This window comes from Pseudobutyrivibrio sp. 49 (genome assembly GCF_900100545.1).
Lineage (GTDB): Bacteria > Bacillota > Clostridia > Lachnospirales > Lachnospiraceae > Pseudobutyrivibrio.
This window is the reverse complement of sequence record NZ_FNDP01000001.1, coordinates 624,488-739,830: the sequence shown is the minus strand read 5'-3', so window position 1 is coordinate 739,830 and position 115,343 is coordinate 624,488. Positions and strand designations below refer to the sequence as shown.

108 protein-coding genes (2 of these 108 running past the window's edge) are annotated in these 115,343 nt (G+C 38.5%); 98 read left to right on the top strand and 10 right to left on the bottom strand.

Features of this window, described 5'->3' with window-relative positions:
- From BLP54_RS03340 to BLP54_RS03330, 3 genes are all read right to left on the bottom strand, one after another.
- Nucleotides 1-86, bottom strand: partial view of a FecCD family ABC transporter permease gene (locus BLP54_RS03340; RefSeq protein WP_242870613.1) — the 5' end (the start) only. It extends 916 nt beyond the left edge of the window; only the first 86 of its 1,002 coding nucleotides appear in the window; its start codon is at nt 84-86; its stop codon lies off the left edge, out of view.
- Nucleotides 73-1,113, bottom strand: coding sequence for an iron-siderophore ABC transporter substrate-binding protein (locus BLP54_RS03335; protein WP_090166703.1), 1,041 nt, complete (start codon nt 1,111-1,113; stop codon nt 73-75). The genes BLP54_RS03340 and BLP54_RS03335 overlap by 14 nt, the downstream gene beginning before the upstream one ends.
- A 262-nt stretch (nt 1,114-1,375) precedes the next feature.
- Nucleotides 1,376-2,431, bottom strand: coding sequence for an AraC family transcriptional regulator (locus BLP54_RS03330; RefSeq protein WP_090166702.1), 1,056 nt, complete (start codon nt 2,429-2,431; stop codon nt 1,376-1,378).
- 177 nt (nt 2,432-2,608) lie between these two features.
- Between BLP54_RS03330 and BLP54_RS03325 the strand changes: the two genes are divergently transcribed.
- Genes BLP54_RS03325 through pgmB form a run of 7 tightly spaced genes read left to right on the top strand, consistent with a single transcriptional unit; the run spans nt 2,609 to nt 11,188 of the window.
- The gene (locus tag BLP54_RS03325) at nt 2,609-4,111 is read left to right on the top strand and encodes a sugar ABC transporter ATP-binding protein (RefSeq protein ID WP_242870612.1); all 1,503 of its coding nucleotides are present in this window, start codon (nt 2,609-2,611) and stop codon (nt 4,109-4,111) included.
- Between the two features lie 10 nt (nt 4,112-4,121).
- A complete protein-coding gene (locus BLP54_RS03320; RefSeq protein WP_242870611.1) occupies nt 4,122-5,102 on the top strand; it encodes an ABC transporter permease in 981 nt (326 codons plus the stop codon).
- Nucleotides 5,103-5,158: 56 nt separating this feature from the next.
- Nucleotides 5,159-6,313 carry a type 1 periplasmic-binding domain-containing protein gene (locus BLP54_RS03315; RefSeq protein ID WP_090166698.1) on the top strand — a complete coding sequence of 385 codons (1,155 nt, stop codon included), beginning with the start codon at nt 5,159-5,161 and terminating at the stop codon, nt 6,311-6,313.
- Nucleotides 6,314-6,329: 16 nt separating this feature from the next.
- Nucleotides 6,330-7,310, top strand: a complete 981-nt coding sequence (locus BLP54_RS03310; RefSeq protein WP_090166697.1) for an ABC transporter permease — start codon at nt 6,330-6,332, stop codon at nt 7,308-7,310.
- Nucleotides 7,307-8,782 carry an alpha-L-rhamnosidase-related protein gene (locus BLP54_RS03305; RefSeq protein WP_090166696.1) on the top strand — a complete coding sequence of 492 codons (1,476 nt, stop codon included), beginning with the start codon at nt 7,307-7,309 and terminating at the stop codon, nt 8,780-8,782. Before BLP54_RS03310 ends, BLP54_RS03305 begins: the two co-directional genes overlap by 4 nt.
- 11 nt (nt 8,783-8,793) lie before the next feature.
- Nucleotides 8,794-10,551, top strand: coding sequence for a glycoside hydrolase family 3 protein (locus BLP54_RS03300; RefSeq protein WP_028247874.1), 1,758 nt, complete (start codon nt 8,794-8,796; stop codon nt 10,549-10,551).
- 1 nt (nt 10,552) lies between these two features.
- A complete protein-coding gene (gene pgmB / locus BLP54_RS03295) occupies nt 10,553-11,188 on the top strand; it encodes a beta-phosphoglucomutase (protein WP_176754443.1) in 636 nt (211 codons plus the stop codon).
- 20 nt (nt 11,189-11,208) lie between these two features.
- On the opposite strand, the gene BLP54_RS03290 is transcribed toward pgmB, so the two are convergent.
- The gene (locus tag BLP54_RS03290) at nt 11,209-12,423 is read right to left on the bottom strand and encodes a helix-turn-helix transcriptional regulator (protein ID WP_090166693.1); all 1,215 of its coding nucleotides are present in this window, start codon (nt 12,421-12,423) and stop codon (nt 11,209-11,211) included.
- Nucleotides 12,424-12,535: 112 nt separating this feature from the next.
- On the opposite strand from BLP54_RS03290, the gene BLP54_RS03285 reads away from it, so the two are divergent.
- The 4 genes from BLP54_RS03285 to BLP54_RS03270 are packed head-to-tail and all read left to right on the top strand — an operon-like array spanning nt 12,536 to nt 18,387.
- Nucleotides 12,536-13,828, top strand: a complete 1,293-nt coding sequence (locus BLP54_RS03285; protein ID WP_090166691.1) for a glycoside hydrolase family 1 protein — start codon at nt 12,536-12,538, stop codon at nt 13,826-13,828.
- Between the two features lie 11 nt (nt 13,829-13,839).
- Entirely contained in the window at nt 13,840-15,300 is a 1,461-nt protein-coding gene (locus BLP54_RS03280) for an MFS transporter (RefSeq protein WP_090166689.1), read from the top strand.
- 5 nt (nt 15,301-15,305) lie between these two features.
- On the top strand, nt 15,306-16,166 hold the full coding sequence (locus BLP54_RS03275; protein WP_090166687.1) for a sugar phosphate isomerase/epimerase family protein: 861 nt from the start codon (nt 15,306-15,308) through the stop codon (nt 16,164-16,166).
- Nucleotides 16,156-18,387 (top strand): family 78 glycoside hydrolase catalytic domain, encoded by a 2,232-nt coding sequence (locus BLP54_RS03270; protein WP_090166685.1) that lies wholly within the window; start codon nt 16,156-16,158, stop codon nt 18,385-18,387. The genes BLP54_RS03275 and BLP54_RS03270 overlap by 11 nt, the downstream gene beginning before the upstream one ends.
- 19 nt (nt 18,388-18,406) lie before the next feature.
- Here the strand turns inward: BLP54_RS03270 and BLP54_RS16375 are convergent, their stop codons facing one another.
- Nucleotides 18,407-18,499 carry an AraC family transcriptional regulator gene (locus BLP54_RS16375; protein ID WP_143001980.1) on the bottom strand — a complete coding sequence of 31 codons (93 nt, stop codon included), beginning with the start codon at nt 18,497-18,499 and terminating at the stop codon, nt 18,407-18,409.
- Between the two features lie 404 nt (nt 18,500-18,903).
- Nucleotides 18,904-19,992, bottom strand: coding sequence for a pyridoxal phosphate-dependent aminotransferase (locus tag BLP54_RS03265; protein ID WP_090166683.1), 1,089 nt, complete (start codon nt 19,990-19,992; stop codon nt 18,904-18,906).
- A 170-nt stretch (nt 19,993-20,162) separates the two neighbouring features.
- Here BLP54_RS03265 and BLP54_RS03260 point away from each other — a divergent pair, with 170 nt between their 5' ends.
- The 30 genes from BLP54_RS03260 to BLP54_RS03115 all read left to right on the top strand — a co-directional run bounded on the left by BLP54_RS03260 (nt 20,163) and on the right by BLP54_RS03115 (nt 53,962).
- Complete coding sequence (locus tag BLP54_RS03260) at nt 20,163-23,696, top strand: DUF5717 family protein (RefSeq protein WP_090166680.1); 3,534 nt, start codon at nt 20,163-20,165, stop codon at nt 23,694-23,696.
- 8 nt (nt 23,697-23,704) lie between these two features.
- Nucleotides 23,705-24,940, top strand: a complete 1,236-nt coding sequence (locus BLP54_RS03255) for a DUF5716 family protein (protein WP_090166678.1) — start codon at nt 23,705-23,707, stop codon at nt 24,938-24,940.
- A 6-nt stretch (nt 24,941-24,946) separates the two neighbouring features.
- Entirely contained in the window at nt 24,947-25,780 is an 834-nt protein-coding gene (locus BLP54_RS03250) for a hypothetical protein (protein WP_090166676.1), read from the top strand.
- A gap of 27 nt (nt 25,781-25,807) precedes the next feature.
- The gene (locus BLP54_RS03245; RefSeq protein WP_090166675.1) at nt 25,808-27,013 is read left to right on the top strand and encodes a hypothetical protein; all 1,206 of its coding nucleotides are present in this window, start codon (nt 25,808-25,810) and stop codon (nt 27,011-27,013) included.
- Between the two features lie 13 nt (nt 27,014-27,026).
- Nucleotides 27,027-28,259, top strand: coding sequence for an MFS transporter (locus BLP54_RS03240; protein ID WP_090166673.1), 1,233 nt, complete (start codon nt 27,027-27,029; stop codon nt 28,257-28,259).
- A gap of 72 nt (nt 28,260-28,331) precedes the next feature.
- Complete coding sequence (locus BLP54_RS03235; protein ID WP_090166671.1) at nt 28,332-29,069, top strand: hypothetical protein; 738 nt, start codon at nt 28,332-28,334, stop codon at nt 29,067-29,069.
- Between the two features lie 29 nt (nt 29,070-29,098).
- Nucleotides 29,099-29,788, top strand: a complete 690-nt coding sequence (locus BLP54_RS03230; protein WP_090166669.1) for a response regulator transcription factor — start codon at nt 29,099-29,101, stop codon at nt 29,786-29,788.
- Nucleotides 29,789-29,909: 121 nt separating this feature from the next.
- Nucleotides 29,910-31,277, top strand: a complete 1,368-nt coding sequence (locus BLP54_RS03225) for a sensor histidine kinase (protein ID WP_090166667.1) — start codon at nt 29,910-29,912, stop codon at nt 31,275-31,277.
- Between the two features lie 83 nt (nt 31,278-31,360).
- Nucleotides 31,361-32,155 carry a hypothetical protein gene (locus BLP54_RS03220; protein WP_090166665.1) on the top strand — a complete coding sequence of 265 codons (795 nt, stop codon included), beginning with the start codon at nt 31,361-31,363 and terminating at the stop codon, nt 32,153-32,155.
- A gap of 33 nt (nt 32,156-32,188) precedes the next feature.
- Nucleotides 32,189-33,112 carry a chemotaxis protein gene (locus tag BLP54_RS03215; protein WP_090166663.1) on the top strand — a complete coding sequence of 308 codons (924 nt, stop codon included), beginning with the start codon at nt 32,189-32,191 and terminating at the stop codon, nt 33,110-33,112.
- Between the two features lie 64 nt (nt 33,113-33,176).
- The gene (locus BLP54_RS03210; protein ID WP_090166661.1) at nt 33,177-35,087 is read left to right on the top strand and encodes an ICP22 family protein; all 1,911 of its coding nucleotides are present in this window, start codon (nt 33,177-33,179) and stop codon (nt 35,085-35,087) included.
- Nucleotides 35,084-35,689, top strand: a complete 606-nt coding sequence (hisH, locus tag BLP54_RS03205) for an imidazole glycerol phosphate synthase subunit HisH (protein ID WP_090166659.1) — start codon at nt 35,084-35,086, stop codon at nt 35,687-35,689. The genes BLP54_RS03210 and hisH overlap by 4 nt, the downstream gene beginning before the upstream one ends.
- 10 nt (nt 35,690-35,699) lie before the next feature.
- On the top strand, nt 35,700-36,461 hold the full coding sequence (gene hisF, locus BLP54_RS03200; RefSeq protein ID WP_090166657.1) for an imidazole glycerol phosphate synthase subunit HisF: 762 nt from the start codon (nt 35,700-35,702) through the stop codon (nt 36,459-36,461).
- Between the two features lie 97 nt (nt 36,462-36,558).
- A complete protein-coding gene (locus tag BLP54_RS03195; protein WP_090166655.1) occupies nt 36,559-37,332 on the top strand; it encodes a hypothetical protein in 774 nt (257 codons plus the stop codon).
- A 72-nt stretch (nt 37,333-37,404) separates the two neighbouring features.
- Complete coding sequence (locus BLP54_RS03190; protein WP_090166653.1) at nt 37,405-38,124, top strand: IMP cyclohydrolase; 720 nt, start codon at nt 37,405-37,407, stop codon at nt 38,122-38,124.
- 12 nt (nt 38,125-38,136) lie between these two features.
- Nucleotides 38,137-39,315, top strand: a complete 1,179-nt coding sequence (locus tag BLP54_RS03185) for a phosphoribosylaminoimidazolecarboxamide formyltransferase (protein WP_090166651.1) — start codon at nt 38,137-38,139, stop codon at nt 39,313-39,315.
- A gap of 183 nt (nt 39,316-39,498) precedes the next feature.
- On the top strand, nt 39,499-39,969 hold the full coding sequence (gene rimP, locus BLP54_RS03180; RefSeq protein WP_072912469.1) for a ribosome maturation factor RimP: 471 nt from the start codon (nt 39,499-39,501) through the stop codon (nt 39,967-39,969).
- Nucleotides 39,970-39,986: 17 nt separating this feature from the next.
- A complete protein-coding gene (nusA, locus tag BLP54_RS03175; RefSeq protein ID WP_090166649.1) occupies nt 39,987-41,168 on the top strand; it encodes a transcription termination factor NusA in 1,182 nt (393 codons plus the stop codon).
- The gene (rnpM, locus tag BLP54_RS03170; RefSeq protein WP_090166647.1) at nt 41,169-41,438 is read left to right on the top strand and encodes an RNase P modulator RnpM; all 270 of its coding nucleotides are present in this window, start codon (nt 41,169-41,171) and stop codon (nt 41,436-41,438) included. It abuts the gene before it with no gap.
- Complete coding sequence (locus BLP54_RS03165) at nt 41,425-41,730, top strand: L7Ae/L30e/S12e/Gadd45 family ribosomal protein (protein WP_090166645.1); 306 nt, start codon at nt 41,425-41,427, stop codon at nt 41,728-41,730. The genes rnpM and BLP54_RS03165 overlap by 14 nt, the downstream gene beginning before the upstream one ends.
- Nucleotides 41,731-41,746: 16 nt before the next feature.
- Nucleotides 41,747-44,434 (top strand): translation initiation factor IF-2, encoded by a 2,688-nt coding sequence (gene infB, locus BLP54_RS03160; protein ID WP_090166643.1) that lies wholly within the window; start codon nt 41,747-41,749, stop codon nt 44,432-44,434.
- Complete coding sequence (rbfA, locus tag BLP54_RS03155; protein WP_072912484.1) at nt 44,434-44,808, top strand: 30S ribosome-binding factor RbfA; 375 nt, start codon at nt 44,434-44,436, stop codon at nt 44,806-44,808. Before infB ends, rbfA begins: the two co-directional genes overlap by 1 nt.
- 13 nt (nt 44,809-44,821) lie before the next feature.
- Entirely contained in the window at nt 44,822-45,799 is a 978-nt protein-coding gene (locus BLP54_RS03150; RefSeq protein WP_090166641.1) for a DHH family phosphoesterase, read from the top strand.
- Complete coding sequence (gene truB / locus BLP54_RS03145) at nt 45,799-46,704, top strand: tRNA pseudouridine(55) synthase TruB (protein WP_090166639.1); 906 nt, start codon at nt 45,799-45,801, stop codon at nt 46,702-46,704. Before BLP54_RS03150 ends, truB begins: the two co-directional genes overlap by 1 nt.
- Before the next feature lie 2 nt (nt 46,705-46,706).
- Nucleotides 46,707-47,627 carry a bifunctional riboflavin kinase/FAD synthetase gene (locus BLP54_RS03140; RefSeq protein ID WP_090166637.1) on the top strand — a complete coding sequence of 307 codons (921 nt, stop codon included), beginning with the start codon at nt 46,707-46,709 and terminating at the stop codon, nt 47,625-47,627.
- A gap of 86 nt (nt 47,628-47,713) precedes the next feature.
- Nucleotides 47,714-48,784: a C40 family peptidase gene (locus BLP54_RS03135; protein ID WP_090166635.1), complete on the top strand. Its 1,071-nt coding sequence runs from the start codon at nt 47,714-47,716 to the stop codon at nt 48,782-48,784.
- A gap of 93 nt (nt 48,785-48,877) precedes the next feature.
- Nucleotides 48,878-49,387 carry an SEC-C metal-binding domain-containing protein gene (locus BLP54_RS03130; RefSeq protein ID WP_090166633.1) on the top strand — a complete coding sequence of 170 codons (510 nt, stop codon included), beginning with the start codon at nt 48,878-48,880 and terminating at the stop codon, nt 49,385-49,387.
- A 137-nt stretch (nt 49,388-49,524) separates the two neighbouring features.
- A complete protein-coding gene (locus tag BLP54_RS03125; protein ID WP_090166630.1) occupies nt 49,525-51,126 on the top strand; it encodes an alpha/beta hydrolase family protein in 1,602 nt (533 codons plus the stop codon).
- 32 nt (nt 51,127-51,158) lie between these two features.
- Entirely contained in the window at nt 51,159-52,655 is a 1,497-nt protein-coding gene (locus tag BLP54_RS03120) for a glycoside hydrolase family 43 protein (protein WP_090166628.1), read from the top strand.
- Nucleotides 52,656-52,669: 14 nt separating this feature from the next.
- Nucleotides 52,670-53,962, top strand: a complete 1,293-nt coding sequence (locus tag BLP54_RS03115) for a hypothetical protein (RefSeq protein WP_090166626.1) — start codon at nt 52,670-52,672, stop codon at nt 53,960-53,962.
- An 18-nt stretch (nt 53,963-53,980) separates the two neighbouring features.
- Here the strand turns inward: BLP54_RS03115 and aroA are convergent, their stop codons facing one another.
- Both aroA and BLP54_RS03105 read right to left on the bottom strand, forming a co-directional pair.
- Nucleotides 53,981-55,261, bottom strand: a complete 1,281-nt coding sequence (aroA, locus tag BLP54_RS03110) for a 3-phosphoshikimate 1-carboxyvinyltransferase (protein ID WP_090166624.1) — start codon at nt 55,259-55,261, stop codon at nt 53,981-53,983.
- 1 nt (nt 55,262) lies between these two features.
- On the bottom strand, nt 55,263-56,363 hold the full coding sequence (locus tag BLP54_RS03105; protein WP_090166622.1) for a prephenate dehydrogenase: 1,101 nt from the start codon (nt 56,361-56,363) through the stop codon (nt 55,263-55,265).
- Nucleotides 56,364-56,539: 176 nt separating this feature from the next.
- Between BLP54_RS03105 and BLP54_RS03100 the strand changes: the two genes are divergently transcribed.
- From BLP54_RS03100 to BLP54_RS03020, 17 genes are all read left to right on the top strand, one after another.
- Nucleotides 56,540-58,636: an elongation factor G gene (locus tag BLP54_RS03100; protein ID WP_090166620.1), complete on the top strand. Its 2,097-nt coding sequence runs from the start codon at nt 56,540-56,542 to the stop codon at nt 58,634-58,636.
- 167 nt (nt 58,637-58,803) lie between these two features.
- Nucleotides 58,804-59,139: a hypothetical protein gene (locus BLP54_RS03095; RefSeq protein ID WP_090166618.1), complete on the top strand. Its 336-nt coding sequence runs from the start codon at nt 58,804-58,806 to the stop codon at nt 59,137-59,139.
- 110 nt (nt 59,140-59,249) lie between these two features.
- The gene (gene leuS / locus BLP54_RS03090; protein ID WP_090166616.1) at nt 59,250-61,655 is read left to right on the top strand and encodes a leucine--tRNA ligase; all 2,406 of its coding nucleotides are present in this window, start codon (nt 59,250-59,252) and stop codon (nt 61,653-61,655) included.
- A gap of 62 nt (nt 61,656-61,717) precedes the next feature.
- Nucleotides 61,718-62,923, top strand: a complete 1,206-nt coding sequence (locus tag BLP54_RS03085; RefSeq protein WP_090166614.1) for an NADP-dependent isocitrate dehydrogenase — start codon at nt 61,718-61,720, stop codon at nt 62,921-62,923.
- Between the two features lie 120 nt (nt 62,924-63,043).
- Nucleotides 63,044-63,799 carry a segregation and condensation protein A gene (locus tag BLP54_RS03080; protein WP_090166612.1) on the top strand — a complete coding sequence of 252 codons (756 nt, stop codon included), beginning with the start codon at nt 63,044-63,046 and terminating at the stop codon, nt 63,797-63,799.
- 20 nt (nt 63,800-63,819) lie between these two features.
- Nucleotides 63,820-64,392 carry an SMC-Scp complex subunit ScpB gene (gene scpB, locus BLP54_RS03075; RefSeq protein WP_090166610.1) on the top strand — a complete coding sequence of 191 codons (573 nt, stop codon included), beginning with the start codon at nt 63,820-63,822 and terminating at the stop codon, nt 64,390-64,392.
- A gap of 162 nt (nt 64,393-64,554) precedes the next feature.
- Nucleotides 64,555-65,889: a carboxyl transferase domain-containing protein gene (locus tag BLP54_RS03070; protein ID WP_090166608.1), complete on the top strand. Its 1,335-nt coding sequence runs from the start codon at nt 64,555-64,557 to the stop codon at nt 65,887-65,889.
- Nucleotides 65,890-65,907: 18 nt separating this feature from the next.
- Nucleotides 65,908-66,702, top strand: a complete 795-nt coding sequence (locus BLP54_RS03065) for an OadG family transporter subunit (RefSeq protein ID WP_090166606.1) — start codon at nt 65,908-65,910, stop codon at nt 66,700-66,702.
- 18 nt (nt 66,703-66,720) lie between these two features.
- Nucleotides 66,721-67,077, top strand: a complete 357-nt coding sequence (locus tag BLP54_RS03060; RefSeq protein WP_090166604.1) for a biotin/lipoyl-containing protein — start codon at nt 66,721-66,723, stop codon at nt 67,075-67,077.
- A gap of 14 nt (nt 67,078-67,091) precedes the next feature.
- Entirely contained in the window at nt 67,092-68,240 is a 1,149-nt protein-coding gene (locus BLP54_RS03055; protein WP_090166602.1) for a sodium ion-translocating decarboxylase subunit beta, read from the top strand.
- A gap of 22 nt (nt 68,241-68,262) precedes the next feature.
- Entirely contained in the window at nt 68,263-69,681 is a 1,419-nt protein-coding gene (locus tag BLP54_RS03050; RefSeq protein WP_090166600.1) for an oxaloacetate decarboxylase subunit alpha, read from the top strand.
- A 100-nt stretch (nt 69,682-69,781) separates the two neighbouring features.
- On the top strand, nt 69,782-70,696 hold the full coding sequence (locus BLP54_RS03045; protein WP_090166598.1) for a MurR/RpiR family transcriptional regulator: 915 nt from the start codon (nt 69,782-69,784) through the stop codon (nt 70,694-70,696).
- Nucleotides 70,696-71,925, top strand: a complete 1,230-nt coding sequence (locus tag BLP54_RS03040) for a BaiN/RdsA family NAD(P)/FAD-dependent oxidoreductase (protein WP_090166595.1) — start codon at nt 70,696-70,698, stop codon at nt 71,923-71,925. The genes BLP54_RS03045 and BLP54_RS03040 overlap by 1 nt, the downstream gene beginning before the upstream one ends.
- A gap of 21 nt (nt 71,926-71,946) precedes the next feature.
- Nucleotides 71,947-72,606 (top strand): (d)CMP kinase, encoded by a 660-nt coding sequence (cmk, locus tag BLP54_RS03035; RefSeq protein WP_330386124.1) that lies wholly within the window; start codon nt 71,947-71,949, stop codon nt 72,604-72,606.
- 9 nt (nt 72,607-72,615) lie between these two features.
- The gene (gene ispH, locus BLP54_RS03030) at nt 72,616-73,461 is read left to right on the top strand and encodes a 4-hydroxy-3-methylbut-2-enyl diphosphate reductase (RefSeq protein WP_090166591.1); all 846 of its coding nucleotides are present in this window, start codon (nt 72,616-72,618) and stop codon (nt 73,459-73,461) included.
- The gene (gene rpsA / locus BLP54_RS03025) at nt 73,449-74,573 is read left to right on the top strand and encodes a 30S ribosomal protein S1 (protein WP_090166589.1); all 1,125 of its coding nucleotides are present in this window, start codon (nt 73,449-73,451) and stop codon (nt 74,571-74,573) included. The genes ispH and rpsA overlap by 13 nt, the downstream gene beginning before the upstream one ends.
- A gap of 156 nt (nt 74,574-74,729) precedes the next feature.
- Nucleotides 74,730-75,503, top strand: coding sequence for a CheR family methyltransferase (locus BLP54_RS03020; RefSeq protein WP_090166587.1), 774 nt, complete (start codon nt 74,730-74,732; stop codon nt 75,501-75,503).
- Between the two features lie 110 nt (nt 75,504-75,613).
- Here BLP54_RS03020 and BLP54_RS03015 read toward each other — a convergent pair whose 3' ends face one another.
- The gene (locus BLP54_RS03015) at nt 75,614-76,672 is read right to left on the bottom strand and encodes a ribonuclease H-like domain-containing protein (protein ID WP_090166585.1); all 1,059 of its coding nucleotides are present in this window, start codon (nt 76,670-76,672) and stop codon (nt 75,614-75,616) included.
- A gap of 167 nt (nt 76,673-76,839) precedes the next feature.
- Here BLP54_RS03015 and rsxC point away from each other — a divergent pair, with 167 nt between their 5' ends.
- The 21 genes from rsxC (at nt 76,840) to recG (ending at nt 97,932) form a co-directional block, all read left to right on the top strand.
- Nucleotides 76,840-78,159 carry an electron transport complex subunit RsxC gene (rsxC, locus tag BLP54_RS03010; protein ID WP_090166583.1) on the top strand — a complete coding sequence of 440 codons (1,320 nt, stop codon included), beginning with the start codon at nt 76,840-76,842 and terminating at the stop codon, nt 78,157-78,159.
- Between the two features lie 16 nt (nt 78,160-78,175).
- Nucleotides 78,176-79,132 (top strand): RnfABCDGE type electron transport complex subunit D, encoded by a 957-nt coding sequence (locus tag BLP54_RS03005; protein ID WP_090166581.1) that lies wholly within the window; start codon nt 78,176-78,178, stop codon nt 79,130-79,132.
- On the top strand, nt 79,125-79,748 hold the full coding sequence (locus tag BLP54_RS03000; RefSeq protein WP_090166580.1) for an RnfABCDGE type electron transport complex subunit G: 624 nt from the start codon (nt 79,125-79,127) through the stop codon (nt 79,746-79,748). The genes BLP54_RS03005 and BLP54_RS03000 overlap by 8 nt, the downstream gene beginning before the upstream one ends.
- The gene (gene rsxE / locus BLP54_RS02995) at nt 79,741-80,601 is read left to right on the top strand and encodes an electron transport complex subunit RsxE (protein WP_090166578.1); all 861 of its coding nucleotides are present in this window, start codon (nt 79,741-79,743) and stop codon (nt 80,599-80,601) included. The genes BLP54_RS03000 and rsxE overlap by 8 nt, the downstream gene beginning before the upstream one ends.
- A complete protein-coding gene (gene rsxA, locus BLP54_RS02990) occupies nt 80,601-81,185 on the top strand; it encodes an electron transport complex subunit RsxA (RefSeq protein ID WP_072912570.1) in 585 nt (194 codons plus the stop codon). Before rsxE ends, rsxA begins: the two co-directional genes overlap by 1 nt.
- A gap of 13 nt (nt 81,186-81,198) precedes the next feature.
- Nucleotides 81,199-81,990 (top strand): RnfABCDGE type electron transport complex subunit B, encoded by a 792-nt coding sequence (locus tag BLP54_RS02985; RefSeq protein WP_090166576.1) that lies wholly within the window; start codon nt 81,199-81,201, stop codon nt 81,988-81,990.
- A gap of 155 nt (nt 81,991-82,145) precedes the next feature.
- Complete coding sequence (gene proB, locus BLP54_RS02980) at nt 82,146-82,979, top strand: glutamate 5-kinase (protein WP_090166574.1); 834 nt, start codon at nt 82,146-82,148, stop codon at nt 82,977-82,979.
- A gap of 1 nt (nt 82,980) precedes the next feature.
- A complete protein-coding gene (locus tag BLP54_RS02975; protein ID WP_176754442.1) occupies nt 82,981-83,202 on the top strand; it encodes a DUF896 domain-containing protein in 222 nt (73 codons plus the stop codon).
- A complete protein-coding gene (locus BLP54_RS02970; RefSeq protein WP_090166572.1) occupies nt 83,183-83,782 on the top strand; it encodes a 5-formyltetrahydrofolate cyclo-ligase in 600 nt (199 codons plus the stop codon). Before BLP54_RS02975 ends, BLP54_RS02970 begins: the two co-directional genes overlap by 20 nt.
- Entirely contained in the window at nt 83,769-85,013 is a 1,245-nt protein-coding gene (locus BLP54_RS02965) for a glutamate-5-semialdehyde dehydrogenase (RefSeq protein WP_090166570.1), read from the top strand. The genes BLP54_RS02970 and BLP54_RS02965 overlap by 14 nt, the downstream gene beginning before the upstream one ends.
- Before the next feature lie 14 nt (nt 85,014-85,027).
- Nucleotides 85,028-86,461: a tRNA (N6-isopentenyl adenosine(37)-C2)-methylthiotransferase MiaB gene (miaB, locus tag BLP54_RS02960; protein WP_090166568.1), complete on the top strand. Its 1,434-nt coding sequence runs from the start codon at nt 85,028-85,030 to the stop codon at nt 86,459-86,461.
- Between the two features lie 19 nt (nt 86,462-86,480).
- Nucleotides 86,481-87,098 (top strand): Holliday junction branch migration protein RuvA, encoded by a 618-nt coding sequence (gene ruvA / locus BLP54_RS02955; protein WP_090166566.1) that lies wholly within the window; start codon nt 86,481-86,483, stop codon nt 87,096-87,098.
- Between the two features lie 37 nt (nt 87,099-87,135).
- Nucleotides 87,136-88,149 carry a Holliday junction branch migration DNA helicase RuvB gene (gene ruvB / locus BLP54_RS02950; RefSeq protein ID WP_090166564.1) on the top strand — a complete coding sequence of 338 codons (1,014 nt, stop codon included), beginning with the start codon at nt 87,136-87,138 and terminating at the stop codon, nt 88,147-88,149.
- A 74-nt stretch (nt 88,150-88,223) separates the two neighbouring features.
- Nucleotides 88,224-88,649, top strand: a complete 426-nt coding sequence (gene zapA / locus BLP54_RS02945) for a cell division protein ZapA (protein ID WP_090166562.1) — start codon at nt 88,224-88,226, stop codon at nt 88,647-88,649.
- 55 nt (nt 88,650-88,704) lie between these two features.
- Nucleotides 88,705-90,813, top strand: coding sequence for a peptidase U32 family protein (locus BLP54_RS02940; RefSeq protein ID WP_090166560.1), 2,109 nt, complete (start codon nt 88,705-88,707; stop codon nt 90,811-90,813).
- A gap of 1 nt (nt 90,814) precedes the next feature.
- Nucleotides 90,815-92,143, top strand: a complete 1,329-nt coding sequence (locus BLP54_RS02935) for an FtsW/RodA/SpoVE family cell cycle protein (protein WP_090166558.1) — start codon at nt 90,815-90,817, stop codon at nt 92,141-92,143.
- Nucleotides 92,136-93,569: a peptidoglycan D,D-transpeptidase FtsI family protein gene (locus BLP54_RS02930; protein WP_090166556.1), complete on the top strand. Its 1,434-nt coding sequence runs from the start codon at nt 92,136-92,138 to the stop codon at nt 93,567-93,569. The genes BLP54_RS02935 and BLP54_RS02930 overlap by 8 nt, the downstream gene beginning before the upstream one ends.
- 121 nt (nt 93,570-93,690) lie before the next feature.
- Nucleotides 93,691-93,876, top strand: a complete 186-nt coding sequence (rpmB, locus tag BLP54_RS02925) for a 50S ribosomal protein L28 (protein ID WP_015549663.1) — start codon at nt 93,691-93,693, stop codon at nt 93,874-93,876.
- Nucleotides 93,877-93,988: 112 nt separating this feature from the next.
- The gene (locus tag BLP54_RS02920; protein ID WP_090166554.1) at nt 93,989-94,348 is read left to right on the top strand and encodes an Asp23/Gls24 family envelope stress response protein; all 360 of its coding nucleotides are present in this window, start codon (nt 93,989-93,991) and stop codon (nt 94,346-94,348) included.
- 15 nt (nt 94,349-94,363) lie between these two features.
- Nucleotides 94,364-95,878, top strand: coding sequence for a DAK2 domain-containing protein (locus tag BLP54_RS02915; protein WP_090166552.1), 1,515 nt, complete (start codon nt 94,364-94,366; stop codon nt 95,876-95,878).
- Nucleotides 95,879-95,883: 5 nt separating this feature from the next.
- A complete protein-coding gene (gene recG / locus BLP54_RS02910) occupies nt 95,884-97,932 on the top strand; it encodes an ATP-dependent DNA helicase RecG (protein WP_090166550.1) in 2,049 nt (682 codons plus the stop codon).
- Here recG and BLP54_RS02905 read toward each other — a convergent pair.
- Complete coding sequence (locus BLP54_RS02905; RefSeq protein WP_090166548.1) at nt 97,900-99,651, bottom strand: Rqc2 family fibronectin-binding protein; 1,752 nt, start codon at nt 99,649-99,651, stop codon at nt 97,900-97,902. The genes recG and BLP54_RS02905 overlap by 33 nt on opposite strands.
- Before the next feature lie 115 nt (nt 99,652-99,766).
- Between BLP54_RS02905 and BLP54_RS02900 the strand changes: the two genes are divergently transcribed.
- From BLP54_RS02900 to BLP54_RS02810, 19 genes are all read left to right on the top strand, one after another.
- Nucleotides 99,767-100,645: a YicC/YloC family endoribonuclease gene (locus BLP54_RS02900; RefSeq protein WP_090166546.1), complete on the top strand. Its 879-nt coding sequence runs from the start codon at nt 99,767-99,769 to the stop codon at nt 100,643-100,645.
- Between the two features lie 2 nt (nt 100,646-100,647).
- A complete protein-coding gene (locus BLP54_RS02895) occupies nt 100,648-100,911 on the top strand; it encodes a DUF370 domain-containing protein (protein WP_330386123.1) in 264 nt (87 codons plus the stop codon).
- On the top strand, nt 100,904-101,539 hold the full coding sequence (gene gmk, locus BLP54_RS02890) for a guanylate kinase (RefSeq protein WP_090166773.1): 636 nt from the start codon (nt 100,904-100,906) through the stop codon (nt 101,537-101,539). The genes BLP54_RS02895 and gmk overlap by 8 nt, the downstream gene beginning before the upstream one ends.
- Before the next feature lie 2 nt (nt 101,540-101,541).
- Nucleotides 101,542-101,784: a DNA-directed RNA polymerase subunit omega gene (rpoZ, locus tag BLP54_RS02885; RefSeq protein ID WP_028247100.1), complete on the top strand. Its 243-nt coding sequence runs from the start codon at nt 101,542-101,544 to the stop codon at nt 101,782-101,784.
- Nucleotides 101,785-101,789: 5 nt separating this feature from the next.
- Entirely contained in the window at nt 101,790-103,118 is a 1,329-nt protein-coding gene (gene rimO / locus BLP54_RS02880) for a 30S ribosomal protein S12 methylthiotransferase RimO (RefSeq protein ID WP_090166542.1), read from the top strand.
- The gene (gene pgsA, locus BLP54_RS02875; protein ID WP_090166540.1) at nt 103,115-103,657 is read left to right on the top strand and encodes a CDP-diacylglycerol--glycerol-3-phosphate 3-phosphatidyltransferase; all 543 of its coding nucleotides are present in this window, start codon (nt 103,115-103,117) and stop codon (nt 103,655-103,657) included. Before rimO ends, pgsA begins: the two co-directional genes overlap by 4 nt.
- Entirely contained in the window at nt 103,657-104,136 is a 480-nt protein-coding gene (locus BLP54_RS02870; protein WP_090166538.1) for a CinA family protein, read from the top strand. The genes pgsA and BLP54_RS02870 overlap by 1 nt, the downstream gene beginning before the upstream one ends.
- 2 nt (nt 104,137-104,138) lie before the next feature.
- Nucleotides 104,139-104,690 (top strand): 16S rRNA (guanine(966)-N(2))-methyltransferase RsmD, encoded by a 552-nt coding sequence (gene rsmD, locus BLP54_RS02865; protein WP_090166536.1) that lies wholly within the window; start codon nt 104,139-104,141, stop codon nt 104,688-104,690.
- Nucleotide 104,691: 1 nt separating this feature from the next.
- On the top strand, nt 104,692-105,180 hold the full coding sequence (gene coaD / locus BLP54_RS02860) for a pantetheine-phosphate adenylyltransferase (RefSeq protein WP_090166534.1): 489 nt from the start codon (nt 104,692-104,694) through the stop codon (nt 105,178-105,180).
- Between the two features lie 6 nt (nt 105,181-105,186).
- Nucleotides 105,187-105,882, top strand: coding sequence for an ATPase (locus tag BLP54_RS02855; RefSeq protein ID WP_090166532.1), 696 nt, complete (start codon nt 105,187-105,189; stop codon nt 105,880-105,882).
- Nucleotides 105,883-105,939: 57 nt separating this feature from the next.
- Nucleotides 105,940-107,904: a YgiQ family radical SAM protein gene (locus BLP54_RS02850; protein ID WP_090166529.1), complete on the top strand. Its 1,965-nt coding sequence runs from the start codon at nt 105,940-105,942 to the stop codon at nt 107,902-107,904.
- A complete protein-coding gene (locus tag BLP54_RS02845) occupies nt 107,873-108,808 on the top strand; it encodes an RluA family pseudouridine synthase (protein WP_090166527.1) in 936 nt (311 codons plus the stop codon). Before BLP54_RS02850 ends, BLP54_RS02845 begins: the two co-directional genes overlap by 32 nt.
- A complete protein-coding gene (locus BLP54_RS02840) occupies nt 108,795-109,328 on the top strand; it encodes a Holliday junction resolvase RecU (protein WP_090166525.1) in 534 nt (177 codons plus the stop codon). Before BLP54_RS02845 ends, BLP54_RS02840 begins: the two co-directional genes overlap by 14 nt.
- A gap of 77 nt (nt 109,329-109,405) precedes the next feature.
- Nucleotides 109,406-110,392 carry an ATP phosphoribosyltransferase regulatory subunit gene (gene hisZ / locus BLP54_RS02835; RefSeq protein WP_090166523.1) on the top strand — a complete coding sequence of 329 codons (987 nt, stop codon included), beginning with the start codon at nt 109,406-109,408 and terminating at the stop codon, nt 110,390-110,392.
- Between the two features lies 1 nt (nt 110,393).
- Nucleotides 110,394-111,050: an ATP phosphoribosyltransferase gene (hisG, locus tag BLP54_RS02830; RefSeq protein ID WP_090166521.1), complete on the top strand. Its 657-nt coding sequence runs from the start codon at nt 110,394-110,396 to the stop codon at nt 111,048-111,050.
- Nucleotides 111,037-112,329: a histidinol dehydrogenase gene (gene hisD, locus BLP54_RS02825; RefSeq protein ID WP_090166519.1), complete on the top strand. Its 1,293-nt coding sequence runs from the start codon at nt 111,037-111,039 to the stop codon at nt 112,327-112,329. Before hisG ends, hisD begins: the two co-directional genes overlap by 14 nt.
- A 125-nt stretch (nt 112,330-112,454) precedes the next feature.
- Entirely contained in the window at nt 112,455-113,051 is a 597-nt protein-coding gene (hisB, locus tag BLP54_RS02820; protein WP_072918580.1) for an imidazoleglycerol-phosphate dehydratase HisB, read from the top strand.
- Nucleotides 113,052-113,072: 21 nt separating this feature from the next.
- Nucleotides 113,073-114,353 (top strand): bifunctional phosphoribosyl-AMP cyclohydrolase/phosphoribosyl-ATP diphosphatase HisIE, encoded by a 1,281-nt coding sequence (gene hisIE / locus BLP54_RS02815; RefSeq protein ID WP_090166517.1) that lies wholly within the window; start codon nt 113,073-113,075, stop codon nt 114,351-114,353.
- A 9-nt stretch (nt 114,354-114,362) separates the two neighbouring features.
- Nucleotides 114,363-115,343 carry the 5' portion of a TIGR03960 family B12-binding radical SAM protein gene (locus BLP54_RS02810; RefSeq protein WP_090166514.1) on the top strand. 888 nt of this gene lie beyond the right edge of the window, so only the first 981 of its 1,869 coding nucleotides appear in the window; its start codon is at nt 114,363-114,365; the stop codon falls past the right edge of the window.

Genomic DNA, 115,343 nt, shown 5'->3' with positions numbered 1-115,343 from the left:
CCGTAGGTTATTGACAAGATAACTGATATAAACAGTAATAATATTCCTATTAAAGTTATTGTTTTAATCTTATTATTTTGCTTCAATTTTTTGTGCTGCCTCATTTAATACTTTAAGATAATCATCAACTGCATATGGTATAGAGAGAATTGATGGAGTTGTTGCTGCTGCTAAGGCTGTTGTTGAATCAATTAATACAACTGCACCATTTTTTACAGCAGGAATCTGGCTCATAAGTGGGTCGGCCTGAAGTGCTTCCAAAAGTCCTTTATCACCATACACAACCATAATATCTACGTCATTTAACATATCTGTTTTTTCTCGTGAAATAGTTACCGAGAAATCATCAGAAGTCTCTGCCAAAGAAAGAATGCTTTCTGGAGTAGCCAAGCCTAAATCATTAAGATAAGAAGCTCGTGGGTCATTTGGAAGATATGCATAAAATGTACTCATATCATCTTGTGATATCCAGAAGTAACCAGCAGTTTTTCCTTCAAGGTCAGGGTAGTCAGCAAGCTTTTCTGCAATCAATGCATCAGTCTGTTCTACAAGCTTTTCACCATCTTCTTTAAGTCCCATTGCAGTAGCGTTTGTAATAGTTTGTTCACGCCAGTTTGTCTTCCATGCAACTTCCAAGAAAGGAACAACAGGAGCAATTTCAGAAAGAAGATTATATTCCTCTTCGGTGAATCCAGAGTAAGAAGCAATGATAACATCTGGTTCACAGGCAGCAATGGCTTCGTAATCCCAACCAGTTTCATCATTGAAAACATTTGGAGAAGTTTCACCTAAATTTTTGAAAGCATCATCAGTCCAAGGATGAAGTTTATTTTCAGTCATAAGACCATAATTTGCTGCAGACACACCAACTGGAACTACACCAAGTGCAAGTGTTGTATCTTGATTAGCCCATCCAAGGTTTACAATTCGTTCAGGCTTACTTTCAATAACTGTCTCACCAAAAGCGTGTTTAATAGTAAGTGGAAACTGAGTATCAGCTTCTGCTGTTGTCTCAGAAGTAGCTGTTTCTGCTTTCTGTGATGTAGAACCGCAACCAATAAATGATGCAAAAATCGAAGTAGATAACAATAAAGCTAGTAATGGTTTTTTCATTAAAATTAATCCTCCATATCTTATCTATCTAAAGTTAGAATCAACTAACAATGTGAAAGAAATTTACCATAGGAAGTTAGTCATGTCAAACATCACGACTGATTTAAGAATTTCTGCACCCGATTCAGTAGGAAACATATCTCAAACAAAAGATTTTTGAAAAGAGTAGGGCAGTAATCAGAAAATAATGAAATTGAAAGAAGTTCTTGGAAGAATAGTGACTATCGTTCAACCTAATTGAGCCAAAACTTGTTAAGTCGAATTATCTATTTCTGGTTGATGCAGATTGTTTTCTGAATGCTGATGGCGTCATGCCTGTATGTTTCTTAAACTGTCGAATATAGTGTTCGGCAGTATCATATCCAATTGCCTCTGCTATTGTTGCTACAGACATAGTAGAGTTTGCAAGCAAATCCTGTGAGTGTTCTATTCTTACAGTTCTAAGAATCTCAGTGTAATTCATGCCAGTCAATTCCTTTATCAAACGCGAGGTATATTCATTTGAGTAATGGAACTTCTTAGCCAAATCTGAAAGAGTAATCTCTTTATAATTCTCCTGAATGTATTGAATAAGAGCGTATCTTTGAACATCAACTCTACTGTCGAACAAGGGCATTTGTACTGATTCAGAGTAGTTTCTGATAATCATGTAAAAATCTAATAGCAGAGTATTGGTTATTGCTTGATAGTAGTATTCTTGTTTGTTTGTGCTTTCCGCCAACATCCATATAAAAGATACATTTAAGGACTCGTCACTTCCGGTTCTAAACATAATATAATCATTTGCTTTTTTAGCGTAGATATTGTTTAGAAAGAATGATGAAAGAATATTTGGTGTATTCAAAAAGCCATAAAACATGGAGTGTAAAGTATCTTTTCTAAGCATAATATTGATGGCAATTGTGTCGTCAAAAATGGAAATAGAATGCTTAATACCTGGAGGAATAATACAAAAATCCCCTGTTCGCATATTGATAGTGCTTCCTGATATTTCCTGGGTGCATTGTCCATCAAAAATATAAGTGATTTCAAAGAAAGTATGACTATGTTCAATGGCAGGACTATATCTTTCGTGCTTCTGCACAACAATACTGTCGTTATTTGACAAGTCAAAGAAAAATGAATCCTCGAAAACTTCGGGAATGGTTTCCTCTATTTCCAAAATCAACAAATGCTTTTTGAAAACCTCGTCCATATTCAGATTAGCAAGAAACTTGTTAAGTTCTTTCTGATTGCTTCTTGCTAAGTAATATTCTTTATAGAATTTTTCTGTTTCCGTCATATCGTAGATATGCTGTCTTAATGCTTTTGCGTCCATGAAGATGATGATAGCTCAAAAAGGGTTCTATGTCAAAAAAAATCAAAAATATATTTCATATAATCCATATACATCAAAATAGGTCAATATAGTTGCACAATATTGTTAATTATTAAAGGGCAAAAATGATTCTATAATCAACCTGCAAGTTAAGTAAGGAGAAAGGTGTTGATGATTATGAGTGAACCAATACTTGAAATGAAAAATATTTCAAAAAGGTTTGGTAGCGTTATAGCCCTAGATGATGTTTCACTTACAGTTTATCCAGGTGAGGTAAGAGGTCTTATTGGAGAAAACGGTTCGGGAAAATCAACTATATCCTCTATAGCAGCTGGTATGCAGAAGGCAAATGAGGGACAGATGATTTTCAAGAACAAAGAGTGGAATCCAGAGAGCATGATAGATGCCTTAACGGGTGGAATTGGTATGGTTGTTCAGGAAAGCGGTACTATTGCTGGAATAACTGTAGCGGAAAACATTTTCTTAGCAGAGTTAAAGCTTTTTAAAAATAAGTTTGGACTTGTTGATAAGAAAAAGCTTTATGAAGAAGCTGGTAAAGTATTACAGGAAATTGGAATCAAAAATGTAAAGGCTAGTGACTTAATGGGAAGTCTTGATTTCCAGGAAAGAAAGCTTGTTGAAATTGCGAAAGTCATGATGAAAAAGCCTGACATTTTAGTAATAGATGAGACTAGTACAGCATTGTCACATGATGGAAGAACATTGATGTATGGACTTATCAAAAGACTTAAAAGAGAGAATAAATCAGTTATTTTTATTTCCCACGATTTAGAAGAAATCACTACTGTTTGCGATACATTGACAGTGCTTCGTGATGGTAAGTTGATTAGAACATTTGAAAAAGAAGAATTCGATGACGATTTAATCCGAACAAGCATGATCGGACGTGAGCTTCAGGGGGATTATTACAGAACTGACTTCGAAGCTACTTCTCAGGAAGAGGTTGCATTAGAAGGTAAGAATATCAATTACGGCGACAAATTAAAGAATGTTAACATCAGTCTCCACAAAGGCGAGATAGTTGGAATCGGGGGCCTTTCAACATGTGGAATGCACTATTTAGGGGAAGCTCTTTTCGGAGCATTGGAACTTGATGTTGGACAGGTGATTACAGAATCTGGCAAGGAAATCAAAAGCTGTCATAATGCTGTATCTCAAAAGATTGGATATGTATCAAAGGACAGAGATACAAAGTCCCTTTGTTTGGAAGCCAGCATTAAAGACAACATCGCTATTGCAGGAATGAATATTTTCAAAAATAACGCTGGCATGATTACAGAAAAGAATGAGAAGGATTATGTGCAGAAACAGGTTAATGATCTTTCCATAAAGTGTAGCGATATGAATCAGCAGGTGAGCCAGTTATCTGGTGGAAACAAGCAGAAGGTTGTTTTTGGAAAATGGATTGGATGCGACAGTGAAATTCTCATTCTAGATTGTCCAACACGTGGCGTTGACATCGGCGTAAAACAGGCTATGTACCAGCTGATGATAAAGCTTAAAAAACAGGGAAAAGCAATTCTTATGATAAGTGAAGAGCTTCCAGAATTGTTGGGAATGAGCGATAGAGTCCTGATTATGAAGGACGGAGAAATAACAAAAGAATTCAATCGTAGCAAAGATTTGTCTGAAGCAGACGTTATTGGCTACATGATATAGGAGGTACGCTGTGAGTAAACTTAAGAAATTCAAAAATACTCAAATGCTTATAGCTACATTGCCATTGGTAGCGCTTATTGCTTTGTTTTTTATCTTTTGCGGAGTTATTCAAACATACGGCTATAGGCTTGATATGTATTTACAAATCGTTTTCAACGAGGCGGTAGTTCTTGCGGTTGTAGCAACAGGAGCAATTTTTATTTATACCTTAGGAACATTTGATATCAGCCTTGGTGCATCTACTCTTTTTGCAGCGACCCTTGGTGTTACAGTTTACAACAAGACAGAAAGCCTTGCGCTTATGATTCTTGTTTTGTTTGCAACAGGTATTGCATGCTCATTGTTTAATTCAGTTTTGGCATCAGTATTTAACATACCTGCATTCGTAACAACTGTTGCTATGATGTCAGTTTTGTCTGCAATAGCATCTCAGATTATTACAACAGATGGTGGTGCTCTCGGTGGAATCAGTATTCCTTCAAGCGTTGTAAAGCCTTATTCAGGAATCGGATTTAAAGCAATGCTCTTAATTATATATTTTGCAGTTTGTTTCTATGTTTTCCAGTTAACAAAAACTGGTAGAAGAATGAAGTTTATAGGTGGTAATCCACTATGTGCTTCACTTACAGGAATTAAAGCAAACAAGTATACAATTATCGCATTTACGATGGCAGGAATTGGTGTAGGTCTCGGGGCATTTCTTACTCTTACCTATACACCATCAGTTACAACACAAACAGCATCAAGCATTGGAATGAATATTTTTATTGCAATTGTATTTGGAGGAATGCCTATTTCAGGTGGCCCTCGTTCAAAAATCTATGCAGCCTTGGTTGGTGGATTTTCCTACATGCTACTGAACGACATTTTGGAAATTGTTATTGATAGTAGCGCGGCATATGGAATTACTCAGGTGATATCTGCTTTATTCTTTATGGCAGTTGTATACATAACAAGTATGAACTACCGTACTCAGGCATTGCCAAGATAAAGGTACCAACTGCTTTGGCAGTTAGAAATAATGGTTAATTATGGAGGGATTTGAAGATGAAAAAAAGATTTGCAAAACTCATTAGCTTAGCACTTGTTGGTGTAATGAGCGCTGGTGTTTTGGCAGGATGCGGAAATTCTAATGACACAGCATCTGCATCAAAGGACGGGGTTAAAATTGGTGTCCTAGTAGCTGATGTAAGTGGTGAGGAAGCTCTTGGTTTCAGAAACTATTATGAAGAGTATATTCAGAACAACTATGACGTTACTTTCGAATATACAGATGCTCTTGAAAGTGCAGAAGATGAGAAGGCTGCAATTGAGAAGTTTGCATCTAAGGGATATGACGCAATCATTTCTCTTTCAAGCTCAGATAGAGCACAGCAGATTGAGACATGTGAAGAATATGGTGTTTACTATGCAATTGCATCTGGTGTTCTTGATGATGAGCAGTACGAACAGTACAAGGGTTATGAGCATTTTGTAGGTCAGATTGGACCATCAAACGAAACAGAGTTTGAAGCTGGAAAGGCTATGGGGGAGTACTACAAGGAGCAGGGAATTAGCACAGTTGCAATTTACGGTGCATTCATTCCAAACCCAATGCATGTATATCGTGCAGCAGGAATCATTGCAGGACTTGGTGACACATACGGTGGAACAGATGATATGAATGGTATGATCGGTCAGATTTTTGGAGACCAGGCTGTTGATCCATCAAAGATTGAAGGTGATGTAGAGGTAGTTGCATATCTTCAGGGATATGGTGATACAACTACAGATGAGCTTAATGCGGCAATCCAGAAGGCTCCAGAAGCTTTCTTATCAGTTGGTATGGCTACAACATTCTTTGCTCAGACATTAGCTCAGAATGATATTCAGTTTGCTGATATTGATTCATTTACAGAAATGAATTTGGATTCTATGACAAATGGAACACTTACATATCTTGCTGGTAAGTATTCTTCATCAATTGGACCTGTATTTGCACTTGTTATGAATGCAGTAAATGGAAATGTAATCCGTGACAATGATGGAAATGCAGTTTCATTAAGCCAGGGATACCTTGTAGCAACAGATGTTGATTCGTTCAACGAATATTATGTAACAGACAACGGAGATACACCAATTTTTGATAAGGAATCACTTGATACAATCATCGGTGATGCAGTTACTTATGATGATGTAAAGGCTCTTGTAGAGTCAAAATAGTTTTTTGGAGGCAATTATGAGCACCCTTAAGAAGATAATACATTCATTGGCAATACCCGTTTTAGTAGCAGCAATACTTGAGGGACTTTGCCTTACACAGGGACAAAATATTATTACAAATGCAAAGAGTTTTGATAATTTTGTTGTTTACACAGCAATTGTCATGATTACAACAATGGCTCTTTCTATAAATCTAAATAGTGGACGATTTGATTTTTCACTTGGTTCAATGGCAGCGCTTTCATCAGTAATTGGAGCTGAAATAACATATTCAGCTCTTGCTGGTGGAAAGGGCTCTGCAGTGATGATGCTTATTGTAACAGTAGCTGTGGGATGCTTATTGGGATTAATCTCAGGAGCTATCTACGTTGCACTGCGTTTACCACCTATTATCACATCACTTGGTGTGACTCTTATTTACGAGGGAATCATGTACACAATCACAAGTGGAAAATACCTTATGAAAGAGGTACAGAATTCATCTATGTCCGCTTTTGCTAATACTTGGGTTTATGCATTTATTATCATTCTTGTGGTGCTCATATTTATGGTTGTTGTATTTGAAAAGACAACATTCGGATATGATTACGCAGCTCTGAAAAGTGGACAGAAGGTTTCAATAAACACTGGTATTAACGAAGTGAAAAATGCGCTGATCTGCTATGGAATATGCGGAGCATTAATGGGACTTGTAGGATTTTTAAATGCTGCAAGAAACACAACAATCAATGGTGGACAGCTAAACTTCGGAAGTATTGCAATCATGTTTACAGCATTTCTTCCAATGTTTATTGGTGGATATATCAGCCAGTACTGCAATGAAAAGATGGGATTCTTGCTTGCAGCAGTTTGTATGTCACTTTTGAATTCCACATTTGCTGTTTTTTCAAATCAAGTAACTGCTTCTATGCAATCAATTATAAATGCCGTACTTCTAGTGGTATTTTTGATTTATTTAAACAATATAAACGTGATAAAGAGATTATTTAAAAGATGAGAAATGAAAAATTATTGAAAACAGCTTTAGGCTTATTGCCAAAGCTAATTTATAAGGATATAACTCCTGTAAATATGACTGAGTGCAAGTATCTTTCAAAGGGAGATAGCATAATAATAGATTTTGGTGATCATCAGGTGGGAAGATTAGCTTTCGATTTGAAATCTGTCGGTTCTCATGCCGATGCACCTGCTTTTCTCAAAATTCATTTTGCAGAAAGAGAAATCGAGTTATACGAGAATCCTGCTGAATACAAAGGATGGATAAGTGCATCATGGATTGAGGAGGAACAGATTCACGTAGATGTTATTCCATCAAGAGTGTCACTAGAAAGAAGATATTCATTTAGATATGTAAAAATTGAAGTTTTAGATATAAGTGATAAATTCAAGCTTTATTTGGACAATGTGGTGTGCACTAGCGAATCTTCAGCTGACGATTCTAAGCTTGTTCCACTTAATTCTGATAATCAGTTACACAAGGATCTTGATAGAGTTGCTATCAAAACTCTTCATGATTGTATGCAGCTGGTTTTTGAAGATGGACCAAAGAGAGATAGACGTCTTTGGATTGGCGATTTAAGAATGCAAGCATTGGCTAATTATGAGACATATCGTAATTACGATTTAGTAAAGGAGTGCCTGTATCTTTTTGGGGCTCTTACGAACGATGAGGATAGAGTGGGAGCATGCATATTCCTTGAACCAGAGCCAGAGGTGGATGACACTTTCATGTTTGATTACTCATTGTTATTTATTAATACATTATTGGACTATTACAGACAAACAGGAGATGATTCGGCTGTAAATGATTTGTGGCATGTATGTAAAAGACAAATTGAACTGGCAAAAGAAAATCTTGATGAAAACTATGTTGTAAGGGATTCCGAAAAGCTAGGTTGGTGCTTTGTAGATTGGAACCTCATGCTTAACAAGCAGGCTAGTGCCCAGGGAATATTCCTTTATGCTTTGGAGGCAGCAATTGAGCTTGCTCAGATTACAGGAGATGTAATGGCAGAAGAAGAGTATGCCCAGGATTATCTCAAATTAAAATCAGCAGCTAATAGCTTTTTATTTGATGAGGAAAAGAAGCTATATGTTTCTGGTACAGACCGACAGGTATCCTATGCATCTCAGGTATGGATGATTCTTGGTGGAGCTGTAGAAGGAAATGGCGCTGTTAAGCTTATTGAGCGTTTGCGTCAGGAAGAAAGTGCTCTAACAATGGTTACACCATACATGTTCCATAACTTTATAGAAGCTTTGATTATGATTGGTGAAAAGAATCAGGCTTTAAAGGAAATGGAAGAATACTGGGGTGGAATGCTTAAGGAAGGGGCAGATACATTCTGGGAATTGTACAATCCTAAGAATCCAAATGAGTCTCCTTATGGCGGAACAATAGTTAACAGCTATTGTCACGCATGGAGCTGTGGCCCAACATATTTCTTAAGAAAATATTTTTGTAATTAATGAGGTTATAAATGTCAAAGATTGATTTTAAGGGGAATCCCTTTTATTTAGATGATGAGGCTGTAGAGTGGATTGAATCTACTTTTAGCGAGATGTCACTCGAGGATAAGTGTGGACAGGTATTCTGTCCAATGGGATTCAGCAGTGATGATGGAGTCCTCAACCACATTGTAGGAGATATAAAGGTAGGGGGTATGATGTATCGAAGTGGCAGAGCCGAGGAGATACAGAACACTCACAGAAAAATTCAATCAATCGCCAAGGTTCCACTTCTTCTTGCTGCCAATACTGAGGCAGGAGGAGATGGTTTGGCTTTTGAGGGAACATCCTTTGGAAAGCCTATGGCAGTAGCTGCAACAGCAGATAGCGAATATGGCTACAAAATGGGATATGTGGCCTGCAAAGAAGGTGCAGCTCTTGGTATGAATTGGTCTTTTGCACCAATCGTTGATATTAACAAGGAGTTTCACAATCCAATTACAAATGTAAGAACATTTGGAGACAATCCACAGATGGTGGTTGACTTTGCTTCTAGGTACATGGATGGTGCTGATGAGAATAATGTGGCAGTTGCTATCAAACATTTCCCAGGAGATGGTATCGATGAGCGAGATCAACATATTCTTACAAGCATAAATAGCCTTTCTGTAGAGGAATGGGATGAGACCTTTGGATATGTATATAAGTCACTCATTGATAAGGGGGCTAAGACAGTTATGGTTGGCCATATAGCTTGCCCTGCCTATGTTCGTAAATACGATAATGGTGCTTCAAGAGAAAAACAGTTACTTCCTGCATCATTGTCTTATGAATTACTTACCAAATTGCTTAGACAGCAGCTGGGATTTAATGGCTTGATTTCTACAGATGCTACACCTATGGTTGGATTTACAGCTGCTATGAAGAGGGAACTTGCAATTCCTACTGCTATCCAAAATGGATGTGACATGATTCTTTTCAATAAGAGCTTAGAAGAGGATTATGGATTCCTTATGAATGGTGTGAAAAATGGAATCCTTAAGGAAGAAAGATTAGACGAAGCAGTTCTTAGAATACTTGCTACAAAGGCTTCTTTAGGTCTTCACAAAAAGCAGGCAGAAGGAACTCTTGTGCCAGGCAAAGATGCTTTGGCTGTAGTAGGTTGTGAAGAGCATAGAAAGATGGCTAAGGAAGTTGCAGATAAGGCTATCACACTCGTAAGAGATGAGGAAAGTTTACTTCCACTTTCTGCAAAAAAATATAAGCGCATTTATTTGAATGTTATCGATAGAAATGATGATCCAAATAGCGATTTTGTAAAGATGTGGAAGGAAAAACTAGAAGAAGAAGGCTTTGAAGTCAAGGTTAGAGACAGACGTACTCGAATTTCTGTAATGGATTTTGCAGATCCAAGCAGAATGACTCCAGAAAAGCAGGCTCTTATGAATGAAATGTACAGAAGCGTTGCAGATATGAAGGCTGATTATGATTTATATCTGTATGTATGCAACATGGAGAATGCATCAAATAATACAACACTCAGACTAAACTGGAACGTATTGTTTGGACTGGGAGATGACGCTCCATGGCATGCCAGCGAAATTCCTATGCTTATGGTTTCTACAGCATACCCATATCATCTGTTTGATGCACCAATGATGAAAACATATATCAATACTTATAGTGGCAATGAGGAATTTGTTACTGCCTGTATTGATAAACTTATGGGCCGCTCAAGCTTCAAAGGAATCAGCCCGGTAGACCCACTGTGTGGAAAGGACTATATATAAAATGGAAATCAAGGGAATTATATTTGATTTAGATGGTGTTATTTGCAGCACTGATGAATATCATTATCAGGCCTGGAAGAAAATGGCTGACCATGAGGGGATTTATTTTGATAGAAAAATAAATGAAAGACTTCGTGGTGTTTCCAGAGCTGCCAGCCTGGAGATAATTCTGGAGAAAGCTGACAGGCAGTATTCAGATGAAGAAAAGCTTGAGATGATGACAAAGAAAAATGATTTATATAAAGAGCTTTTGTCATCAATGACAGAAAGGGATGTATCGTCAGAGGTGATTGATACTTTAAATGCACTTAGAGCAAAAGGTTTAAAGCTTGCTATTGGTTCATCATCCCAAAACACTAAGTTGATTTTAAGCCGCATTGGTCTTTTGGATTTCTTTGATGGGATATCTGATGGAACAATAATTTCTCAGTCAAAGCCTAATCCAGAGGTTTTCATTAAGGCTGCCGGTATTCTTCAATTAAGGAATGAAAATTGTTTTGTTGTTGAAGATGCCGAAGCTGGAATTGACGCAGCAGTAGCTGGTGGATTTCACAGCATAGGAATAGGTAGTGCTAGCAGTTATGACAAGGCAGAATATAAAATAAATAGCTTTAGAGAGATTATCGATCTAGTATAAGTGGATAGTCTGTAGGATATTTAGCTATCTATGTTTTTATTATTCCTGTACTCCAATGGGGTACAGGAATATTTTTCTTTAAATAATTTCGAGTAATAGCTTTGGTTTGAAAAGCTAAAAAAATCTGATATTTCTTCTATAGTTGCATTTGAATAAAGCAGCAATTGAGTGCTTCTTTGTAGTTTTATGTTATTAATGTAATCAGGAATAGCAACCCCAACCTCTTTTCTAAAGCATTTAGAAAGCCAACGCCCAGAAACATTACATATGTCTGCCAGTATAGATAAGTTTAATTTTTTTTGCACATGAGAATTTATATAAGACACACAATTGGAAATCATAGGTGAATAACCTTTCTCAACTGTGGCATGGTTATTTACAACTTCTGAGATGGCGGCAATAAGCTCTACATAATAAGGTCTCACATCAAAATAAGTTGGCGCTGAGTCAACCCTCTGACATATTATTTCAGCAATCACATTTACAGCATCTTCTCCAACACCACTACGGATTGCTTCCTGACAAATCTTGTTGGCGACTACCATAAAAACATATTTTGTTTGGCGATCGTGATCCAAGGACATTTTCGTAAAGGAATACTGATTTGGTTCTGAAAACTTTTTAAATAAGTCTTCCATGACTGGAATTCCATCCATGGCGAAGTAAGAGTATAAGTCGTTATTAATGGATTCAGGGCTACTGTAATTCTTATCCTCGGTATCAAGATTATTAACTTCTAGAAGCGATAGGAGATTTTGTAAAGGCTCTTTCGATGCAATTATTTCATCAACTAAAATATTAGATTTGTCCAGCTCTTTGGCAGTGTTTATAAAGTAAGCTAAACAAAGTGCATTTTTTAATTCTTCTATGGAAATAAGCTTGCTTTGTTTTATGTTTAACTTAATTGCTTCCTTGTCCTTGCTATATGGCTTTCCAAAGAAAAAGTGATTTATAAATTCATCACTATGCTCTTGAGGCAAACAGGGACCAAGAATTAAAAAACTATAATCGGATAGCTTTGAAATGGCAATAAAAATAGATGGTTCTTCAATGATTATTAGTGGGGTATTTATATCGTGTCCCTCATTATTAAATCTTGAGACTACATATTTCATCAAACTAGGCATAGGTATGTCTGGAATGAAATAAGAGATTTCGGTGTGAGTATTGTATATGCAAAATGGAATATTGATGGTAGATTGCAATGATTCTAAAAGTTGCATTCGATGTGACATAATAGTTTATCCTCTTTATGTACTATTTTAATAAATTATGTACAATTTTATTATTTCTATATATTTCTGTCAAATATAATAAATCCATAAAACAAAAGGAGGATAGGTATTTATGCTATTTAAAAAAGATTTTATGTTAGGTGCAGCAACAGCGGCTCATCAGGTAGAAGGAAACAATGTAGGTAGCGATTATTGGATTATGGAGAATCTTGAACATTCTGTTTTTGTAGAAAAATCTGGATTAGCCGTAGATCATTACAACAGATATGAAGAAGATATCGACTTGTTAAAGCGAGCAGGGCTTAATGCATATAGATTTTCCATTGAATGGGCAAGGATTGAGCCTGTAGAAGGTCAGTGGAATGAAAAGGAAATGGAGCACTATATTAAGGTGATTGACTACTGTCTTGCAAACGGAATTGAACCGGTAGTTACCTATCATCATTTCTCGTCACCAGCATGGCTAATAACTAAGGGTGGCTGGGAATCGACAGATGTGGTTAGATATTTTGAAAGATATGCCAAATATGTAACAGAACATGTTGCAGGTAAAGTTAAATATGTATGCACAATTAATGAAGCAAATATGCGTCTTCAGATGGCCTTTTTAATTAAGGATATTACGGAAAGAATGTCTAAGCAGTCAGAAATTCAAAATCAGGAAGGTTCAGTACAGGTTGGAGTAAATCTTTCTCAGAATCAATCACAGATGATGATGTCTATGATGGAAACAGCAAAAGCATTTAATATAGATGATCCTAGAAAGGTAGCAAATTTCGTTTCACAAGCTAGTGAAGAAGGAGATTTGCTTGTAATGAAAGCCCATAATGCTGCACGAAATGCAATTAAATCAGTTGATCCTAGTATACAGGTTGGGTTGACCCTTTCTCTTCATGATATCCAATGTGTAGATGGTGGTGAAGAGAACGCAAAGAAAGCATGGGATGATGAATTCACACACTATCTTCCATATATTGAAAAGGACGATTTCCTTGGAGTTCAGTGTTATACAAGAAAGATATTTGACGAAAATGGTGCAAATTCTTCGTTTGAAACAGGGACTAAAACACAGATGGGCTATGAGGATTATCCTGCAGGAATAGTAAATGTTGTTAGAAGATGTGCTGAAGAATTCAAAGGCACTATTATCGTTACTGAAAATGGAATAGCAACATCGGATGATGAAAGAAGATGTGAGTTTATAAAAGAAGCATTGACAGGACTTAATGATTGCATTACCGAGGGCATTAAATTAAAGGGCTATTTTGCATGGTCATTATTAGATAATTTTGAGTGGCAAAAGGGCTTTTCAATGACCTTTGGATTAATATCAGTTGACAGAAATACAATGGAAAGAACACCAAAAAAGAGTCTTAAAGTTCTTGGCAGCTTTATGGAAAAGTAGTGAGGTTTATAATGACAGAAAATTTAACATCTAACGTAGAAAAAAAGGATATCTATAGAAAAGCAAAGAATTGGCAAATAGCACTTACAACAATAAATTCAGGTGGAGCAATGTGTTTTTACATGCTCTTAACATATGCAAGTTATGTGGCCAATGTTGGTTATGGAATTGCAACTGCACTTGTTGGTTTTTTGTTGACAGCGACAAGAATATTTGATGGATTCATTAATCCGTTTATAGCAATGTTAATAGATAAGACTATGACAAAATATGGAAAAATTCGCTTATTCTTGCTGGCAGGTTGGGGTTTAGAAAGTTTGGCAATCTTTATGCTCTATATATGGTGCTCAGGAAAAGGCCATGGAATTGTTTTGTTTACAATGATGTATTTAGTTTACATTGTGGGATACACAATGAACAATGTTGCAGGTATGATAGCTGGACCTGTTATGACAAATGATCCAAACCAAAGACCAATCGTTGGTGTGTGGGGAACGGTATATAATTATTTCGCACCAATGATAATGACTGTATTTTTTACTGTTGTTTTACTCCCTAGATACAATAATGAATATACAGTAGAGATGCTTGCAGCATGTGCGACAGTGACAATTGTTATATCATTCGTATTTACGATACTTGCTTGTATTGGTATATCAGAGGCTGATAAGCCAGAAAACTTTGGAACAGATAGCCAGGGCGCAAGCGAAAAGGTAAAAGTAAAAGATATGATAAAGCTGTTGAAATCAAACAAGGCTTTGCAGATGTACATTGTAGCAGGAGCTACTGATAAGCTTGCACAGCAGACTGCTAGTCAATCTATTATTACCACAATGCTATTTGGTATATTGATTGGAAATATGCAATTATCAACAATACTGAATGTAGTTGCAATGCTACCTTCAATCGCTTTTGCAATTTTTGGAGCAAAATATGCAGGTAAACATGGTAGCAAAGAAGCTCTTTATTTTTGGACAGGAATTTGTATGGCGTTTTCCATATTATTGGCAGCATTTATGTATATTGTTGATATGAGAAAAGTGACTGTTGAAATACTTCCAACTGCAGTATTTTTTGTAATTACATTATTAGTTAATGGCGCAAAGATGTGTGTAACAACAGCTACATCTTCTATGAGCGGGGATGTGATTGATTATGAAATGGCCAGTTCAGGAAAATATATGCCTGCAGTTGTTACAGGAACATATAACTTTTTTGATAGAATTCTTTCATCACTTGGAGCAGTTTTGGCAACTTCGCTAATAGCGTTAATCGGTTATACATCTACAATGCCACAGCCAACAGATACACCAAGTCTTGCAATTAAAAATATGACAATATTCATATATATTGGATTACCATTTATTGGCTGGATTTGTAATCTATTTGCAATGAAACTTTCTCCTATATCTAAAGAAGAAATGGTAAGGATTCAGGAAAAGATAGCAGAACAGAAAGCGAAAGTGAAATAAGAGTAATGAATAATTTAGCTGTTCAACAGATAATGATTGGATCTGCATGTAAAGATGAGAAGACAACGTTAAGTACTTTGAAACGAATAAAACAGGTTGGTTACGATGGAATAGAATTGAATCTATTTATGATTGAGAGTACACCATTTATAGTTCGATTACTTACAAAAATGGCAGGTATGCCGGTTGGTAAGGGGGCCAATATATATTGGCCCGATATGCTAAAGGAAAGTAGACTTAAAGCTACTAGTCTTCATGCCGATTTAGGAAGTTTGGAAAATAGAATTGATGAAGTTATTTCAAAGGCGAGAGAATTAGACACAAGTAAAATAGTAATAACTGGAATGTACAGATTTGATTATGGTAATTATGATGATGTAAAGTCTTTAGCAAAAAGATTGGACAAAGTAGGCTCGAGACTACATGAATCAGATTTGCAATTACTATATCACAACCATAATGTGGAATTTTTGAAGGTTGATAATAAATATACGGCATATGAAATGATACTTAAGGATACGGATCCTGATTTGGTTAAGGTAGAATTTGATTCATATTGGCCTGCAGAAGCTGGTGTTGATTTTATTCCATTGATGGAACAACTGGGGGAGCGATTGGTTCTTTATCACATTAACGATAGAGGGACAAGATTAAAAAAAGTTCCAATTGCTCCAATTCTTAAATCAGATTCAATAGAGTTAGGGCATGGTAATATGCCATTAAAAAGGATTCTTGGCTTGGACTGTATAAAAAATGTTGATGCAATTATTCTTGAGAGCCATAGAAATTGGGTCAACAATAATCCCATTGAATCTTTGGAGAAAAGTATAGCATTTTTGCAGGAGAATTATTCTAATGAACATTAGCGGAATACTAAAATCGAACTTAGTACATTGGATAGAACCAGAAAAGGAAATTGATACAGAAAAAAGACAAAGACCAAAGTGGGTGGAAAAGTCTTTTGATGTAAAAACTATAAATGGTAACGAGGAACTATTTATCACAGCCCATGGATGCTATGAGGCATACATTAATAATCATAGAATAGGAGACTTTGTTTTTGCTCCAGGTACATCTGAATATGAAAAGGAACTATATGTTCAAAGGTATAACGTCGCAGGTCTTTTGAGGAAAGGTAAAAATACTATTAAGGTATTGCTTGGAGATGGTTGGTATCGAAGTGCAGCAGGTGTTACTGGCGCAAGAAATCTTTTTGGAACCCATATAGGGCTTTTGGCGTGGATTTCTTCTAAAGATTCGATTATTGTGAAGACTGATAATACATGGGAGACTTATCCTCATTCTGAAATTGTGTCTGCGGATATGTGTCAGGGAGAAGTAATTGATTGTTCTAAAACCGTACAAGAAAACAAATCACATGTATACGAGAAGAACTATTCCTTTAACAATCTAATATTTACTGATAATCCTCATATTGTTGAGAAGGAAAGATTTAAGGGAAAGCAAATAAAAACTCCATCTGGAAAAACGGTCATAGATTTTGGTCAAAATATTGCAGGATATGTTCAGATGACATTTAATGCAAAGTCTGGTCAAAAAATCATATTGACTCATGGTGAAACTCTAGATGAAAATGGTGAGTTTACTATTGAAAATTTTCAACCTGGAGAACGTCACAAAGAAGGTGGTATTTTTCAAAGAGTTGAGTATACAGCTCATGATGGCAAAAATACTTACAAACCACATTTTTCTATTTTCGGATTCAGATATTGTTTAATAGAAACAGATATTTTATTAGAGGATGCAGTGTTTGAGGCAATTGCTGTGTATTCAGATATGGAAGAAACAGCAAGCTTTGAGTCAAGCAATGAAAAGCTAAATACTTTGTTCAAAAATGCAATGTGGAGCATGAAGGGAAATTTCTGCGATATACCAACGGATTGTCCGACTAGAGAAAGAGCAGGTTGGACTGGTGACGCAGGGATTTTCGTGAATACTGGTCTATATTTAATGGATTGTAGACGAATTTATGAAAAATGGCTGGCAAGTTGCAGAGCAAATCAATATAAATCTGGAGCTGTTAGAAATATCGTACCAAGAAACAATGAGGAAAGTTTCTTTGGAAAGATTTTATCTGCATCTGCTGGATGGGGAGATGCAATTATTATTGTTACACACACTTTGTATAAGAGATATGGTGAGCAGTCGATTATTCGTGAAAACTATGAGGCAATGAAAAAGTGGCTAATGTTTCTCAGAAAAAGAGCTAAAAAAGGCTGTATAAAAAAACTTCTTAGCGGCAGTTTAGACAGTTTTTATGACGTTACATCAGGACTTGATTATGGAGAATGGGCTGAACCAGATATAGAATTTGCAAGTGGAGTAGATATGAAAGGTAAGAGTGGAGTCGCAACTGCTTATTTAAGCTACTCTGCGAGGCTCTTAGCTGAAATGGCGGATATCATTGGAAAGCATGCAGATGCAAAAGAATTTTTGAAGATAAGCCAAGGAGCAAAAAAAGCATATCAGCACCGTTTTACTTCAAATGGCATCATTGAGTCTGATCGACAAAAGGATTATGTAAGGCCAATCGCTTTTGGGCTTTTAGATGAGAAAGATATTTGCATCAATGCTAAAAAACTAAATGCCTTAGTTGAAAAGATGGATTTTCATTTAAATACAGGCTTTTTATCGACACCTTTTTTATGCAAAGTACTTGCCGATAACGGTTATGTAGAAACTGCTTACAAGCTACTTTTGCAGGAAACAAAACCAAGTTGGTTGTACGAAGTAAGTCAAGGCGCTACAACTGTTTGGGAAACATGGGATGGAAAAGCATCCCAAAACCATTATAGCTACGGAGCAATTTGTGAGTGGCTGATAGAGGGCGTTTGTGGTCTAAAATACACATTTGACGAGTTAGTATTAAATCCACTACCAAGCAAACAGCTACAATATGCAAAAGTCTCTTATAAATCCGAAAAGGGAGTTATTAAAGTAGGTTGGCACTATGAGGATGATAAATGTCTTTATAGTGTAAAATTGCCTGATGGTTTATCTGGAAAATTGATAAAGCCTAATGGTGAAGAGGTAATAGTTCAAGGAAGCTATATTTGTGAATTATAATAGGATAAAAAAATCTGTCTTATCGCCCTGATCTAATTCTATATTCTTTAGGCGATAGACCATATTTGGCTTCGAAGATTCTGTAAAAGTAAGCAGAGTTTTCGTAGCCAATTTTTTTTTATGATTTTTTCTGTTGTAAGAGTAGTGTGTTGATTGGTGCTTTCTTTTTTGAAAAGAAGTACAATACCATTATACAAGTACAGAGGACACAAACATTGGACCGATTAACAGACTCGACAGGAGAACAAAGCGTTAAGCGAATCTATGGAGCTTTAAATATCAATGAATAAAAGTCAGGCCCGTAAAATCCTGGGATTGGATGGAACGGAAGATGAAAAGGAAGTAAAAAAGAAATATAGAAAGCACTAATCTTAAAATAGATGAGTTGTTAAATCGGTATGCTAAAGAAGGTTTTTAAAAATGTATTTATATATTGTAAAAGGAGAGAGTTAGACATGGCAAAAGTGATTACATATGATTAAAAAGAGCCTGCGGAACCGCAGGCTCAAATATTATCTACTTCAAAAGAAGAGCAGCAAGTCTATCATTATCCTCTGGATTCATGAAGCAGAAGCGAATGTAATTCTCGCCCAGATATGGGAAAGTAGAACAATCGCGAATCATGAGACTTTCTTTGATGCATCGGTCGAAGAGCTCCTGGCTGGTAAGACCATCTTCTAAAATGCGAAGAAGCATGAAGTTTCCATGTGGCCAGTAAGGCTTAAAACGTGTGCTCTTATCAAAAATATCGTATAAACGATTTCTTTCAGTCGCAATAAGATTACGAGTCTTTTCGATATATTCCTTATCTGAGAACATAAGCTTTCCAGCAACCACTGCGATGGAGTTAATTGTCCAAGGGTCCTTTCTCTGGTTGATTGTCTGCATCAAATCTGTGTTGGAACAGATTGCATAACCAAGACGAAGACCAGGGGCAGCAAAGAACTTTGAAGTGCCTCGAAGGATTGCAATGTTTGAATAAGTGCGTGTAAGAGTTACAGAAGAAACCTCATTGATGTTCTCAGCAAATTCAACATAAGTCTCATCCACCATAACAAAGATATCGCATTCCTTACATGCATCAAGAATCTTTCGCATATCATGATTATTGATTGCTGTTCCAGTAGGGTTGTTAGGATTGCAGATAACAAGCATATCAATATCTTCTGTAAGCTTGCTGATGAAATGGTCTACATCTAAAACAAAATCATTTTCTTCACGAAGAGGATAGTAGATGCTCTTTCCACCACCAAGGGCGATTTCTCTTTCATATTCTGAATAGGTTGGTCCGAGAATCAAAGCTTTTGTAGGCTTTTCAATCTGGATAAATAGAGAAATAAGCTCTGTGGAACCATTTCCTACGATGATGTTTTCTGTCTCTGTATTACAGTATTCCGCAATGCATTTTCTTAGCTCTACATAATCTCTGTCTGGATATGATGTGATGCAGTCGATATTTGCTGCGATTCCATCCTTAAGCTTAGGAGATATTCCAAGGGGATTAACATTTGCAGAAAAGCTAATGATGTCCTCTTTTTTGATGCCATAAATCTGCTCTATTTTTTCTAAATCACTTCCATGAAAATGATCCTTGTGCTTTATCATTGAAAGCCTCCTTAAAGGTTAAAATTTTCTTGCCTTATATAATAGCACTGAGTCTGTATTTTATCCATATTTTTGTTACCCAATACGTTTGAAAACACTATATGTTGTGCTATACTAATAAATAATATGCTTGGGTTAGTATTACCCACATGATAAAAGAGGAGAATGTTTTGAGAAAAAGAATCTATCGTATTTCCGAAGATAAATTCGACGACTTAAAACCAAATATTGAGTTTGAATCAGAGCAGATAGAAGAAACCTGCTTTATTAATGATGCCTTTTCGGGCAGCATATATTTTAAGAGTACAAATGATGTTAAGGCCAGAGGTGTTGTTTACTGTGATAATCCGTATGTACGAATTACCAATCCATGGTTTGATGGTGTCAGTGTTCGCATAGATTATCTTGTGGACGATTACAATTACAAAGCAGCAGAGTGTCTCAAGGGTAATTTTATTATTGTCACTGTGGGAATGGAAAAGAAGCTTCCATTTTCCATTACTTACGTAAAGCGTCCATTGTTATGCAGCACTGGACAGATTCGTTCCCTTCAGGAATATGCAGATTTTGCACAAAATCATTTTGCAGAAGCTGTTTCTTTATTTTATTCAGACAGATTCGCAGAATTTATTTCGGATCAGGATAAACGTACCAAGCTTCTTTACAGAGGCTTTAAAGCTGCACCTATCGCAGCTGTCAATGTAGATGAATTTTTGGTTTCTATTGGACTCAAAACGAAGATGACCTTCGATTTACAGGAGCGTCAGGATTCCTACTATGAGGTTGATAGTAATGTTAAGGGCGAAATAGAGATTAGCCGTTCTACATGGGGCTTTATAGATATTTCCGTTACCTGCGATGCGGATTTCATATCTGTTGAAAAGGAACATATTACAGGAGATTTCTTCCTTGGTTCTATTTTCAATATGAGCTACTACATCCATAAGGATAAAATGCACGCAGGTATTAACTTCGCAAAGATTTCCTTTGATTATCGTGATATCCACAAAGAGATTACTGTCCTTGCCACAGCCGACAAAGAAGGTGTTTCTTTAGAATCAGAGGAGTTTGCTCAGAACAAAAAGCTTTTGCAGGCATTTCGTTTATACGAAGATTTTCGATTGCGCAGGGTTACCACCAGTCAGTGGTGTGCTGACACCTTAGAGATTGTTAACAGTCTTCCAGAGGAGTCGGTTAATGATAATTTTATTCTTTTGGTAAAAGCATTTTTATATGTTACTAATAATCAAAAGCAGGAAGCTTTATGGATTATTCAGGATTTAAAGCGCAGCATAGAAGATAAGGGTAGCAGAGAGTGGGCCTTCCTTCTTTATGTATGCACACTTATCGAGCGAGAAGAGGATTATGTAGATCGTCTTACTGAAAATATTGAGGGTATTTTTAAAGAGCACAGGGATGATGTTCATATTTTCTGGTTCCTGTTGTTCCTTCGAAAGGAATATATTAAGAATCCTACAGCCAAGCTCAGAGAGATTTCTAAGTGGGTGGAGGCTGGCTGGGATACACCTCTTTTGTATATAGAGGCATACTATATTTTCCTACAGGATCCATACCTGATTTCATCTTTTGATGAGCTTACTATTAAGGTTTTGAACTGGGCTAAGAAGAAAAAGGCCATCACTAAAGATATGGCCATTCAGATGATTCATCTTCTTGAGACAGAGAGAAATTATAATCCAAAGGTATTGCCTATTTTGGATGAATGCTACGAAGTTTATCCAGACATGAAGCTGCTTTTAGCTATTGTCACTTATTTGTTAAAGGCGCCTTATGTTGAGCCAGAATTTTTGAAATGGTTTGGCATGGCTATTGAGGTTAATCTTCATGTGTCAGGAATTTTTGAGGCATATATGGAGGCTCTGCCAGCTTACTCAGTAGATAAGTTGCCACAGCTTCTTACTATGTTTTTCAAATATAACAGTAACTTATCCTACGATAAAAGAGCCTTGCTTTACGCCAACATTATCCTTCACAAGGATGAGGATTATGACACCTACGAGCATTATGAAAGTGCTATAGAAGCCTTTGCGTTAGAGCAACTTAAGCTTGGTCGTTTGGATGACAATTTGGCGGTATGTTACCAGCGCCTTTTGGAACTTGGTATTTTTGATAAGGAAGTTGCAAGACTTATTTCTGAGTTATCTTTTAAGAAAAAGCTGGCAGTTATTAACCCTGATATCAGACGTGTATTTCTCTATCAGGAAGAGTTTAAGGCACCTACCATTGCCAACATATCAGACCACAAAGCCTATATTAATTATATTGGCAGCAAGGGTGTGGTTCTTTTCGAGGATAATAATGGATATTTGTTTGTGGATGATGATGCATATTTTACAGAGGACATCATCAACACCGACGGATACACAGAAAAGCTAAAAGAGTTGTGTCCTCTTAACCTTACCTATGCATTAATGAGATTTGCAAACGGTAGTGGAACAAAGGATTATTCATCTGTCGATGCAGAAGCTGCAGAGCTTATCATGGAATCAAAGCAGATATCCGCAGAGTATCTTGATACTATTTATCCAAAGCTAATAGAGATTCTTCGTTTCAATAACAGAGAAGCATTTTTGGAAAAGCACTTTATGCAGGAGGCAGATCTAAAAGCACTGAGTGCCGAGGTTATTGCGTCTGTGCTTGAGGTCTTTATTCTCAGAAGTAAGTATGAGGAAGCTTTTTATATGCTTAGGCATACTAATTCTTCCTTACTCAAGCCTGCTGCAGCCACAAAGCTTTGCCAGTTTATGATTAACAAAGAACCTGAAAAATCAGAGGATTTCCTGATTCTTTTCACAGCAGGACTGATTTCACAGGGCTACATTCATACTGATATGATTCGTTACCTTGTGAAGTTCTTTGTGGGACCTACAGACTTAATGCTAAAAATCTATAATAGCGCTTTTGAAAAGGGCGAGGATGTAGTGGAATTTGGCGAGAGAATAATCACACAGGCACTCTACAGAGATTTCCTTTGCCCAGAGATTATGGATGTGTTTGATACTTACGTATCACGTAAAAATAACAAGATGGTTGTGGAAGCCTTCTTAAATTATCAGGCTCACGATTATCTTGCTAATCAGGCGGACACTCCAGAGAAGATTTTCGCCTACATTTACAACAGATTTAAGAAGGGGCTTAATGTATCAGAAAGTATGCGAATCGCCCTTTTAAAATATCTTTGCACAGGTACTGATTTAGATGAAGAGGATTACAACATGCTGGATATTCTTTTGGCAGATGCAATCCTTCGCAATCAGTACTTTGGATTCTTCGCAAAGTGCGATGAGAAGCTTAAGGTTAAATATCATCTTTATGACAAGCACTTTATAGAATTCAACACAGACAAGAGAAAGGCTGTTGATATTACATATTCAATTAATGGTGCACCAGCGGTCACTGAGGATATGATTGAAATGTACGATGGTCTTTATGTAAAACAGTTCATATTATTCTATGGTGATGAGCTTAAGTACGAAATTTATCGTGAGGATGTTTCTGACGAGCCTCTTCAGGCAAACACCTTCGTACTGAGCGATGAGCTGGAACAGACTGAGGGCAGATATGCTTTGATGAATAAAATATCTCGTCACAGCCTTTATAACGAGGTTTATGAGCTGGCAGAGGATGTAAAGATTTATCAGGGGCTTGATGCTGTTACCAGAGAACTATTTTCAACTATTTAAGGAGTATTATGGGAATATCAGAAGGTGCATATGTAGGAATTGACATTAGTTCAAGGAATACAGTGCTTAGCATTTACAATTCGAATATGGAAGAGCCTGCTACAATAAGCACCATTCTTGGCGAGGAAAACTACTCTATCCCAACTGTGCTTGCAAAGAGAATAGGTATGGGACAATGGTTCTTTGGAGAGGAAGCCATTAGAATGAGCAGATTAAAGGAAGCTGTTCTTGTGGAGGAGCTTTTTAATCTTGCGTTAAGAGATGGACAGGTAGTAATTGACTCCGAGAATTATGGAGCCAGAGATTTACTGGTTATCTTTTTCAAAAAGCTTTTTTCTATCCCAGGGCCAATGGCAGCTTTAAGTGACGTAGAGAAGCTTGTTATCTGTGTTCAGCAGATTAATTTAGAAGTTATGGAACTGATGAACTACGTGGCTTCGAAGATTGGCATAGACCAGAACCATGTAATGCTTATAGATAGAAGCGAATGTTTTTATTATTACGCCCTTTCTCAGAAACCAGAGCTCTTTTTATATAATGTTGCATTGTTTGATTACAGTGGTACAAATATGGTTTCTTGCACACTTCACCGCAATCAGACTACACGTCCTCAGATGATTTCTTTAAATGTAATCAATCATGGTGAAATCACTGATAACAGGGATGAGCTTTTTGATCAGGTTATTTCTGATACCTTTGGCAGTTCTCTTTACTCATCAGTATATCTTGTTGGAGATGGTTTTGATGGTGAGTGGATGAAGGTAAGCCTTTCACATCTATGTAAGGGTAGAAAGGTATTTCTTGGAAAGAATCTTTATTCAAAGGGGGCCTGCTACGGCGGTTATATAAAAGATGGAAAGAGAGATTGGCCATTCATCTACATTGGAGATAACGACCTAAAGCTTAATCTTTCAATCAAAATATTAGAAAACAACGTTATGAAGTTTTTCACTCTTATTGACGCCGGTGAAAGCTGGTACGATGTAAAGGGTGAATGCGAGGTTATCCTTGATGGAGAGCCTGAAATAGAATTTTTTATTCAACGTCCAGAATCGAGAGAAGCACATTCTGAGGTTTTGGAACTTACAGATATGCCAAAGAGAGAAAACAGAACTACACGTCTTCGTATTGAAGCACGCCCTGTTTCAGATGTGGCAGTTTCAATTACTATTACAGATCTTGGATTTGGAGAGATATCACCAGCTTCAGGCAAGAGCTGGGAACACACTATTACAACTGAGTAGGTATATATGAGCACATTAATTTACTGTCAAAATGCGTTATCTGCAACGCCATACTATATCGAAGAAGCTTCCCTTAATGTTTATTCTTTGGAGGAGCTTAGCTACTATATCCTTAACAATGTATATCTGCTTTCATCTAAATTGATGAGCCCAGAGCTTTGTAATTGGATTGGCAGGGAGTTAAAACAGCCAAAGCTTGCAGCTGAGTTACAGGGACTTGTGCAGAATAATGCACCCCTTCACATTTTTATTGGTCATATTCTGGGCTCCAATGGCTATGCTTCCAACAAAGAGATTAAGGATATTCTTGCTATTATATCTACCTTCGAGAACAAGTCAGAAGCTGAAAGAAAGAAGATGAGAGCTGACAGACTTATGGCAAAGGATAAGCTTGTTGATGCGATTTACGAGTACGAGACTCTTTTGGCAGACGATGTAGCAAAGAATATGCCAAAGGTAGTTGAGGGAGATGTTTATCATAATTTGGGTTGTGCATTTTCTCGATTATTCTTTTTCTCAGAAGCTATGAAATGCTTTGATGAGGCTTATAAAAGAAATCAAAAGAAGCAGAGCCTGTATTGTCTGCTTTATGCAGCAAGATGTGCAAAGGACAAGTTAGCCTTTGATCAGTACGTTACAAAGTATCTTGTTTCAAAAGAAGATGTGGATCAGGTGCTAAAAACAGTTTCAACTGCCACAGCAAATGAAAATATCCTGGAATTTGACAGAGTTGTTAATGAGTTGATAAATGACGATTATAAGAGGGAAGGAACAGTTAATGCTGTTAGCAGTGTAGTAAATAGCTGGAAAGACGAGTATATTAAGTATTGTAAAATATAATTTAGTAATTGTTGGGGAGATTTTACTATGGGATTTTTTACAAAACGAAAAAACAAAAGAGAAATCAGGGCCGCAAAGATTGATGATGCTTTTAACAGAGTCTACACTCAAATCGAAGGCATAGACAGTTGGGAAGACCCTAAGAAGCTGGAACACTATATTCTGGATTCCTGTGAGCAAATCATTGCATCTACCAAGGCAATGGAGCGCCAAAAAATGGAATATAGAATTGTTACCAGATATCTTCATGATATCAAGGCCATAGAGAATCTTCCAAAGGATACTGCTAAGGATTTGCGAAATACAGCTATACGTATTTGCGAATTGGAGCAGAACATCCTTGAGGCGAGAGCTATTACAAGAAACATTACGGATGAGCAATTCTCTGTAATTGCCGACGAGGAAGAGGATATGCCTGAAATTATAAACAGGTTTGCCTCTGATGAAATATATCAGTCTAAGCTTAAAAGAAGCCTTTCTTACCTGGAAGGTGAAAAGAGCCGTTGGGAGATTGAAAGAGAAGAACTGATTGCTCAGGGGCGTCTCTTTAAACGTATGGCGATAGCTGTTCTTACATCTTTTACCACTTTACTTATTTTGCTATATGTTATGTACAATGCGGTGGGAGCGGACATGTCCATTTGGATTTACGCAGTGCTTTTCATTTGTGCGGTTAGTGGTTTTGTAATTTTCCTTCGTCAAAATACTATAAATAAAGAATCCAGAGCAGCACTTATACGACTGAATCAGGCTATTAGCATGCTTAACGTAGAACGAATGAAGTACGTTAATGTAACTAATAGTATTGAATATTCAAAGGACAAATATTTTGTAAAAACAGCCGCTGAGCTTCAGTACGTTTGGGAGCAGTATCAGGATAAGGTACGTGACCAGCAGAGATATATACAAAATAATGATGATTTGGAGTTTTACAACGATAAGCTTGAAAGAATCTTGGGAAGCATTGGTTTGGCAGATGACAAGATTTGGCTTAATCAGGTAAATGCATTGATAGACAAGCAGGACATGTCAGATTGCAGGCACAGGCTTGTTGTAAGAAGAAAGAAAATTAGAGACAGACTTGAGGATCATCGCAGAATCGTTCAGGAAGAGAGAGATGAAATTGACAGGCTTATGACCAGACATGAGCATTATCTCCCCGAAATTCAGGAGATTATTAAATCCGTTGATAAACTATGTGGGACCAGTTCTAGCACAAAGATAAAGGCTTGAAAGGAGTGACTTCATGATTGAAATGTTCGAAAAGTCCAAGGAGTTTAGACTAAATACCCTATATACTCTTGCCCAGGGTATGTATTGGATGATTGTTTGCTGCGCCATAAGTATGGGTAGTGCCTATCTTTCAAACAGAGGATATTCGACTTTTGCAATCGGATTGCTCTTTGCGTTAGCTTATTTATTTGCTGCGATTGTTCAGCAGGTTGTTTCTGTAGCCACAGACAATTCTACTAATTTCAATGTTTTAGATGTTCTAATAATTCTCGGTGGTTTGAGTATTTTAGATTTACTTGTAGCTTTTTCGGCTGTCCATAAGGGGTTTCTTATCAGCGTGACCTTCTTAATTGGAGCGATGCTTGCTACAATTATTCAGCCATTTTTAAATGCCCTGAATTTTTACATTCAAAGACAGGGCTACAGAATGAATTACGGAGTTGCCAGAGCGTCTGGTTCTTTCTTCTTCTTTTTGATGAGTCTGATAGTTGGATTCTTCATGAAGACAGTTTCTGTTAAGGCAGCACCGCTATTTGGCTTCCTTGTTTCAATCTTGTTTACGGGAATCGTTACATGGATTTACAAGGAACTAAAGGATGAAGGCAAAACTTCAAAAGAGGTATTTGATCCCCTGGCGGAGAAGAAGAGTGACGGTTTTGAATACAAGGGTCTACGCAATTTTGTAATTAAATACAAAATGTTTTTTATTTATCTTATAGGTGTTGTTTGTATTTTCTTTGGACACATTGTAGTGAACAACTTCCTATATCAGATTACTGTTAATGTTGGTGGTAATGAGGCTACCAATGGTGGTCTTTTAGCTTTACAGGCAATTGTAGAATTGCCAGCCATGATTTTCTTCTCTGTGCTTAGAGATAAATTTGGTTCAAAACGCCTGCTTGCTGTATCCGGAATATTTTATCTTTTGAAGATATTCTTTACAGCAATCGCCACTTCTATTGGAATGCTTTATTTCAGTATGCTGTTTCAATCACTGGCATTTGCATTGTTTATTCCAGCATCCGTTCATTTTGTGGATGAGATTATGCCTGAGAAGGATGCAGTTAAGGGACAGGCCTTCGTTACAATTGCAATGTCTATAAGCAGTTTAATAGGCAGTGTTTTGGGCGGAATGATAATAAATTTACTTGGAGTTTCAGCATCTTTGTATTTTGCTACATTTGTTACATTTGTGGGAGTTATTGTCTCAATTTTAGGACTTGTCAGAATAAATAAACAAAAATAACGAATAAAGATAGATTTTTTAATTACAAATTGCTAAAATAACTATATACATATCATATAGTGAGAGAAAGATATGGCTAAATATAACATTGGTGGATATATCTTTAACGATGAGAATAGTGCTAAAAAAGCTGCTAAGGAGCTTAAAGCCGTCGAGTATATTCTTGGGCAAATGAAGACTGCTGATGAGCAGGAGGTTCTCAAGATATATAAAAAGATTATTTCGCAGAAGCTTTTTTCTACTCAGATAGGCATGGGTTTTCTTAATCAGCTTAGGCAGAATTTGGTTGCGACAGGAGCTTTTGATGAAGACCAGATTCCGCCAATCTATGCTGTGGAGGAGCAAGAGGCCCCAAAGCCGCAGGCACCGCCGAAGCAAAATCCACCTGAGAAACCTGCACCTGCAGTAAAGGCTACTGTGGAAAAGGCAGAGGAGCAGCCAAAGGAAGAGCCTGCCAAAGAAAAAAGGGTTAAAGAAAAAAGAGCCAAGAAACTCACTAAACTAATAAAAGAAAAGACCGATAAAAAAAGTACGGTCGATACAGAAGATTCTTCTGGGGTAATCAGAAAGCTTAGGTTGGTAAACAGCTTTTTGATTGTATGTGTTTTTACTTTACTATTTTGTGTTTTGGGCATGTTCATTGTCAGTTCAACTATTAACAGCCCGACAATACTTAATTACAAAGAGGCCATTACTGACGAGTATTCTTCTTGGAAACAGCAGCTTGACGAGCGAGAGCGCGAGCTCAATGAACGTGAGGCTGAGCTTGATGCCAGGGAGGCTGAAGTCAGTGGTATAGAAGGTAACTAATAATATAATTCAAGGATGGGGTTGGTGTTATGTCGAAAAACAAAATTCTTGTGGCTGATGATAAAAGCCGAATGAGAAAACTTATCAGGGACTATTTAGTAAGAGAAGATTATGAAGTTGTAGAAGCAGAAAACGGTGAACAGGCTCTTGATATGTTCTACATGGATAGTGAAATTTCGCTTATCATTTTAGACGTCATGATGCCAAAGGTTGACGGTTTCGCTGTATTGAAAGAAATCAGAGAAACTTCATCTATTCCTGTTCTTATGCTTACAGCTAAGGGTGAAGAGAATGATGTGCTTAATGGCTTCGAGCTCGGAGCTGACGAATACATCAACAAACCATTTTCACCTAAGATTCTTATGGCAAGAGTTAATGCTGTTCTTCGTAGAAGTACAGATGATTCTCTTGGCAAGAAAGTTGTTGAGGCAGGCGGTATCCAGTTGGATGTTGATGCTCATGTTGCCACAAATGATGGTAACCCTGTAGAGCTATCGGTTAAGGAATTTGAGCTCCTTTATTATTTCATCAATAATGAAGGAATTGCGCTTTCTAGAGAAAAGATTCTTAATCACGTATGGGACTATGATTATTTCGGAGACGCAAGAACAATCGATACTCACGTTAAAAAGCTTCGTAGCAAGTTAGACGACAAGGGAAATTACATCAAGACTATTTGGGGCATGGGGTATAAATTTGAAGTTGACGCAAAAGCCTAGTAAAATTAATCGCCAAATTGTAGGTTTGTTAGGATTGATAGTACTAACATCTTTAATAGTTGTTAGCATCCTAACATCCTGCTTTTTAGGCGATTATTATATTTATGAAAAGAGGAAGGATATGAAAGAGCTTTTTTCAATCCTTTCCGAAAAATGTGAAAACGGGAGATTGTACAATAGTGAATATCTCCCCGAAAATATAGCATTGTTTGAACAATTTAACGTAGCAGCTGTTGTCACAGGTGCTGACGGACAATCTCTTTTAACATCTTCCGTTGATTCAGATCTTTTAATCAATCAACTTAATTATTCTTTGCTTTCAAATGATGCCAATAATGAGCTTATTAAAACTACAGAAAACTACAAGATTTTCAAACAGCAATTTTCAGAGTTTGATGATACATTTCTTGTATTAATTGGAGTTTTGCCTGATGGAAACATTGTTTTTATCAAGGCTACAGCTTCTGCATTGGAGCAGACTGCATCTATTACCAACAAGTTTTTCTTAACTATGATTTTCATAGATTCTATTATTAGTGTTCTTGTTGGAAGATACTTTATCGCTAAATTTACCAAGCCATTATTTAAGCTTATTAATATTACAAAGAGAATTTCAAACTTTGATTTTGAAGCAACCTATCATCCTCAGAGGCTTTATAACGAAATGGATGATCTTGGCGAGCATGTCAATGAGATGTCTACGACTCTAAAGAGAGCTATCGAACAGCTTAGACTTGCTAATGAAAACCTGAAGCACGATTTGGAGTTGAAGGAAGAGACTGAGAACATGCGAAAGGAATTCGTTTCTAATGTTTCTCACGAGTTAAAGACTCCTATTGCTCTTATTCAGGGATATGCTGAAGGTCTTCAGGAAGGCATCATGGATGATGAGGTCAGCAGAAAGATTTATCTGGATATTATCATCGATGAGGCAAATAAGATGAACCGCCTCGTTAGAGAGATGCTTATCCTTAATCAGCTTGAAGCTGGTCAGATGAATCTTGATATGGTTGATTTTAATGTGACTGAAATGATTGATAGTGTCATTGACAGTAACAGAATCAATTTTGAGGCCCAGAATATTAATTACGAGTTTATAAATAAGCAGGACTGCTACGTTCATGCAGATGAGTTCTTGGTTGAACAGGTAGTCACTAATTTTGTAAGCAATGCTATTCATTATGTGCTTAATGAAAATATCGTCACTGTACGTTACGATTTTGTGAAAAGAGGAAAGGTTCGCATTATTGTATTCAATTCAGGCAATAATATCGGAAAGAAGGATATAAAGCATATTTGGGAGAAGTTCTACAAGGCTGATAAGGCCAGAAGCCGTGAATATGGTGGCAGTGGAATAGGTCTTTCTGTAGTTAAAGCTACTATGGATTTATTGCACGAAAAATTCGGTGTTGAGAACGTTCCTGACGGAGTTGAATTTTGGTTTGAGTTATCGTTGGTAAAAGACACAAAAATCAAAGAAAATTCATAGAATTTTCTGATTTTTCACATTGAAGAATACACATTTTAATGCTAATATACCATTAATGATTAGTGTATTTTTTAGGAGAAGGCATGAAAACTAACAGAATTTTTTTAATGATTTCTGTGTTGTGTTTTTCTCTATTTGCCACTGGTTGTGGAGAACAGCTATATGAAATGACCAGTGAGGAAGAGGCTATAATAAGCTTATATGCTTCGAAAGCGGTTGCGAAATTTAACAAAAATCAGGTGATTGGAATCGCAAATGCCCGCGTAAAAAAGGGAGAATTGGATGAGGATTATGAACCTGATGAAGAACAGGCTGATGACGAGGCGTTAGAGGAAGCGGACACAGGGGAGACAATTGATCCTGAAACTGGGGAAGTGATTCCTCCAGAAGGCGAACCTGGTGAGGATTCTGAAGCACAGGAAGGTGCAGAAGAACAGGCTCAGGAGGATGTTTCTGTTGAGGCTGGATATTCCTTTACCAACGCCGTAGACATTTCAGGAGTTGAATTCACCTGTTCAAAATTTGATGTTTCCAGTGATTTCAAGACTTCTAGTTTCTATATGAAACCGGCAAGTGGAAAGAAATATTTAACTTTGTATATTGATGCTGTGAATACTACTGATGGAACGGTTGATTTTAGTCAGTATTCCGGCAGGACATATAGTTTATCCCTCAATGGAGGGGAAAAGAACAAGGCTCAAATTACTATGCTGCCAAATGATTTATCTTCCTATAAAGGAACGATGTCTGGTAAAGAGAAGAAAACCTTTGTGATTGTTTTTTCCTTTAGCAATTCGGCTGTTGAAAATATATCATCGGTTGAGCTTTATGTAACCAGTGATGGTGCTACCAGAGGGGCAGAAGTAAAACCATTATAAATCATTTTTTGATTTAAATGAGAGGAGATTTGCATGGATACTAATATTTTATTGGAATCAGGTACTAACGAACTAGAGGTCCTTGAGTTCAAGGTTGGCAAGAATTTCTATGGAATCAACGTTGCCAAGATTAGGGAAATTTTGTTATACCAGCAGGTAACTCCATTGCCTAATGCACATCCTTGCATTGAAGGAATTTTCATGCCAAGAGATATTATGATTTCTGTCATCTCTCTTCGCAAGTGTTTAAATATTCAGGATGAACCTGAAAATGATGGTCTCTTTATAATCACAAACTTTAACAGTTTAAATACAGCATTCCATGTAGACGAGGTTCTCGGTATTCACCGTGTATCATGGGAAGATATCATTAAACCAGATGCTACAATTTCATCTGATGAATCTGGTGTTTCAACAGGTGTTATTAAACTTGATGATAGATTAGTAGTTATTCTCGATTTCGAGAAGATTGTTACAGATATCAATCCTGAGACTGGTCTTAAGGTTTCAGAAATGGATGATTACGAGACACGTGATCGAAGCAAATCACCTATCCTTCTTTGTGAGGATTCACCACTTCTTTCAAAGCTTATCGTTGAGTGCTTGAAGAAGGCTGGTTATACAAATCTTATCGTAAATATGAACGGCCAGGAAGGCTGGGACAAGCTGGTTGAGATGCATAAGAATGGCACAGTACTTCAGGATGTACACCTTATCATCACTGATATCGAGATGCCTCTTATGGATGGTCACAGACTTTGTAAGTTAGTAAAAGAGAATGAGACAATGAAGAATATTCCGCTTATCATATTCTCATCTCTGATTAATGACGAAATCAGGCGCAAGGGTGAAAGCCTTGGAGCTGATGCACAGCTTACAAAGCCAGAAATTGGTAAGCTTATCGCGGTAGTAGATGATTTGGTTGCTAAGTACGAGGATGCTCGTAACAGTCATTAGAATTTAAAATCTTAGGGGTATGCCAAGCATACCCCTTATTTTAAATATATTGGGAGGATTTAAGATGTCTCAGGCTGAGGACTACTTAGATGGACTATTAAATTCAATAAACAAGGCTAAGACTGATGCTGAACAGGTCAAAGAAAATGCTGAGAGAAAGCAACAGGAATTTGTTGAGAACCGACAGCAGGTAGCACCTGATGAAGACTTCTTTACAGCAACAGGAATTGACGTTCAGCAAACAAAAGGTAAAAGCTCACACCCTTACCTCAGGAAAATTCTTTCTGAGGAGGATTTTTTGCGCAAATTTGAAGAAGAACTGGGACAAGAGGATGTGGATTTATTCATTTCCGAGTTCGAACAGGAAATTGATAACGAAGAACAGCTATTTGAAAATACAGGAGCTACATTAGATAACGAGGATGTAGTAGATAAGCTTTTAAATGATATTGATAATGTGGTCAGCACTGAAGCGAAAAAGCTTGAGGAGGCTGATTCAGTCACAGTAGAACCAGAGGCAGAAGAACTGCCAGAGGCTTTTCCAGAGCTTACAGAAGAAGCTGCAGAAGATGAGCCTGAAACAAGTCCTGCTGAAGATAATGACCCAGAGGGTTCAGAAGATGATGGTGAAGAACTAAAGCTTCCTGATGATGACGATATAGATTTATCCCAGTTTATAGAGGAATCTGACGATGACGAGGAAGCTGGCGAAGCTGGTGATTCTGAAGAGAATTCGGAAGAAGCTGAGGATGAGGACGATTTTGGATTCTCACTGGATGATGCGGTGGATGATTCCGGAGAGGAAGAACCTTTAGATGAATCCCTGAAGGAGTTTATGCCTGATGAAATGGATGCTCTGGACGAGGCTGAATATGGAGAAGGCGAAGAACCTGATCTTTCCGGAGAAGGAGATTTAGATTTAGATAATATCCTTGAGGGTGAGGATGAAGACCTGATGGATATTCAGTCATTGTTAACAGGTGGTGAAGAAGGAGCCTCTGAGGCAGGTGAAATTGATGAATCAGCAGAAGCTGCATCAGAGGAGCCTGCAGGTGACGGAGGCAAGAAGGATAAAAAGAAGAAAAAAGAGAAGAAGAAAAAGGAAAAGGGCGAAAAGAAACCTAATCCATTCCTACAGAAGCTGGCTCTTATTATCTTTGGTGCTCCTGATGAGGATGAAATTGCTGAAGCGGAGGCAGAGGCTGCCGCGGCTGCTGCAGCAACAGTTGAGATTACCTATGATGAGGAAGGTAATCCAATAATCCCAGAGGGTGGCGTACCAGAGGATCCTAAAGCAAAGAAGAAACGAGAGAAGGAAGAAAAGAAAGCTGCTAAGGAAGCTGCAAAGAAAGAAAAGGAAGCAGCTAAGAAGGAAAAAGGTAAGAAAGAAAAGCCTAAGAAGGAGCCAAAACCTAAAAAACCGAAGAAAGAGAAAGAACCTGACACATCTCCTAAAATTCCTATTTCCATTATTGCAACATTTTTGGTATTATCTATATCAATAATTGGTGTTGTATTGGTTGGAATGACCTTCACGGGTTTGAAGCGTCATATGTCTCAGGCAAGAGAATTGTTTGATCAGGGTAATTACATAGCTGCTTACGAGAAGCTTAACGGTTTTGATTTCAAAACTGATGAAAAGGTAGAGCTTCTTAGAAATCAGTCAAGAACTCTGGCAGACTTACAACAGTGTCAGGATGAGTATACTACCTTTATGAATTACGGTATGTATAACTACGCACTAGATTCTTTATTAAAGGGACTTGGCAGATACGAAAAATATAAGGATGATGCTGTTGAATATGGCATCGCTGATGAGTATGATGCCTTTGGTACCAGCATCATTGCAGAGCTTGAGAAAGATTTTGGTCTATCTGTGGATGAGGCCATGGCTATTTATAAGCAACCAAACCGACATTATTATACAATCGAACTTAGAAAAGTGCTTAGAAAGCTAGGGTTACCGGACACATGATAGCAATACTTGATTACGATGCAGGAAATATTAAAAGTGTAGAAAAAGCATTTGGAATCCTTGGTGAGGAGACTAGCCTCACCAGGGATTTTAGTGTGATTGAAAGAGCCGACCGCTTGGTGTTACCAGGAGTTGGCTCTTTTGCTGATGCTATGGAGCATCTAAAAAAATATGATTTGGATAAGGCCATTAAAGATTATGTTGAAAGTGGCAAACCTTTTATTGGAATTTGCCTTGGACTTCAGCTTTTATTTGAATCAAGCGAGGAATCTCCTGGAGTAGAAGGTCTTCACCTCCTGGATGGAGTTGTTAAGAGAATTCCTGATAAACCAGGAATCAAGGTTCCACATATTGGATGGAATTCTTTAGACTTTCCTAATAAGGGAAAGCTTTTCGAAGGAATTGACGAGGGCAGCTTTGTATATTTTGTTCATTCATATTATCTTGAGGCAGCTGATCCTTCTATAGTTAAGGCCACCACAGAGTATGGTTGTCATATTCATGCTTCAGTGGAAAAGGACAATATTTTTGCCTGCCAGTTCCACCCGGAAAAGTCTTCAACTGTGGGACTTCAGATACTTAAGAATTTCGCAAAATTATAGGAGGCTTCCCATGTTCACAAAAAGAATTATTCCTTGTTTAGATGTAAAAGACGGGCGTGTGGTTAAAGGTGTTAACTTCGTTAACTTAAGAGACGCGGGAGATCCAGTAGAAATCGCAGCGGCCTACGATAAAGCAGGTGCAGATGAAGTTGTATTTTTGGATATCACAGCTTCTTCTGACCATAGAAATACAGTAGTTGATATGGTTCGCCGTGTTGCAGAGCAGGTATTTATTCCATTTACAGTAGGTGGAGGTATTCGCACTGTAGAGGATTTTAAAGCTCTTCTCAGAGAAGGCGCTGATAAAATCGCAGTCAATTCAGCAGCTATTGATAATCCACAGCTTGTTGCGGATGCAGCTGACAAATTCGGAAGTCAGTGTGTGGTTGTTGCCATTGATGCTAAAAGAAGAGCAGATGGAAGCGGCTTCAATATTTATAAGCATGGTGGACGATTAGATTGCGGAATTGATGCAGTAGAGTGGGCCGCTAAGGTTGAAAAGCTTGGAGCTGGTGAGATTCTTCTTACTTCCATGGATCAGGACGGAACAAAGGCTGGCTTTGATTTAGAGCTTACAAAGGCTATTTCCTCTGCAGTAAATATTCCCGTCATTGCCTCCGGTGGTGCAGGAACAATGGAACATTTTAAAGATGCTCTTACCGTAGGCGGCGCAGAGGCTGCTCTTGCTGCATCTTTGTTTCATTATAAGGAAATGGAGATTTTAGACCTCAAGAGGTATTTAAGGGACAATAACATACCAGTGCGGTTATAGAATTAACAGTTTTTACACATTATTATAGTATTATAATGGTAACTATAGACATGATGGGAACAGGATGTTCAGGTTTATATTCAAAGGAGTGATGTTTATGTCTTTAACTATTAATTCTTTTGGAAGTGAATCTATTTATTCATTGTTTGGCGGTTCATCTAACAGCTCAAGCTCTATTTTTGGTGGCTTGGAAGCATCAATAAATAATCTCGCACAAATTAGATCAGGTTCATACGGAAAGCTGGTTAAGTCTTACTATGCCAAATATGATTCTGAGGGAAATCTGAAATCTGATTCCAGGGTAAAGTCAAAAGAGAAGATATCAGATTTAAGCGGTATCAGAAATGATGCTTCTGCCCTTAACAAAGCTACAGATACATTACTTGCAAAGGGTAAGAATTCTATTTGGGAACAGGTAGAGACAGAAGACGCTGACGGTAAGGTTACCAAGGATTACGATAGAGATAAAATCTATAACGCTATAAATAGTTTTGCAAAAGCCTATAATGACCTTGTAGATAGTGGTCAGGAAGCTGAAGGAATGGGTGTCCTTACTCAGGTGGCTGCCATGGTTACTACCTCACAAAAGGCTGCATCTACCTTAGGCAAGGCAGGTATTACCATTGATAGCAAAAATCATTTGAACGTTGATGAGGATTTCTTGAAAAATAAGGCTACAATGTCTTATGTGAAAGATTTGTTCAGCGGAACAGGAAGTTATGCATATCAGATTGCTACAAAGGCATCTATGACTAATTCTTATGCAAGTACCTCACTTGCAGATATTACTGGTAAGAAGTCGTATACAAGCAGCGGTTCTTATTCATTATCTGCAGATGACATTGTAAGTAAATTTGATCAAAGTACGTAAAATTTTATAGTGGACATGGTTTGTGGGTTCGGTTATAATTTTGCTCGGAAATTGCATTTTAAGGAGGAACCCATGGTAGTTAAATCTTTAGCAAAAGAATTATCAGAAACCAGTTACCCAGGCAGAGGCATTGTCATTGGTAGATCGTCAGATGGAACCAAGGCTGTCACTGCCTATTTTATTATGGGACGTTCTGAAAATTCTAGAAACAGAGTATTTGTTGAGGAAGGCGAGGGCATTCGTACAGAGGCATTCGACCCTTCAAAGCTTACTGACCCAAGTCTCATTATCTATGCACCAGTTCGAGTACTCGGTTGCGACACCATAGTTACAAACGGAGATCAGACTGATACCATCTATGAGTACATGAAGTCTGGTGAGACATTTGAACAGACACTTAGAAGAAGAGAGTTTGAGCCGGATGGCCCTAATTTCACACCTCGTATTTCAGGTCTTCTTCACCTCGAAAACGGACAGTTTTCTTATATGATGTCAATTCTTAAATCTAACATGGGTGATTCTGATTCATGTAATAGATACACCTTTGATTATTCTAATCCTAAGGCCGGTTCAGGTCGTTTTATTCACACTTATATGGGCGATGGAAATCCACTTCCTTCCTATGAAGGCGAGCCTACACCAATTGAAATTTCAGGAAATATCGATGAGTTTACCGATATGATTTGGTCTAACCTTAATGCTGATAATAAGGTTTCTCTTTTCGTACGTTACATTGATATTGCCACAGGTGCAAAGGAAACCCGTATCATAAATAAGAATATTAGAAAATAGGAGAATAATGCTATGAAAGAATTGGAATTAAAGTATGGTTGTAACCCTAATCAGAAGCCATCTCGTATTTATATGGAAGAGGGGGAACTTCCAATTGAAGTATTAAGCGGAAAGCCAGGCTATATCAATTTCCTTGATGCTTTTAATGGTTGGCAGCTTGTGTCAGAGCTTAAGAAGGCTACAGGTCTTCCAGCTGCAACATCTTTTAAGCACGTTTCACCAGCAGGTGCTGCTGTGGGACTTCCTCTTTCAGATGTAGAAAGAAAAATCTACTGGTGTGATGATTTAGATATGGAATTCACTCCACTTGCAAATGCTTACGCAAGAGCAAGAGGTGCAGATAGAATGTCTTCCTTCGGTGATTTCATTTCTCTTTCAGATGTATGTGATGCAGCAACTGCTAAGCTTATTAAGAGAGAAGTTTCTGACGGTGTTATCGCTCCAGGCTATGAGCCAGAGGCACTTGAAATCTTAAAAGCAAAAAAGAACGGAAATTATGCTGTTATCAAGATTGATCCAAATTATGTTCCAAAGCAGCTCGAACGCAAGGAAGTATTTGGTATCACTTTTGAGCAGGGCAGAAATGAATTGGTGATTAATGATGATTTCTTCTCTAATATTGTTACTGATAATAAGGAGCTTACTGAACAGGCAAAGATAGATCTTGCTATTGCAATGATTACTCTTAAGTACACACAGTCAAACTCAGTATGCTATGTAAAGGATGGACAGGCAATTGGTATCGGTGCTGGTCAGCAGTCACGTATTCACTGTACAAGACTTGCAGGACAGAAGGCTGATAACTGGTGGCTTCGTCAGGCGCCAAAGGTTCTTAATCTCGATTTTGTAGATGGAATTAAGAGAGCTGACAGAGATAATGCCATCGATCTTTACATCGGAGATGAATTTGAAGATGTAATTGGTGATGATGTATGGCAGAAGACTTTCAAGACAAGACCAAGTGAGTTTACAAGAGCAGAAAAGCGTGCATGGCTTGATAAGCTTACAGGAGTATCTGTAGGAAGTGACGCCTTCTTCCCATTCGGTGACAACATTGAAAGAGCTCATAAGTCTGGTGTACAGTATGTTGCACAGCCAGGTGGCTCAGTAAGAGATGATAATGTTATCGAGACATGTAATAAATATAATATGGTTATGTCATTTACAGGACTTAGACTTTTCCACCACTAATTATTAAAAATGTCCAAAATGCTTGCAAATATCGGATTTTCTGATATAATAGCATTGTTATTGAAGAGAGCGACTGAAGAGAGAGCAATTTTTGCTCTCTCTTTGTTTATGTTCTTTTCCAACTATATTAATCAGGTAGGATGCCTGGTTAATGCAGTCTTACAACTGAATAAGGAGGACGTTATGTCAAAACACACCGATTACGAAAAACGTACGGAAGAATTGATTACTCCTATTCTTGACGAGTTAGGCTTCGAGCTCTACGACGTTGAATACGTTAAAGAGGGCGCAGATTATTATCTTAGAGCCTACATCGATAAGGAAGGTGGAATCACAATTGATGATTGCGTTGATGTTAGTCGTCGCATGAACGAGTTACTTGACGCAGAGCCACAGATTGGTGGTAACGAAGGCTACATATTCGAAGTTAGCTCACCAGGTCTTGGTCGTATTCTTAAGAAAGATAAGCATTTTGAAAAAGCTATAGGACTTGATGTAGATATTAAAACCTACAAGCCTGTTAATGGTGCCAAGGAATTTACAGGGGCTCTCAAGGCCTTTGATAAGGACACTCTTACAATTGAGTTCGAGGATGGCACAGAAGTATTTAACAGAGCAGATGTTGCACAAGTCAGATTATCAATAGATTTTTAGTGAATATAGGAGGAAATATGGCAGCAAATACAAATGATTTTTGGGAAGCTCTTACAGACCTTGCAAAAGAGAAAAATATCAGCATGGATGTTTTAATCGAGACTATCGAGAATTCGCTTCTCATTGCATGTAAGAACAATTATGGAAAGGCTGATAATGCGTCAGTTGAAATTGACAGAGCTACTGGCGAGTATCACGTATATCTTGCTAAGACAGTAGTTGATGAGGTTATGGATCCTGTTGAGGAGATTTCTCTTACAGAGGCTCAGAACCTTGATGGAAAGTTACAGGTAGGCGATATCGCACGTATCGAGGTTAAGTCAAAGGACTTTGGTCGTATCGCAGCTACAGCAGCTAAGAACACAATCACACAGAAGATTCGTGAGGAAGAGCGTAAGGTTCTTTTCGAGGAGTACTACGAGCTTCAGCACAAGGTAGTTACTGGCGTTGTTACACGTTTCTCAGGAAACAATATCCACGTTAACCTTGGTAAGCTTGAGGGCTTCCTTTCAGAGTCTGAGCAGGTTAAGGGCGAGTACTACAAGCCACAGGACCGTATTAAGGTATACATTGTTGAGGTTAAGACATCTAACAAGGGACCACGTATTCTTGTCTCACGTACACATCCAGAGCTTGTTAAGAAGCTTTTCGAGGAAGAAGTTTCTGAGGTTAGAGATGGTATCGTTGAGATTAAGTCAATCTCACGTGAGGCTGGCAGCCGTACAAAGATTGCTGTTTGGTCAAATGATGAGGATGTAGATCCAGTAGGAGCTTGCGTTGGTCAGAACGGTGCTCGTGTAAACGCTATCGTTAATGAGCTTCGTGGTGAGAAGATTGATATCGTTGAGTGGGATGAGAACCCTGCTTACCTCATCGAGAATGCACTTTCACCTGCAAAGGTTGTTGCAGTTATCGCTGATGCAGATGAGAAGACAGCTCGTGTAGTTGTTCCAGATTATCAGCTTTCACTTGCTATCGGTAAGGAAGGTCAGAATGCTCGTCTTGCAGCTCGTCTTACAGGCTTCAAGATTGATATCAAGAGTGAGACACAGGCTAAAGAGGCTGGTGACTTCCTTGATTATGAAGAGGATTATGAGGATGACGAGTACTATGATGAGGAAGAGTACTACGATGAGGATGCTGAGTACGAAGAGGAGTACGAGGAGTCTGATTCAGAAGAGTCTTCAGAGGAAGAGTAAATGATTGATAAAACATTACCTCTTAGAAAATGTGTAGCCTGTGGACAGATGGTTCCTAAGGATCAGCTTTTCAGAGTTGCCAGAGTCGATGGAAAAGTTCAGCTTGATTTAAGCCAGAAGGCTCAGGGCAGAGGCGCATGGGTATGTAAAAACGAACAATGTGTTGCACTTGCTGAAAAGAAAAAGTCGTTTAACAGAGCATTTAAAACACCAGTTTCAGATGAGGTGATTAACAGCATAAAAATGGAGTTAGAAAATGGCAGTAGATAAAGGTCTTAATATGATTAGTATGGCCATGAAGGCTGGTCGTCTCGTTAGTGGAGAATTCGCATGCGAGCAGGCCATTAAAGAAGGACTGGGCAGTCTGTGTATTGTTGCAACAGATGCATCAGCCAATACTAAGAAATCATTTTCAAATTCCTGTGAGTTCTACGATGTTAAATACGTAGAATATGGAACCAAAGAATCTTTAGGTCATGCAATTGGTAAAGAATATCGGGCATCCATAGTAGTGTGCGATGAAAATTTATCCTTAAGCATTCTAGATAAGATACTGAAGTAGATGAGGAGGATATTAGATGGCAAAAATTAAAGTACATGAATTAGCCAAAGAACTTGGTAAGGAAAGCAAGGACGTCATTGCTTTTCTCGAAGCTAATGGTATAGAAGCAAAAGCTCAGAGCGGCATTGAAGATGATATGGCTGCTAAGGTTAGAGCTAAGTTTGCACCAAAGGACGAAAAGAAGGCTGCACCAAAGCAGGCTCATGCTGTAGACAAGGATGGAAATCCTGTAAAGAAGGCACGTCCTGCTGTAGACAAGGATGGAAATCCTGTAAAGAAAAAGAAGAACGTGTTCGTAGTTACTCGTGACCGTGATGACAGAAGAAGACGCCCAGGCTCTGATTCTTCAAGAAACGAAAACAGAGATAACAATGGACAGAAGAAGGCTCAGGCACCAGCACAGCCAAGAGGCCCAATCAGACCTCGTACATTTGCTGATGGTGTTCGTCCATCACAGAGAGCTAGTGCTCAGTCTCAGGATACAGAGTTCATATCAAAGAAGAACTCAGCTGAGGAAGTACAGGAGCGTCCAGTAAGAAAGGAACGTCCTGAGCGTCAGGATAGAAACGATCGTCCAGAGAGAAATGAAAGACGCGACAATAGACAGGAGCGTCCAAATAGAGATAATAACGACAGACCAGCAAGAGGTGATAAGCCAGCTGGAAAGCGTCCTGAAAGAAATGATAGAAACGACAGAGGTGACAGACCAGCTAGACCAGATAACCGTGGTGACAGAAATTCTCGTCCATCACAGAATTCTGCTCCAGATATGGCACCTTCTTCAAATGCTAAGGGCGGACGTCGTGACGACAAGAAAAAGAAGAACGGAAACAACGATAGAGATAACAACTTAGGCGGCAAGAAGCAGGAGCGTTACATCAATCTTGAGAAGAATGGTGGAAAGAAGAAAAAGAACAATGCTCCAAAGGCCCCAGAGCGTAATATGGATGAGGTTCTTACTATCACAATTCCAGATAGAATTACTATCAAGGATCTTGCTGATAAGATGAAGGTTCAGTCATCTGCAGTTGTTAAGACACTCTTCATGAAGGGCAAGATGGTTACAGTTAACCAGGAGGTAGATTTCGAGGAAGCTTCAGAAATCGCTCTTGAGTTCAACTGCATCTGCGAGGAAGAGGAAAAGGTTGATGTTATCGCTGAGCTTCTTAAGGAAGAGGAAGAGGATACATCAAGCTACCCATCACGTCCACCTGTTGTCTGCGTAATGGGTCACGTAGATCATGGTAAGACATCACTTCTTGATGCTATCCGTGATACAAAGGTTACAGACCGTGAGGCTGGTGGTATCACACAGCACATCGGTGCTTATACAGTTTCAATTAACAATCAGGATATTACATTCCTTGATACACCAGGTCATGAGGCCTTCACAGCAATGCGTATGCGTGGTGCTAACTCTACAGATATCGCTATTCTTGTAGTTGCTGCTGACGACGGTGTTATGCCTCAGACAGTAGAAGCTATCAACCATGCTAAGGCTGCTGGCATCGAAATCATTGTTGCAATCAACAAGATTGATAAGCCTAATGCAAATATCGACAGAGTTAAGCAGGAGCTTTCTGAGTACCAGCTCATTCCTGAGGATTGGGGCGGAAGTACAGTATTCTGTCCAGTATCTGCTCACACAAAGGAAGGTATCGACAACCTTCTTGAGATGATTCTTCTTACAGCGGAGGTACTTGAGCTAAAGGCTAACCCTAACCGTAAGGCTCGTGGTCTTGTTATCGAGGCACAGCTTGATAAGGGGCGTGGTGCTGTTGCTACAGTACTTGTTCAGAAGGGTACACTTCACGTTGGTGATCCTGTTGCCTGCGGTAGCTGCTATGGTAAGGTAAGAGCTATGCTTGATGATACAGGCGCACGTGTTAAGAGTGCTGGCCCTTCAGTTCCAGTTGAGATTCTTGGTCTTTCTGAGGTTCCAAATGCTGGTGAAGTATTAATGTCATTTGATTCTGAGAAGGAAGCTCACTCATTTGCTGATACTTTCGTTGCAGAGCACAAGAACAAGCTCGTTGAGCAGACTAAGTCTAAGATGTCTCTTGATGCACTCTTCAGCGAGATCGAGTCAGGAAATCTTAAGGAGCTCGACATTATCGTTAAGGCTGATGTTAAGGGTTCTGTTGAGGCTGTTAAGCAGTCACTCGAGAAGCTTTCTAATGAGGAAGTTGTTGTTAAGACAATCCATGGTGGTGTTGGTACAATCAATGAGTCAGACGTAGTTCTTGCATCTGCTTCAAATGCTATCATCATCGGTTTCAACGTTCGTGTTGATCCACAGGCTAAGATGACAGCCGACAGAGAAGGCGTAGACCTTCGTCTCTACAAGGTAATTTACGATGCAATCAACGATGTTGAGTCTGCTATGAAGGGTATGCTTGATCCAATCTTCGAGGAGAAGGTTATCGGTCATGCAGAGGTTCGTCAGATCTTCAAGGCTTCAGGCGTAGGTAATATCGCTGGTTCATATGTAACAGATGGTTACTTCCAGAGAGATTGTATGGTTCGTGTCACACGTGAAGGAAATCTTATTCACGAAGGAAAGCTTGGTTCTCTTAAGAGATTCAAGGATGACGTTAAGGAAGTTAAGACAAACTTCGAGTGTGGTCTTGTTATTGAAGACTTCAATGATGTTCAGGAAATGGATATCATCGAGGCCTACATTATGGTTGAGGTACCTAGATAATGAGAAAAAATTCAGTTAAAAATACCCGCATCAACGAGGAAGTTATGCGAGAGCTTAGCAATATCATTCGTCTTGAGGTAAAGGATCCACGTATATCACCAGTTACATCGGTGGTATCTGTGGAGGTTGCCCCAGACTTAAAGACTTGCAAGGCATATATTTCAGTTCTCGGGGATGATGAGGCAGTTAAGAAGACTATTGAAGGTCTTAAGAGCTCTGCCGGCTTCATTCGCCGTGAGCTAGCTCACAGAATCAATCTCAGAAACACACCTGAGATTACCTTCGTAAGCGACCAGTCAATCGCTTACGCTGCAAAGATGAGCAAACTTATTGATGAGGTGAATGCACCTCTTCATGCAAAAGAAGAAGAGTAAAAGGAGACGGACTATGATAGACAACTTTAATGAACTTTTATCAAATTCAAAGGTGGTAGGAATCAGTGGCCACATTCGTCCAGATGGTGACTGTGTTGGCTCATGCATGGCTATGTACAATTATGTAGTCACTTACTACCCTCAGATAGAAGTTCATGTCTATCTCGATCCGATTCCAAATATTTTTAAGTTTTTCAAAAATGCTGATAAGATTGAAGACATTCACACTGTTTCAGCAGACAAGAAATTTGATTTATTCATCGCTTTAGATTGTAGCGATGGCGCTAGACTCGGAGATGTTTTCCCATTTTTTGAGAAGGCTACTCACACTGTTTGTATCGATCATCATATGACAAACGGTGGTTTTGCCGAGTTTAGTTATATTATTCCTGATGACAGCTCTACCTGTGAGCTTGTATATAATCAGTTTGGTAAGGATAAAATCACTAAGGACATAGCAGAATGTCTTTATACGGGTATTATCCATGATACAGGTGTATTTCAGTATTCCTGCACTACAGAATCCACAATGGATGCTGCAGGCTTCCTTATGACAAAAGGTATTGATTACTCTAAGATTTGTACTGATACCTATTATGCCAAGACCATGATACAGAATAGAATGCTTGGAAAAGCATTGCTTAACTGTAAGACTTATGAAGATGGTAAGATTATCGCTGCAGTTATTACAGCAGAGGATATGGCAGAATATGGTGCACAGAGCAAGCATTTAGAGGGTATTGTTCAGCAGCTTCGTGATACTACAGGTGTTGAAGTGGCTGTATTCCTTTATGAGCTTGAAGATGGTGATTATAAGGGCAGTACAAGAGCAACAGGAGATGTGGATCTTACTGTTATCACTGGCACATATGGCGGTGGTGGACACAAGAAGGCAGCAGGATTTTCGGTTAGTACAAAAGAGCCATGGAAGATTATCGAAGAGATAGTTGATATGGTAAAAAAACAGTTTAATGAGTTAGGAATTAACTAATGAATAGTGGCATTATCAATGTCTACAAGGAGGCAGGCTTCACATCCTTTGATGTTGTTGCCAAGCTTCGTGGCATTTTAAAAATAAAGAAAATTGGTCATACGGGCACACTTGATCCTGATGCGACAGGTGTGCTTCCTGTTTGTGTGGGCAAGGCTACAAAGCTTTGTGATATGCTCACAGACAAGGATAAGGTTTATGAATGTGTGATGCTTCTTGGTGTAGAGACAGATACCTACGATATGAGCGGCAAGATTCTATCAAAAAAGTCTGTTGATGTTACAGAAGCTCAGGTTCAGGAAGCCTTGTCTAGTTTTGTCGGCGATATCATGCAGGTTCCACCTATGTATTCTGCCTTAAAGGTAAATGGTAAAAAGCTTTATGAGCTTGCCAGAGAGGGCAAAGAGGTTGAGAGAAAGCCTCGTCCTGTTACGATTTTTAGTATTGATATTCTTTCAATGAACCTTCCTGAGGTTTCTATCAGGATACATTGTAGCAAGGGTACTTACATCAGATCTCTTTGTCATGATGTTGGAGAGGTGCTTGGTTGTGGCTGTGCAATGAAGTCGTTGGTGCGCACCAGAGTTAGTCAATTTGATATTTCAGATGCAAAAACTTTAGATGAAATTGAAAGAATAGTTAAAAATGGCAAATTAGATGGTATAATGTTGCCAATAGCCTCAGTTTTTGACGGCTTAGGTACTGTTTTTGTGATTCCAACAGAGGAAGCCCTTAAGCAGGCCATTAACGGCGGAAAGATACCAGCTGCCAACGTATTTGCAGAGGCAGTTAGTAGCTTTGAAGATGGTGAAAGATATCGTATCTTTTTACCAGATAACAGATTCCTTGGAATTTACGTTTATGAGGAATCTCAGTTTATTTTGGAGAAAATGTTTTTGGAATAATTATGGAGTATTTACATTCTTTATTTGACACTAAAATATCAGAGCCTACAGCGGTGACTGTTGGAAAATTCGATGGTATCCACAGAGGTCATAATCTATTGACCACTGATATCATTTCAAAAAAGAAAGAAGGATTAAAATCCTGTCTTATCACTTTTACCAATTCACCCCGTTTTTTATTACAAGAGGATCAGACTCCATGTTTGATCACAAATAAAGAGCGTATGTTTATGCTTGATAATAATGGCCTCGATTATCTTATCGAGTGCCCTTTTGACGAGCGTCTAATGCAGACGGATGCCAGAAGCTTTATAGAATTTTTGGTATCAAATCTCAATATGCAATATATGATATCTGGCCCTGATTTTACTTTTGGTCATAAGGGCGCAGGCAATGTGGAACTTCTCAAAGAGCTCTCTAAAGAGCTTGGATTTGACTATAAGGTCATCGAGAAAATCAAACAGAACAATAGAGATATTAGTAGTACCTACATTAGGGAAGAGCTTAAAGAGGGCAATATTGTTTCTGTTAATGAGATGTTAGGATATGAATATTTTGTTTGGGGCGAGGTGGTGCACGGAGCTCACCTTGGCCACACAATCGGTATTCCTACAATCAACATTATGCCAGAGAAGATAAAGCTGGTTCCTAGATTTGGAGTATATGTTACTACAATAGATTTTGATGGAAGAATCTACCATGGTGTTACCAATGTTGGCACCAAGCCATCAGTTTCAGACAAAAATATTGTTGGAATCGAGACACATATTCTTGATTACAACGGGGATCTGTATGGAAAATTTGTAAAGGTTACCTTCCAAAGCTTCCTTAGACCTGAGATGAAATTTGCTTCCATAGAGGAGCTTACAAATCAGATGAATATTGATAAAGCAAAAGCTAAAAGCTACTTTAATAACAAATAGATATTACGAAAATATTACATTTAATTGACATTTTTTCGAATTCTTGCTATACTCTTAAAAGTTCGTTTTTAGCTATTGGAGGTTTTATGAACAGACGGGTTGTTTCAGCATTCACACTTGTATGTGCTACTGCGCTTTTATTTGATTATTGCGTAGATACACGTACTTATTTAGATAAAAATAATTCTAATGACAATGTTTCTGCAGTTGCAGGTGTAGTTTCTGCTGCAGCTGTAGATTTATCAGCTATTGAAGAGATTTCAGTTACTGATTCTAATGCCATTGCGACTGCTAAGTCACTTGGCGATATTTATGGTTATAATAATATCGGTATCTGTAATGTCTCAGAAGGAAATCTTAATATTAGAGAGTCAGCTTCTTCTGACGCAAAGCTTGTTGGTAAATTCCCAGCGGAGGCTGCTTGCGAGATTCTTGATATAGATGGAGATTGGACTCATATCAAATCTGGCGAAGTAGAAGGTTACGTTAGTTCTGAGTACCTTATCTCAGGTGATGATGCATGGGATAAGGCTGTAGAGCTTGCGGAATACGTTGCCACAGCAAAGACAGGTGGTCTTCGAGTTCGTGCAGAGGGCAATACCGAGTCAGAGATTATCTATCAGCTCGCAGAGGGTGAAGAAATAGTAATTCTTGATAATACTCAGGATGATGAGTGGATTAAGGTAGATGTCGATGGTGATGAGGGGTATGTCTGTGCAGAATATGTAGACGTTGATCTTTCCCTTAAAACAGCCATGACTCTTACTGAGGCTCGTTACGGTGCAGGTGTTTCTGATGTTCGTATGGCTATCTGTGAAAATGCACTTCAGTATGTAGGTAATCGCTATGTTTGGGGTGGTACATCCCTTACACACGGTGTAGACTGCTCTGGTTTCACAATGCAGATTATGAGACAGTACGGTGTATATCTTAGCCATTCTTCAAGAGCACAGGCTAATGAAGGAACAAAGATTAGCACTTCAGAATTAAAGCCTGGTGATTTGATCTTCTATGGCAAGGGTGGCAGTATCAATCACGTAGCTATTTATATTGGTGGTGGACAGATTGTTCACGCATCTAACAGACGTGATGGAATTAAGATTTCAAATTACATGTACCGTACACCTATTAAGTGTGTTCGCGTTATCTACGATTAGTATTTAGGGCTACCTTCTGGTAGCCTTTTATGTTAAAATACAAAAGGTGGTTTTTACCACGATATTGATTTTTTTATTGGAGAGGAATATAAAATGAGTTTACTTGAACAGTGGCAGAAGATTGCCTACAATCAGAACCAGTCTCAGGCTGATTTACAGAGATTCTGGCAGAATTATTTTCTTTTAGAGAAAGGCATTTACGAGCAGCTTCTTGATGATCCTGATACAGAGGTAAAGGGTACAGTTAAAGAGCTTGCTGAGAAATATAAGATTGAAGTTATGCCAATGGTTGGTTTCCTTGATGGAATCAATGATTCACTTGTTGAGCCAAATCCAATCGACACAATGGAAGAGGATACAGTAGTTTCTCTTAAGTTCGATAAGGAAAAGCTTTACAAGAACATGATCGATGCTAAGGCTGATTGGCTTTATGGTCTCCCACAGTGGGAGAAGATTTTTGATGCAGATACTCTTAAGGCTCTTACAAAGGAAGCTAAGAACATGCACACAATCATCCGTACAGAGAAGAAGGTTGGACGTAATGATCCATGTCCATGCGGTTCTGGAAAGAAGTATAAGCATTGTTGTATGAACAAGAAATAAAATTTTTCGCCTGTCTCATTTTATGGGACAGGCTTTTTTCTATTATTTATCATCCTTTATTTAAAACTTTATCGGTATTTATTGGATCCCCCGGATGCTAGAATAGATTTATCTATTTTGGTAAGGGGGATTTTTTTATGGGAATTTTTGCAAGACCACATGTGGAAAAATTTGATAATGGTGATAAATACTGGGAGCATACATATAATAATTTTCATTTGAAGGCCTATGTTCCATCTACCGAAATAGATGGCGAGGTTTTGAATTACGGTTTTAGAGCACCTTTACTTTTGGTGTTCGAGGAAAATAAGCGCACAAAGGAGGAGGCTATTGCTTTTGCCAAGGAGTCAGGTCTTTCTGATATAGCATCAGCCGTAGATTCAAGTGTACTTTTTATTTATCCTACTTGTGAAGGCGGATGGGATAATGCCTCTGTTGACCTTTACAAGGAGATAATGGAAGAAGTAAAAATGAATCCTGATTATGAGGATGGAATCGCAGCCTTCCATGATTTTATAGCACAGGAATTCAAGGGATATTTCATCAGAGGCGCTAAGTTTAGAACAGATATATATAGCTTTGGAAAATCAGCTGATTACTGCGCAAGAAATCTTCTTCAGACTGTTGAGGGTGAATATTTATGGGGACCAGGTGAGATTACACCAGCAATGATTTCCATGGAAGGATTAAATGTCGTACCTGAGGTACAGCGAAAGGATATTGCCATTCTTTCAGTAGGAAATACAGATGAAGTTAATGATGCTTTTGCTGAATCTAAAAATGTTTTGATTAAGGATAAAGCTGAATATAAAGCTGATTTCTACAGCTTCGTAAAGAAGTTTAAGATGTGGTGTGGAAATCTCGAAATTGAGCCAGATTTTGAGGCTCTTAATATGGTGGAGGAGCCAGGCTTTACTGAGGTTAACACTTCAAAGGATCACAAGGAAAAGAAATATAAGGACACAAAGACTCATAAGGTTGGATATTTTGCATATTACAATAAGGGACTTTTTGATAATGGACCTGTTCCAATGTTGATTGGTTACCACGGTGGTGGAGACTCTTCAATGTTCCTTACCTTTGTCTCTGGATGGTGGGAGGTTTGCCATAAATACAACTTCTTATATGTTTCAATTGAGAATCACCAGTATGTAACTCCAACAGAGGCTATGGAGGTTATTGCTGATTTAAAGAAGAAATATAACGTGGATGAAAAGAGAATATATGCTGCTGGTTTCTCTATGGGAAGTGCTAAGACCTGGGATATGTTCCAGGAATATCCTGAGGTTTTTGCAGGACTTGCTCCAGCCAGCGCTTTGTTCCCAATCCATAATAATCCATTTGGTTTATCTCTTGGAGACCCACGTATAAATACCACAGTATCGGTACCAATTTTTTATTCAGGTGGAGAGGAATCGCCACTTCCAGAGCTTCCTTTCCAGGCCGAGGAATCTCTTGAGCGCATCAGATATGCAGCTTCTGTTAATAAGCTTAAGATTAATTTTAATGTTGATTTCTCTGACAGAGAAAATTGGGATGACCGTATATACGGTATTTCAGGAGACAGAGTTGAGAAGATTCCAGATCCTTCAAGAGGAAGTGTGCTGACTGTAAATTACTATGACAGCGAGGATGGAGTTTGTCGTACAGCCTTCGGTAGCGTAAGCGGTCAGGTTCATGAATTTAGAGAACATTCCTGTGAACAGGCATGGAAATTTATATCACAATTTACTAGATAGAGTATTTACGAAATAATAGGGAGATATATTAATTGAAAGTTACAAATCCACTTTTAAAAATGGACATGCCAGATATGGATGTCATTAAGGCTAATGGTTTTTATTATATGGTCAGTACCACAATGTTCTTTTGCCCAGGAGGCCCAATCCTTCGCTCCAAGGACTTAAAGAACTGGGAGATAGTATCATACATTTTTGACAAGATTGAAGATAATGATATATATGAGTTAAAGAATGGCAAGAATGCATACGGAGCTTGTCAATGGGCAACAACTCTTTGCTATCACAGGGGAATATTCTATTCATGCTTTGTGTGCAACGATATGAAGAAGACTTATATCTATTATTCGGATGATATCGAGAAATCTTTTTGGGATAGATATGAGTTGAATGGTATTTATCATGACCCTAGTTTCTTGTTCTGGGATAATAAGCCTTATCTTGTTTATGGAAATGGTGATATTCATATTGTCAGGATTTTGGATGATTTTAGTGGAGTGGATGAGACATCAGACAGATTGTTATTTGCCACAGACAAAGCTGGCATTATGCTTCGCTGTGAAGGATGTCGTGCCTACGTAAGAAAGAAATATATTTATCTGTGCTTTATTGAGTGGCCTGAGATTGGTAATGGAAATGGTAGAAGAAGAGAGGTTTGTTATCGCGGAACAAGCCTTGATGGAGATTTTGAAAGACATATCATTTTTGATGATGATATGGGTTATAAAAATTGTGGTATTGCGCAGGGAGTTCTTATTGATGTTGATGAAAAGAATTGCTACTCAATGTTTTTTCAGGATCACGGAGCCGTAGGACGTATTCCTTATTTGCTTCCTATGACATGGGAAAATGACTGGCCTGTGATAGGACAGGATGGGAAAGCTCCTGAAGAATTCGATATTCCTATGAAGGAAGTATTTACAAATCCACTCGTAACAAGCGATTCCTTTAATCACAGCAGTGACAGAATGCTTCTTCAGTTCCAGTGGAATCATAATCCTATAGAGGAGGGATGGTCATTTACAGACCGTCTTGGCTATTTACGTCTTAAAAATATGCAGCTAGCATCATCAATAATGGATGCCAGAAACACTTTGACAGAGCGAACTGTTACTCCTAAATCCGTATTTACGATAGAGGGCGATTTTTCTGGAATGCGTGGCGGAGATTATGCTGGACTTGCTGCCTTTATGGGAAAATACGGAACTATAGGATTAACAAAATCTAATGGTGAATTTTACATCGTTTCCACTCAAAAAGATAAGACAGAGATAAGACAAAATGTTTCAGAAATTCAAGGCTTCAATTGTAATCATTTTTGGATTAGAATAGTCTTTGATTTCGAAAATGAAGATAAGGCCTATTTCTATTATTCTGTAGATGGCACGGACTTTATTGAGTTCGGAGAACCGCTTGATATGGAGTTTACATTAGATGTTTTTGTGGGATATCGTATAGGCGTATTCTCGTATGGTACAAAGAATCTTGGGGGTGTCGTTGATTTTCGAAATCTAAATTTTAGCGAATAGAGGACACTAAATAAATGAATTGCTATATACAAGGTGAGTTTGATGTTACATCACTTGATGAAGAAAATGCCGGAGTGAAGATTGCCAAGAGAGTACTTTTGGTTCACAAAATATCTTTATTGTATTTTGGATTGCTTCTGTTTCTTGGGTATTATTACCTAAAGGATTACTTAGGATTATATATCGATGGCACTTTTAATATTGCATTATTTGCATCGATATTAACACTTTATGCAGGGCTTCTTTCGGCTTATGCAAATATGACAAAAAAGAAGCTATTGTCATTGGAACCAAAGGATGTTCATGACTACGGCCTTTATTTATTCCACAAGCATGTATTTTGTAAACTACCAGGGAATAAATATAATTTCTTAAGATCAATGGCTGTAGCTGATGCAAGGATGGGTGATAAAGATAAATGCAGAATGGCTGTAGATTTTATTCCTGCATCTTTTAAAAATGATGATTTAGAGCTTGTAAAAGAATGGATTAATTCTGAGGAACAAGACTTTGATGAGAGTAAACTTGCCAAGCAGAAGACAGCTAATCCATTTGCCATCATCATTGTTACTTTGCTATTATCCTATGGTGTCTTTTTCTTAGGTATGGATTTAAATTATCTTTCCTGTGGCAGATATTTTCAAAGGTTTTTGACGGGATTGTCCCTATTGGATTCTATCTTATCAGTTTCATTGATATATGCCTTTGGATTCTCCCTTCTTGTTGCCATAATAAAAAAAGGCAAGCAATCTAAGAAGGTATTTACAATCTTATTTTTAATTTTCTTTCTGCTAGGTTGCTTTATATTTAAGAGTGACTTGGTATGCTGTTTTGAAAGATATGATTCCAGATGGAGTGATTCTGATGAGGAATTAATTGATTCCTATGATTATGATGACTATAGCTCAGATGACTATGATTATAGTTCAGATGATTCTTATTCAATTGATGCATCTTCTGAGCCTTATGATGATATAGATATCATGAATTTAATGATTATCCTTGAGGGCTACCTTAAGAATAACGGAATTATTGAAGACTATTATACAAATTTACTTATAAGTTATACTGCAAAGGGAAATGTCAGAGGAACTGTTTATAGGGATGAAGATTACGAATATAATCTCTATGATAATGGCTTAAAAAAAGATGAAAATGGAAATAATTGCTTAGAGATTGTACTTGAAGCAGAGCCTCTTGATGAAAATGGATATTCCTTAGGACAGGCAGAAGCAAGCCTTAAGGGTTTTTATCTTGTAAATATTGAAACATATGAAATTATAGATGAGCATAAGACTCATTGGTAAAAAAGTACCTCACTAACCTTATTGATTAGTGAGGTACTTTAATGTGTTAAAGAAATCTGGATATGAAATACAACAACAGTCTTCGCTATCGAAAGTTGTTTCACCATCTGCCACAAGTCCTGCAATTGCAAAGGCCATAGCGATACGATGGTCTAAATATGTTTTAATAAGTGTTCCTTTCAGAGGCTTGCCACCATTGATAATCATTCCATCGTCAGTAGGAGTGATGTCACATCCCATATTCGAAAGATTTTCTGTGACTGTGGCGATTCTATCGCTTTCTTTTACTTTTAATTCTGATGCATCCGTAATAACGGTAGTACCTGCTGCACAGGCTGCCATTACAGCGATAACTGGAAGCTCGTCTATGAGTGTAGGAATAATATCTCCTGAAACTTCACATCCATGAAGCTCGCTTGTAGTTACATGAATATCTGCTACAGGTTCACCGCTTACAATTCGCTCATTGAGAAGCTCAATATTTCCTCCCATATCCTGTGCAACTTTTATAATGCCTGCGCGGGTTGGATTCGTATTTACGTTTTTAATTAATAAATCTGCATTAGGACATATAAGACCTGCAACAATAAAGAAGGCAGCTGATGAAATATCACCTGGAACCTCTATTTTTTGACCTACAAGCTTAGGGCCGCCTACAACAGTAGCGGTAAGACCTTCTGATTTGATGTCGGCGCCAAAACCTGAAAGCATAAGCTCTGTATGATTTCGTGAAACAACTGGCTCTGTGACAGAGGTGATTCCGTCAGCATAAAGACCTGCAAGAAGTACGCAGGATTTTACCTGAGCACTGGCTACAGGTGAATCATAGCGAAGTGGAGCGAGAGGAACGCCGCCTACCTCAAGTGGTGCACAGTTGTTATTCTTTACTGATTTGATATAGGCGCCCATCTGTGTAAGAGGTGTAATGATTCTTCCCATTGGACGCTTCTGAATGGATTCATCACCATTTAAGGTGCTGACAAAGGGCTGACCGGCAAGAATACCTGATATAAGTCGGGTAGTAGTACCACTGTTTCCTACATCAAGAACCTGCTGTGGCTCACTTAGTCCATGAAGACCTTTTCCATGAATCACAACATGATCTCTGTCCTGAGAGATATCAATTCCCATGGCTTTAAAGCAGCCGATAGTGGAGCGACAGTCAGCACCATCCAGGAATCCAGTTAATTCTGTGATACCCTCGGAAATAGCACCGAACATAACGCCTCGGTGGCTGATGGACTTATCTCCTGGAACCTTGATTTCACCTTTTAAACTTTTTGCTTTATTAATTGGCATATTAATTTGTCCTTTGTCTTACGTAGTAGTTATTATGTACCAAAATTGTTTGAGCTTTTTTCATAGCTTCATCTGTATAGAATTCGATTCGAAGAACACCAGGTTCAAATTCTCTGTTATGAATGATATCGATATTCTTTACACTGATATCAGCATCAGCAAGTAGCTGAAGAACTCCTACAAGTGTACCTGGTTTATCATCAATGTCGCAATATAATTCGTAAAAACGAAGTAAAGCATTGTCTGGAATTGTAATGGAATCTCTGTAATCCTTTGCTTTTGTCCATAGTCGTAAAATTTCATCTGCATCGGATTTCAATATAGCGGTTCTAAAATCTTCCAGCTCGTCCTTGTATATATCTATAAGTTTAATCAAAGCATCTCTGTTGCTAAGGAAAATGTGCTGCCACATTGTAGGAGATCCAGAGGCTATTCTTGTGATATCCTTAAATCCACCTGCTGCAATAGTTTTGCAAATAGAGCGCTCATCATCTGTATCCTGTACAAGATTTACAAGAGAGGCTGCAATGACGTGTGGCAGATGTGATACAGCAGCTGTGGCGTCATCGTGCTCCTCAGGAGTAAGCATTATTGGAATAGCACCAAGGCTTTCAATATACGAAGCAAATTCATCGTAGGTTTCGCGATTCATTTCTGAATCTGCAGTAAGAATATAGTATGCATTCTCAAGGAGAAGAGCGTTTGAATGCTCAAGTCCTGTAAGTTCCGAACCAGTCATAGGATGACCACCTATAAACTGATTAGTCATACCGAGTTCTCTTGCTACAGATGTGATATCGCCTTTTGTAGAACCTACATCAGTGATAATACAGTCTGGCTTAACAACATCTTTAAGCATCTTTAGGTAATCGCAGTTAATCTTTACAGGGCTGCAAAGAAAGATGATATCACACTGACCGAACTGGTGAATTTTAAGAAGGCCGTTGTTGTCGATAAGGCGCTCCTCAAAAGCTGCTTCGATTGTAGATTCTCTGGAAGCAGTAGCCAGTATTCTTGTATTCGGATATACGTTTAATATCGCTTTTGCGATACTTCCTCCAATTAGTCCTAGTCCTACAAATCCGATAGTTTTTGTCTTCATAAATAAATCTCCCAAAACATATGATACTTTAATACTTTAAAGCGAAAATATATTTATATAATATCACATTTATGCGTTGTAAATAGTCTGAATATTAAATATAATATATATAAGTTTTATAACATCACGGCGCGGCGGGGTTAAGGCGTCGAATAACTTATTGGGAGGTAAGACACATGAAGGTATTTACTACGGACAAAATTAGGAACGTTGTGTTGCTTGGTCACAGCGGGGCGGGCAAAACCAGTCTCATCGAATCAATGGCTTTTCTGGCTGGTCAGATCAGCAAGCCAGGCACTATCGAGGCTGGTAATACCATTAGTGACTACGACAAACTGGAGACAAAAAACAAATTTTCTATCTACACTTCTTTAGTTCCAATCATTTGGGGCGATACTAAGATTAATTTCCTAGACACACCAGGTTATTTTGATTTCGTCGGAGAAGCTGAGGAGGCAGTTTCGGCAGCAGATGCGGCTATTATTGTTATTTCAGGTAAAAGCGGAATTGAGGTTGGTACAAAGAGAGCTTGGGAGATGTGCGACAAATTTAATCTTCCTAGAATGGTATTTGTAACTGACATGGATATAGATGATGCCAGCTATAGAGAAATCGTTGAGGAGCTTCAGAGTTTGTACGGAAAGAAGATTGCTCCTTTCCATCTTCCAATTAGAGAAAATGGAGAGTTTGTTGGCTATGTAAATGTCATCCAGCAGATGGGAAAGCGCTGGAAGGCTGATGGAACAGTAGAACACTCTGATGTACCTGATTACAATCAGGAATATTTGGAGAAATATCGTGAAGCTTTGATGGAATCAGTTGCTGAGACATCAGAGGAATTCATGGATAGATATTTTGGTGGCGAAGAGTTCTCTGAAGATGAGATCCGTCAGGCACTTCGTGTAAACGTAGCTTCTGGTGATATTGTTCCAGTTATGATGGGTTCAAATCTTACTAACAGAGGTCAGTATACAATGCTTACTGACGTTGTTAAGTATCTTCCATCACCAGCTGATTGCAAGATTACAGGAATTAACGCAAATACGAATGAAGTTTACGAAGCAAACTATGACTTCTCTAAGCCAAAGAGTGCTTATGTATTTAAGACAATCGTCGACCCATTCGTTGGTAAGTATTCACTTATCAAGGTTAATTCAGGTGTTCTTAAGACGGATGATTTGCTTTATAACAAGCATAAAGAGACAGAGGAGAAGATTGGAAAGCTTTACATCTTAACAGGTAGCAAGGCTGAGGAAGTCCCTGAGGTTCACGCAGGTGATATCTGTGCACTTTCAAAGCTCCAGAAGGTAGCTACTACAGACTCACTTTCTACAAAGGCTAATCCAATTCTTTACATTAGAACACCACTTTCAGTTCCTTATACATACAAGAGATATAAGGCTAAAAATAAGGGAGATGAAGATAAAATTGCACAGGCACTCGCAAAGCTTTGTGCTGAGGATTTAACCATCAAGGCTGTTAATGATGGCGAGAACAGTCAGTCACTTCTTTATGGTATCGGAGACAGACATATCGATATGCTTGTGCAGAAGCTTAATGAGAAGTACAAGGTAGACATCGAGCTTAGCCAGCCAAAGATTGCATTCAAAGAGACAATCAGAGGAAAGGCTGATGTAGAGTATAAGTATAAGAAGCAGACTGGTGGTCATGGTCAGTATGGTCACGTTAAGATGACATTTGAGCCTTCTGGAAATATGGAAGAGCATTACAACTTTACAGAGTCTGTAGTTGGTGGTGCAGTTCCAAAGAACTATTTCCCAGCTGTTGAGAAGGGACTTTCAGAAGCTGTTCTTGCAGGACCACTTGCAGCTTATCCTGTAGTTGGTGTACATGCTAACCTTTATGATGGAAGCTATCACCCAGTTGATTCTTCAGAAATGGCATTCAAGGTTGCAGCTAAGGGTGCATTCAAGGATGGTATCATGAAGGCTAATCCAATCCTTCTTGAGCCTATCGAGACACTTAAGGTTGTAGTTCCAGATAGCTACACTGGTGATGTAATGGGGGATTTGAACAAGAGACGTGGACGTGTTCTTGGAATGAATCCTACAGAAACTGGTGGCAAGACTGAGGTCATGGCTGAAGTTCCTATGGCTGAGCTTTACGGTTATGATACCCAGCTTCGTTCAATGATTGGTGGCTACGGTACATTCTCTTATGAATTAGCTCGCTATGAGCAGGTTCCTTCAGATGTTCAGGCTAAGGAGGTTGAGAGACGCGCTAATAAGATTAAGGATGTAGATGAGGAATAATATTTAAAATTTGAAAGACTGATGAGGTTGTTACTTCATCAGTCTTTTTTCTATAATATTAAATTTTCGGTTACATATTTCACAGACTGAAAAAATTGCAGGTAGAGTCATTTCATAAGTCGTGCTACTATATCAGAGCACTTTTTTAGAACGAGAGGATAATGTAATTGATTATTGAATATAATGTAGAAGTAATGGAGCAGGCAGAGCCTGAAGTTGAAGAGTATTTCTTTGAGGCTGTGGCTGGAAATTTAGATGACTTGATTTCATTTAGTAAGACAATAGATATTAATAATCCCGATGAAGCAGGGATTTGTGTTTATAAAGATGATATTTCAGGAAAATATGTGGTTCCCTTTGTAGCAGATGGATCTGTGGCACCACTAAACTATGGTGAGTACCTGGATGTAAAGCCGGTAGAGGAAAAATACTGGAACATAGATGAGCGCAGAACTTATATTACAAATTTAGGAATGCTAGCTATGATGTCGGTGATAGCCTAATCGCTAAGCATATTTTCAATAAAAACCAATTTTGCTGTGTAGTTTTATTGCAAAACTACACAGCTTTTATTATAATTTTTGTTTAGTTAAGTAAAGTTCGAGGTGAGAAAATGAAGCACAATTTTAAAGCAATTGAGAAAAAATGGCAGGCAGCCTGGGAAAAAGATGATATCTTTAAGGCTGTTGATGGTTCTGACAAGCCAAAATTCTACGGCTTGGTTGAGTTCCCATATCCATCAGGTGCAGGTATGCACGTTGGACATATCAAGGCATATTCTTCAGTAGAGGTAGTTTCTAGAAAGCGCCGCATGCAGGGATATAATGTATTATTCCCAATCGGTTTTGATGCTTTCGGTCTTCCTACAGAGAACTATGCTATCAAAACAAATACACATCCTAGAAAGATCACTGATGATAATATCAAAAAGTTCACTACACAGCTTAAGAGCGTAGGTTTTTCTTTTGATTATAGTCGTACAATCGACACTACTCAGGAGGATTACTACAAGTGGACACAGTGGATTTTCCTTAAGATGTTCGAGAAGGGTCTTGTTTTCAGAGATAAGACTCTTGTTAACTACTGCCCACATTGTAAGGTAGTACTTTCAAATGAGGATTCGCAGGGTGGTAAGTGCGATATCTGTGACAGCGATGTAATCCAGAAGGAGAAGGACGTTTGGTACCTTCGTATTACAGAGTATGCTGATAAGCTTCTTCAGGGTCTCGATGAGGTAGATTTCCCTGAGAATATCAAGCAGCAGCAGGTAAACTGGATTGGTAAGTCAAAGGGTGCTTTCGTTAATTTCACACTTGATGGTATAGATAAAAAGCTTGAGATTTACACTACAAGACCAGATACACTTTGTGGTGTTACATTTATGGTTATTGCTCCAGAGCATCCATATATCGATGAGTATGCAGACAAGATTTCTAACATGGATGCTATCTTAGCTTACAGAGCTGAGTGCCAGAAGAAGTCTGAGTTCGAGCGTACACAGCTTGTTTCTAAGGACAAGACAGGTGTTAGAGTTGAGGGCTTCGATGCAATCAACCCAATTACAGGCAAGAAGATTCCAGTATTCATTTCTGATTATGTAATGATGGGTTATGGTACTGGTGCTATCATGGCAGTTCCAGCTCACGATCAGCGTGACTGGGATTTCGCTACTAAGTTTGGTATTGATATTATCCCTGTTATCGAGGGTGGAGATGTTACTAAGGAAGCTTACACAGGCGAAGGTAACATGATTAACTCTGAGTTCCTTAATGGTCTTAACAACAAGAAGGACTCAATCGACAGAATGATTCAGGAGCTTGAAAAGCTTGGTTGCGGTAAGGCTGGTGTTCAGTTCAAGATGAAGGATTGGGCATTCAACAGACAGCGTTACTGGGGTGAGCCTATTCCAATCGTTCACTGTCCTACATGTGGTGATGTAGCAGTTCCATTTGAGGAGCTTCCACTTAAGCTTCCTGTACTTGAGAACTTTGAGCCAGGTACAGACGGAGAGTCACCACTTGCTAAGATTGACAGCTTTGTAAACTGCAAGTGCCCTAAGTGTGGCGCTGACGCTAAGAGAGAGACTGATACTATGCCTCAGTGGGCTGGTTCATCATGGTACTTCTTACGTTACATTGATCCACACAATGATAACGAGTTCGCAGCTATGGACAAGCTCAACTACTGGATGCCAGTTGACTGGTACAACGGTGGTATGGAGCACGTTACACGTCACTTGATTTATTCACGTTTCTGGCATCACTTCCTTTATGACCTTGGTGTAGTTAATACTCCAGAGCCATACAAGAAGAGAAGTGCACAGGGCATGATCCTTGGCGAGGACGGACAGAAGATGTCTAAGTCTCGTGGAAACGTTATTGATCCACTTGATATTGTAGATGCTTACGGTGCAGACACACTTCGTACTTACGTATTATTCATGGGTGATTACGGCGCAGCTGCTCCTTGGTCAGATGCATCTGTTCGTGGATGTAAGAGATTCCTTGAGAGATTCGCAGGTCTTACAGATATTGTTACTGATGAGGCTAACAGCGAGTCTATCGAGACAGGAATTCATAAGACAATTAAAAAGGTTTCTGAGGATATCGAGGCTATGAAGTACAACACAGCTATCGCAGCTATGATGGGACTTCTTAACGATATCATTGCAGAGGGACATATTACTAAGGATAATCTTGTATTACTTGCTAAGATTTTAGCTCCATTTGCTCCACACCTTTGTGAGGAAATGTACGCTGAGCTTGGCGGAGAGGGATATGTATCACTTTCAGCTTGGCCAGAGTTTGACCCAGCTAAGATTGTTGAGTCTACTATCGAAATCGCTGTACAGGTTAATGGTAAGCTTAAGGCTACAATCAAGATTCCTAACGGATGTGAGAAGGATGAGGCTCTTTCAATTGCTAAGGCTGATTCAGCTGTTGCGGCAGCAATTGAGGGCAAGAATCTCGTTAAGGAAATTTATGTTCCAAACAAGATTGTTAACCTTGTAGTTAAATAATGTTTAAGCCTGCCAAAGCGGCAGGCTTATTCTATAAAGTTATAAGATAAGGAGAATACGTTATGAGCAAAATTCAGATGACAACCCCACTTGTAGAGATGGACGGCGATGAGATGACACGCATCCTCTGGCAGATGATTAAGGACGAGCTTCTTCTTCCTTTCATCGATTTAAAGACTGAGTACTATGACCTTGGTCTAGAGCACAGAAATGAGACAGATGACAAGGTAACTGTAGAGTCAGCAGAGGCTACAAAGAAATATGGAGTTGCTGTTAAGTGTGCCACAATCACTCCTAATGCAGCACGTATGACTGAGTACAACCTTAAGGAAATGTGGAAGAGTCCTAATGGCACTATCCGTGCAATCCTTGATGGTACAGTATTCCGTGCTCCAATCGTTGTAAAGGGAATTGACCCAAATGTTAAGTCATGGAAGAAACCAATTACAATTGCCCGTCATGCTTATGGTGATGTTTATAAGAATACCGAGATGGTTATTCCTGCAGCTGGTAAGGTAGAGCTTGTTTACACATCTGAGGATGGCAAGGAAGAGCGTGCACTTGTTCATACCTTTAACGGACCAGGTGTAGTTCAGGGACAGCACAATCTTAACGATTCAATCGAAAGTTTTGCTCATAGCTGCTTTAAATATGCTTTAGATACAAAGCAGGATTTATGGTTTGCTACAAAGGATACTATTTCTAAGAAGTATGACCATACTTTTAAGGACGTATTCCAGGAGATTTTTGATAAGGAGTTTAAAGCTGCCTTTGATGCTGCTGGTATCGAATACTTCTATACCCTTATTGATGATGCGGTTGCTCGTGTAATGAAATCTGAGGGCGGATTCATCTGGGCATGTAAGAACTATGATGGTGATGTTATGTCAGATATGATTTCATCTGCTTTTGGTTCACTTGCTATGATGACTTCTGTTCTTGTAAGCCCTGCTGGTTACTACGAGTACGAGGCTGCTCACGGAACAGTTCAGCGTCACTACTACAAGCATCTTAAGGGTGAGGAGACATCTACAAACTCTGTAGCTACAATTTTTGCATGGACAGGCGCTCTTAGAAAGCGCGGTGAGCTTGATAGTATACCAGAGCTTTCTGCATTTGCTGACAAGCTTGAGAAGGCTTGTATCAAGACTATCGAAGATGGAAAGATGACAAAGGATTTGGCTCTCATTACATCAATCGAGAACCCAGCAGTCCTTAATTCAAGGGATTTCATCATTGAAATTCGTAAAACTCTTGAATCTCTTTAAAATAGTCTGAAAACACAAGATTTAGTGTTTGTGTTTATTGACTTGCACAATATAGTCTATTATAATAGTCTCATACTTAAATGTATGGGGCTATTTTTATGCTCCTGATGGAGAAAATGTATGGAAATGAATGTTAAGCTTCAGGTTTTTGAAGGTCCATTGGACTTATTACTTCACCTGATTGATAAGAATAAAGTTGATATTTATGACATCCCTATTGTTGAGATTACAGATCAATATATGGAGTATGTTCGTGCTATGGACAACAGCGACTTAGATGTTATGTCTGAGTTCCTGCTTATGGCTACCACACTTCTTGATATCAAGAGTCGTATGTTATTGCCACAGGAAGAGAAGACAGAAGAGGGTGAAGAGCCTGAGGATCCACGTGCAGAGCTTGTTCAGCAACTGTTAGAGTACAAGATGTACAAGACTATCTCTTATCAGCTTAGAGACAGACAGATAGATGCAAGCCTTGTTTTCTACAAGGAACCTACTATTCCAGAGGAAGTTTTAAAGTATCAGCAGCCAGTTGATTTGGAAGAGCTTATGGCAGACCTTACACTTAACAAGCTTAATGATATTTTTCAACAGGTGCTTAAGCGTCAGGATAATAGAAGAGACCCAATCCGTTCTACATTTGGAAAGATAAAAAAGGAAGAGGTTTCTCTTGAACAGAAAATGGAATGGACTATCGCATTTGCGAAGGCACATAACACCTTCAGCTTTAGAAATCTTCTTGAAGCTGCACACTCAAAGACAGAGGTTATTGTTACCTTCCTTTGTATTTTAGAGATGATGAAGGCTGGTCAGATTAATATCACCCAGGAAGATACTTTCACTGATATTCTGATTGAATCCAGAATCGCAGCCTAATATCTACGGAGAGAATAATTATGGAATTAAAAGAGATTGAAAATATAGTTGAGGGCATTTTGTTTGCGATGGGAGGCACAGTTGAGGCTTCCAGAATAGCAAAGGCTCTTGAAATAGATGAAAAGCAGGTAGTGCAGGCTATTAATTCCCTTAAGGAAAAATATGCAGCTGACAAGCGCGGTATTACAATTACTGAGATTGATGGTGCATATCAGATGTGCACTAATCCTGAAATTTATGAATATCTTATTAGAATTGCAAAGCAGCCACGTAAATACGTACTTACAGATGTGCTTCTTGAGACTCTTTCAATTATTGCTTATAAGCAGCCAATTACAAAATCAGAAATAGAAAAAATCAGAGGAGTATCCTGTGATTTCGCTGTTTCAAAGCTTGTAGAGTTTGGGCTTTGTACAGAGTTGGGACGTCTTGATGCACCAGGAAGACCAATGCTTTTTGGTACTACTGAAGAGTTTTTAAGATCCTTCGGAGTGAAATCTATTGATGAACTTCCAGAGCTTTCACAGACTCAGATTGAAGAGTTTAAAATCGAGGCTGAAAATGAAGCAAATAACGTAGAAGTTACAATATAAAAATAATAAAAAATCAAGTGAAATTCGACAAAAAACCACCCAAATTTTTGGGTGGTTTTTTATGACAATTTTTTAACGTATTTACGTTGAAAACATAATTAAAATACACTATTATTAGACTTGCGAGAAATTTGAAATATTTTATATAAATGGAGGTATGAGATGGGTAATGATTTAAGTCAAGCTCAGGCTAGAATTAACGCATTACTTGATGATAACAGCTTTGTTGAGCTTCAGTCATTAGTAATGTCACGCAACACAGATTTTAACCTTGATGCAAAGAAAGAACCATCAGATGGAGTTATTATTGGTCATGGTCTTGTGGATGGCACATTAGTGTTCGTTTTTAGCCAGAATGCCGAGGTTTTGGGCGGTACAATTGGTGAGATGCATGCTAAGAAGATTCTGTCACTTTATGACATGGCACTTAAAGTTGGTGCTCCTGTCATCGGTTTTATCGATTGTGGTGGTGTTCGTCTTCAGGAGTCTTTTGATGCTCTTGAAGCTCTTGGTTCTGTAATCGAGCGAGCAGCTGATGTAAAGGGTGTTATTCCACAGCTTATGTGTGTAGCAGGAAATTGTGGTGGTGGACTTTCAGTTCTTCCTTCACTTGCTGATTTCACATTCATGGTTGATGGTGCTTCACTTTTCTATAACTCTCCAGATGCTATTAAGGGTAACAGAGCAGAAGAGTGCGATTCATCTTCAGCAGCATTCCAGTTCGAAGAGGCTGGTACAGTAGATATGCACGGATCTCTTTCAGAGGTTGTTGCATCTATGAGACAGGTTATCTCAATGATTCCTAACGACATTACAGAGGCTACAGATGATCTCAACAGAGCATCAGAAGGTCTTGAGTCTAAGGTAGGCGACGCAGCAGCAGTTGCTACAGAGCTTGCTGATAACAGAGAATTCATCGAGCTTAAGGCTGGTTTTGCCAAGGAAATGGTTACAGGTCTTATGAAGCTTGATGGAGTAACAATTGGTGTAGTAGGTAATAGAGAAGTTGACGGAGAGGCTTTCCTTTCTGCAACTGGTTGCGAGAAGGCAGCGGATTTCGTTGATCTTTGTGATATGTACGAAATCCCAGTTCTTTCTATTACTAATGTTGCTGCATTTAAATCTTGTGTATGCCAGGAGAAGCGTTTACCACGTGCTCTTGCACAGATGACACAGAGATTTGTTGATGCAAGCATTCCAAAGATTAATCTTATTACTAAGCAGGCTTACGGTTCTCCATATGTTCTTATGAACTCTAAGTCACTTGGCGCAGATTTAGTATATGCTTTCGAGACAGCATCTGTTGGTGCTATGGAGGCTGCTAAGGCTGCTAGAATCTTAAGCGAAAATGGCACAGACGCAGCTGCTATTGAAAAGGATTACGCTCAGCTTCAGGATAGTGCACTTACAGCTGCAGCTCACGGTCACATTGACAGAATCGTTTCTACAGCAGATGCTAGAAAATACATTATTGCAGGATTTGAGATGTTCTTTTAAGAGCAGGAAGGTGAATTTATGAAAAAAAGAATTTTAGTAGTTTTCACTACCTTAATCCTTGCTCTTAGTCTTGTTGCCTGTGGCGGCAAGAAAGATAACACTTACGGAGGATACGATACAGAAGCTTACGACACTATCGCGAAGCTATACATGAATTACGCACTTAGCTTAGATGAGTCTGAGTACGAGCAGGCTACTGAATACTTTATGGCTAACGGACTTGGTCAGTATGGCGATGCAGTTAAAGAAGCTGGTCTTCCAAAGTTCTTATCTACAAGCTTTGTAGGTTTTGATAGTCTTATCGATAGCTACAAAGATATTAAGGATGTTAAGGTAGGAGATTTTGTTGATTTTGGTAAGGTTGAGGTTGAAAAGTCTGGTAAGACAATCACAGCCACAATGATTACTGATTTTACAGTTAGAGATTTAAAGACAACATTCGTTTACAACGCTAACGATGTTGATGCTGGTCCTACAGCAGTTGATATCGAGCCAGTTTACACATTAGGCGAGACAATGCAGAAGGCAGCTTTAAATACAGTAATGGGTATCCTTATTGTATTTGCAATGCTTGTTGTTATGTCTGGTGTAATCAAGTGCTTCGAGATTATTCCTAAGCTCGAGAAGAGAGCAAAGGAAAAGAAGGAAGAGCCACAGGCTGTTGCTGCTCCTGCAGCTACACCAGTTGCTACATCCGCAAAGAACGAAACAGATGATTTACAGCTTGTCGCTGTTATTGCTGCAGCAATCGCTGCAAGCACAGGAGCTTCTACAGATTCGTTTGTAGTACGTTCTATCAAGAAAAGATTTTAGACTTAGGAGGAAATTTCCATGAAAAATTATACAATCACTGTTAATGGAACAGTATACGATGTTACTGTAGAAGATAAGGGAGGCTCTGGCGTTTCTCCAGTTACTCCTGCAGCTGCTCCAAAGGCTGCTGCTCCAGCTCCAGTTGCTACAGGCGCTGCTGGTGGTGTTAAGATCGAGGCAGGTGCTGCCGGTAAGGTTGTTAAGATTGCAGCTGCTGCAGGTACTTCTGTAAAGAAGGGTGACCCTGTTGTTGTTCTTGAGGTTATGAAGATGGAAACACCTGTTGTTGCACCTCAGGATGGTACTGTTGCATCAATCAACTGCAACGAAGGTCAGCAGGTTGAGGCTGGCGCATTACTCGCAACTATGAACTAATAGGAGGATTACACATGAGTTACGTTGGAGAGACATTGTTAAACCTGGCTCATCAGACTGCATTTTTCAATCTGACCTGGGGAAACTTTGTCATGATAGCGGTTGCCTGTGTTTTCCTTTACCTTGCAATTAAAAAAGGATACGAACCACTTCTTTTATTACCAATCGCTTTTGGTATGTTGTTGGTAAACATTTATCCTGACATCATTGCATCTCCAGAGGAAACCTCCAATGGAGTAGGCGGCTTGCTTTATTATTTCTATACTTTAGATGAGTATTCAATTCTTCCATCACTTATTTTCATGGGTGTTGGAGCTATGACAGATTTCGGTCCACTTATTGCAAATCCAATCAGCTTCTGGCTTGGTGCTGCTGCACAGATTGGTATTTTCACAGCTTACCTTCTTGCAATCCTTCTTGGATTCTCAGATCAGGCAGCTGCTGCAGTATCTATCATCGGTGGTGCAGATGGACCTACATCTATTTTCCTTGCTGGTAAATTAGGACAATCAGCACTTATGGGACCAATCGCTGTTGCAGCATATTCATATATGTCTTTGGTTCCAATCATTCAGCCTCCAATTATGAAGGCACTTACAACAAAGGAAGAGCGTTCAATTAAGATGGCTCAGCTTCGTCCAGTTTCTAAGCTTGAGAAGATTCTCTTCCCAATCGTTGTTACTATTATTGTATGTTTGATTTTACCTACAACAGCTCCACTTGTTGGTATGCTTATGCTTGGTAACCTTTTCAAGGAGTCTGGTGTTGTAAATCAGCTTACAGAGACTGCATCTAATGCTCTTATGTACATCGTAGTTATTCTTCTTGGTACATCAGTAGGTGCTTCTACATCTGCTGAGGCATTCTTAAATGCAGCTACACTCAAGATCGTAGTTCTTGGTCTTGTTGCTTTCGTATTCGGTACAGCAGCTGGTGTATTATTTGGTAAGCTTCTTTGCCACGTTACTGGTGGTAAGATTAATCCACTTATCGGTTCAGCTGGTGTTTCTGCTGTTCCTATGGCAGCACGTGTTTCACAAAAGGTCGGTGCAGAAGAGGACCCTACAAACTTCCTTCTTATGCATGCTATGGGACCAAACGTTGCTGGTGTTATCGGAACTGCAGTTGCAGCCGGTGTATTCATGGCAATATTTGGAGTTTAATGTACTAAGGAGGATAAAATAAATGGCAGAAATTAGTCCAAAGCCAGTTAAAATAACTGAGACAATACTAAGAGATGCACATCAGTCTCTTATTGCAACTCGTATGCCAACATCTATGATGCTTCCTATCGTAGATAAGATGGATAAGGTTGGATACAACGCAGTAGAGTGCTGGGGTGGCGCAACATTTGATGCTTCACTTCGTTTCCTTAAGGAAGATCCTTGGGATAGACTTAGAAAGCTTCGTGATGGCTTTAAGAATACAAAGCTTCAGATGCTTTTCAGAGGTCAGAATATTTTAGGATACAGTCAGTATCCAGATGATGTTGTTGAATACTTCGTACAGAAGTCGATTGCAAATGGTATCGATATCATTCGTATTTTCGACTGCCTCAACGATATCAGAAATCTTCAGACAGCAGTTAAGGCTACAAATAAGGAAAAGGGACATGCTCAGGTAGCTCTTTCTTATACACTTGGTGAGGCCTATACACTTGATTATTGGAAGGATATTGCAAAGCGTATCGAGGATATGGGAGCAGATTCAATCTGTATCAAGGATATGGCAGGTCTTCTTGTTCCGGCTAAGGCCTATGAGCTTGTTTCAGCACTCAAGGAATCTACAACACTTCCTATCGAAATGCATACACACTACACATCTGGTGTAGCTTCAATGACATACATGAAGGCTGTAGAGGCTGGTGCTGATATTATTGACTGTGCTATGTCACCATTCGCACTTGGTACATCACAGCCTGCAACTGAAGTTATGGCAGCTGCTTTCGAAGGCACACCATATGCTACAGGCTTTGATCAGGAGCTTCTTTCAGAAATCGCTGATTACTTCAGACCATACAGAGAGGAGTGCATCGAGAGTGGACTTATGTCTACAAAGGTACTTGGTGTTAACATCAATACACTTCGTTATCAGGTTCCTGGCGGTATGCTTTCAAACCTTATCAGCCAGTTAAAGGAGCAGGGTAAGGAAGATAAGCTTCGTGAGGTTCTTGAGGAAGTACCACGTGTACGTAAGGATCTTGGTGAGCCACCACTTGTTACTCCTTCATCTCAGATCGTTGGTACACAGGCTGTATTCAACGTACTTATGGGTGAGAGATACAAGGTAGTAACAGAGCAGACTAAGGATATCTTGCTTGGTAAGTACGGTCAGACAGTTAAGCCTTTCAATCCAGAGGTTGTTGAGAAAGCACTTGGTGCTGATAAGGATAAAGCAATTACTTGTCGTCCAGCAGATTTAATTGAGCCAGGTCTTGCTAAGTTTGAGGAGGAATGCAAGCAGTGGAAGCAGCAGGATGAGGATGTCCTCACATATGCACTTTTCCCTAAGGTTGCAACAGAGTTCTTCCAATATCGTGAAGCTCAGCAGACAAAGGTTGATCCTGCAAAAGCAGATAAGGAAAATAAAGCTTATCCAGTTTAATTAAAGCTATTTTGAGTAATGCAAGATTTCTTGCATTACTCTTTTTTTTACTCTATAATTAACTTCTAATGGAGTATTTTGCATTTATAAAGGGTGAGATATGGCTACAACAACAGATTTAATTTCAAAAATTAATGAAAAATATGGAAGAATGTCAAAAGGACAAAAGCTTTTGGCAAATTACATCATAGATAATTACGATAAGGCGGTATTCCTTACTGCAGCAAAGCTTGGAGAAATTATTGGTATTTCTGAGTCTACTGTAGTTAGATTTGCTTCATTCATTGGGTACAGTGGCTATCCTGAATTCCAGCAGGCATTAGAGGCTATGGTTAGAAGTAAGCTCAATACCACTGACAGAGTAGAGATTACAAAGGGTGGAATCGAACAAAATGGAGTCCTTCGTGAGGTACTTTCTTCTGATGCATTGAAGATTAAAAACACCATGGAATCCATGGATGAGGCTGCTTTTTATAATGCTGTAGAGACCTTGCTAAAAGCAAGAAGGATATATGTGGTAGGTATTCGTTCCTGTGCTCCACTTGCATCATTTTTATCATTTTATTTAAATCTTATTTTTGATAATGTCGTTAATCTTCAGACATCCTCTGCATCAGAACTGTTTGAGCAGATGATTCATATTGGTGAGGAGGACTGTATTATAGGAATATCTTTCCCTAGATATTCTATGCGTACTTTAAAGGCATTGGAGTTTGCAAATAACCGACAGGCTAATGTAATTACGATTACAGATTCTATACATTCGCCTATGAACCTTTACAGCTCCTGCAATCTTATAGCAGAAAGTGATATGCATTCAGTTGTTGATTCACTGGTTGCACCATTGTCTGTTATTAATGCTCTTATTGTTGAGCTTTGTAATCGCCGACAGGCTCAAGTGGCAGACACTCTTGAAATGGTTGAGAATGTCTGGAATGAATATCAGTTTTATGAGAATGATGAAATTGATATGGTTGATGATTCTATAAAAATGTTCTATCCAGGAGAATCTTAATGGCAAATGTTATTGTTATTGGCGGTGGCGCTGCAGGAATGATGGCGGCATACGCAGCAGGAATGTGTGGGCATACAGTCACACTTCTTGAAAAAAATGAAAAATTAGGAAAGAAGATTTATATTACAGGAAAGGGTAGATGTAATTTTACTAATGCTTGTGATATAGAGGATTTCTTTAAGAATATAGTTAGTAATCCAAAGTTTCTATATAGCTCGTTATATACCTTTGGTCCAGAATCTATGATAGATTTCATTGAGATGAATGGTACACCTACAAAGGTAGAGAGAGGAAACAGGGCATTTCCAGTTTCTGATCATGCCAGCGATATTACTAAGGCTTTGGAAAAAGCGCTTAAGGAATATGGAGTAAAAGTAAAGCTTCATACCGAAGTACAGGATATTATTATTGATAAGGATACTGTGACAGGTGTCCTTTTAAAGGATGGTACTAAGATGGACTGCGACCACGTGGTGGTAGCAACTGGTGGTTTATCTTACAGAACTACAGGCTCCACTGGTGATGGTTTAAAATGGGCGAAAAAGGCAGGGCTTAATGTTACAGAAACAAGACCAGCTCTTGTTCCTTTGAATACAAAAGAAGCGTATATTCCTACTATGCAGGGACTTGCCCTTAAAAATGTTAATCTTACAATTTTTGATGAAAAGAAAAAGCTTTATGACAGCTTTGGCGAAATGCTGTTTACTCATTTTGGAGTAAGTGGTCCTTTGGTTTTATCTGCCAGCTCAATAATAGGAAAAACTCTTCAAAAGAAGGGCAGTCTAAAAGCTGTTGTTGATTTAAAGCCAGCTCTTTCAAGAGAGGAGCTTGAAAACAGAATTTTAAGAGATTTCAATGAAAACATGAATAAGCACTTGAGCTCTGTGCTTAGAGGGTTACTTCCAAGTTCCATGGTTCCTGTTTTTATTGAGATTATGGATTTTGATGACAGTCGTCAAATCAATTCTGTCACAAAGGAAGAGAGAGGTCAGCTTCTTGATTTGCTCAAGGCTTTTCCATTCACAATATCAGGGCTTCGAGATTACAATGAAGCCATTGTGACACAGGGTGGAGTTTCTGTGAAAGATATTGACCCATCTACCTTAAAATGTAAAAATATAAATGGTCTTTCCTTCGTTGGAGAGGTGCTTGATTTAGATGCCTTTACAGGAGGCTTTAATTTACAAATTGCCTGGTCTACTGGTTATTTGGCCGGGTTATCAATATAAGATTTTGGAGGATAATTTATTATGGCAATGAATGTTGCAATTGACGGACCAGCTGGTGCTGGCAAATCTACAATAGCTAAGGCTATTGCAAAGAAGTTAGGATATGTTTATGTAGACACTGGAGCTATGTATAGAGCTATGGCTTTATTCTTCCTTCGTTCTAATATCGCAAAGGATGATGAGGCAAAGATTTCTTCAGTGGTTGATGATATTAACGTTTCTATTAAATATGAAGATGGCGCTCAGCACGTAATTCTTAATGGCGAGGATGTTACAGGTCTCATTCGTACAGAAGAGGTTGGAAACATGGCCAGCGCTACATCTGTTTACGGACCAGTAAGAACAAAGCTTGTTGCATTACAGCAGGAGCTTGCTAAGACTACAGATGTTATCATGGATGGACGTGATATCGGTACAGTAGTTCTTCCTAATGCAGATGTTAAGGTTTTCCTTACAGCATCAGTAGAGTGCAGAGCTAAGAGACGTTATGACGAGCTTGTAGCTAAGGGATTAGAAGCAGACTTTGATCAGATTGCAAAGGATATTGAGGAACGTGATTATCGTGATAGTCACAGAGAAATCAGCCCACTTAAGCAGGCAGATGATGCATCTTTAGTAGACAGCTCAAATATGACTATTGATGAGGTTGTTGAAGCAATTATTAATTTATGTAATAAATAGAGGTAATTTATGAAAGTTACTTTAGCCAAGTCAGCAGGCTTCTGCTTCGGAGTTCAGCGAGCAGTAGATGTTGTAGAAAAACAAATCAGTGAAGGTGCTGCACCTTTATATACTTATGGCCCAATTATTCATAATGAAGAAGTTGTTAAGGGCTTTGAGGCAAATGGTGTAAAGGTAATGGAGGAGGATTCTAACGAAGTTTATCCTGCAGGTACAGTTATCATTCGCTCTCATGGTGTTACCAGAGCTGTGGAAGAAGATTTAAAAGCAAAGGGTCATACAATTATTGATGCAACATGTCCTTTTGTTAAAAAGATTCATAGAGCAGTGGACGAGCACTCGAAAAATGGTGAGCATATTGTCATCATCGGAAACCCAGATCATCCTGAGGTTAGAGGGATTGTAGGCTGGATTAACGGCGAAGATTACACTGTAATCCCTGATGAAAAGGCGGCTTTGGATTTTTCAGTTAATACTCATGCGAGTATTTGTATTGTGTCGCAAACCACCTTCAATCATAATAAATTTCAAGAATTAGTTGAAATTATAAAGCAAAAAGGTTATCATATTATTGTTTTGAATACAATATGCGATGCGACTAATAAGCGACAGGTTGAAGCGGCTGAAATCGCTTCCAAAGTAGATGCTATGATAGTCATTGGAAGTAAGAATTCTTCTAACACGCAGAAATTGTATGAGATATGCAAAACAAAATGCAACGATACTTACTATATACAGACAGCTGATGATTTGCAGCTTTCTGGCCTTAGTTCCATTGAAAGTGTAGGTATTACAGCAGGGGCTTCCACCCCAAACAATATTATCGAGGAGGTTCAAAAGAAATGTCAGAAATGAGTTTTGAACAAATGCTAGAGGAATCATTTAAAACTATACACAATGGAGAGGTCGTAGACGGTACTGTTATCAGTGTTAAGCCTGATGAAATCGTTTTAAATATCGGTTACAAGTCAGATGGTATTATTACACGTTCTGAGTACACCAACGAGTCAAATGTAGATCTTACTACAGTTGTTAAGGTTGGCGACCCACTTTCAGCTATTGTTGTAAAGGTAAATGATGGCGAGGGCCAGGTTCTCTTATCTTACAAGAGACTTGTTCAGGAAAAGGGTAATGAGAGATTAGCAGAGGCATTTGAGAACGGTGAAGTTCTTACAGCTACTGTTGATAAGGTTCTTAAGGGTGGCCTTACAGTTGTTGTTGACGAAGCTAGAGTATTTATCCCAGCTTCATTCGTATCAGACGTATATGAGAAGGATCTTGGAAAGTACCAGGGTCAGGAAATCAGCTTTATTATTACAGAGTTCGATCCAAAGCGTCGTAGAATCATTGGTAACAGAAAGACACTTCTTGTTGCTGATAGAGCAAAGGCTCAGGAAGAGCTTATGTCTAAGATTGCTGTTGGACAGGAATTCGAAGGAACAGTTAAGAACGTTAAGGACTTTGGTGCATTCATCGATTTAGGTGGTGCTGATGGTCTTCTTCACATCTCAGAGATGAGCTGGGGTCGTGTAGAGAATCCTACAAAGACACTTAATGTTGGAGATACAATTAAGGTATTTGTTAAGGAAATCAAGGACGGCAAGATTGCACTTTCTTGCAAGTTTGATAATGAGAACCCATGGAATGGTGCTGCAGATAAGTATGCTGTAGGCTCTGTTGTTAAGGGTAAGGTTGTTCGTATGAAGGACTTTGGTGCTTTCGTAGAGCTTGCACCTGGTATTGATGCACTTCTTCACGTTTCTCAGATTTCTAAGGATCGTATTGAGAAGCCTTCTGATGTACTTTCAATCGGACAGGACATCGAGGCAAAGGTTGTTGAGTTCAACGACGATGAGAAGAAGATTAGCCTTTCAATGAAGGCGCTTCTTGAGCCAGAGACAGCTGAGGCTGACGAGGCTGAGGTTGCTGATGTTAACATCGAAGAAGTAGCTGCTTCAGAGGAATAAAATTGATTATTATAAGGCCTGGATTAGTTCCAGGTCTTATTTTTTATTTCTTCGTAGAAATATAACAATAAATACACAAATAATCAGTATAATGTAGCTATTCAAAGTGGTGATGTATATTTTTGATTAGCAATCTTTACTATTAAGGAGTGTTATATGGATAATTACGAAGGATTCAAGAAAGAAGTACATGATTTGACAAAGATAGACCTTAGCTCTTACAAGGAGAAGCAGATGCGCCGTCGTATCGATTCACTTGTAACAAAGCATAAGTGCAAGGAATATCATGAATATGTAATGCTACTTAAAAATGACAAGGAAGTCTTTGACGAATTTGTAAATTTCCTGACAATAAATGTATCTGAGTTTTACAGAAACCCGGAGCAATGGGAGCTTATGAGCAAGGAATTTATTCCAGAGCTTATGAAAAAGTCAGGGCAGAACCTTAAAATTTGGAGTGCTGCCTGTTCTACAGGTGATGAGCCATACTCTTTAGTAATGTGTCTGTCACAACATATACCTCTTAATAAGATTAAGATTTTTGCTACTGATTTGGATAAACAGGTTATTGCAACCGCAAAGGTAGGACTTTACAGTGCCAAGAGTATTGCTAATGTACCAGCTGATTTGAAGAAGAAATTCTTTACACAGGTTGGAAGTTCTTATCAGATTAGTGATGAAGTAAAAAAATGTGTAGAGTTTAAGGAACATAATCTTTTAAGAGATGCTTATCCTACAAACTACGATATGATTGTATGTCGAAATGTATTGATTTACTTTACTGATGAGGCTAAAACAGAGGTTTATGACAAGTTCTGCAAATCCCTTAGAACAGGTGGAATCCTTTTCATTGGATCTACAGAACAAGTAATAGACTACAAAGAACTTGGATATAAGAGAAGATATTCCTTCTATTACGAGAAAGTATAATAAATTTACAAAACATCCAGTTACGCCTACAATCCTGAATTTTACTCCGCTCAGCTGAAGAAAGCTTCGCTTGAGTAAAACTCAGAGATTGTCGACTACTGGATGTTTTTTTAATGCTTTAACATATATCTGGTAATTTTCAGCAAGATCTCTTCTCTTATATCCTCTACGGAAATAAAGGATTCCTTGGATTCGTAGGTTTCCCGGAAGGTGCGGGTGCTTCCAACATCTATACCCTTTGGTAAAGATAAAAATGTTCCCTCCGCAGCAACCTTACAGTCTCTTTTCTGAGCTGGTCTGCGACAGTTCTTGTCGATGCTTTCACCAATAGACTTTGGAACAATTATATCTTCGTTAATGAGATAGTAATAGTTCCGGTGGTCTGGTAGGAAGGTAAAAAGCGAACCATTAAATAGATTTAATGTAACGTAAATACGGTTACCTTTAATTATATACATTCCGTATTCACGAATTTTATTGATGGAGTTAGGCAGATTAATAGAGGTTTCCATTTCAAATCTCAGCTTATTTCCATCACTTTCCTGACTAACATATCGTATATCCGAATTAAGTAAATCCGCATATGCCATAATATCTGAAATATATATCATGCCTTTTATATCTTCATAATTATGGAGCAAAATCAGGTCTTTTGATTCCTTATCGCCCATAAGTGAATAGTGCTGATACACTGGGATTAATTCGCCACCGTTATATTTGTCATCTCGGTGTAAACCTAAGAATTCTTCTATAGTTTTTTGCTTATAATTTGGTAAATCTAAAAGACATTTTGCCTTTGTAGTTGTAAGATACATATCTATATGTTTCTTAGCTTTAATCTTCGTGTTGAGCTTATATTTTCTACATCTTTCTACGATAAATGCTTCATCAAATCTTGTAGAATTAAAGCCCAGTAAGGTGGTGTAGCAATCCAGTACTTCTTCAAACTTTGTTAATACATCTATTTCTTCAGCTTCATTGTTTGCTAAAAGCTGTGTGATAGTTATTTTGTTTCCAAGTCTTACCGCATATCCGATAAGGTAAATGAAGGATTTTCTAGGAGAAAGTCCTGTGCATTCTATATCGAAAAATACTGTGTTCTCATCGAAATATTTATCTAAAGAGTAGCTGATATTATCTATGTCATAGCTATATTCTATAATTTCCATATAAAGCGTCCTTTTTATTATGATTTGCACAAACAACACAACTACTTTACCATTTTTGTACTTAAAAATATACAAAATAAATGATAATAATTATCTTTTGTTTCCAGCAAAATGATACAATTTAGTTAAGTGTTATGAAACAAATTTTCAAAAGAGGGGTAAAGTACATGGGCCTTAAGACATTCAAAGGTGGTGTTCATCCTTATGACGGCAAGGAACTTTCAAAGGAAAAGCCTATCAAGGATTTAGTGCCACAGGGAGAAATGGTTTATCCATTGTCACAACACATTGGTGCGCCAGCAGTAGCCTGCGTTGCAGTGGGCGATACTGTACTTAGAGGTCAGAAGATTGCTGATGCGGGTGGTTTTGTTTCTGCACCTATTTATTCTTCTGTATCAGGCAAGATAAAAGCGATTGAGCCTAGGCGAGTACCTACTGGAGACATGGTAAACTCCATCGTAATTGAAAGCGATGGAAAATTCATTGAGAAAGGCTTTGAAGGTTGTGATGACTATACAAAGCTTTCTAAAGAGGAACTCATTAAGAAGATTCAGGACGCTGGAATTGTTGGTATGGGTGGAGCGGGATTTCCTACTCACGTAAAGCTTTCTCCAAACAATCCAGAAAAAATTGAGTTCATCATTGCAAACTGTGCAGAATGTGAGCCATATCTTACATCTGATTACAGATCAATGGTTGAAGAGCCTGAAAAACTCATTACAGGAATGAAGATTATTCTTCAGCTGTTTCCAAAAGCAAAGGGACTTCTTGGAATAGAAGATAATAAGAATGATGTTATCGAATCTTTGTCAAAGCTCTGTGAAAAAGAACCTCGTCTCGAGGTAGTTCCACTTATGACAAAATATCCTCAGGGTGGTGAGCGTCAGCTTATCAAAGCCTGCACGGGTAGAGAGATAAATTCAAAGAAGCTTCCTGCTGATGCAGGTTGTATCGTTGATAATGTTGCCACTATCAATGCTGTATACACAGCAGTAGTAGAGGGCAAGCCTGTTATGGATAGAATTTTCACTATCACAGGTGATGCAATCATGGAACCACGTAACTTCTGTATCTGCATTGGTACAAGCTACAAGGAAATACTTGAAGCTGCAGAAGGATATGTTCGTGAGCCACAAAAGCTTATTTCAGGTGGTCCAATGATGGGCTTTGCTCTTATGGATGTTGATGTACCTACTACAAAAACATCGGGAGCTCTTGTTGCATTATCTGAGGATGAAGTTTCTAAGTTCGAGACTACTGCATGCATTAATTGCGGCAGATGTGTAGAAGCTTGTCCTGAAAATCTTATTCCTTCTCGTCTTTCTAAGTTTTCTGATCATGGTGATAAGGAACAGTTTGAAAAGTGGTATGGTCTTGAGTGTATCGAATGTGGTAGCTGCAGTTTTGTATGTCCAGCTCGCCAGCCTTTAGCTCAAGCAATAAAGACCATGAAGAAGATGGTTCTGGCAGATAAGAGAAAAAAGTAGAAAGGAAAGGCAAAACATGAGCAATTTATATAAGGTTTCTTCATCTCCACATGTTAGAGCCAAAGACGATACAAGCCGTATCATGCTTTATGTAATCCTTGCCCTTATGCCAACAACGATATTTGGTATTATAAATTTTGGCCTTAGAGCATTATTACTAGTTGCAGTATGTATTCTAACATGTGTACTTTCAGAGTTTTTATTTGAAAAGGCTGTTGGTAAAAAAAGCACAATCAAGGATTTGAGTGCTGCCGTTACTGGTCTTTTACTTGCACTTAATTTACCAAGCACACTTCCTGTATGGCAGGCAGTTGTTGGTTCCGTATTTGCGATAGTTGTAGTTAAGATGCTTTTTGGTGGTCTTGGACAGAACTTTATGAATCCAGCCCTTGGCGGTAGAGCATTCCTTGTTATTTCTTTTGCCGCTACAATGACACATTTTGAGTATGACGGTGTTGCAGGAGCTACACCTCTTGCATGTCTCAAAAATGGCGAGTTGGTTAATACGCTTGATATGCTTATTGGTCGTACAGGTGGTACTATCGGTGAGACAAGTGCTCTTTGTATTTTAATTGGAGCTATTATCCTTATTCTTTTAGGAGTAATTGATTTAACAATTCCTGGTGTTTACATTTTAAGTTTTGTTGTATTCATCGTTTTATTTGGTGGTCATGGTTTTGACACTACATACATTGTTGCACACCTTTGTGGTGGTGGACTTATGCTTGGTGCCTTCTTCATGGCAACAGATTATGTAACCTCACCAATTACACCTATGGGTAAGGTGATATTTGGTATATGCCTTGGTGTTCTTACCGGATTGTTCAGAATTTTTGGTAACAGTGCAGAAGGAGTCAGCTTCGCGATTATCTTTAGCAACCTTCTTGTTCCTCTTATCGAAAGAGTTACTGTTCCAAGAGCTTTCGGCATTGAACGTGAGAGAAAACCAAAGGAGGTGAAGGCTAATGAATAAATTAGTTAAAGATGCTTTGGTTCTTACAGGTATTACTGTTGTTGCAGGCTTTGCACTTGGTTTGGTTTATGAAATAACAAAAGCACCTATAGCAAAAGCTCAGGAGGATGCCCTTACAAAGGCATATCAGACAGTTTATTCTACTGCTGAGGCCTATGAGCCTTTAGAGGGATTCGATTCTGAAAAGGCTACTGAGATAGTGCATGAAGCAGGCTATACTGATGATACAATTGATAATTGTGTAACAGCCTGGGACGTTAATGGTAATCAGGTTGGATACATTATCACTGTTACCTCATCAGCAGGATATGGCGGAAAAATCACCTTCTCTATGGGTATTACCAATGAAAGTGTGATTAATGGATATTCTATTACAAGTATTTCTGAGACCGCTGGTCTTGGTATGAAAGCCAGAGATACTGGCGATGGTACTTTCTCTTCACAGTTTGTGGATAGAAAAGCAGAGATATTTACAGTTACAAAAAATGGTGCATCTAAATCTTCTGAGGTTGATGCCATTTCTGCAGCTACAATTACTTCAAAGGCTGTAACAAATGGTGTAAATGCAGGTGTTACCTACTTCAATTATTTGGTAGGAGGTGCAGCAAATGAATAAGTATCTTGAAAGATTATATAACGGACTTTGGAAAGAAAATCCTACCTTCGTTTTGATGCTAGGTATGTGTCCAACACTTGCTGTTACCACATCAGCTATCAATGGAATAGGAATGGGACTTTCTACAACTGTTGTACTTGTACTATCAAATATGATGATTTCTGCTCTTAGAAATCTCATACCAGATCGAGTAAGAATGCCAGCGTTCATCGTTGTAGTTGCATCCTTCGTAACAATCGTACAGTTCTTAATGGAAGGCTTTACCCCTTCATTATATGAATCACTTGGAATCTATATTCCACTTATCGTAGTTAACTGCATTATCTTAGGACGTGCAGAGAGCTACGCATCAAAGAATCCTGTTATACCATCTATGTTTGATGGTATTGGAATGGGACTTGGTTTTACCGTCGGACTTACCCTTATCGGTATGGTTCGTGAAATCTTAGGTAATGGATCATTCTTTGGAAATAATATTGCAGCCTTGAATGATTATCACATTACTTTATTTGGTTTGGCTCCTGGAGCATTTTTTGTACTTGGTTTCCTTGTTGCGATAATGAATATTATTCGTAAAAGAATGGAAGCAAAAGGCAAGCCACTTCCAGCTGTTCAGGGATGCTTTGCTGGTGACTGTTCTGGATGTTCACTTTCAAGTGCATGCACTGGAAAGTCATTAGTTCATCATGTAGAAGAGCTTCCACCTGTTAATCCTAAGGATGTGGCAAAGCCGCAGATGGTTAAGCAGGAGGTAAAGCATACTGCAAATGCTAAGAATGTTGAAGATGTAGAAAAATCAGGATCTGATTCTTCTTATGCAGATGATATTGAAGGAAAGGGGGAGGATAAATAATGAGCTATTTTACAGGTTTAGTTCTATTATTGGTTGCATCAGCAATCGTAAATAATGTTGTTCTTTCTCAGTTCCTTGGACTTTGCCCATTCCTTGGTGTTTCTAAAAGAGTAGAGACAGCAGCCGGCATGGGAGGAGCAGTTATATTCGTAATTACGATAGCATCTTTTGTTGCTTCGCTTATTTACAAATTTATTCTTGCTCCTACTGGATTTGAATACATGCAGACAATTGTATTCATCCTTGTAATTGCTGCACTGGTTCAGTTTGTAGAGATGGTTTTAAAGAAGAATGTGCCATCACTTTATAATTCACTTGGTGTATATCTTCCTTTGATTACTACAAACTGCGCTGTTCTTGGTACAGCCATCAATAACGTAACTAACAACTACGATATTCTCGAATCAGTTATAAATGGTTTCGGTGTTGCTGTTGGTTTTACAATTGCTATCGTAATCATGGCTGGTATTCGTGAGAAAATTGAATACAACGATATTCCAGAGACTTTCAAGGGCTCAGCTATAGTTCTTGTAACAGCAGGACTTATGGCAATGGCATTCCTTGGATTCTCAGGAGTAATATAAGGAGGGCTGACGTATGAGTATTGCAGGAATTTTTTTGGCAGCAGTCATTGTTGGCGCTACCGGTTGTATTATTGGATTTTTCCTTTGTTTCGCTTCTGAAAAATTTAAGGTAGCAGTTGATCCTAAGGAGGAGGCTGTACTTGCAGTACTTCCAGGAAATAACTGTGGTGGTTGCGGATATGCCGGATGTTCTGGTCTTGCAGCTGCAATTGCAAAGGGCGAGGCTCCTGTAAATGGTTGTCCTGTTGGTGGAGCTCCAGTAGCTGCCTTAGTTTCAGAAATCATGGGAGTTGAGGCAGAGGAAGGTGGTCGTAAGGTTGCCTTTGTAATGTGTCATGGTACATGTGATCATGCTACTCAGCTTTACGATTACACTGGTGTAGAAGATTGTAAAGCAATGGCCTTTGTTCCAGGTGGTGGACCTAAAGCCTGCTCTTATGGTTGTATGGGATTTGGTTCTTGTGTAAAGGCTTGTCCATTTGATGCAATTCACATCATCGATGGAGTTGCAGTAGTAGACAAGGAAGCCTGCAAGGCTTGTGGTAAGTGCGTTGAAACTTGTCCAAATCACCTTATTGAGCTGATTCCTTACGAAGCAGGACATGCAGTTCGTTGTCACAATAATGATAAGGGCAAGGATGTTATGGCTGTCTGCAAGGTTGGTTGTATAGGATGTCACAAGTGTGAAAAGACTTGTGAGGTTGGTGCAATCACAGTAGATGGATTCTTTGCTCACATCGACCAAAGTAAGTGTACAAGCTGTGGTAAGTGCGCCGAAGTTTGTCCAAGACATATAATTTTATAAATCGTAAAACCCTTAGCAAATTAAGCTAAGGGTTTTTTGCGCCAAAAATAAACTTGGCTTGCGGGAGCATGTTATACTAGGATGGCGCTGATTTCTCTTGCCTAAACGCGGTGGTAAGTGGTATGATAATGCGGAATATAAATAGGAGAAGCGCTATGTACGGACATGATTTTACTAAGAAGAAGCGTGTTGTAGTTAAGGTTGGTTCATCCACTATTACACATGAAGCTACAGGTAACATTGATTACACTAAGCTGGAGCGTTTAGTTCGACAGCTTTGTGATTTGCGAGCTCAGGGCAAGGATGTATGTCTTGTTTCATCTGGTGCCATCGCAGTTGGTCGTTATGCCATTGGCCTTAAGGATCGTCCTAAGGACCTGGCTACAAAGCAGGCTTGTGCCTCTATCGGGCAGGCTTATTTGATGTCGGTTTATCAGAAGCTGTTTTCAGAGTATAATCAGCGAGCAGGTCAGATTCTTATGACTAAGAAGACTATGACCGATCCAGAGTCCAGAGAAAACGCCCGTAATACCTTCGAGCAGCTTTTCGCACTTGGCGTTATTCCTGTTGTAAACGAAAATGATACAGTAGCCACACACGAGATTCAGTTTGGCGATAACGATTCCCTTTCAGCTATCGTTACAGCCCTTGTTAAGGCTGACGCTCTTGTATTGCTTTCAGATATTGATGGTCTTTACACAGACAATCCTAATACAAACCCAGATGCGGAGTTTGTTCCTATAGTTGAGGACTTGGATGCTGTTATGGGTATGGCCTCAGAGGAAAGCACATCAAATGTTGGTACAGGTGGCATGACTGCAAAGCTTCGTGCAGCACAGATTGCCACATACAGCGGCGCAGATATGGTTATCACTAACGGAGCACACATCGGTAATATACATCGTATTTTTGAGAATAAGGATAAGGGCACATTGTTTATCGCTAATAAACGTGATGATGTCCGAGTCTTAGATTTATTAGAGGATTAAAATGATTACAGAGAAAGATATTGCAAGAATCAACGAATTATATCACAAGAGTAAGGCAGAAGGTCTTACTGATGCAGAAAAGGAAGAGCAGGCAAAGCTTAGAAGAGCATATATCGATGCTATCAAAGGAAATGTTCGTGCGCAGCTCAATAACATTGACATTGTTGACGAAAATGGCAAGGTAGAAAACCTTGGCGAAAAATATGGAAAGAAGTCAAAATAATAATACTCTTAGAAAACAACACAAATTAATGAGAGATAGTATTGCAACCTTTGACAGGCAGTTCCTATCTCAACAAATCGTTATTAGTTTAAAAGCTCTTTTAGAATCTGATTTTGAAAGAGCTAATATTTTTTTATGCTTTTATCCATTTGGCTCAGAGGTGGACGTACTTTTATTGTATAAGCATCTTTTAGATAAAGGGAAAGAATTGTATTTCCCAGTATCTGATAAGGAAAATCACCAATTGATTTTTAGAAGGGTTTCTAATCTTTCTACAGATTTTCACCTGGGTGCATACGACATCATGGAGCCTAATGATGACCTTCCGGTTTATAATAATGATGGTGCTACCGTCGTATTTACGCCGGGATTGGTTTTTGATACTAACCTTAATCGACTGGGCTATGGAGCGGGATATTACGACAGATTTTTCCATCAGAATAGTGATGTGACAAAAATTGGTCTTTGCTTCAACTCTCAGATTAATAATGAAATAATCCCAGAGGAGCATGATGTTCCAATGGATATTATAGTTACTGACAGGCGCATCTTAAGGAGAAAAGGCTATGACATTAATTGAACTTGCAGCAAAGGCTAAAGAAGCTAAATACGAGATTGCACTACTTTCCACTGAGGTTAAAAACAAAGCTATTCTTGCCGCGGCAGACGCACTTGAGAAAAACAGCTCTGAAATTATAAGTGCCAATGCTATTGATATGGCAAACGGCGAGAAAAAAGGACTTAATCAAGGACTTTTGGACCGCTTAAAGCTTGACGAAGGCCGTATCAAAGGAATGGCTGATGGTCTTAGAGTTGTTGTAGAGCTTGAAGACCCAATCGGAAAGATTACTGAAGAATTTGACAGACCTAATGGACTGAAGATAAAAAAGCGTCTTGTTCCAATTGGTGTTGTAGGTGTAATTTACGAGGCCAGACCTAATGTTACAGCGGATGTCTTTGGACTTTGCTTTAAGACCGGAAATGCTGTTATTCTTAAGGGTGGCAGTGACGCATTAGAATCAAATAAAGCTATAGTTAAGGTAATAAAGGCTTCTTTACAGGAAAATGGTCTTCCAGTGGATGCCATAACACTTATAGAAGATACTACAAGAGAATCTACTAATCAGATGATGCGCATGAATGATTACATTGATGTGCTCATCCCAAGAGGCGGTGCTGGCCTTATTAAATCAGTTGTTGAAAACGCATCTGTTCCAGTTATTGAAACTGGATCAGGTAATTGCCATATTTACGTAGATTATGATGCTGAAATTGATATGGCTATTAGCATTATCGAAAATGCTAAGACTCAGCGTATTGGAGTTTGCAATGCCTGCGAGTCTCTTGTAATCAATGAACAGATAGCGCCAAAACTTCTTCCAGCTTTGAATTCCAAGCTTAGAGAACATGGCGTGCAGATATTTGCTGATGAGAAATCCAGAGCCTTTATGGAAGGCTCAGATGCAGCTACAGAAAAGGATTTTGCTACAGAGTATTTGGATTACATTATCTCTGTAAAAACAGTTTCAAATGTTGATGAGGCAATCGCCCATATCAATAAATATAATACAGGTCATTCTGAATCTATCATCACAAATGATAGGGAAAACGCAGAGAAATTCTTAAGTGGAATCGATGCAGCCTGTGTTTATGTAAATGCTTCCACCAGATTTACTGATGGATTTGAATTTGGCTTTGGTGCTGAGATTGGAATAAGCACTCAGAAGCTTCATGCAAGAGGTCCAATGGGACTACTTGCATTAACAAGTTATAAATACACCATCTATGGCGATGGTCAGATTAGAAAGTAAGATAGGATTTTTAAATGAGTATTACAGATTTATTAAACAATGCTCCAGATCAGGAGCCAGAGCGTCAATATTATTTTATTGAGGAAGCAAAGAAGATTGTAGCTAAGAAGGAGCAGGAAAAGGGCCGTAAGCTTACTTGCTGTGTTACTACTTTTGGCTGCCAGATGAATGCCAGAGATTCTGAAAAGCTTCTTGGTATTTTAAAGCAGATTGGTTATGTGGAGACAGAGGATGAGAATGCAGATTTTGTCATCTACAATACATGTACAGTACGTGAGAATGCTAATAATAAGGTTTATGGTCATCTTGGTATCCTTCATGGCTATAAGAAAAAGAATAAGGATATGATGATTGGTCTTTGCGGTTGTATGATGCAGGAGCCTTCAGTTATTGAGCACCTTAAAGCTAATTACAAGTTCGTAGACCTTATTTTTGGTACACACAATCTCTATAAATTTGCAGAGTTATTTACTACAGCACTTCTCAATAAAAAGGGCATGATTATTGATATCTGGAAGGATACCGACAAAATCGTAGAGAACCTTCCAATTTCTCGTAAATACCCATTTAAGTCTGGTGTAAATATCAGCTTTGGCTGTAATAACTTCTGCTCATACTGTATCGTTCCTTATGTTCGTGGACGTGAACGTTCTAGAAAGCCTGAGGATATCGTTGAGGAGATTAAGAGTCTTGTGGCTGATGGCGTTGTAGAGGTAATGCTTCTTGGACAGAATGTTAACTCTTACGGTGTGGGTCTTGAGGAAAAGGTTACTTTCGCAGACCTTCTTCGTATGGTAAATGATATCGAGGGATTAAAGCGTATTCGTTTCATGACGCCTCATCCAAAGGATTTATCTGATGAATTAATCGAGGCTATGGCTACATGTGATAAGGTTTGTCATCACATGCATCTTCCTCTTCAGTCAGGTAGCACAGAAATCCTTAAGAAGATGAATCGTCGCTACACAAAGGAGCACTATCTTGGCTTGGTTGAGAAGCTTCGTGCCCGTATTCCTGATGTAGCAATTACTACCGATATCATCGTCGGTTTCCCTGGTGAGACAGAGGAAGATTTCCTTGATACTATGGATGTAGTAGATAAGGTTCACTATGATTCAGCATTTACCTTCATCTACTCTAAGAGAATAGGAACACCTGCAGCGGCTATGGAGAATCAGGTGCCAGAGGATGTTGTAAAGGATCGTTTCGACAGACTTCTTGCCCTTGTTCAGAAGCATGGCCATGATAAGGTTAAGTCTTTAGAGGGAACTGTTCAGGAGGTTCTTGTAGAAGAGGTTAACGAGCAGGATGCTTCACTTGTTTCAGGTAAGCTTGCAAACAACGTAACTGTTCATTTCCCAGGAGATGAATCTATGATTGGAAAAATCGTTAAGGTTAGGTTAAACTGTTGTAAGGGATTCTACTTCATAGGAGAAATCTCAGAATAAACAACAAGGGGGAGAGTGTATGTTTGCTTACGTTCGCGGCACACTTTCAGATATTGATGAGAATATTGTAATTATAGAGAATAATGGAGTGGGTTATGCTATTAGCTCATCTATGAGTACAATCAGGCAGTTGCCAAATATTGGCTCAGAAGTAAAGCTTAATACAAAGCTCATTCCAAAAGAAGATTCTCTTACTTTATATGGATTTTATGATAAGGAGGAGCTTAAGATGTTTGAGCTTCTTCTTTCAGTTAGTGGAATTGGTCCTAAGGGAGCCCTTGCTATCCTTAGTAACATGACAGTTAGTGATATTCAGTTTGCTGTAGCAGGAGAAGATGCTAAGGCTTTTGCTGCATGTCCTGGAATTGGCAAAAAGACAGCAGAGCGTGCCATTATTGATCTCAAGGATAAGGTTGATATTATTGGTGCCTTTGAAGCTAAGATTACTTCTGATTTATCAGGTAAGAAGAGCTCTATTCCTGTTATTTCTGTTAAGGAAGAAGTTCTTGAAGCGCTGGTATCACTTGGATATTCTGCAAGCAATGCAGCCCGTGCTCTCGATAAAATGACAATCACCGAGTCTACCACTACAGAGCAGCTTTTGAGTGACACACTTAAACAGATGTCATTCTTATAGGATAGAGAATTTTACCAAAAATTCAGGGAGTTTTACAATGTTATCAAATAAACAAATTACATCAACAATAGCAAGTCATGAAGATCTTGTAAATGATAATGCTCTTAGACCAAAGTCTTTTGATGGCTATATCGGACAGACTAAGGTCAAGGAAAATATGAAAATCTATATTGAGGCTGCAAAGAATCGTGGGGATGCCTTGGATCATGTGCTTTTATATGGCCCTCCAGGACTTGGAAAGACTACTCTTGCAGGGATTGTTGCAGGAGAGATGGGTTCTAATATAAAGGTTACCTCTGGCCCAGCTATTACTATCCCAGGCGAGATTGTAGCTGTGCTCATGACTCTTAAGGATGGAGATATCTTATTTATTGATGAAATCCATCGTCTTTCAAAGCCTGTAGAGGAGACTCTCTATTCAGCAATGGAGGATTTTGCTGTAGATATTGTTATGGGTAAAGACACTACAGCCCGTTCAATTCACACAAAGCTTCCTAGATTTACTTTAATTGGTGCTACTACAAGACCGGGACTTCTTTCTGCACCTCTTAGAGATCGATTTGGAATCATTGGACATATGGATTATTACACTCCAGAGGAGCTTTCTACTATTGTCACAGCTTCTGCGGCAAAGCTTAATGCTCCAATAGATTATGAGGGCGCATATCAGATAGCTCTTCGTTCCAGAGGAACTCCTCGTCTTGCCAATAGATACCTAAAGCGCGTAAGAGATTATGCGGAGGTTCGTTATGATGGTGAGATTACAAAGGAGGTAGCTTCTGCCACTCTTGATTCTCTTGAGGTAGATACATTAGGACTTGATAATAACGATAGAAATATACTGCTTGCTATTATTGAGCGTTTTAATGGCGGTCCAGTAGGACTTGATAATCTTGCCGCTACAGTTGGTGAAGATTCAGGTACAATAGAGGATGTATATGAACCATATCTTTTACAGCATGGTCTTATAATTCGCACGCCAAAGGGCAGAGTAGCCACTAAGGTTGCATATGAACATTTCAATATGCCGGTCCCAGAAAATGTTATCTAGACTAGCCAAAATACTTGTTTTTAAGCCTAAAGAAATATATAATTAAACATGAAATTCTGACGGGAGGATGCGTTATGGTTTCCGAAAAAAGCGCAAAGGTGCTTATAGGCGGAAAAGTATATACGTTAAGTGGTTACGAGGAGGAGGAATACCTTCAGCGCGTAGCTAATTACATCAATTCTAAGCTTGATGAGTTTAATTCAATTGATGGATACAAGCGTATTTCAGCTGACCTTAAAGCAACATTACTAGAGCTGAATATTGCTGACGACTACTTCAAAGCCAAAACACAGGTTGAATCTCTGGAGTCAGATTTAGATATTCGTGACAAAGAAATATATAATCTTAAGCATGATTTAATTTCAGCTCAGCTGAAAACTGAGACATTAGAAGAGACTATTGCAAAGCTTGAGAAGGAGAACAAAGAGCTTCTTCTTCATAAGACAAAGCTTGAGGCTTCCCTAGAGGATGCTCTTCTAGGTTCGTTATCAGACAACTAATCAGAGTCCCTTCATAGGGACTCGTTTTTATTTTTATAAATAGTAAAGGAAATTTATGAATCAATTAGAATTACTTTCACCAGCAGGTGATTTGCAAATTTTTAAAGCAGTTGTTGATGCGGGAGCGGATGCCGTTTATTTCGGTGGCGATTTATTTGGCGCCAGAGCTTACGCTAAGAACTTCTCTATAGAGGAGGCTGCAGAAGCAATTAAATACGCTCATATACGTGGGAAAAAGGCTTATCTTACTGTAAATACATTGCTTAAAAATCCTGAGATTGAAGGCGATTTATATAAATATTTACGTGCATACGTTGAAAATGGAATCGATGCCTTTATAGTTCAGGATTTTGGTGTATTTAATTTTATCAGAGAATATTTTCCAGATACTCATATTCACGTGAGCACTCAGGTTAGCACTTGTACAGGATATGGTGCAAAGCTATTAGAAGATTTGGGTGCAGCACGTATCGTTACAGCAAGAGAGATTTCTTGTCAGGAGATTTCCAAGATACATGAGATGTGCCCTGATCTTGAGATTGAAAGCTTTATTCACGGAGCTCTTTGTGTTTGTTATTCAGGTCAATGTCTTATGTCATCTATTATAGGTGGTCGCTCAGGTAATAGAGGCCGCTGCGCACAGCCTTGCCGTTTGCCATATGATGCGTTTGATGAAAATGGCAAAAAGCTTAATAAAAAGGGAAATTATATCCTTTCACCAAAGGATTTCTGCACAATCAATTACCTTCCCGAGATGATTGAAGCTGGTGTTATGTCCTTTAAGATTGAGGGACGTATGAAGCAGCTTTCTTATGCTACAGGAGTGGTTAGTGTTTACAGACATTATTTAGATGAATATTTATATAAGGGCGCTCGTAATTATTCTGTTTCCCAGGAGGATATTCAGAAGCTTCTTGATTACGGTAATCGTAGTGGTTTTACAGATTTATATATGCACAAGCATAATGGACCAGATATGATTACCTTTGAGGCGCCATCACATACAAAAACTGAAACAGAGCCTGCCTACGAAAATTCATCAAAAATTAAAGTGGATTGTAGAGTTAAAGCTTTGCTCGGTGAAGAATTTTTAGTTCGTTTTTACGATAATAATGGACAGGTCGGCGAAGCTTTTGGTCAGGTAATAGAAAAGGCTAGCAAGAAGCCTACTACAGAAGAGGATATTAAAAAGGCAGTTGCTGGACTTGGTAACACACCTTTTGAATTAGTTAAGCTTGATATTGATGCAGATGAAGATATTTTCCTTCCTGTATCAGTAATTAAGAATGCCAGAAGGGAAGCTGTTGAAAATCTTTTATTTAATATTTCCGGAAATTCTTCTAAGCCAACAATTAATGACTTTGAAAAAATGTCCTTTAAGGGTAATATTTCCCAGAGTCAGGACACTTTTGTTACGGTTTCTACCCTTGAACAGCTTAAAGCGGTCATTGGCTTTGATTTTATAAAGTCGATAGCTGTTCCAACAAATTTATATAACGAGGCAAGAAATCTTTTTGATGGAGATTTATATATTTATTTACCTCCAATCCTAAGAGCAGAATATACCAATATTTCAATTCCAGAATCAGCTGCAGGAGTTATAGCAGCATCTTTTGATGAACTTGGATGGTTAAAAGAGAAGGGATATCCTTTTGAAAAGGTAATTCTTGATCATAGACTTTATACTTTTAATAATCGAAGCATTAAGGGATATAGAAATCTTGGATTAAACAGAGATTGCATTTCTTATGAGCTTTCCCTTAAAGAGCTTAAGCATAGAGATAATGCGCATTCTCAGATGATAGTTTACAGTCGTATTCCGATGATGATTACAGCCAACTGCACTATTAAAAATACTGTAGGCTGCAAGAAAAATAACGGCACGGTGACTCTTGTAGACAGAAAGAATGAGAATCACATAATTAAATGTAACTGCGATTATTGTTATAACACTATTTATAATAGCAAGAAGTATATTGCTTTTGATTTGAAAGCTGATTTGTTGGATCTTGGAGTCAAGGAATTTCGACTTGATTTCACTCTTGAAGATTTTAAAGAAACTCAGGAGATACTTCGTATATACGATAATGTTTTTAACAATAATCAATTAGTTCATATCAAAGAAGATTACACAAAAGGACATTTAAAAAGAGGCGTAGAATAGAGTGGTTAGCGTAATTACTTCTTTTTCAAGAATTACTATACTTTCATACATTATTATATTTACTATCATAGATTTGCTTCAGATTTTAGAGCCTAAATTTAGTGAGGCAGTTAGTAGTGTACTTACTACAATTCAAGCGGTAATGATAGTTTTATTCCTTTGCAATTCTGTTGCTGTTTTGTATTTTGCAAGGGAAGATTTCAATATTATTCTTTTGGCGGTTTTTCAACTGGGCTTTTTGGTTATCACCGCTATATTATTAAACAGTTTATCAGTGCCTGCTTCTAAGGCACTGATTAATAATGTTCTTTTGATGCTTTGCTTCAGCTTTGTGGCCATCGAAAGACTAAATATTGATAAATCAGTTAGACAGCTAATTAATGGCGTGTTTTCTTTGATTATGGCTGTGGCTGTTATCTATATTCTTAGAAAAATTCCAGAAATATCCCGTTATTTATTGGCGTTCGCGGTCATAGGAATTATGGCATTGCTTGCTATTAGTTTTATAGGTAATGTGGAATACGGTGCCAGACTTTCCTTTAATGTTTTGGGAATTCGTATTCAGCCTAGTGAATTAGTAAAACTTACATATCTGTTTTTTATCGCAGGATGTATTGTTACCTTCAAGGATTTTAGAGGCTATTTATTTTCTACTTTAGGAGCTGCGGCTCATGTGCTGGTGCTTGTTCATTCTAAAGATTTGGGAACAGCATTGATATTCCTTGTAGCCTATGTTTTCCTTACTTTTATAGCCTACAAAAATTATATTTTACTTGGTTTAGAAATAGGTGGAGCGATAGTTGGCGGAATAATAGCCTTTAATGCATTCCCGCATATTCAGACAAGATTTGTAGCATGGCTGGATCCACTTTCGGTAGTAGATAATCAGGGCTATCAAATTTCCCAGTCACTGTTTGCGATAGGCACCGGTAGTTGGCTGGGCTCTGGAATTAATAACGGTATGCCAGCGAAGATTCCTGTTGTTGTTTCAGATTTTATATTTGCGGCTATTTCAGAAGAAATGGGCGCCGTTGTAGCGGCCTGTCTTATAATTATTTACATGTGTTCAACTATTATGATTCTTAACATGGCATTTAGTTGTTCCAACAGTTTCTATATGCTGGTTGTAAGCGGTATTGCCGTTATTTTTGGTATTCAGACAGTGCTTAATATAGGTGGTGTTATTAAGTTTATTCCATCTACTGGTGTCACACTTCCATTTATAAGTTATGGTGGAAGCTCGTTGTTATCAATGTTTATAGGATTTTTTATAGCTGAATGCTCAGAAGATTTGTGGCGTACAGCGAAAGGCCGAAGAAGATATGACTAATAATCACAATAAAAAATCAGTGCGTAAAGAAATATATGTGGTGGCTGTCATTTTTGGAATTCTTTTTATTTCGATGATAGTTTATTTTTTGCGCTTTTTGTTATTTGACTCAAGAGAGTTTATATATAATTCCTACAACTCCAGATTTTCTGTTTTTGCGGATGATGTTGTAAGGGGACCAATTTATACTGCTGATGGCAGGGCAATGGCAAAAACAACTAAAGATGACGAAGGAAATGAGGTAAGAGTTTATCCAGATGAGAGGCTGTTTTCACATGCAGTTGGATATGTAGGTCATGGTATGGCTGGGCTGGAGTCGTCTTATTCTTTTGATTTATTGAAATCACATATTTCACTTAGTGATCAGATAAATAACAGTCTTACTGGCAGAAAAAGTATGGGAGACAGCCTTTATACCACTCTTAATTATGATGCGCAAAAAGCTGCATATGATGGACTTGGTATGTTTGATGGTGCTGTTATTGCAATAGATCCTGAAACAGGAAAGGTTGTTGCCATGGTGTCAAAACCTGACTACAATCCAAATACTATCGATAAATACTGGGATGATATAAATGATACTGAAAAAGGAGATTCAGCTCTTTTGAATCGAGCCTCCAATGGAGCGTATCCGCCAGGGTCTACATTTAAGATTGTTACCACGTTAGCATATTTAAGAGATGGTAATTCGTCTTCTGATTTTTCTTATAAGTGTGATGGAAAGTTTTTGGTGGATGATTACACCATTCACTGTAGTGGTAATAAATCTCATGGACAGGAAGATTTGCTTAAGGCTTTTTCTAATTCCTGCAATAGTGCCTATGCATCAATTGGAGTGGAGCTCGATAGGGATATATTCCAGTCTACAGCAGAAGATTTACTTTTCAATAAATCACTGCCTACAATGTTGAACGGGGCTAAAGCCTCCAAATTTAAAATAAATAAAGATACAAAAGAAAGTATTGTAGCCCAGACGGCTATAGGTCAGGGCAAAACTACCGTATCACCGCTTCATATGTGTATGTTGGTTTCTTCCATTGCAAACGATGGAGCCTTAATGGAACCTTATTTGGTTGATAGAATCATTAGTGACGATGGGGAAGTGGTTTCTGAGACGGAACCTGCTTTATATGGTCAGATTATGTCTTCTCAGGAGGCAGAACTATTAGAAGAGTATATGGAAGCTGTTGTTACAGAAGGAACAGCAGAAAAGGTGAATTTCGGCGATTTAAAGGTATACGGCAAAACAGGAACAGCTGAGTATACTGAAAATAAAAAGATTACTCATTCATGGTTTGTTGGCTACGCAATTAATGATAATGGAAAGAAGCTGGCGATAGCTGTTATTATGGAGGGAGCCGGCTATGGTAGCAAGTATGCGGCCCCTTTGGCAGCTGATGTTTTCAAGGCTTATTTGGGAAATTAGCAATAATTAGTATTTATTTAGGAAAAAATGATTGCAATTTCTAATTTGCTTTGCTATAATCCATTTGTTGCTTAATCAGAGGCAACTTGGTTTTTGAAATATATTACAAGGAGGTGCAATCATGGCAAAATGTGCAGTTTGTGGAAAAGGCGCTCATTTCGGTAACAATGTGAGCCATTCTCATAGAAGATCCAATCATATGTGGAAGTCTAATGTGAAGTCCGTTAAGTGTAATGTGAATGGAACACCTAAGAAGTTATATGTATGTACTTCTTGTTTACGTTCTGGCAAGGTTGAGCGTGCTTAATCTTACATGACACGATATTGAAAGTCACTCGAAAGGGTGACTTTTATTTTTTCTCAGATTAGTATATAATTATTCATCATGAAGAAATATGCGAATTTGGAGGTTAAGTTTTATGCAAGGTCAAATGGAAACAGAACTTGGTAAGATTGTTATAGACACAGACGTTATTGCGACCTATGCTGGTTCAGTTGCTGTAGAATGCTTCGGTATTGTAGGTATGGCGGCTGTTAATATGAAAGACGGCTTGGTTAAGCTTTTGAAGAAGGACTACTTAAATCATGGTATCAGCGTTACTATTAACGAAAATAACGCTATATTACTTGATTTCCATGTAATCGTTTCTTATGGTGTAAGCATTGAGGCTGTAGCTGAGAATCTCATGGAGACAGTTAAGTACAAAGTATCATCATTTACAGGATTAAATGTAGATACGATTAATATATATGTTGAGGGCGTAAGAGTTATCGACTAAGGAGGCAATATTATAGTGGAGATCCAAACTATCGATGCGTCTTTGTTAGCAAAGATGTTTCTTTCGGGAGCAAAGAATCTCGAAGCTAAAAAAGAGTGGATAAATGAATTAAACGTTTTTCCTGTACCTGATGGAGATACAGGTACCAATATGACAATGACTATCATGTCTGCAGCAAATGCTGTTTCTGAGCTTAAGGATGCAGATATGAAGACGGTTGCAAAGGCTATTTCATCTGGCTCACTTCGTGGTGCCAGAGGTAATTCAGGTGTTATTTTATCTCAGCTTTTCCGTGGTCTTACAAAGGTCATGGGAAATTACGATGAGGTTACAGTTGATATTTTAGCTGAGGCTTTTGAAAAGGCCGTACAGACAGCTTACAAGGCTGTTATGCAGCCAAAGGAAGGTACAATCCTTACTGTTGCCAGAGGTGCAGCTGATAAGGCACAGGAAATGAAGGGCAAGACTGACGATATCGTTGAGTTTGCTGAGGCTGTTATTGCTGAAGCAGAGGATGTTCTTGCAAAGACACCAGATATGCTTCCTGTACTTAAGCAGGCAGGCGTTGTAGATTCTGGCGGACAGGGACTTGTTTGCGTACTTCAGGGTGCTTATGATGCTCTTATTGGCAAAGAGGTTGATTACGAGCCAGTAGCAGCTGGAGAAGTTGTTGTTAAGACAGCTGAAAAGGTTAAGACTACTGTTGAGTTCGTTATTGAGACTGATAAGCCACTTGCTACATATCAGATTAAGGAGATTCAGTCTAAGCTTCAGGCGCTTTCAGTAGGAAGCGTTAGTGATATTAAGATTGGTGACGAGGCAGCTTCTGAGACAAAGGAAGAGCCTAAGGCTGCTCCATCAGAGCCAGCTAAGGAAATGGGCTTTGTTTCAATTGCTACAGGCGAAGGTCTCACATCTATCTTTACTGAGCTTGGTTGTGACTACATGATTCCAGGTGGTCAGACTATGAATCCTAGTACAGATGATATTCTTAGCGCAGTAGAAAAGGTTAATGCAAAGACTGTATTTGTATTACCTAATAATAAAAATATTATCCTTGCTGCTAATCAGGCTGCAGCAATCTGCGAGGATAAGAAGATTGTAGTTATCCCTACAAAGACTATTCCACAGGGAATTACAGCTCTTATTTCCTTCGATGCAGATGCAAGCGTTGAGGATAATGAGTCTAACATGACTGAGGAAATCAAGAATGTTAAGACTGGTCAGGTTACTTATGCTGTCCGTGACACTATGATTGACGATAAGGAAATCACAAAGGACGACTGGATGGGCATGGGTGATTCAGGACTTCTTTCAGTAAATGCAGATATTTCTGTAGCTTTCAAGGAGATGATCGATGAGATGGTTTCTGAAGATTCTGCTGTAGTATCTATTTACTGGGGTGAAGGCAGTGATCAGGAAAAGGCTGAAGCACTTGGTAAGGAAATCGAAGAGAAATACCCAGATCTTGAGGTAGAGATTTCCGAAGGTGGTCAGGCTGTTTACGCTTACATTGTTTCAGTGGAGTAAATGTAATGGAAATGTTGTCACCAGTAGACACTATTAAAGGCGTTGGCGAAAAGACAGCTAAATATTTAAATAAGTTAGGAGTATATACCATTGAGGATATACTCCTTTTTTTTCCACGTACATATTTAGTTTATCCAGAACCACAGACACCTGATAAGGATAGTGTCAATTCATTAATTAGTATTTCCGGAAGAATCAAAACTTCCCCAAAAGCTTTCCGTTCGAAAAGTAGAATGGATGTGCTTTCAGCTACAGCTTTTTCTGGAGATATTCCTGTAGATTTAGTTTGGTTTAATTCCAATTATCTTAAAGGGACTTTTGAGCCGGGAAAGGTTTATATATTTTATGGCAGATTAATCTTTGATAAGGGGCGTTTTAAAATGTCTCAGCCTGCTATATTTGAGCCTGAAAAATATGTTGATCTTAGAAAACAGATTCAGCCAATTTATCCTCTTACTAAGGGACTTGGTAACACTACTGTGGTTAAGGCTGTTAAGGAGGCTCTTGTACACTGTAAGATACCTGATAACAGGCTTCCAGATTACTTAGAGGAAAAGAATGGTTTCATGTCTTATTCAAAGGCTATAAATACCTATCATTTTCCAGATACCTTTGGGGATTTAGTGGCTGCCAGAAAACGCCTTGCATATGAGGAGATGTTCTTTTTTATCCTTAATTCCAGATTGCAGGAAGACAGGGCAGTTTCCTTTCCAAACGAATTCGATATTAATCATCATAAAGAAACAGATGAGTTTAGAGCTGGATTGAAGTTTGCATTGACTAATGATCAGTCCAAAGTTTTAGAGGATATTTTATCTGACCTTACAGGTGAGTTTGTGACTCAAAGACTTATACAGGGAGATGTTGGTAGTGGAAAGACTATAGTAGCCTTTCTTGCTATGCTTGATGTAGCTTTATCAGGATATCAGGCGGCGATAATGGCACCAACAGAAGTACTTGCAAAGCAGCATTATGAAACCTTTGTAAATTGGGTTAAAGAAGCAGGGCTGGATATACCAGTAGCATTGTTTACAGGCTCTATGAAGGTTTCTGAGAAAAAAGCTATGCAAAAGCTGGTTGACGAAAATGACGCTTGTCTGATTATTGGTACACACGCACTGATTTCTGAAGGCCGTACCTTTGGCGAACTGGCCTTAGTTATTACAGATGAGCAGCATAGATTTGGTGTGCAGCAAAGAGATAAGCTTTCTTCCAAGGGAAATCATCCTCATATTGTTGTAATGTCAGCCACACCGATTCCTAGAACGTTAGCAATGATTTTGTACGGAAATATGCATGTATCGGCGATAAAGGAACTTCCTGCAAACAGATTGCCTATTAAAACCTGCGTCATTAAGGAAAGTATGAGACCAACAGCTTATAAATTTGTATCAGACGAGATTGCAAAGGGGCACCAGGTATATATTATTTGCCCATTAGTAGAAGCTTCTGAGACTACAGAGGCACAGAATGTTACTGATTACAGTAAGAAGCTGAAGGACTATTTTAAAGATCAATATGAAATAGGTGTTTTGCATGGAAAAATGAAACCTGCTGAGAAGAATCAGGTGATGTCAGATTTTGCAGAACATAAGACTCAGATTTTAGTTTCTACTACAGTTGTTGAGGTTGGCGTAAATGTTCCTAATGCAACTGTTATTATGATTGAAAATGCCAATCGATTTGGTCTGGCGGCGCTTCATCAGCTGAGAGGCCGTGTGGGACGAGGAGATGCGCAGAGCTATTGTATTCTTATGAATGGCAGCGCCGACGATAGGCAGTCTGAAAGACTAAATATAATGCTTAAGTCAAACGATGGTTTTTATATTGCCAGAGAGGATTTAAAGCTTCGCGGACCTGGCGATATGTTTGGAGTGAGACAAAGTGGAGAATTTAGTTTCAGAGTTGCTGATATTTATCAGGATGCTGATGAGCTTGAGATGGCCTCTAATGATGTAGACGATATATTAAAAGAGGACCCTGGACTGGACAACCATCCAGATCTAAGGTCCACCTTGAATTTATTCCTGGCTAATCAGTTTTACGTGCTCTAAGGTTGGAGAAACCACCATCGAATAATTTGTGTAATAGACTACAAAGCCTGCCACAGCACTGGCGGGCTTTTTTACGTTCTTCTTTTGGAGATAGTCAATTTCTACTTTATCGGTATCTCTTCCAGAAGAGTAGTAAGCAGCCAGCTCTGCTGCATATTCATAAGAACTGTCAGGCAGCTCTTTACCATTGGTTTTCACGATAACATGACTTCCGTGAATCTTTTTTGTATGGAACCACCAATCGTTTCCAGTAGCAAATTTGAAGGTGAGTTCATCATTTTGATAATTGTTCTTTCCAACGTAGATATCAAAGCCATTATCGTCGACAAAATGTAGTGGCTTGCTCTTTTTGACTTTTTCTTTTTTGTTACCAGAGTGCTTTTTTATGAATCCGTGGTCGGAAAGCTCCCGTCTGATATCTGCTAAATCTGTTTCGGTTTCAGCGATGTTAAGTGAAGTTTCAATTGATTTTAAAAGCTCCAGTTCCTGCTTAGACTGTTCTATATAGGTATCAAGAGCTTCGGCTGTTCTTTTTAGCTTTGCGTATTTATCAAAATATCGTTTGGCATTTTCAGAAGCAGAAAAATCTGGATCCAACGGAATAGTTAGTTCTTCGTTGTTGTAATAATTTATTACAGTGATTGATTTATCCTGAGGTTTGGCTTCGTATCCATAGGTGTGAAGAAGCTCACCGTAAAGTTTGTATTTATCACGCTTATCAGTGTCCTTAAGCTGTTTGAGCTGTAAATCAAGTTTTTTAGAAGCACGCTCTATGTGATTTGAGATGATTTTTCTTAAATCAGAGGATTTTTGTCTTATGTTGGTGTATTGATTTCTTTTAGCATAGAACTCAACCAATACCTCTGACATGCTGTCATAGCTTTTTGGAGTCTTGTCCTGATACATAGTAAGAATTACAGGAGCATATTCTACAGGTTCGCCCTTTGCTTCATCCATCATGATGTTGTAATTGTAATTGTCTGAAGAAACATCGTTCATTAAATCAGAAAAGCTTTTATATAAAGAATCTTTATGTTCATCAAAAAGTGATGCACAGCTGGCATCTGAATCAATACCTGCTCTGTAGCAGATTTCGTTTGCAATAGTAGGGCTGATACCGATGAAAGAGGACATTATCGCTCTGAAAATTGATTCACTTCGCTTTAAAACGGTATTTTTGAAATAATCTTCAGAAACAGTGAGTGGATTGATTTTACCTTCCTGGGCAGGAATGAAATATTCACGTCCTGGAAGTACCTCTCGTACAGAGCTGACTGATGAAGGTACATGCTTGATAGCATCCAATATCATATTGTCTTCATTGCAGAAGATGATATTGGAGTGCTTGCCCATGATTTCTACGTAAAGGTATTTGAAAGTGATATCACCCATTTCGTTAAGGTGCTGGATTTTAAAACGAACAGCTCGCTCTAATTCCATCTGAGAGATTTCAATAATACGTCCTGCACCAATATGTTTTCTGAGTAACATGCAAAAGCCTGGGGCTGTGGCAGGAGCAGGCTTGTTATCAGCTGTTATGTACATAAATGGGAGAGAAGCGTTTGCTGAAATTAAAAGTCTCTTGTTTCCATTTTGAGTATTTATAGTAATCAATAGCTCTTCCTTTTCAGGCTGAGATATTTTATTGATTTTTCCATTTAAAAGATTCTCATTAAATTCATGAACCAATGAGTGTATAGAAATTCCGTCAAGTGCCATAAAATCTAAGTCCTTTCAATCTATAATTGACTATTATTGTATCTTTAATTATAATTAAAAACAACTATGTAAATGTGGGATAGTTTGCGACATACATAGCCAAAAGGAGACTCACATGGTACGAAGCATGACAGGTTATGGCAAAGGAATTGCCGAAAATAGTGACGCTAGGGTCACCATTGAGATGAAGTCTGTTAATCACAGATATCTTGATCTTAATATCAAACTTCCTAAGAAGCTCAACTTCTTAGAGAGCACAGTTCGCAATAAAATCAGCGAGAGTATTTTCAGGGGAAAAGTAGATGTTTATATTACTCTTAACGAGCATTCAGATGCCTGCTATCAGGTATCTATTAATGATGCAATTGCGTTAAAGTATTATGAATCTATCTCAGCAATGGCTGAAAAGCTTGGTGTTGATAATGATATGAAGGCTAGCAGCATTTCACGTCTTCCAGATGTTATCGAGCTTGAGGAGATGGAGGCTGATGAGGATAGCCTAAAGGAGCTTGTACTTAAAGCACTTGATGATTGTATCAAGCAGTTTATCGAAGCTCGTATTGCCGAAGGAAATCGTCTTGAGGCAGATTTGATTGCTAAGATGGATGAGATGCTTGTTTTGGTAGATAAGCTTGAGGAGAGAAGCCCACAGATTATCGAAGAATATAGAACAAAGCTTCTTACAAAAGTTCATGAGCTTTTAGAGGATACCAAAATAGACGAGAACAGAATCGCTCAGGAAGTAGTGTTATATGCAGATAAGATTTGCATTGATGAAGAAATGGTTCGTCTTAAGAGCCACGTAGCTGAGACACGTTCCGTTTTTGATTTAGATAAAGAAGTAGGTCGTAAGCTTGACTTCCTTGCACAGGAGCTCAATCGTGAAGCCAATACCATTCTTTCAAAATCTACTGATGTAGAAATTGCAGACATTGGTATTACTCTTAAGACTCTTATAGAAAAAGTTAGGGAGCAGATTCAGAATATAGAATAATTATGGCTTTCGTAAATATTGGTTTTGGAAATATTATTAATAGCAAAAAAATCGTTTCCATGGTAACATCAGATTCTGCGCCAGCAAAACGCATTATCGCTAATGCAAAGGAGAAGGGTACAATTATTGATGCTACACAGGGAAGACGTACAAGATGTGTAATTGTTTGTGACCAGCATGTAGTTTTATCAGCTTTAATGCCGGATACAATAGCGGGGAGAATAATAGAAAATTCCACGAAGGAGGATTCGGATTATGATGCATGATAAAGGGCTTGTTATAGTTCTTTCTGGTTTCTCAGGAGCTGGTAAAGGGACTATTATGAAGCATCTGCTTGAGGCACACCCTAATGATTATAATCTTTCAATTTCTGCTACAACTAGAGGCATTCGTGCTGGAGAAAAGAACGGCAGAGAATATTTCTTCAAAACTCGAGAAGAGTTTGATGATATGATTAAGAATAACGAGCTTTTAGAGTATGCTACCTTCAATGGTAATTCTTACGGCACACCACGAGCTTATGTAGAACAGCTTATTGAGCAAAAAAAGGATGTTATTCTTGAAATCGAGATTCAGGGAGCTCTCCAGGTTAAGGAGATGTATCCAGATGCGTTGTTATTATTTACAATGCCACCTTCTGCAAAAGAATTAGAGAACAGACTTGTTGGCAGAGGCACTGAGACTCCTGAGGTTATTTCTCAGAGACTTGCTATTTCCTGCAAGGAATCTCAGTATATGGACCAGTATGATTACCTGATTGTAAATGATTCTTTAGAGAAAGCTGTAGATCAGGTTCATAATATAATTCAGGCTGAACATTTCAAGGTTTCGAGAAATACTAAAGCCATCAATGATATGAAAAACGAATTAAAGATGTTTGAAAGGAGTAATTAATTATGATACATCCATCTTATGTAGAACTTATGGAAAAGGTTAATGAGAACGTTGAGGTTGGTGAGGAGCCAGTAGTTAACTCACGTTATACAATCGTTGCTGCTACAGCAAAGCGTGCACGTCAGATTATCGACGGAGCAGATCCACTTATCAAGTATCAGAAGGGTGATAAGCCACTTTCAATTGCTGTAAATGAGCTTAATGACGGTGCTATCAAAATCTTAAACGAGGAAGTTAATAACTAATTTTTATGAAAGTTTTATTTGTTTCTCTTGGTTGTGATAAAAACCTGGTTGATTCTGAGCACATGCTTGGTGATTTGATGGAGCAGGGATTTACAATTTGTGATGACGAGGCTGAGGCTGATATCATTGTTGTAAATACATGTTCTTTCATTGCTGATGCCATGGAGGAGAGTATCCAGAACATTATAGACCTTGGCCAGTACAAAGAGACGGGCAATCTCAAGGGACTTATTGTTACAGGATGTCTTGCTCAGAGATTTACAGATGAGATTATTGCAGACCTTCCAGAGGTAGATGCTATCATTGGAACAAATTCCTATGATGAGCTGATTAATGCAATTAATAAAGTCCTCGAAAAAAATGGCGAAAAGCCTGTTTATAAAAAGCCTCTTACAGGTCTTCCAAAGGACGGAAGAAGAGTCCTTACAACAGGCGGACATTTCGCTTATCTTAAAATAGCAGAAGGTTGTAACAAACGATGCACCTACTGTATCATTCCATATATTAGAGGCGATTATCGTTCAGTTCCAATGGAGCAGATTTTAGCCGAGGCTAAACAGCTTGTAGCTGACGGTGTAAAAGAGCTTATTCTTGTTGCACAGGAGACCACAGTTTATGGAATGGACCTTTATGGTAAGAAATCTTTACCAGAGCTCTTGAATAAGCTTTGTGAGATAGAAGACCTTAAATGGATTCGTATTTTATATGCTTATCCAGAAGAAATTACAGATGAGCTTATAGAGTGTATGGCTTCTCAGCCAAAGATTTGTCACTACATAGATATGCCTATTCAGCATTGTAATGATGAGCTTCTCAGAAAGATGGGACGCAAGACTAACAAAGCTGATATTATGAATATTGCTGATCGTTTAAGAAAAGCAATGCCAGATATTTCACTTCGTACCACTTTGATTTGCGGTTTCCCAGGTGAGACTGAGGAAATGCATCAGGAGCTTCTTCAGTTCATTAAGGACATGAAGTTTGACAGACTTGGTGCTTTTGCTTATTCAAAGGAAGATGGCACAGTGGCTGCCACATGGGATAATCAAGTAGACGAAGACTTAAAGCATAAATGGCAGGACGAAGTTATGCTTTGCCAGAAGGACATTTCGATGTCCAACAATCAGAACTATGTTGGAAGAACAATTCCTGTATTTGTTGAAGGAAAGCTTCCTGAGGATGGTGTGTTTATCGGACGTACTTATCGAGATACTCCATCTGTAGATGGCTTCATTTTTATTAATAGTGACACCGAGCTTGTAAGCGGTCAGTTTGTTGATGTGACTGTTACAAGTTTTGATGAATATGATTTGATAGGAGATGTAGCGTTATGAATTTACCAAACAAATTAACACTGTTAAGAGTTATCATGATCCCATTCTTTGTGTTCTTTCTGCTTATTAATCCAGAAATCACAGCACTTAGAATCATCGCTGACCTTATCTTTATCGCAGCATCACTTACAGATATGGCCGACGGCAAGATTGCACGTAAATACAATCTTGTAACAAACTTTGGAAAGTTTATGGATCCACTTGCAGACAAGCTTCTTGTTTGTTCTGCCATGATTTGTCTTATCCAGACAAAGCAGCTCGCTGCATGGTATGTAATCATTATCATTGCAAGAGAGTTTATCATTTCTGGATTCAGACTTATTGCCGCTGAAAATGGTCTTGTTATTGCAGCAAACATTTTTGGTAAGATCAAAACAACAACACAGATGATTATGATTGTTATTTTAGTAGCAAATCTTCCATTTGGATGGCTTACTGTTCTTGGTGAAATCTTCAAATGGGTTGCACTTATCATGACAATTTTATCCCTTGTAATTTATATCTATCAGAATATTGATGTGCTTAAGGAGCAGAAATAATGGATGTTGATGCTATTATTAGCACATTGTCAGGCGGTGGCTACTCTGTAGCCACTGCTGAGTCATGTACTGGTGGCATGATTGCCAGTACTATAGTGGATGTTCCAGGTGCTTCAGACTGCTTTAACGAAGGGTATGTTACATACTCAAACGAAGCAAAGATGAAAAATCTTGGAGTTAAAGAATCCACACTTATTGCCCATGGAGCTGTCAGTTATGAAACAGCATTAGAGATGGCTAAAGGGGTCAGAAAAAAGGCTAAGGCAGATTTTGGTTTATCGTCTACAGGAATTGCAGGTCCAGGTGGCGGTTCTCCTAAGAAACCGGTTGGTCTTGTTTATATTGGCTGTGCATACGGAGATGATGAATGTACCGTCAAGGAACTTCATCTCAAAGGTGACAGAACCACAGTCCGTACTGCAGCTACTAAAGAAGCTCTTCAGCTTCTTTCAGAATGTATTAATAAATTAGGTGAATAACTTTGAGAATAATATCCGGTAGTAAACGAGGTATGGTTCTTGAGACTCCAGAAGGACTTGATACCAGACCAACCTCAGACAGAATAAAAGAGACACTTTTTAATATGATAGCTTTTGATATTCCTGATTGCTGCTTTTTAGATTTGTTTTCTGGAAGTGGTCAGATGGGTATAGAGGCACTTAGTAGAGGTGCAAAAGAAGCTGTATTTGTTGAAAAGGATAAGAAGGCTCTTAGCTGTATTAATCATAATATAGCTAAGGCTAAGTTTGAGGATTGTTCAAAAGTCTATAATGAAGATGTTTTTTCTGCTCTTAGCAGAATAAAATGCGCCGATGGTTTTGATATAGTTTTTATGGACCCTCCATACAATAAGCTTATCGAAAAGCAGGTTTTAGAGGCTCTTATTACCAGAGATTATATTTCTGATAACACAGTTATTATTGTTGAGGCCAGCATAGAAACAGAATTTGATTATGTTTCAGATTTAGGCTATTCAATCACTAAAGAGAAGGTCTATAAGACTAATAAACATATTTTTTTGAAGAAGGCGTAAAATGAAAAGAGCAATTTATCCAGGAAGTTTCGATCCAATTACTTTTGGTCATTTGGATATTATTAAAAGAGCAAGTAAATTATGCGATGAATTAATTGTTGGCGTTCTCAACAACAACCAAAAAAATCCGTTGTTTTCCATTGACGAACGTGTTAGTATGATAAAGGAATTGACTGAAAATTTAGATAACGTTAAAGTTGAGTGTTTTGAAGGATTATTGGTTGATTTCGCTAAGAAAAAAGATGCGCAGGTTATTATCAGAGGCCTTAGAGCGGTTACTGATTTTGAAAATGAAATTCAGTTAGCTCAGTCAAATAAGGTTCAGTATCCTGAGCTTGAAACGTTGTTTATGACAACATCTTTAAAGTATTCTTATTTGAGTTCTACAGTCGCAAAGGAATTTGCGTCTTACGGGGGAGATATCAGCCTATTCGTGCCAGCTCAGGTTATACCTCTCATAGAAGCCAAATTAAAAAACAAGGAGAAGTAAAATATCATGCCAAACGCAAGTAAAATAGAAGATATTATCGACGAGATTGAAGCTTATATTGATGATTGTAAGCCAACAGCTTTTTCAACAAGCAAAATTGTTGTTAATAGAGATGAATTAGAATCTTTAATTCAGGAACTTAGAACAAAGACTCCTGATGAGATAAAGAAATATCAGCGCATGATTGCCAATCGAGAGCAGATTTTAGCTGATGCAAAAGCTAAGGCTGATGAGATTATCAGCAAAGCACAGATTCAGACTAATGAGCTTGTTTCTGAGCACCAGATTATGCAACAGGCATATGCTCAGGCAAATGAAGTAATTCTTATAGCTCAGAAGAATGCTCAGGAGAAGATTGACAGAGCTACTGAGGATGCAAACAACATTCGTATGGGAGCTATCGCATATACGGATGAGCTTCTTGCAAATATTCAGACTATCCTTGCTAACTCCATTGAGACTACTAGAAATCGTAACGAGACCTTCCTTGCTACAATGCAGACATATTTGGATACTGTAGATGCTAACAGAGCGTCACTTGTTCCAGATTCAATTAATGAAGGTAATTCTGATCCAGCAAGTGTCCAGACAGCTGAGCCTGTAGCTACACCAGAGGAACCAGCTATTCAGGCTGCTCATTCAAATGAGGAGGAAGATATTCCAGCACTTGATATTCCAGATCAGTTCTTTAATAAAGAGTAATCATCAAAATTTAGGGGCATCCACAGGTTGGATGCCTTAATTATTTAAGAGGTATTTATGCAACAGTTTTTACCAGTTTCTAAAAAGGATATGAAGGAAAGAGGCATTGAGCAGCTTGATTTTGTATATGTCTGCGGTGATGCTTATGTTGATCATCCTTCTTTTGGAGCTGCAATTATTTGTAGAATATTAGAGTTACATGGTTATACCGTAGGAATCATCCCTCAGCCTGACTGGAAAGATGATAATTCAATTAATATTCTTGGTGAGCCAAGATTAGGATTCTTTGTGTCAGCTGGAAACATGGATTCCATGGTTAATCATTACAGTGTCTCTAAGCATCACAGAGAATACGATAATTATTCTCCAGGAGGCAAGGCTGGACTTAGACCGGATTACGCTACGATTGTTTATTGTAACCTGATTAGACATACTTATAAGACAAAGCCTATTATTATCGGAGGAATCGAAGCATCCCTTAGAAGACTTGCTCATTATGATTACTGGTCTAATAAGGTTAGACGTTCAATCCTTCTTGATTCAGGAGCTGATATCATTTCCTATGGAATGGGAGAACGTTCTGTTGTTGAGATAGCAGATTGTCTTGCATCTGGTATGGATGTTAGGGATATTACTTATATTGATGGTACTGTCTATAAGACAAGAGATAAGTCCTTTACTGAGGACGGAATTATGTTGCCATCTTATGAGGATATAAAAGCTGATAAGAAAACTTATGCAAAAAGTTTCTATACTCAATACGTAAATACGGATGCCTTCACAGCTAAGAAATTGGTGGAGACTTATGATGGTGCGATGTATGTTATTCAGAATCCACCTCAGAAGCCTCTTTCACGACAGGAGATGGACGATGTTTATGCTATCGAGTATATGCGTACCTATCATCCAATGTACGAGAAGGATGGTGGAATTCCTGCTATCAAGGAAGTAAAGTTTTCTCTCATCAGTAATAGAGGCTGTTTTGGAGGATGTAACTTCTGTGCACTTACTTTCCATCAGGGTCGTATTATCCAGTCAAGAAGTCAGGAATCTATTATTGAGGAAGCAAAGCTTATCACCGAGGATCCAGAATTTAAAGGATATATCCATGACGTAGGTGGCCCTACAGCAAACTTTAGAAATCCATCCTGCAAAAAGCAGATGGAAAAGGGTGTTTGTACTAATAGACAGTGCTTGTTCCCTACAAAGTGTCCTAACCTTCAGGTTAGCCACAAGGAATATGTGGAGCTTTTAACTAAGCTTAGAAAGCTTCCAAGGGTAAAGAAAGTATTTGTTCGTTCCGGTGTGCGTTTCGATTATGTAATGTACGATAAGGACGATACTTTCTTAAGAGATCTTTGCAAATACCATATCAGTGGTCAGCTTAAGGTAGCGCCAGAGCATATTTCTAACAATGTACTTAGTTACCTTGGAAAGCCTGATATAAGCGTTTATAATGCTTTCTGCGATAAATATGCGAAGATTAACAAAGAACTTGGTTTAAAGCAGTATTTGGTGCCTTATTTAATGAGTTCTCACCCGGGTTCTACGCTAGATGATGCTATTGCCTTGGCAGAGTACTTGCGTGATCATCATTTGTCTCCGGAACAGGTTCAGGATTTTTATCCTACACCTAGTACAATTTCTACTACCATGTACTACACAGAGATAGATCCTAGGGATATGAAGCCTGTTTATGTATGTAAGAATCCGCATGAGAAGGCTATGCAGCGAGCTCTTATCCAGTACAAGAGACCTGAAAATTATGACCTTGTTAAAGAGGCTCTTATGAAGGCCGGCAGAGAGGATTTGATTGGTTTTGGTGATGAGTGTCTTATCCCTCCTAGAAAGATAAAGGGTAAGGATTTCTCTAAGAATCATTCTGATAAGAAGCCAGCCAACAAATCAGGAAATGCTCAGAATAAGAAATCTAATGGTAAAAATGTAAGACCAACAGAAAATAAAAATAATAAGAATAAAAAGACTTCAAATGAAAGAACTAAGAATAGACGACGCAAATAGCAATCAGCGTTTTGATAAATATTTAAAAAGAGTGTTATCAGAGGCCAGCACTTCTTTTATCTATAAGATGCTGCGAAAAAAGAATATCACTTTAAATGATAAAAAGGCTGATGGCTCAGAAAAACTTAATACGGGTGATGTGGTTAAAATCTGGTTTTCAGATGAGACCTTTGAAAAGATGAGCGGTGCAACCCAGGCAGATCCTTTGTATGGGGCTATTTCCAAGGCGCCTAATAACATTAATATTGTCCATGAGGACGAGGATATGATTATTATTAATAAGCCATCTGGAATCAAGTCACAGAAGGATTCTGATGGAGAGGTTTCTATCAATGAGATGGCTATTTCTTACATGATAAAAACGGGTCAGCTTTCTGAAGAGAGTTTTAAGCATTTTCATCCTAGTATCTGCAACAGACTTGATAGAAATACTTCTGGCATTGTACTTTTTGCAAAGAATCTTAAGACAGCCCAGAACCTTGGTCTGGCTCTAAAGGAGCGTAGCTGTAAGAAGCTTTATCATGCTATTGTTCTTGGAAATATTACCGAGTCACAGACCATTGATGGATTCCTTTATAAGGATGAGGCCACTAACAAGGTTACGATTCTTGATAAAGAAAAAAAGGATGCCAAGCCAATTAAAACAGCTTACAGTCCTATAAAGCATTTGGATAATGACCTTACACTTTTAGAGATTCACCTGATTACTGGTAGAACTCATCAGATTAGAGCACACCTGGCATCAATTGGTCATCCGATTTTAGGTGATATGAAATACGGAAATGCGAATATAAACAAAAGGCTTAATGTAAAATCTCAGCTTCTTCATGCCTTCTCTATTGAATTTGAGGACGGAAGCTATTTTGAAGCAAAAGAGCCGGAGGAGTTTAATGTCTACTTTTAAATCAAGGGGGCTTCGAGGATCTACCTTCGAGGAGTTTATTAATAAGACCAATGAGGTATATGAAGAGAATGGCTTGGCATTGATTCAGAAAATCCCTACACCTATTACGCCTATTGATATGGATAAAAAGGGTCATATTACACTGGCGTATTTTGACCAGAAATCTACTGTCGATTATGTAGGAGCGATTCAGGGAATTCCCGTTTGTTTTGACGCAAAGGAATGTAACAAAGATACCTTCCCTCTTCAGAACATTCATCAACACCAGATAGATTTCATGGGCAAATGGGAAGCTCAGGATGGGCTTGCCTTTATCCTTATTTTCTTTAGTGAAAGAGATATGTATTATTATCTTACATATGCCCAGTTAAAGACTTTCTGGGACAGAATGACAGAGGGAGGAAGGAAGAGCTTTAGGATAGAAGAGCTTGATGAAAAGTTCTTCTTTCAGACAAAGCCAAACCTTTTGGTTCCGTACCTTGATATGATTAATATTGATTTGAGCAGTCGCAAAGGTTGACTTTGTGGCTGTTTTTTGATATTGTTACTTTATTACATTAGCAGACTAAAGTGAATTCAACCCATGAGGTAACTAATATGAAAAATTTAACCTTACATACACCAGAGGGTGTTCGAGACATTTACAACAGTGAGTATGAGCGTAGACTTGATACTTTATACAATCTTAGAAAATGTTTTAAAAAGTATAATTATGCACCTATTTCCACACCTACCTTTGAATATTTTGATACATTCTCAAGAGAAGTAGGTTCATGTGAGTCTAATGAAATGTTTAAGTTCTTTGATAGAGATGGAAATACACTTGTTTTGAGGCCAGATATCACACCATCTATTGCAAGAGCTGCAGCAATGTATTTTTCTGACACAGATGGGGCTGTTAAGCTTTCTTATGAGGGAAATGTATTTATTAACTATCATAGCCTTCAGGGACGTTTAAAGGAAAGTACACAGGCAGGCTGTGAGTTTATTGGAGACAGCTCTGTAGATGCTGATGCAGAAATTCTTACCATTGTTGTCAACGCTTTAAAAGAAAGTGGACTTAAGGAATTTGAAATTGGTGTAGGTCATTTTGATATTGTTCGAGGACTTATTGACGCAGCTAATCTTTCAGAGGACATGGAAGAAAAGCTTGTAGGACTTATTTCAAACAAGAATTTCTTTGGCGCAAAGGAATTACTTGAAAGTGCAGGCGTATCAAAAAGCCTTATTGATTTATTTGATCTTACTGGAAAGATTTTAAATTCGCCTACAGAATGGAAGCCTTATATGGATAAGGCAAAGAAGTACAAGAAGGTATATGATGCACTAGAGTATCTTACAAAGCTCTATGAATTGCTTAACAAAAATAAGGTGATGGATTTTATCTCCTTTGAGCTTGGAATGATCTCTGAATACAAATATTATACAGGAATCATCTTTACAGGATATTCCTATGGAGTTGGTGAGCCACTTGTTAAGGGGGGACGCTATGACTCCCTACTTAGCCTATTTGGCAAGGATTCACCTGCCATTGGCTTTGCTATTACCGTTGACCAGCTGATGTTAGCATTGGAGAGACAATAATATGAGTGACAGATATTTAACTTTTGCCCTTGGAAAGGGACGACTTGCAAAACAAACACTTGCTTTATTTGAAAGTATTGGAATTACCTGCGAGGAGATGAAAGATCCTGATACAAGAAAGCTTATCTTCACAAATGAGGACTTAAAGCTTAAATTCTTCCTTGCAAAAGGACCTGATGTTCCAACCTATGTGGAATATGGAGCAGCAGATATAGGAGTGGTTGGAGAGGATACTATCCTTGAGGAGAACCGTAATATTTACGAGGTTTTGGATCTTGGTTTTGGAAAGTGCAGAATGTGTGTCTGTGGACCAGCTGAAGCTGCTGAGTTATTGAAGCACCATGAGCTTATCCGTGTTGCCAGCAAATATCCTCGTATTGCAAAGGATCATTTCTATAACACAAAAAATCAGACAGTTGAGATTATTAAGTTGAATGGTTCTATCGAACTGGCACCTATTGTTGGACTTTCTGAGGTTATCGTAGACATTGTAGAGACGGGTTCTACTCTTAGAGAAAATGGACTTGTGGTTCTTGAAGAGGTATGTCCACTTTCAGCCAGAATGGTAGTAAATCAGGTGTCCATGAAGATGGAATATGAAAGAATTACAGAGCTTATTGAAAAGCTGAAGGGAGCACTTGAAAATGAGAAAGCTTAGGCTTACAGCAAACACCATAGATAATATTTTGGAGACACTTCTTAAACGTAGCCCAAACCAGTACACAGAGTACGAGGCTACCGTTAATGAGATTGTAAATAACGTTAGAGTAAATGGTGATGAGGCAATATTCGCATATACGAAGAAGTTTGATGGTGCGGATATAAATGAAAATAATATTGTTGTTACAAAAGAGGAGATTGAAGAAGCTTATAATCTTGTTCCACAAGAGCTTATAGAGGTTATTCGTAAAGCTCTTGTAAACATTGAAAAGTACCATGCAAAGCAAAAGCAAAATAGCTGGTTTTCTTCTGAAGAGGGAATAATTCTTGGTCAGAAGATAACACCTCTTGCTAAGGTTGGTGTGTATGTTCCAGGAGGAAAAGCAGTATATCCTTCATCTGTATTGATGAACGTAATGCCTGCCAAAGTTGCAGGTGTTGGAACTATTTATATGACAACCCCATGCGACAAAAATGGAAAAGTTAATCCTAGCACTCTTGTGGCAGCCAACGAAGCGGGTGTAGATGTAATTTATAAATGTGGTGGCGCACAGGCAATAGCAGCATTGGCTTTTGGTACAAAGTCGATTGCAAAGGTTGATAAGATTGTTGGTCCTGGAAATATTTTCGTAGCCCTTGCAAAAAAGGCTGTATTTGGTTATGTATCTATCGATTCTATTGCCGGCCCTTCAGAAATTTTAGTACTTGCAGATGAGACTGCTAATCCTACATATGTAGCTGCCGATTTATTATCGCAGGCAGAGCATGATGAGCTTGCGTCTGCCATTCTTGTTACAACATCGGAAAAACTGGCTGATGAAGTTGAAAAGGAAATTGAGAGATTTGTAAATATACTTTCGAGAAAAGACATTATTCAAAAGTCACTTGATAACTTTGGATATTTACTCGTCGCGGACAATATGAAGGATGCCATTGACTGTGTAAACGCTATCGCATCAGAGCACTTAGAAATTGTGACAGCTAATCCTTTTGAGGCTATGACTTACGTGAAAAATGCTGGTGCTATTTTCCTTGGACAGTATTCTTCAGAGCCGCTTGGAGACTATTTTGCAGGACCAAATCATGTACTTCCTACTAACGGTACAGCAAGATTTTTCTCGCCACTTTCAGTGGATGATTTTATTAAGAAATCAAGTATTATTTCATACTCAAAAGAGGCTCTTGAGGCGGTATATCCTGATATCGTAAAGTTCGCTAACAACGAGCAGCTTACAGCACACGCAAACTCAATCAAGGTTCGTTTTGAAGAGATCTAGAATCATATAAAAGGGAAATTTATATAAAATTAAAAGCTCATTTTGTGTAGTTTACCATCCTTTAATTAAATTCGTATTTTCGGTATAATTAAAGGCGTGGGAATTATAAATAATTAGGTGAAATTATGTCAGAGGAACGCAGGGCAAAGGTTGCCAGAAAAACTAAAGAAACAGATATTACCATCGATTTTTCAATTGATGGTTCAGGTGAGTGTCAGGTAAGCTCAGGTATTGGCTTTTTTGATCACATGCTTGACGCTTTTACAAGACATGGTCTCTTTGATTTATCTGCATCAATAAAGGGGGATTTACAGGTTGATTGCCATCATACTATTGAGGACACAGGAATAGTGCTTGGCAATGCAATCAAAAAAGCCTGCGGGGGGAAGCTTGGAATTAAGCGTTATGGCAGCTGCATCCTTCCTATGGACGAGACTTTAGTGCTTGTTGCTGTGGATTTATGTAACAGACCATATTTATCTTTTGAAGCTGAATTCCCTACAGAAAAAATTGGTTACATGGATACCGAGATGGTAAAAGAATTTTTCTATGCTATTTCTTATTCAGCAGGAATGAATTTACATATTAAGGTTCTTACACCGGGAAATTCACATCATATGTGTGAGGCAATGTTTAAGGCATTTGCCAAAGCATTGGACGAGGCTACAACTATTGACCCAAGACTTAATAATTCCACAATGACAACAAAGGGTTCAATTTAATTTAAAGGAGCAGGACTTGACATGGAACACAAAAACATAGTTGCCACTATTTATATCAAGGATGGTATGGCGGTAAAGAGCCCTACTGATCTTGAAGTAAAAAAGGATGTACTTGAGCTGGCATCAGTATATGATGACAGCGGTATAGATAAAATTATTTGTTATGATTTATCTACTGATGACGAGGAACATGAGAAGAACATCCTCGCTATCAGAGAGATTAACCGTAATGTACAGGTTAAGACAGCTGGCGGAGGAAACATTAAGCGTCTCGAGGATGTTAAGAAGCTTCTCTATGCTGGATGTGTAGAGGTTATTCTTAACGGATCAAAGCCTGAGACCATTGACCTGATTAAGGAAGCCAGTGCCAGATTTGGTGCCCAGAAAATGCTGGTAAGTCTTTCTACAGTTGATTTCCTGTTTAAGACAAAGGATTTCCTCCCAAGCAACATTCATGAATTACTTATCATGAATACATCTCTTTTAGAGGGACTTGAGAACATTACCGAGATTCCATATATTGCACAGGTAGAAGAGTATGATCTCGATAAGGTGATAAAGGTATTAAAGTCAGATCAGATCCGTGGTATTTCTGGACAGTTTATTAATGATACTAATTTCAATATCATGCAGATGAAGAGCGAGCTTTCTGATTCTGGTATTAAGATGGATAACTTTGAGCCTAAGCTTGCTTGGTCAGATTTAAAGCCAGATGCAAATGGACTTGTGCCTACAGTTATTCAGGATTTTCAGACAGGCGAGGTTCTTATGCTTGCATACATGAACGAGGAATCCTTCAATACTACAATTCGCACAGGCAAGATGACATATTACTCTCGTTCAAGACAGTCTCTTTGGGTTAAGGGTGAGACAAGCGGGCATTTCCAGTTTGTCAAGTCATTGACTGCTGACTGTGATTTTGATACTATTTTGGCGAAAGTTTCTCAGGTTGGAGTGGCATGCCACACTGGTGCACCTAGCTGCTTCTTCAATGAGATAGTAAAAAAGGAGTATATTGAGCGTAATCCACTTAAGGTATTCGAGGATGTTTATGCAGTTATTGCTGACCGTCAGAAGAATCCTAAGGAAGGTTCATACACGAATTATCTTTTTGATAAGGGATTGGATAAGATTCTTAAAAAAGTGGGTGAAGAGGCTACAGAGATTGTTATTGCAGCCAAGAATCCTGATTCTGAAGAGACCAAATATGAGATTTCAGACTTCCTGTATCATATGATGGTTCTTATGGTTGCCAAAGGAGTTACCTGGGAAGATATTACATCTGAGCTTGCTCAAAGATAAAATTATTATATGAAAAAACTTGCATTACCTGACGATATTTTGATGCAGATTGACAAGCCTGCACGTTATATCGGCAACGAATTTAATAGTGTGAAAAAGAATCCTGCTGACGTAGACATCAGATTTGCTATGTGCTTCCCTGATGTCTACGAAGTAGGTATGTCTCACCTGGGTATAGCTATCCTTTACGATATGCTTAACAAGCGTGAGGATACATATTGTGAAAGGGTATATTCGCCATGGCCAGATTTACATAATCTGATGAAGGAGCGTAATATACCTCTTTTTGCGTTAGAATCACAGGATGCTATCAAGGATTTTGATTTCATTGGTATGACACTTCAGTATGAGATGTGCTACACCAATATCCTTCAGATTCTTGATTTGGCTGGTGTGGCTTTAGAGTCTAAGGATCGTGAAAACGATGATCCTATCGTTATTGTGGGTGGTCCTTGTGCCACTAATCCAGAGCCTATCGCTGATTTTGTTGATTTAGTTTACGTGGGAGAGGGTGAGACCAGCTATCCACTTCTTCTCGACTTATATAAAGAACACAAGGCAAAGGGCTTTGACCGTCAGTCTTTCCTTAGAGCAGCAGCAAAGATTCCAGGAATTTATGTACCAGCTTTTTACGAGGTTACTTATAAGGAATCTGATGGAACAATTGAAAGCTTTAAGCCTATTTATGATGATGTTCCAGCTGTAATTGACCGTCAGGTTGTAAAAGATATGGATTCTTCAAGCTATCCTACAAAGATGCTTATTCCATTCGTTCGTGCTATTCAGGACAGAGTTGTCCTCGAGATTCAGCGTGGCTGTATCAGAGGCTGTCGTTTCTGTCAGGCTGGTATGATTTATCGTCCAAATAGAGAAAAGTCTGTTGAGGTTCTTAAGGAGCAGGCAAGAGAGCTTCTTGCATCTACAGGACACGAGGAGATTTCCCTTAGCTCACTTTCATCAAGTGATTATCATGCTCTTGGTGAGCTTATG

Bases quoted from the DNA above. Each gene is read 5' to 3' on its own strand.
- BLP54_RS03215 (WP_090166663.1), top strand. From the start codon at position 32,189: ATGGATACTAATATTTTATTGGAATCAGGTACTAACGAACTAGAGGTC.
- BLP54_RS02905 (WP_090166548.1), bottom strand. From the start codon at position 99,651: ATGGCACTTGACGGAATTTCTATACACTCATTGGTTCATGAATTTAAT.
- BLP54_RS03210 (WP_090166661.1), top strand. From the start codon at position 33,177: ATGTCTCAGGCTGAGGACTACTTAGATGGACTATTAAATTCAATAAAC.
- BLP54_RS02975 (WP_176754442.1), top strand. From the start codon at position 82,981: ATGATTACAGAGAAAGATATTGCAAGAATCAACGAATTATATCACAAG.
- hisF (WP_090166657.1), top strand. From the start codon at position 35,700: ATGTTCACAAAAAGAATTATTCCTTGTTTAGATGTAAAAGACGGGCGT.
- BLP54_RS03300 (WP_028247874.1), top strand. From the start codon at position 8,794: ATGTCAAAGATTGATTTTAAGGGGAATCCCTTTTATTTAGATGATGAG.
- BLP54_RS03335 (WP_090166703.1), bottom strand. From the start codon at position 1,113: ATGAAAAAACCATTACTAGCTTTATTGTTATCTACTTCGATTTTTGCA.
- leuS (WP_090166616.1), top strand. From the start codon at position 59,250: ATGAAGCACAATTTTAAAGCAATTGAGAAAAAATGGCAGGCAGCCTGG.
- proB (WP_090166574.1), top strand. From the start codon at position 82,146: ATGTACGGACATGATTTTACTAAGAAGAAGCGTGTTGTAGTTAAGGTT.
- truB (WP_090166639.1), top strand. From the start codon at position 45,799: ATGAATAGTGGCATTATCAATGTCTACAAGGAGGCAGGCTTCACATCC.
- BLP54_RS02985 (WP_090166576.1), top strand. From the start codon at position 81,199: ATGAGTATTGCAGGAATTTTTTTGGCAGCAGTCATTGTTGGCGCTACC.
- BLP54_RS03330 (WP_090166702.1), bottom strand. From the start codon at position 2,431: ATGGACGCAAAAGCATTAAGACAGCATATCTACGATATGACGGAAACA.
- BLP54_RS02900 (WP_090166546.1), top strand. From the start codon at position 99,767: ATGGTACGAAGCATGACAGGTTATGGCAAAGGAATTGCCGAAAATAGT.
- BLP54_RS03290 (WP_090166693.1), bottom strand. From the start codon at position 12,423: ATGTCACATCGAATGCAACTTTTAGAATCATTGCAATCTACCATCAAT.
- BLP54_RS03040 (WP_090166595.1), top strand. From the start codon at position 70,696: ATGGCAAATGTTATTGTTATTGGCGGTGGCGCTGCAGGAATGATGGCG.
- BLP54_RS03135 (WP_090166635.1), top strand. From the start codon at position 47,714: ATGAACAGACGGGTTGTTTCAGCATTCACACTTGTATGTGCTACTGCG.
- hisH (WP_090166659.1), top strand. From the start codon at position 35,084: ATGATAGCAATACTTGATTACGATGCAGGAAATATTAAAAGTGTAGAA.
- BLP54_RS03065 (WP_090166606.1), top strand. From the start codon at position 65,908: ATGAAAAAAAGAATTTTAGTAGTTTTCACTACCTTAATCCTTGCTCTT.
- infB (WP_090166643.1), top strand. From the start codon at position 41,747: ATGGCAAAAATTAAAGTACATGAATTAGCCAAAGAACTTGGTAAGGAA.
- BLP54_RS03085 (WP_090166614.1), top strand. From the start codon at position 61,718: ATGAGCAAAATTCAGATGACAACCCCACTTGTAGAGATGGACGGCGAT.
- nusA (WP_090166649.1), top strand. From the start codon at position 39,987: ATGGCAGCAAATACAAATGATTTTTGGGAAGCTCTTACAGACCTTGCA.
- BLP54_RS03190 (WP_090166653.1), top strand. From the start codon at position 37,405: ATGGTAGTTAAATCTTTAGCAAAAGAATTATCAGAAACCAGTTACCCA.
- BLP54_RS03115 (WP_090166626.1), top strand. From the start codon at position 52,670: ATGAATTGCTATATACAAGGTGAGTTTGATGTTACATCACTTGATGAA.
- BLP54_RS03100 (WP_090166620.1), top strand. From the start codon at position 56,540: ATGAAGGTATTTACTACGGACAAAATTAGGAACGTTGTGTTGCTTGGT.
- BLP54_RS03015 (WP_090166585.1), bottom strand. From the start codon at position 76,672: ATGGAAATTATAGAATATAGCTATGACATAGATAATATCAGCTACTCT.
- rpoZ (WP_028247100.1), top strand. From the start codon at position 101,542: ATGATACATCCATCTTATGTAGAACTTATGGAAAAGGTTAATGAGAAC.
- BLP54_RS03275 (WP_090166687.1), top strand. From the start codon at position 15,306: ATGAATAATTTAGCTGTTCAACAGATAATGATTGGATCTGCATGTAAA.
- gmk (WP_090166773.1), top strand. From the start codon at position 100,904: ATGCATGATAAAGGGCTTGTTATAGTTCTTTCTGGTTTCTCAGGAGCT.
- BLP54_RS03105 (WP_090166622.1), bottom strand. From the start codon at position 56,363: ATGAAGACAAAAACTATCGGATTTGTAGGACTAGGACTAATTGGAGGA.
- coaD (WP_090166534.1), top strand. From the start codon at position 104,692: ATGAAAAGAGCAATTTATCCAGGAAGTTTCGATCCAATTACTTTTGGT.
- BLP54_RS03070 (WP_090166608.1), top strand. From the start codon at position 64,555: ATGGGTAATGATTTAAGTCAAGCTCAGGCTAGAATTAACGCATTACTT.
- BLP54_RS02920 (WP_090166554.1), top strand. From the start codon at position 93,989: ATGCAAGGTCAAATGGAAACAGAACTTGGTAAGATTGTTATAGACACA.
- BLP54_RS03020 (WP_090166587.1), top strand. From the start codon at position 74,730: ATGGATAATTACGAAGGATTCAAGAAAGAAGTACATGATTTGACAAAG.
- BLP54_RS03305 (WP_090166696.1), top strand. From the start codon at position 7,307: ATGAGAAATGAAAAATTATTGAAAACAGCTTTAGGCTTATTGCCAAAG.
- rsxE (WP_090166578.1), top strand. From the start codon at position 79,741: ATGAATAAGTATCTTGAAAGATTATATAACGGACTTTGGAAAGAAAAT.
- BLP54_RS03060 (WP_090166604.1), top strand. From the start codon at position 66,721: ATGAAAAATTATACAATCACTGTTAATGGAACAGTATACGATGTTACT.
- ruvB (WP_090166564.1), top strand. From the start codon at position 87,136: ATGTTATCAAATAAACAAATTACATCAACAATAGCAAGTCATGAAGAT.
- BLP54_RS03225 (WP_090166667.1), top strand. From the start codon at position 29,910: ATGAAAGAGCTTTTTTCAATCCTTTCCGAAAAATGTGAAAACGGGAGA.
- rimP (WP_072912469.1), top strand. From the start codon at position 39,499: ATGTCAAAACACACCGATTACGAAAAACGTACGGAAGAATTGATTACT.
- miaB (WP_090166568.1), top strand. From the start codon at position 85,028: ATGAGTATTACAGATTTATTAAACAATGCTCCAGATCAGGAGCCAGAG.
- BLP54_RS03265 (WP_090166683.1), bottom strand. From the start codon at position 19,992: ATGATAAAGCACAAGGATCATTTTCATGGAAGTGATTTAGAAAAAATA.
- recG (WP_090166550.1), top strand. From the start codon at position 95,884: ATGGAAATGTTGTCACCAGTAGACACTATTAAAGGCGTTGGCGAAAAG.
- BLP54_RS03245 (WP_090166675.1), top strand. From the start codon at position 25,808: ATGGGATTTTTTACAAAACGAAAAAACAAAAGAGAAATCAGGGCCGCA.
- hisD (WP_090166519.1), top strand. From the start codon at position 111,037: ATGAGAAAGCTTAGGCTTACAGCAAACACCATAGATAATATTTTGGAG.
- BLP54_RS02870 (WP_090166538.1), top strand. From the start codon at position 103,657: ATGGATGTTGATGCTATTATTAGCACATTGTCAGGCGGTGGCTACTCT.
- BLP54_RS03165 (WP_090166645.1), top strand. From the start codon at position 41,425: ATGGCAGTAGATAAAGGTCTTAATATGATTAGTATGGCCATGAAGGCT.
- rpsA (WP_090166589.1), top strand. From the start codon at position 73,449: ATGTCAGAAATGAGTTTTGAACAAATGCTAGAGGAATCATTTAAAACT.
- BLP54_RS03000 (WP_090166580.1), top strand. From the start codon at position 79,125: ATGAATAAATTAGTTAAAGATGCTTTGGTTCTTACAGGTATTACTGTT.
- hisB (WP_072918580.1), top strand. From the start codon at position 112,455: ATGTCAGAGGAACGCAGGGCAAAGGTTGCCAGAAAAACTAAAGAAACA.
- BLP54_RS03235 (WP_090166671.1), top strand. From the start codon at position 28,332: ATGGCTAAATATAACATTGGTGGATATATCTTTAACGATGAGAATAGT.
- BLP54_RS03045 (WP_090166598.1), top strand. From the start codon at position 69,782: ATGGCTACAACAACAGATTTAATTTCAAAAATTAATGAAAAATATGGA.
- BLP54_RS03255 (WP_090166678.1), top strand. From the start codon at position 23,705: ATGGGAATATCAGAAGGTGCATATGTAGGAATTGACATTAGTTCAAGG.
- BLP54_RS02965 (WP_090166570.1), top strand. From the start codon at position 83,769: ATGACATTAATTGAACTTGCAGCAAAGGCTAAAGAAGCTAAATACGAG.
- hisG (WP_090166521.1), top strand. From the start codon at position 110,394: ATGAGTGACAGATATTTAACTTTTGCCCTTGGAAAGGGACGACTTGCA.
- rsxA (WP_072912570.1), top strand. From the start codon at position 80,601: ATGAGCTATTTTACAGGTTTAGTTCTATTATTGGTTGCATCAGCAATC.
- hisIE (WP_090166517.1), top strand. From the start codon at position 113,073: ATGGAACACAAAAACATAGTTGCCACTATTTATATCAAGGATGGTATG.
- BLP54_RS02855 (WP_090166532.1), top strand. From the start codon at position 105,187: ATGCCAAACGCAAGTAAAATAGAAGATATTATCGACGAGATTGAAGCT.
- BLP54_RS02895 (WP_330386123.1), top strand. From the start codon at position 100,648: ATGGCTTTCGTAAATATTGGTTTTGGAAATATTATTAATAGCAAAAAA.
- cmk (WP_330386124.1), top strand. From the start codon at position 71,947: ATGGCAATGAATGTTGCAATTGACGGACCAGCTGGTGCTGGCAAATCT.
- BLP54_RS02845 (WP_090166527.1), top strand. From the start codon at position 107,873: ATGAAAGAACTAAGAATAGACGACGCAAATAGCAATCAGCGTTTTGAT.
- pgmB (WP_176754443.1), top strand. From the start codon at position 10,553: ATGGAAATCAAGGGAATTATATTTGATTTAGATGGTGTTATTTGCAGC.
- BLP54_RS03285 (WP_090166691.1), top strand. From the start codon at position 12,536: ATGCTATTTAAAAAAGATTTTATGTTAGGTGCAGCAACAGCGGCTCAT.
- rpmB (WP_015549663.1), top strand. From the start codon at position 93,691: ATGGCAAAATGTGCAGTTTGTGGAAAAGGCGCTCATTTCGGTAACAAT.
- BLP54_RS03230 (WP_090166669.1), top strand. From the start codon at position 29,099: ATGTCGAAAAACAAAATTCTTGTGGCTGATGATAAAAGCCGAATGAGA.
- pgsA (WP_090166540.1), top strand. From the start codon at position 103,115: ATGAATTTACCAAACAAATTAACACTGTTAAGAGTTATCATGATCCCA.
- BLP54_RS02970 (WP_090166572.1), top strand. From the start codon at position 83,183: ATGGAAAGAAGTCAAAATAATAATACTCTTAGAAAACAACACAAATTA.
- BLP54_RS03150 (WP_090166641.1), top strand. From the start codon at position 44,822: ATGATAGACAACTTTAATGAACTTTTATCAAATTCAAAGGTGGTAGGA.
- rsxC (WP_090166583.1), top strand. From the start codon at position 76,840: ATGGGCCTTAAGACATTCAAAGGTGGTGTTCATCCTTATGACGGCAAG.
- rbfA (WP_072912484.1), top strand. From the start codon at position 44,434: ATGAGAAAAAATTCAGTTAAAAATACCCGCATCAACGAGGAAGTTATG.
- scpB (WP_090166610.1), top strand. From the start codon at position 63,820: ATGGAATTAAAAGAGATTGAAAATATAGTTGAGGGCATTTTGTTTGCG.
- BLP54_RS03220 (WP_090166665.1), top strand. From the start codon at position 31,361: ATGAAAACTAACAGAATTTTTTTAATGATTTCTGTGTTGTGTTTTTCT.
- BLP54_RS03185 (WP_090166651.1), top strand. From the start codon at position 38,137: ATGAAAGAATTGGAATTAAAGTATGGTTGTAACCCTAATCAGAAGCCA.
- BLP54_RS02930 (WP_090166556.1), top strand. From the start codon at position 92,136: ATGACTAATAATCACAATAAAAAATCAGTGCGTAAAGAAATATATGTG.
- aroA (WP_090166624.1), bottom strand. From the start codon at position 55,261: ATGCCAATTAATAAAGCAAAAAGTTTAAAAGGTGAAATCAAGGTTCCA.
- BLP54_RS03125 (WP_090166630.1), top strand. From the start codon at position 49,525: ATGGGAATTTTTGCAAGACCACATGTGGAAAAATTTGATAATGGTGAT.
- zapA (WP_090166562.1), top strand. From the start codon at position 88,224: ATGGTTTCCGAAAAAAGCGCAAAGGTGCTTATAGGCGGAAAAGTATAT.
- BLP54_RS03270 (WP_090166685.1), top strand. From the start codon at position 16,156: ATGAACATTAGCGGAATACTAAAATCGAACTTAGTACATTGGATAGAA.
- rnpM (WP_090166647.1), top strand. From the start codon at position 41,169: ATGATTGATAAAACATTACCTCTTAGAAAATGTGTAGCCTGTGGACAG.
- BLP54_RS03195 (WP_090166655.1), top strand. From the start codon at position 36,559: ATGTCTTTAACTATTAATTCTTTTGGAAGTGAATCTATTTATTCATTG.
- BLP54_RS03310 (WP_090166697.1), top strand. From the start codon at position 6,330: ATGAGCACCCTTAAGAAGATAATACATTCATTGGCAATACCCGTTTTA.
- rimO (WP_090166542.1), top strand. From the start codon at position 101,790: ATGAAAGTTTTATTTGTTTCTCTTGGTTGTGATAAAAACCTGGTTGAT.
- BLP54_RS03140 (WP_090166637.1), top strand. From the start codon at position 46,707: ATGGAGTATTTACATTCTTTATTTGACACTAAAATATCAGAGCCTACA.
- BLP54_RS03240 (WP_090166673.1), top strand. From the start codon at position 27,027: ATGATTGAAATGTTCGAAAAGTCCAAGGAGTTTAGACTAAATACCCTA.
- BLP54_RS02850 (WP_090166529.1), top strand. From the start codon at position 105,940: ATGCAACAGTTTTTACCAGTTTCTAAAAAGGATATGAAGGAAAGAGGC.
- BLP54_RS03055 (WP_090166602.1), top strand. From the start codon at position 67,092: ATGAGTTACGTTGGAGAGACATTGTTAAACCTGGCTCATCAGACTGCA.
- BLP54_RS03005 (WP_090166581.1), top strand. From the start codon at position 78,176: ATGAGCAATTTATATAAGGTTTCTTCATCTCCACATGTTAGAGCCAAA.
- BLP54_RS03130 (WP_090166633.1), top strand. From the start codon at position 48,878: ATGAGTTTACTTGAACAGTGGCAGAAGATTGCCTACAATCAGAACCAG.
- BLP54_RS03315 (WP_090166698.1), top strand. From the start codon at position 5,159: ATGAAAAAAAGATTTGCAAAACTCATTAGCTTAGCACTTGTTGGTGTA.
- hisZ (WP_090166523.1), top strand. From the start codon at position 109,406: ATGAAAAATTTAACCTTACATACACCAGAGGGTGTTCGAGACATTTAC.
- ispH (WP_090166591.1), top strand. From the start codon at position 72,616: ATGAAAGTTACTTTAGCCAAGTCAGCAGGCTTCTGCTTCGGAGTTCAG.
- BLP54_RS03080 (WP_090166612.1), top strand. From the start codon at position 63,044: ATGGAAATGAATGTTAAGCTTCAGGTTTTTGAAGGTCCATTGGACTTA.
- BLP54_RS03250 (WP_090166676.1), top strand. From the start codon at position 24,947: ATGAGCACATTAATTTACTGTCAAAATGCGTTATCTGCAACGCCATAC.
- BLP54_RS03050 (WP_090166600.1), top strand. From the start codon at position 68,263: ATGGCAGAAATTAGTCCAAAGCCAGTTAAAATAACTGAGACAATACTA.
- BLP54_RS03325 (WP_242870612.1), top strand. From the start codon at position 2,609: ATGAGTGAACCAATACTTGAAATGAAAAATATTTCAAAAAGGTTTGGT.
- BLP54_RS03280 (WP_090166689.1), top strand. From the start codon at position 13,840: ATGACAGAAAATTTAACATCTAACGTAGAAAAAAAGGATATCTATAGA.
- ruvA (WP_090166566.1), top strand. From the start codon at position 86,481: ATGTTTGCTTACGTTCGCGGCACACTTTCAGATATTGATGAGAATATT.
- BLP54_RS02940 (WP_090166560.1), top strand. From the start codon at position 88,705: ATGAATCAATTAGAATTACTTTCACCAGCAGGTGATTTGCAAATTTTT.
- BLP54_RS02840 (WP_090166525.1), top strand. From the start codon at position 108,795: ATGTCTACTTTTAAATCAAGGGGGCTTCGAGGATCTACCTTCGAGGAG.